The sequence below is a fragment of the Thalassobium sp. R2A62 genome (genome assembly GCF_000161835.1).
GTDB lineage: Bacteria > Pseudomonadota > Alphaproteobacteria > Rhodobacterales > Rhodobacteraceae > Thalassobium.
In genome coordinates this window covers 2,855,005-2,967,312 of sequence record NZ_GG697169.2, presented here as the reverse complement: position 1 = coordinate 2,967,312, position 112,308 = coordinate 2,855,005, and the positions used below count along the sequence as shown (strand labels likewise).

General features: G+C 55.0%; 120 protein-coding genes, 3 tRNA genes and 2 pseudogenes (2 of these 125 cut by a window edge). 33 read left to right on the top strand and 92 right to left on the bottom strand.

Going from position 1 to position 112,308, the window contains the following annotated elements; translation table 11 throughout:
* Positions 1–283 carry the 5' end (the start) of a crotonyl-CoA carboxylase/reductase gene (ccrA, locus tag TR2A62_RS14850; RefSeq protein WP_009159809.1) on the bottom strand. 1,001 nt of this gene lie to the left of the window's left edge, so 283 of the gene's 1,284 nt are visible here — the first part of the coding sequence; the start codon lies at positions 281–283; its stop codon lies off the left edge, out of view.
* A gap of 121 nt (positions 284–404) precedes the next feature.
* A complete protein-coding gene (locus tag TR2A62_RS14845) occupies positions 405–1,805 on the bottom strand; it encodes a 1-acyl-sn-glycerol-3-phosphate acyltransferase (protein WP_040821605.1) in 1,401 nt (466 codons plus the stop codon).
* A 213-nt stretch (positions 1,806–2,018) separates the two neighbouring features.
* Between TR2A62_RS14845 and TR2A62_RS14840 the strand changes: the two genes are divergently transcribed.
* Positions 2,019–3,986, top strand: coding sequence for a protein meaA (locus TR2A62_RS14840; protein WP_009160500.1), 1,968 nt, complete (start codon positions 2,019–2,021; stop codon positions 3,984–3,986).
* A 25-nt stretch (positions 3,987–4,011) separates the two neighbouring features.
* On the opposite strand, the gene TR2A62_RS14835 is transcribed toward TR2A62_RS14840, so the two are convergent.
* Together TR2A62_RS14835 and TR2A62_RS14830 are read right to left on the bottom strand one after the other, a co-directional pair.
* Positions 4,012–4,530, bottom strand: a complete 519-nt coding sequence (locus TR2A62_RS14835; protein ID WP_009159527.1) for a DUF4329 domain-containing protein — start codon at positions 4,528–4,530, stop codon at positions 4,012–4,014.
* A 1-nt stretch (position 4,531) separates the two neighbouring features.
* Positions 4,532–5,056 (bottom strand): DUF4329 domain-containing protein, encoded by a 525-nt coding sequence (locus tag TR2A62_RS14830; protein WP_009159074.1) that lies wholly within the window; start codon positions 5,054–5,056, stop codon positions 4,532–4,534.
* A 64-nt stretch (positions 5,057–5,120) separates the two neighbouring features.
* On the opposite strand from TR2A62_RS14830, the gene deoD reads away from it, so the two are divergent.
* On the top strand, positions 5,121–5,831 hold the full coding sequence (gene deoD, locus TR2A62_RS14825; protein WP_009160489.1) for a purine-nucleoside phosphorylase: 711 nt from the start codon (positions 5,121–5,123) through the stop codon (positions 5,829–5,831).
* Here the strand turns inward: deoD and TR2A62_RS14820 are convergent.
* The 13 genes from TR2A62_RS14820 to TR2A62_RS14760 form a co-directional block, all read right to left on the bottom strand.
* Complete coding sequence (locus TR2A62_RS14820) at positions 5,828–6,691, bottom strand: DUF1989 domain-containing protein (RefSeq protein ID WP_009157413.1); 864 nt, start codon at positions 6,689–6,691, stop codon at positions 5,828–5,830. The two genes, deoD and TR2A62_RS14820, sit on opposite strands and share 4 nt — an antisense overlap.
* A gap of 101 nt (positions 6,692–6,792) precedes the next feature.
* Positions 6,793–7,572 carry a succinate dehydrogenase iron-sulfur subunit gene (locus TR2A62_RS14815; RefSeq protein WP_009159536.1) on the bottom strand — a complete coding sequence of 260 codons (780 nt, stop codon included), beginning with the start codon at positions 7,570–7,572 and terminating at the stop codon, positions 6,793–6,795.
* A gap of 9 nt (positions 7,573–7,581) precedes the next feature.
* Positions 7,582–8,343, bottom strand: a complete 762-nt coding sequence (locus TR2A62_RS14810; RefSeq protein WP_009157302.1) for a hypothetical protein — start codon at positions 8,341–8,343, stop codon at positions 7,582–7,584.
* A complete protein-coding gene (locus TR2A62_RS14805) occupies positions 8,340–9,065 on the bottom strand; it encodes a hypothetical protein (protein ID WP_009160406.1) in 726 nt (241 codons plus the stop codon). The genes TR2A62_RS14810 and TR2A62_RS14805 overlap by 4 nt, the downstream gene beginning before the upstream one ends.
* A 13-nt stretch (positions 9,066–9,078) precedes the next feature.
* Positions 9,079–9,393 carry a hypothetical protein gene (locus TR2A62_RS14800; protein ID WP_009160217.1) on the bottom strand — a complete coding sequence of 105 codons (315 nt, stop codon included), beginning with the start codon at positions 9,391–9,393 and terminating at the stop codon, positions 9,079–9,081.
* Positions 9,393–11,198: a succinate dehydrogenase flavoprotein subunit gene (sdhA, locus tag TR2A62_RS14795; RefSeq protein ID WP_009159163.1), complete on the bottom strand. Its 1,806-nt coding sequence runs from the start codon at positions 11,196–11,198 to the stop codon at positions 9,393–9,395. The genes TR2A62_RS14800 and sdhA overlap by 1 nt, the downstream gene beginning before the upstream one ends.
* Positions 11,199–11,223: 25 nt before the next feature.
* Entirely contained in the window at positions 11,224–11,595 is a 372-nt protein-coding gene (gene sdhD / locus TR2A62_RS14790; RefSeq protein ID WP_009158580.1) for a succinate dehydrogenase, hydrophobic membrane anchor protein, read from the bottom strand.
* Positions 11,596–11,606: 11 nt separating this feature from the next.
* Positions 11,607–11,990 (bottom strand): succinate dehydrogenase, cytochrome b556 subunit, encoded by a 384-nt coding sequence (sdhC, locus tag TR2A62_RS14785; RefSeq protein WP_009157490.1) that lies wholly within the window; start codon positions 11,988–11,990, stop codon positions 11,607–11,609.
* Positions 11,991–12,174: 184 nt separating this feature from the next.
* On the bottom strand, positions 12,175–12,903 hold the full coding sequence (locus TR2A62_RS14780) for a DUF4344 domain-containing metallopeptidase (protein WP_009159928.1): 729 nt from the start codon (positions 12,901–12,903) through the stop codon (positions 12,175–12,177).
* Positions 12,904–12,921: 18 nt separating this feature from the next.
* Positions 12,922–13,947, bottom strand: coding sequence for a MaoC family dehydratase (locus TR2A62_RS14775; RefSeq protein WP_009160857.1), 1,026 nt, complete (start codon positions 13,945–13,947; stop codon positions 12,922–12,924).
* Positions 13,944–14,150 carry a DUF1737 domain-containing protein gene (locus TR2A62_RS14770; RefSeq protein ID WP_009157384.1) on the bottom strand — a complete coding sequence of 69 codons (207 nt, stop codon included), beginning with the start codon at positions 14,148–14,150 and terminating at the stop codon, positions 13,944–13,946. Before TR2A62_RS14770 ends, TR2A62_RS14775 begins: the two co-directional genes overlap by 4 nt.
* A gap of 3 nt (positions 14,151–14,153) precedes the next feature.
* Positions 14,154–14,711, bottom strand: coding sequence for an NnrU family protein (locus TR2A62_RS14765; RefSeq protein ID WP_009158409.1), 558 nt, complete (start codon positions 14,709–14,711; stop codon positions 14,154–14,156).
* Positions 14,712–15,578: a CoA ester lyase gene (locus TR2A62_RS14760; protein WP_009157456.1), complete on the bottom strand. Its 867-nt coding sequence runs from the start codon at positions 15,576–15,578 to the stop codon at positions 14,712–14,714. It lies immediately after the preceding gene.
* Positions 15,579–16,479: 901 nt separating this feature from the next.
* Here TR2A62_RS14760 and mdh point away from each other — a divergent pair.
* Positions 16,480–17,442 (top strand): malate dehydrogenase, encoded by a 963-nt coding sequence (gene mdh / locus TR2A62_RS14755; RefSeq protein WP_009160497.1) that lies wholly within the window; start codon positions 16,480–16,482, stop codon positions 17,440–17,442.
* A gap of 116 nt (positions 17,443–17,558) precedes the next feature.
* Positions 17,559–18,770 (top strand): hypothetical protein, encoded by a 1,212-nt coding sequence (locus TR2A62_RS14750; protein ID WP_009158205.1) that lies wholly within the window; start codon positions 17,559–17,561, stop codon positions 18,768–18,770.
* On the opposite strand, the gene TR2A62_RS14745 is transcribed toward TR2A62_RS14750, so the two are convergent.
* A complete protein-coding gene (locus tag TR2A62_RS14745; protein ID WP_040820818.1) occupies positions 18,767–19,783 on the bottom strand; it encodes a glycosyltransferase family 2 protein in 1,017 nt (338 codons plus the stop codon). The genes TR2A62_RS14750 and TR2A62_RS14745 overlap by 4 nt on opposite strands.
* 232 nt (positions 19,784–20,015) lie before the next feature.
* Here TR2A62_RS14745 and sucC point away from each other — a divergent pair, with 232 nt between their 5' ends.
* The 7 genes from sucC to lpdA all read left to right on the top strand — a co-directional run bounded on the left by sucC (position 20,016) and on the right by lpdA (position 29,303).
* Entirely contained in the window at positions 20,016–21,209 is a 1,194-nt protein-coding gene (gene sucC, locus TR2A62_RS14740; protein WP_009159500.1) for an ADP-forming succinate--CoA ligase subunit beta, read from the top strand.
* 115 nt (positions 21,210–21,324) lie between these two features.
* A complete protein-coding gene (locus TR2A62_RS14735; RefSeq protein ID WP_009160384.1) occupies positions 21,325–21,510 on the top strand; it encodes a hypothetical protein in 186 nt (61 codons plus the stop codon).
* A 54-nt stretch (positions 21,511–21,564) separates the two neighbouring features.
* Positions 21,565–22,446 (top strand): succinate--CoA ligase subunit alpha, encoded by an 882-nt coding sequence (gene sucD, locus TR2A62_RS14730; protein ID WP_009157866.1) that lies wholly within the window; start codon positions 21,565–21,567, stop codon positions 22,444–22,446.
* A 406-nt stretch (positions 22,447–22,852) separates the two neighbouring features.
* Entirely contained in the window at positions 22,853–25,822 is a 2,970-nt protein-coding gene (locus TR2A62_RS14725; protein WP_009158708.1) for a 2-oxoglutarate dehydrogenase E1 component, read from the top strand.
* Positions 25,819–27,312, top strand: a complete 1,494-nt coding sequence (gene odhB / locus TR2A62_RS14720; protein WP_009158581.1) for a 2-oxoglutarate dehydrogenase complex dihydrolipoyllysine-residue succinyltransferase — start codon at positions 25,819–25,821, stop codon at positions 27,310–27,312. Before TR2A62_RS14725 ends, odhB begins: the two co-directional genes overlap by 4 nt.
* A gap of 109 nt (positions 27,313–27,421) precedes the next feature.
* Positions 27,422–27,835, top strand: a complete 414-nt coding sequence (locus tag TR2A62_RS14715; protein WP_009157562.1) for an MAPEG family protein — start codon at positions 27,422–27,424, stop codon at positions 27,833–27,835.
* Positions 27,836–27,914: 79 nt separating this feature from the next.
* A complete protein-coding gene (gene lpdA, locus TR2A62_RS14710) occupies positions 27,915–29,303 on the top strand; it encodes a dihydrolipoyl dehydrogenase (RefSeq protein WP_009160099.1) in 1,389 nt (462 codons plus the stop codon).
* Between the two features lie 73 nt (positions 29,304–29,376).
* On the opposite strand, the gene TR2A62_RS14705 is transcribed toward lpdA, so the two are convergent.
* On the bottom strand, positions 29,377–30,027 hold the full coding sequence (locus TR2A62_RS14705) for a GntR family transcriptional regulator (protein WP_009159882.1): 651 nt from the start codon (positions 30,025–30,027) through the stop codon (positions 29,377–29,379).
* Between the two features lie 31 nt (positions 30,028–30,058).
* The gene (locus tag TR2A62_RS14700) at positions 30,059–30,751 is read right to left on the bottom strand and encodes a M48 family metallopeptidase (protein WP_009159042.1); all 693 of its coding nucleotides are present in this window, start codon (positions 30,749–30,751) and stop codon (positions 30,059–30,061) included.
* Between the two features lie 116 nt (positions 30,752–30,867).
* Between TR2A62_RS14700 and TR2A62_RS14695 the strand changes: the two genes are divergently transcribed.
* Together TR2A62_RS14695 and TR2A62_RS14690 are read left to right on the top strand one after the other, a co-directional pair.
* A complete protein-coding gene (locus TR2A62_RS14695; RefSeq protein WP_009160673.1) occupies positions 30,868–31,203 on the top strand; it encodes a TIGR02300 family protein in 336 nt (111 codons plus the stop codon).
* Between the two features lie 86 nt (positions 31,204–31,289).
* Positions 31,290–31,365 (top strand) — tRNA-Ala (locus TR2A62_RS14690).
* Positions 31,366–31,674: 309 nt separating this feature from the next.
* Here TR2A62_RS14690 and TR2A62_RS18560 read toward each other — a convergent pair.
* The 5 genes and pseudogenes from TR2A62_RS18560 to TR2A62_RS14665 all read right to left on the bottom strand — a co-directional run.
* A pseudogene (locus TR2A62_RS18560) lies at positions 31,675–31,929 on the bottom strand (transposase); the annotation flags it as partial.
* Between the two features lie 497 nt (positions 31,930–32,426).
* Positions 32,427–32,503, bottom strand: a tRNA-Arg gene (locus tag TR2A62_RS14680).
* A 50-nt stretch (positions 32,504–32,553) separates the two neighbouring features.
* Positions 32,554–33,954 carry a HAMP domain-containing sensor histidine kinase gene (locus tag TR2A62_RS14675; protein ID WP_040821599.1) on the bottom strand — a complete coding sequence of 467 codons (1,401 nt, stop codon included), beginning with the start codon at positions 33,952–33,954 and terminating at the stop codon, positions 32,554–32,556.
* A gap of 45 nt (positions 33,955–33,999) precedes the next feature.
* The gene (locus TR2A62_RS14670; protein WP_009159493.1) at positions 34,000–35,418 is read right to left on the bottom strand and encodes an NAD(P)/FAD-dependent oxidoreductase; all 1,419 of its coding nucleotides are present in this window, start codon (positions 35,416–35,418) and stop codon (positions 34,000–34,002) included.
* Positions 35,419–35,420: 2 nt separating this feature from the next.
* Positions 35,421–36,155, bottom strand: a complete 735-nt coding sequence (locus TR2A62_RS14665) for a TVP38/TMEM64 family protein (RefSeq protein WP_009158289.1) — start codon at positions 36,153–36,155, stop codon at positions 35,421–35,423.
* Between the two features lie 291 nt (positions 36,156–36,446).
* Here TR2A62_RS14665 and rpmH point away from each other — a divergent pair, with 291 nt between their 5' ends.
* The 12 genes from rpmH (at position 36,447) to TR2A62_RS14615 (ending at position 45,194) form a co-directional block, all read left to right on the top strand.
* Entirely contained in the window at positions 36,447–36,581 is a 135-nt protein-coding gene (gene rpmH / locus TR2A62_RS18225; protein WP_009157868.1) for a 50S ribosomal protein L34, read from the top strand.
* 18 nt (positions 36,582–36,599) lie between these two features.
* A complete protein-coding gene (gene rnpA, locus TR2A62_RS14660) occupies positions 36,600–37,001 on the top strand; it encodes a ribonuclease P protein component (protein WP_009158873.1) in 402 nt (133 codons plus the stop codon).
* The gene (gene yidD, locus TR2A62_RS14655) at positions 36,998–37,219 is read left to right on the top strand and encodes a membrane protein insertion efficiency factor YidD (RefSeq protein ID WP_009159750.1); all 222 of its coding nucleotides are present in this window, start codon (positions 36,998–37,000) and stop codon (positions 37,217–37,219) included. The genes rnpA and yidD overlap by 4 nt, the downstream gene beginning before the upstream one ends.
* 116 nt (positions 37,220–37,335) lie before the next feature.
* A complete protein-coding gene (ttcA, locus tag TR2A62_RS14650; protein ID WP_009158454.1) occupies positions 37,336–38,208 on the top strand; it encodes a tRNA 2-thiocytidine(32) synthetase TtcA in 873 nt (290 codons plus the stop codon).
* Between the two features lie 85 nt (positions 38,209–38,293).
* The gene (locus tag TR2A62_RS19435) at positions 38,294–39,214 is read left to right on the top strand and encodes a diguanylate cyclase domain-containing protein (protein WP_009157648.1); all 921 of its coding nucleotides are present in this window, start codon (positions 38,294–38,296) and stop codon (positions 39,212–39,214) included.
* Positions 39,144–39,800: an EAL domain-containing protein gene (locus TR2A62_RS19430; RefSeq protein ID WP_083791074.1), complete on the top strand. Its 657-nt coding sequence runs from the start codon at positions 39,144–39,146 to the stop codon at positions 39,798–39,800. Before TR2A62_RS19435 ends, TR2A62_RS19430 begins: the two co-directional genes overlap by 71 nt.
* A gap of 115 nt (positions 39,801–39,915) precedes the next feature.
* Complete coding sequence (gene yidC / locus TR2A62_RS14640; protein ID WP_009160742.1) at positions 39,916–41,721, top strand: membrane protein insertase YidC; 1,806 nt, start codon at positions 39,916–39,918, stop codon at positions 41,719–41,721.
* A complete protein-coding gene (locus TR2A62_RS14635) occupies positions 41,721–42,464 on the top strand; it encodes an MOSC domain-containing protein (RefSeq protein WP_009159962.1) in 744 nt (247 codons plus the stop codon). Before yidC ends, TR2A62_RS14635 begins: the two co-directional genes overlap by 1 nt.
* Complete coding sequence (gene yihA, locus TR2A62_RS14630) at positions 42,461–43,114, top strand: ribosome biogenesis GTP-binding protein YihA/YsxC (RefSeq protein ID WP_009158679.1); 654 nt, start codon at positions 42,461–42,463, stop codon at positions 43,112–43,114. Before TR2A62_RS14635 ends, yihA begins: the two co-directional genes overlap by 4 nt.
* 54 nt (positions 43,115–43,168) lie before the next feature.
* Entirely contained in the window at positions 43,169–44,032 is an 864-nt protein-coding gene (argB, locus tag TR2A62_RS14625; RefSeq protein WP_009159338.1) for an acetylglutamate kinase, read from the top strand.
* The gene (locus TR2A62_RS14620) at positions 44,029–44,685 is read left to right on the top strand and encodes a hypothetical protein (RefSeq protein WP_009160479.1); all 657 of its coding nucleotides are present in this window, start codon (positions 44,029–44,031) and stop codon (positions 44,683–44,685) included. Before argB ends, TR2A62_RS14620 begins: the two co-directional genes overlap by 4 nt.
* Positions 44,682–45,194, top strand: a complete 513-nt coding sequence (locus TR2A62_RS14615) for a histidine phosphatase family protein (protein ID WP_009159449.1) — start codon at positions 44,682–44,684, stop codon at positions 45,192–45,194. Before TR2A62_RS14620 ends, TR2A62_RS14615 begins: the two co-directional genes overlap by 4 nt.
* A 57-nt stretch (positions 45,195–45,251) precedes the next feature.
* Here the strand turns inward: TR2A62_RS14615 and TR2A62_RS14610 are convergent, their stop codons facing one another.
* The 16 genes from TR2A62_RS14610 to rplO all read right to left on the bottom strand — a co-directional run bounded on the left by TR2A62_RS14610 (position 45,252) and on the right by rplO (position 59,455).
* Positions 45,252–46,019: an amino acid ABC transporter ATP-binding protein gene (locus TR2A62_RS14610; RefSeq protein ID WP_009160490.1), complete on the bottom strand. Its 768-nt coding sequence runs from the start codon at positions 46,017–46,019 to the stop codon at positions 45,252–45,254.
* A gap of 12 nt (positions 46,020–46,031) precedes the next feature.
* Positions 46,032–47,330, bottom strand: coding sequence for an amino acid ABC transporter permease (locus TR2A62_RS14605; RefSeq protein WP_009158719.1), 1,299 nt, complete (start codon positions 47,328–47,330; stop codon positions 46,032–46,034).
* Positions 47,331–47,333: 3 nt separating this feature from the next.
* The gene (locus tag TR2A62_RS14600; protein WP_040820813.1) at positions 47,334–48,575 is read right to left on the bottom strand and encodes an amino acid ABC transporter permease; all 1,242 of its coding nucleotides are present in this window, start codon (positions 48,573–48,575) and stop codon (positions 47,334–47,336) included.
* Between the two features lie 120 nt (positions 48,576–48,695).
* The gene (locus TR2A62_RS14595) at positions 48,696–49,712 is read right to left on the bottom strand and encodes an amino acid ABC transporter substrate-binding protein (RefSeq protein ID WP_009160684.1); all 1,017 of its coding nucleotides are present in this window, start codon (positions 49,710–49,712) and stop codon (positions 48,696–48,698) included.
* 207 nt (positions 49,713–49,919) lie between these two features.
* Positions 49,920–50,645, bottom strand: coding sequence for an ATP12 family chaperone protein (locus TR2A62_RS14590; protein ID WP_009157572.1), 726 nt, complete (start codon positions 50,643–50,645; stop codon positions 49,920–49,922).
* On the bottom strand, positions 50,638–51,318 hold the full coding sequence (locus TR2A62_RS14585; RefSeq protein WP_009158237.1) for an HAD-IA family hydrolase: 681 nt from the start codon (positions 51,316–51,318) through the stop codon (positions 50,638–50,640). Before TR2A62_RS14585 ends, TR2A62_RS14590 begins: the two co-directional genes overlap by 8 nt.
* The gene (locus TR2A62_RS14580) at positions 51,315–52,358 is read right to left on the bottom strand and encodes an RluA family pseudouridine synthase (RefSeq protein ID WP_009159503.1); all 1,044 of its coding nucleotides are present in this window, start codon (positions 52,356–52,358) and stop codon (positions 51,315–51,317) included. Before TR2A62_RS14580 ends, TR2A62_RS14585 begins: the two co-directional genes overlap by 4 nt.
* Positions 52,355–52,732, bottom strand: a complete 378-nt coding sequence (gene crcB / locus TR2A62_RS14575) for a fluoride efflux transporter CrcB (RefSeq protein ID WP_009158610.1) — start codon at positions 52,730–52,732, stop codon at positions 52,355–52,357. Before crcB ends, TR2A62_RS14580 begins: the two co-directional genes overlap by 4 nt.
* 30 nt (positions 52,733–52,762) lie before the next feature.
* Positions 52,763–54,073 carry a replication-associated recombination protein A gene (locus TR2A62_RS14570; protein WP_040821597.1) on the bottom strand — a complete coding sequence of 437 codons (1,311 nt, stop codon included), beginning with the start codon at positions 54,071–54,073 and terminating at the stop codon, positions 52,763–52,765.
* A 120-nt stretch (positions 54,074–54,193) separates the two neighbouring features.
* A complete protein-coding gene (gene rplQ, locus TR2A62_RS14565; RefSeq protein ID WP_009158878.1) occupies positions 54,194–54,610 on the bottom strand; it encodes a 50S ribosomal protein L17 in 417 nt (138 codons plus the stop codon).
* A gap of 146 nt (positions 54,611–54,756) precedes the next feature.
* Complete coding sequence (locus TR2A62_RS14560; RefSeq protein WP_040821594.1) at positions 54,757–55,773, bottom strand: DNA-directed RNA polymerase subunit alpha; 1,017 nt, start codon at positions 55,771–55,773, stop codon at positions 54,757–54,759.
* Between the two features lie 114 nt (positions 55,774–55,887).
* Positions 55,888–56,277 (bottom strand): 30S ribosomal protein S11, encoded by a 390-nt coding sequence (rpsK, locus tag TR2A62_RS14555; protein WP_008236527.1) that lies wholly within the window; start codon positions 56,275–56,277, stop codon positions 55,888–55,890.
* Positions 56,278–56,292: 15 nt separating this feature from the next.
* Positions 56,293–56,661: a 30S ribosomal protein S13 gene (gene rpsM, locus TR2A62_RS14550; RefSeq protein WP_009158872.1), complete on the bottom strand. Its 369-nt coding sequence runs from the start codon at positions 56,659–56,661 to the stop codon at positions 56,293–56,295.
* Positions 56,662–56,930: 269 nt separating this feature from the next.
* On the bottom strand, positions 56,931–57,509 hold the full coding sequence (locus TR2A62_RS14545) for an adenylate kinase (protein WP_009159466.1): 579 nt from the start codon (positions 57,507–57,509) through the stop codon (positions 56,931–56,933).
* Positions 57,506–58,870 (bottom strand): preprotein translocase subunit SecY, encoded by a 1,365-nt coding sequence (gene secY, locus TR2A62_RS14540; RefSeq protein WP_009158503.1) that lies wholly within the window; start codon positions 58,868–58,870, stop codon positions 57,506–57,508. Before secY ends, TR2A62_RS14545 begins: the two co-directional genes overlap by 4 nt.
* Positions 58,871–58,978: 108 nt before the next feature.
* Entirely contained in the window at positions 58,979–59,455 is a 477-nt protein-coding gene (gene rplO, locus TR2A62_RS14535) for a 50S ribosomal protein L15 (RefSeq protein WP_009159795.1), read from the bottom strand.
* A gap of 162 nt (positions 59,456–59,617) precedes the next feature.
* Between rplO and TR2A62_RS19205 the strand changes: the two are divergent.
* Positions 59,618–60,565, top strand: a pseudogene (locus tag TR2A62_RS19205) (MrcB family domain-containing protein).
* Positions 60,566–60,623: 58 nt separating this feature from the next.
* On the opposite strand, the gene rpmD reads toward TR2A62_RS19205, so the two are convergent.
* The 12 genes from rpmD to TR2A62_RS14470 all read right to left on the bottom strand — a co-directional run bounded on the left by rpmD (position 60,624) and on the right by TR2A62_RS14470 (position 65,611).
* The gene (gene rpmD / locus TR2A62_RS14525; RefSeq protein ID WP_009160528.1) at positions 60,624–60,812 is read right to left on the bottom strand and encodes a 50S ribosomal protein L30; all 189 of its coding nucleotides are present in this window, start codon (positions 60,810–60,812) and stop codon (positions 60,624–60,626) included.
* Positions 60,813–60,823: 11 nt separating this feature from the next.
* Positions 60,824–61,405 carry a 30S ribosomal protein S5 gene (gene rpsE / locus TR2A62_RS14520; protein WP_009158117.1) on the bottom strand — a complete coding sequence of 194 codons (582 nt, stop codon included), beginning with the start codon at positions 61,403–61,405 and terminating at the stop codon, positions 60,824–60,826.
* 12 nt (positions 61,406–61,417) lie between these two features.
* Positions 61,418–61,777 carry a 50S ribosomal protein L18 gene (rplR, locus tag TR2A62_RS14515; protein ID WP_009158901.1) on the bottom strand — a complete coding sequence of 120 codons (360 nt, stop codon included), beginning with the start codon at positions 61,775–61,777 and terminating at the stop codon, positions 61,418–61,420.
* Positions 61,778–61,788: 11 nt separating this feature from the next.
* Positions 61,789–62,322: a 50S ribosomal protein L6 gene (rplF, locus tag TR2A62_RS14510; protein ID WP_009159246.1), complete on the bottom strand. Its 534-nt coding sequence runs from the start codon at positions 62,320–62,322 to the stop codon at positions 61,789–61,791.
* Between the two features lie 10 nt (positions 62,323–62,332).
* The gene (gene rpsH, locus TR2A62_RS14505; protein ID WP_009160167.1) at positions 62,333–62,725 is read right to left on the bottom strand and encodes a 30S ribosomal protein S8; all 393 of its coding nucleotides are present in this window, start codon (positions 62,723–62,725) and stop codon (positions 62,333–62,335) included.
* A gap of 12 nt (positions 62,726–62,737) precedes the next feature.
* Positions 62,738–63,043 (bottom strand): 30S ribosomal protein S14, encoded by a 306-nt coding sequence (gene rpsN, locus TR2A62_RS14500; RefSeq protein WP_009157627.1) that lies wholly within the window; start codon positions 63,041–63,043, stop codon positions 62,738–62,740.
* 18 nt (positions 63,044–63,061) lie between these two features.
* Positions 63,062–63,613, bottom strand: a complete 552-nt coding sequence (rplE, locus tag TR2A62_RS14495) for a 50S ribosomal protein L5 (RefSeq protein ID WP_009160160.1) — start codon at positions 63,611–63,613, stop codon at positions 63,062–63,064.
* A complete protein-coding gene (gene rplX, locus TR2A62_RS14490) occupies positions 63,613–63,918 on the bottom strand; it encodes a 50S ribosomal protein L24 (protein ID WP_009157282.1) in 306 nt (101 codons plus the stop codon). Before rplX ends, rplE begins: the two co-directional genes overlap by 1 nt.
* A 1-nt stretch (position 63,919) precedes the next feature.
* Positions 63,920–64,288 (bottom strand): 50S ribosomal protein L14, encoded by a 369-nt coding sequence (gene rplN, locus TR2A62_RS14485; protein WP_008757934.1) that lies wholly within the window; start codon positions 64,286–64,288, stop codon positions 63,920–63,922.
* 76 nt (positions 64,289–64,364) lie between these two features.
* Positions 64,365–64,595, bottom strand: coding sequence for a 30S ribosomal protein S17 (rpsQ, locus tag TR2A62_RS14480; protein ID WP_009159371.1), 231 nt, complete (start codon positions 64,593–64,595; stop codon positions 64,365–64,367).
* A 4-nt stretch (positions 64,596–64,599) separates the two neighbouring features.
* Entirely contained in the window at positions 64,600–64,806 is a 207-nt protein-coding gene (rpmC, locus tag TR2A62_RS14475) for a 50S ribosomal protein L29 (RefSeq protein WP_009158339.1), read from the bottom strand.
* A gap of 235 nt (positions 64,807–65,041) precedes the next feature.
* Positions 65,042–65,611 (bottom strand): pyridoxamine 5'-phosphate oxidase family protein, encoded by a 570-nt coding sequence (locus tag TR2A62_RS14470; protein WP_009157560.1) that lies wholly within the window; start codon positions 65,609–65,611, stop codon positions 65,042–65,044.
* A gap of 110 nt (positions 65,612–65,721) precedes the next feature.
* Between TR2A62_RS14470 and TR2A62_RS14465 the strand changes: the two genes are divergently transcribed.
* The 3 genes from TR2A62_RS14465 to TR2A62_RS14455 all read left to right on the top strand — a co-directional run bounded on the left by TR2A62_RS14465 (position 65,722) and on the right by TR2A62_RS14455 (position 67,978).
* Positions 65,722–66,339 (top strand): TIGR02466 family protein, encoded by a 618-nt coding sequence (locus TR2A62_RS14465; RefSeq protein WP_009160665.1) that lies wholly within the window; start codon positions 65,722–65,724, stop codon positions 66,337–66,339.
* Positions 66,340–66,424: 85 nt separating this feature from the next.
* Complete coding sequence (locus TR2A62_RS14460; RefSeq protein ID WP_009159603.1) at positions 66,425–67,126, top strand: hypothetical protein; 702 nt, start codon at positions 66,425–66,427, stop codon at positions 67,124–67,126.
* Positions 67,127–67,276: 150 nt separating this feature from the next.
* A complete protein-coding gene (locus TR2A62_RS14455; RefSeq protein ID WP_150103497.1) occupies positions 67,277–67,978 on the top strand; it encodes an SPOR domain-containing protein in 702 nt (233 codons plus the stop codon).
* Positions 67,979–68,052: 74 nt separating this feature from the next.
* Here the strand turns inward: TR2A62_RS14455 and rplP are convergent, their stop codons facing one another.
* The 19 genes from rplP to TR2A62_RS14360 form a co-directional block, all read right to left on the bottom strand.
* Positions 68,053–68,466 carry a 50S ribosomal protein L16 gene (gene rplP / locus TR2A62_RS14450; protein WP_009160224.1) on the bottom strand — a complete coding sequence of 138 codons (414 nt, stop codon included), beginning with the start codon at positions 68,464–68,466 and terminating at the stop codon, positions 68,053–68,055.
* 11 nt (positions 68,467–68,477) lie between these two features.
* Positions 68,478–69,185, bottom strand: coding sequence for a 30S ribosomal protein S3 (rpsC, locus tag TR2A62_RS14445; protein ID WP_009159272.1), 708 nt, complete (start codon positions 69,183–69,185; stop codon positions 68,478–68,480).
* Positions 69,185–69,565: a 50S ribosomal protein L22 gene (rplV, locus tag TR2A62_RS14440; protein WP_009159903.1), complete on the bottom strand. Its 381-nt coding sequence runs from the start codon at positions 69,563–69,565 to the stop codon at positions 69,185–69,187. The genes rpsC and rplV overlap by 1 nt, the downstream gene beginning before the upstream one ends.
* Positions 69,566–69,568: 3 nt before the next feature.
* Positions 69,569–69,847: a 30S ribosomal protein S19 gene (gene rpsS / locus TR2A62_RS14435; protein WP_009159096.1), complete on the bottom strand. Its 279-nt coding sequence runs from the start codon at positions 69,845–69,847 to the stop codon at positions 69,569–69,571.
* 3 nt (positions 69,848–69,850) lie between these two features.
* Positions 69,851–70,693, bottom strand: coding sequence for a 50S ribosomal protein L2 (rplB, locus tag TR2A62_RS14430; protein WP_040820806.1), 843 nt, complete (start codon positions 70,691–70,693; stop codon positions 69,851–69,853).
* A 236-nt stretch (positions 70,694–70,929) separates the two neighbouring features.
* On the bottom strand, positions 70,930–71,106 hold the full coding sequence (locus TR2A62_RS18840) for a hypothetical protein (RefSeq protein WP_009159623.1): 177 nt from the start codon (positions 71,104–71,106) through the stop codon (positions 70,930–70,932).
* 113 nt (positions 71,107–71,219) lie between these two features.
* On the bottom strand, positions 71,220–71,516 hold the full coding sequence (locus TR2A62_RS14420; RefSeq protein WP_009159528.1) for a 50S ribosomal protein L23: 297 nt from the start codon (positions 71,514–71,516) through the stop codon (positions 71,220–71,222).
* Positions 71,513–72,133, bottom strand: a complete 621-nt coding sequence (gene rplD, locus TR2A62_RS14415) for a 50S ribosomal protein L4 (RefSeq protein ID WP_009159031.1) — start codon at positions 72,131–72,133, stop codon at positions 71,513–71,515. Before rplD ends, TR2A62_RS14420 begins: the two co-directional genes overlap by 4 nt.
* Positions 72,123–73,001: a 50S ribosomal protein L3 gene (gene rplC, locus TR2A62_RS14410; protein ID WP_009160023.1), complete on the bottom strand. Its 879-nt coding sequence runs from the start codon at positions 72,999–73,001 to the stop codon at positions 72,123–72,125. The genes rplD and rplC overlap by 11 nt, the downstream gene beginning before the upstream one ends.
* Positions 73,002–73,004: 3 nt before the next feature.
* A complete protein-coding gene (rpsJ, locus tag TR2A62_RS14405) occupies positions 73,005–73,325 on the bottom strand; it encodes a 30S ribosomal protein S10 (protein ID WP_009160391.1) in 321 nt (106 codons plus the stop codon).
* A gap of 295 nt (positions 73,326–73,620) precedes the next feature.
* Positions 73,621–74,955 (bottom strand): FAD-binding oxidoreductase, encoded by a 1,335-nt coding sequence (locus tag TR2A62_RS14400; protein ID WP_009157530.1) that lies wholly within the window; start codon positions 74,953–74,955, stop codon positions 73,621–73,623.
* Positions 74,952–76,298 carry a VOC family protein gene (locus TR2A62_RS14395; protein ID WP_009157510.1) on the bottom strand — a complete coding sequence of 449 codons (1,347 nt, stop codon included), beginning with the start codon at positions 76,296–76,298 and terminating at the stop codon, positions 74,952–74,954. Before TR2A62_RS14395 ends, TR2A62_RS14400 begins: the two co-directional genes overlap by 4 nt.
* A 5-nt stretch (positions 76,299–76,303) precedes the next feature.
* Positions 76,304–77,500: a pyridoxal phosphate-dependent aminotransferase gene (locus tag TR2A62_RS14390; protein ID WP_009158597.1), complete on the bottom strand. Its 1,197-nt coding sequence runs from the start codon at positions 77,498–77,500 to the stop codon at positions 76,304–76,306.
* Complete coding sequence (locus tag TR2A62_RS14385) at positions 77,500–78,237, bottom strand: ABC transporter permease (protein ID WP_009160695.1); 738 nt, start codon at positions 78,235–78,237, stop codon at positions 77,500–77,502. The genes TR2A62_RS14390 and TR2A62_RS14385 overlap by 1 nt, the downstream gene beginning before the upstream one ends.
* Before the next feature lie 4 nt (positions 78,238–78,241).
* The gene (locus TR2A62_RS14380; protein ID WP_009158040.1) at positions 78,242–78,955 is read right to left on the bottom strand and encodes an ABC transporter permease; all 714 of its coding nucleotides are present in this window, start codon (positions 78,953–78,955) and stop codon (positions 78,242–78,244) included.
* A gap of 60 nt (positions 78,956–79,015) precedes the next feature.
* Positions 79,016–79,753: a transporter substrate-binding domain-containing protein gene (locus TR2A62_RS14375; protein ID WP_009157543.1), complete on the bottom strand. Its 738-nt coding sequence runs from the start codon at positions 79,751–79,753 to the stop codon at positions 79,016–79,018.
* Positions 79,754–79,772: 19 nt separating this feature from the next.
* On the bottom strand, positions 79,773–80,549 hold the full coding sequence (locus TR2A62_RS14370) for an ABC transporter ATP-binding protein (RefSeq protein ID WP_009158922.1): 777 nt from the start codon (positions 80,547–80,549) through the stop codon (positions 79,773–79,775).
* The gene (locus tag TR2A62_RS14365) at positions 80,539–81,597 is read right to left on the bottom strand and encodes a saccharopine dehydrogenase family protein (RefSeq protein WP_009159165.1); all 1,059 of its coding nucleotides are present in this window, start codon (positions 81,595–81,597) and stop codon (positions 80,539–80,541) included. The genes TR2A62_RS14370 and TR2A62_RS14365 overlap by 11 nt, the downstream gene beginning before the upstream one ends.
* A 10-nt stretch (positions 81,598–81,607) precedes the next feature.
* Complete coding sequence (locus tag TR2A62_RS14360; RefSeq protein WP_009159888.1) at positions 81,608–83,131, bottom strand: aldehyde dehydrogenase family protein; 1,524 nt, start codon at positions 83,129–83,131, stop codon at positions 81,608–81,610.
* Positions 83,132–83,252: 121 nt separating this feature from the next.
* Here TR2A62_RS14360 and TR2A62_RS14355 point away from each other — a divergent pair, with 121 nt between their 5' ends.
* The gene (locus TR2A62_RS14355; RefSeq protein ID WP_369699507.1) at positions 83,253–83,684 is read left to right on the top strand and encodes an Lrp/AsnC family transcriptional regulator; all 432 of its coding nucleotides are present in this window, start codon (positions 83,253–83,255) and stop codon (positions 83,682–83,684) included.
* 189 nt (positions 83,685–83,873) lie between these two features.
* Here TR2A62_RS14355 and tuf read toward each other — a convergent pair whose 3' ends face one another.
* The 5 genes from tuf to TR2A62_RS14330 all read right to left on the bottom strand — a co-directional run bounded on the left by tuf (position 83,874) and on the right by TR2A62_RS14330 (position 89,328).
* The gene (gene tuf / locus TR2A62_RS14350; protein WP_009158100.1) at positions 83,874–85,049 is read right to left on the bottom strand and encodes an elongation factor Tu; all 1,176 of its coding nucleotides are present in this window, start codon (positions 85,047–85,049) and stop codon (positions 83,874–83,876) included.
* A 56-nt stretch (positions 85,050–85,105) separates the two neighbouring features.
* Positions 85,106–87,223: an elongation factor G gene (gene fusA, locus TR2A62_RS14345; RefSeq protein ID WP_009158912.1), complete on the bottom strand. Its 2,118-nt coding sequence runs from the start codon at positions 87,221–87,223 to the stop codon at positions 85,106–85,108.
* Between the two features lie 15 nt (positions 87,224–87,238).
* Positions 87,239–87,709, bottom strand: a complete 471-nt coding sequence (gene rpsG, locus TR2A62_RS14340; RefSeq protein WP_009160206.1) for a 30S ribosomal protein S7 — start codon at positions 87,707–87,709, stop codon at positions 87,239–87,241.
* Positions 87,710–87,721: 12 nt separating this feature from the next.
* Positions 87,722–88,093 carry a 30S ribosomal protein S12 gene (gene rpsL / locus TR2A62_RS14335; protein WP_009159145.1) on the bottom strand — a complete coding sequence of 124 codons (372 nt, stop codon included), beginning with the start codon at positions 88,091–88,093 and terminating at the stop codon, positions 87,722–87,724.
* 311 nt (positions 88,094–88,404) lie between these two features.
* A complete protein-coding gene (locus TR2A62_RS14330) occupies positions 88,405–89,328 on the bottom strand; it encodes a DMT family transporter (protein ID WP_009157457.1) in 924 nt (307 codons plus the stop codon).
* A gap of 60 nt (positions 89,329–89,388) precedes the next feature.
* On the opposite strand from TR2A62_RS14330, the gene TR2A62_RS14325 reads away from it, so the two are divergent.
* Positions 89,389–90,375 carry a glycosyltransferase family 2 protein gene (locus TR2A62_RS14325; protein WP_190275712.1) on the top strand — a complete coding sequence of 329 codons (987 nt, stop codon included), beginning with the start codon at positions 89,389–89,391 and terminating at the stop codon, positions 90,373–90,375.
* Between the two features lie 9 nt (positions 90,376–90,384).
* Positions 90,385–91,014, top strand: coding sequence for a cysteine hydrolase family protein (locus tag TR2A62_RS14320; protein ID WP_009158249.1), 630 nt, complete (start codon positions 90,385–90,387; stop codon positions 91,012–91,014).
* A gap of 57 nt (positions 91,015–91,071) precedes the next feature.
* Here TR2A62_RS14320 and rpoC read toward each other — a convergent pair whose 3' ends face one another.
* From rpoC to TR2A62_RS14245, 15 genes are all read right to left on the bottom strand, one after another.
* Complete coding sequence (gene rpoC, locus TR2A62_RS14315; RefSeq protein ID WP_009160851.1) at positions 91,072–95,328, bottom strand: DNA-directed RNA polymerase subunit beta'; 4,257 nt, start codon at positions 95,326–95,328, stop codon at positions 91,072–91,074.
* 79 nt (positions 95,329–95,407) lie between these two features.
* Entirely contained in the window at positions 95,408–99,544 is a 4,137-nt protein-coding gene (rpoB, locus tag TR2A62_RS14310; RefSeq protein WP_009158122.1) for a DNA-directed RNA polymerase subunit beta, read from the bottom strand.
* A gap of 246 nt (positions 99,545–99,790) precedes the next feature.
* Positions 99,791–100,165, bottom strand: coding sequence for a 50S ribosomal protein L7/L12 (gene rplL / locus TR2A62_RS14305; protein WP_009159070.1), 375 nt, complete (start codon positions 100,163–100,165; stop codon positions 99,791–99,793).
* Between the two features lie 62 nt (positions 100,166–100,227).
* Positions 100,228–100,743, bottom strand: a complete 516-nt coding sequence (gene rplJ / locus TR2A62_RS14300) for a 50S ribosomal protein L10 (RefSeq protein ID WP_040821581.1) — start codon at positions 100,741–100,743, stop codon at positions 100,228–100,230.
* Positions 100,744–101,003: 260 nt separating this feature from the next.
* Positions 101,004–101,702, bottom strand: a complete 699-nt coding sequence (gene rplA / locus TR2A62_RS14295) for a 50S ribosomal protein L1 (RefSeq protein WP_009160721.1) — start codon at positions 101,700–101,702, stop codon at positions 101,004–101,006.
* On the bottom strand, positions 101,702–102,127 hold the full coding sequence (gene rplK / locus TR2A62_RS14290) for a 50S ribosomal protein L11 (RefSeq protein ID WP_009160107.1): 426 nt from the start codon (positions 102,125–102,127) through the stop codon (positions 101,702–101,704). Before rplK ends, rplA begins: the two co-directional genes overlap by 1 nt.
* Before the next feature lie 100 nt (positions 102,128–102,227).
* Entirely contained in the window at positions 102,228–102,761 is a 534-nt protein-coding gene (gene nusG, locus TR2A62_RS14285; RefSeq protein WP_009159075.1) for a transcription termination/antitermination protein NusG, read from the bottom strand.
* Between the two features lie 203 nt (positions 102,762–102,964).
* Positions 102,965–103,165, bottom strand: a complete 201-nt coding sequence (gene secE, locus TR2A62_RS14280) for a preprotein translocase subunit SecE (protein ID WP_009159682.1) — start codon at positions 103,163–103,165, stop codon at positions 102,965–102,967.
* Positions 103,166–103,239: 74 nt separating this feature from the next.
* Positions 103,240–104,142, bottom strand: a complete 903-nt coding sequence (locus TR2A62_RS14275) for a hypothetical protein (RefSeq protein ID WP_009160283.1) — start codon at positions 104,140–104,142, stop codon at positions 103,240–103,242.
* 21 nt (positions 104,143–104,163) lie between these two features.
* Positions 104,164–104,239, bottom strand: a tRNA-Trp gene (locus TR2A62_RS14270).
* Positions 104,240–104,734: 495 nt separating this feature from the next.
* Positions 104,735–105,508: an HpcH/HpaI aldolase/citrate lyase family protein gene (locus TR2A62_RS14265; RefSeq protein WP_009158488.1), complete on the bottom strand. Its 774-nt coding sequence runs from the start codon at positions 105,506–105,508 to the stop codon at positions 104,735–104,737.
* Positions 105,508–106,719, bottom strand: a complete 1,212-nt coding sequence (locus TR2A62_RS14260; RefSeq protein ID WP_009159156.1) for an FAD-binding oxidoreductase — start codon at positions 106,717–106,719, stop codon at positions 105,508–105,510. Before TR2A62_RS14260 ends, TR2A62_RS14265 begins: the two co-directional genes overlap by 1 nt.
* Positions 106,716–108,425, bottom strand: coding sequence for a hydantoinase B/oxoprolinase family protein (locus tag TR2A62_RS14255; RefSeq protein WP_009160897.1), 1,710 nt, complete (start codon positions 108,423–108,425; stop codon positions 106,716–106,718). Before TR2A62_RS14255 ends, TR2A62_RS14260 begins: the two co-directional genes overlap by 4 nt.
* Positions 108,426–108,429: 4 nt before the next feature.
* Positions 108,430–110,535: a hydantoinase/oxoprolinase family protein gene (locus TR2A62_RS14250; RefSeq protein ID WP_009157966.1), complete on the bottom strand. Its 2,106-nt coding sequence runs from the start codon at positions 110,533–110,535 to the stop codon at positions 108,430–108,432.
* 95 nt (positions 110,536–110,630) lie between these two features.
* Positions 110,631–111,530, bottom strand: a complete 900-nt coding sequence (locus TR2A62_RS14245; RefSeq protein WP_040820803.1) for a LysR family transcriptional regulator — start codon at positions 111,528–111,530, stop codon at positions 110,631–110,633.
* Positions 111,531–111,770: 240 nt separating this feature from the next.
* Between TR2A62_RS14245 and TR2A62_RS14240 the strand changes: the two genes are divergently transcribed.
* Positions 111,771–112,308: the 5' portion of an aromatic ring-hydroxylating dioxygenase subunit alpha gene (locus TR2A62_RS14240; protein WP_009157313.1), read on the top strand. Its footprint extends 503 nt past the window's final position; 538 of the gene's 1,041 nt are visible here — the first part of the coding sequence; it begins with the start codon at positions 111,771–111,773; its stop codon lies off the right edge, out of view.

Below are 112,308 nucleotides of genomic sequence, written 5' to 3'. Positions count from 1 at the left end.
GGCCGTCAAACGGACTGATAGGAACACCTAGGCCGGCCCAAACACCGTTATAGTTAACGCCTGCGGCCATGACCAAAACCAGTACTTCGTTGCTGTCCAGTTTTGGCGTGTCGACGACCTCGACCTCGAATGCCTTGTCCGGCTCGCCATGACGCTCACGGCGGATCGTCCATGCATACATCTGTGATGGGACGTGACCCATGGGAGGGACTTCGCCCATCTCATAGAGGTCTTTTTTCTCGGCGTTGTAAGAAACTTCTGCTGCATGCGTGTCGAGAGCCATGTGCGCCTCCATCCCGTAGGTTCAAAATCTCTGCCGCATCGCAGAATCGCAGCGGCCTAACCTTGAAATATTATTGCGCTCGCAACATAGCAACCCCATATTGGGGTATTTTGTAATTTAATTACCCTGCAATTGCAGAAATTTCTGCAGATTTCGCTGCAGTTGCATCCATCAGGTGCTCGATTGAGGCGCGGTAGTATTCCAAAACCGCGCGATCCACCTCATCGAATGTGATCGTATCACCGTCGCGTTTGATGATTTTCCGCCGCACGAGATCCGGCAATGTGTCAGGCACCAGCTGCGCGGCCGTACGACGTGGCAGGGCGGCCCCCTTGGCTGCGAGCTCGGTCAGCATCGCCTCGACATCTCTGACCAGTTGGACCTCGGATGCCACCGTCCCTTGGGCCAAAAGGCTCGTGGCAATCAGCGGGACAGGCACCACAGGAACAACAGCCCGGATGCGGTCCATCAATGCCTGCCCGATCTCTTCGGTCAGATCTTCACTGCGGCCTGCTGCAAAATCTTGGTAGGACATCGGCGTGCCAAAACTAACGGATGCGGCGCCCAGCTTGCGAAAGCGTCCAGTCAGGCGTTGACCAAGATACCGCAGGATGACCCCTGCGGCTTTGGTCAGCTTGACACCGAACCGGCGGTTGCCGTCTTGTCCGGCTTTGATCAACACGCGGTCTTCGATCACGTGGTCATAGTTAATCGCGACAGGGACAAAAATGACGTCGCGCCCTTCGGCCCCAAGCCCGCTGATCACGTAGTTCAACAGACCATATTTCGGCTCCATCGTCCGTCCAGTCAGTGACAATCCGCCTTCAGGAAAGAACGCTTGGGTCACACCATTTTCAGTGGCCATTTGCACATATCGCGCCAAAATCTTGCGGTAGAGGGTGCCGCGCGAACGCCGTCTGATAAAATAGGCACCCATCGCTTTGATGATCGCGGACAACGGCCAGACCCGCGCCCATTCGCCCACCGCATAAGACAGCGTGCTGGCCTGTGACACCAAATGGGTCACCAACACGTAATCCATGTTGCTGCGGTGGTTCATGACAAAGATCACTGTCGCGTCCGGATCAATCGCCAACAGCTCTTCGCGATCAAAATTACCCAGTCGCACACGGTAGAATGACCGCGAAAGCCATTTTGCGATCCGCATCCCAAAACTGAAATAAGCCGTGGCGGAAAATGATGGAACGATCTCGCGGGCATATTGGCGCGCCTGTTCGAACGCGACGTTCTCGGGCATGTCTTGATCCTCGGCATGCTCGACAATCGCGGCTGTGACCTCGGGATCATAGATGATCCGCTGGATCATGTCGTGTCTGCGCGCCAGCTTGAACGGCTCAATCGGCCGCGCCAGCCGCGTGTTCATTTGGGTGACGACACGTTCCATCCGTTTACGAAAGAACCAACGCACCGAGGGCAACAGAAAATGCGACAATGCCGTTACTGCCGCGAACAGCAGAATCAGGATCAATAACCAAAGGGGGATTTGCACATTCTGGGTCATCAGAAGGCAGATTAACCCATGGCAAAAGCATTGCACCCTTTTTCGCGGCAGCCGCGCGGGTTTGAAAAAACCGCGGCATCCTTGCCATTGCAGGGTCGTCGCGGTGTCATTCCGTAGAATTGCCGCAACGCAGCGAATTGACATCGCCATATTCTGTCCGATATTAGGTATCATACGAAATAAAATTACTCAACTGGATTCGGAGCCTACGAAATGCCGCAGCAGCAAAAAGATCGCCCTTGGTTGTTCCGGACCTATGCGGGTCACTCGACCGCGACGGCATCAAATGCTCTCTATCGTGGGAACTTGGCCAAGGGTCAGACGGGTCTATCGGTGGCATTCGATTTGCCAACCCAAACCGGATACGACAGCGATCATGAATTGGCCCGCGGCGAAGTTGGCAAGGTCGGTGTACCTGTCGCTCACTTGGGCGATATGCGCGCGCTGTTTGACGATATTCCGCTGGATCAGATGAACACCTCGATGACTATCAACGCGACGGCCCCATGGCTGTTGGCGCTGTATATCGCGGTAGCGGAAGAGCAGGGTGCCGATGTTTCGGCCCTACAGGGCACCGTTCAGAACGATATCATCAAAGAATACTTGTCACGTGGCACCTACATCTGCCCGCCTAAACCTTCACTGCGGATGATCACAGATGTGGCGGCCTACACCCGCGAACACCTGCCGAAATGGAACCCGATGAACGTGTGTTCCTACCATTTGCAAGAGGCCGGCGCCACGCCCGAGCAAGAGCTCGCCTTTGCACTAGCGACCGCGACAGCGGTGCTGGACGATCTGCGCGGCAAAGTACCAGCCGAACATTTCCCCGCTATGGTTGGGCGCATCAGCTTTTTCGTAAATGCGGGCATCCGCTTTGTGACCGAGATGTGCAAGATGCGCGCCTTTGTCGAACTGTGGGACGAAATCACCCGCGAACGCTACGGCGTCGAAGATCCCAAATTCCGCCGGTTCCGTTACGGTGTTCAGGTCAACAGTTTAGGACTGACGGAACAACAACCTGAAAACAACGTCTACCGCATCCTGATCGAAATGCTCGCGGTGACACTGTCAAAAAACGCACGTGCCCGCGCGGTGCAGTTGCCCGCTTGGAACGAAGCGCTCGGGTTGCCGCGCCCTTGGGATCAACAATGGTCCCTACGCATGCAGCAAATCATGGCGTTTGAAACTGATCTGTTGGAATACGACGATTTGTTCGATGGCAACCCAGCGGTAGACCGCAAAGTGGCCGAGCTAAAAGAAGGGGCGCGGTCAGAGCTCGCGCAGATCAACAGCATGGGCGGCGCGAACGAGGCGATTGAATACATGAAATCGCGATTGGTCGAGGCCAACGCGGATCGCATTGGCAATATCGAAATCGGCGACACCACCGTTGTTGGCGTCAACAAATTCACTCAGGCCGAAGAAAGCCCACTGACCGCAGGCGACGAAGCAATCATGGTCGCCGATGCCGACGCTGAGCGGGACCAGATTGAGCGGTTGACCGCATGGAAAGCGAGCCGCGATCAAGCCGCCGTGGATGTGGCGTTGGCCGAGGTCAGAGCAGCTGCGCAAACCGGAACCAACATCATGATCCCAACGATCAAAGCTGCCAAAGCAGGTGCGACCACCGGTGAATGGGGTGACGTGATCCGCGCAGCCTTTGGTCAATACCGCGCACCGACGGGTGTTTCAAAAAGCCAATCGAACCGCACCGAAGGTCTGGACGAAATCCGCGCGCGTGTGGATGCCGTCAGCGACCAGCTGGGGCGTCGGTTGAAATTCCTTGTCGGCAAGCCCGGGCTTGATGGCCACTCGAATGGGGCCGAACAGATTGCCGCCCGTGCGCGCGATTGCGGCATGGACATAACCTATGAAGGCATCCGGCTAACCCCCGACGAAATCGTCGAAGCTGCTCTGGCAGACGAAGCACATGTCGTCGGGCTGTCTATTCTATCGGGCAGCCACATCCCGTTGATTGAAAGCCTGATGGAAAAAATGCGCGCCCGGAACCTCGGACATGTTCCTGTGGTCGTAGGCGGCATTATTCCCGAAGACGACGCCGACCACCTGCGCGCAATGGGCGTCGCGCGGGTATACACGCCCAAGGATTTTGAGCTGAACCGCATCATGAATGATCTTGTCACTCTGGTTGAACCCACCGCGACTGCGGCAGAGTAAATCCCGCCTTCACAAACGGGGCTCGCTACTGGCTGATCCGTTCGACCAGATCATCATAGCTGTAGGATTGCGCGATTTGGCCGTCGATCCCAACAAAGAAGTTCGGATCCTGCTCTAGGCAACCAACACTGCAAATCTGCGACGCGACCATATCGGTGCTGTCGTTGTACCACAGCCGTCCACCGGGTGTCGCGACCCAGCCGTCAATGCCCTCTTCTTCGTCGCCTTCCATGTCAGCGCCACTGGGGATTTCGCCATAGTGCTCCTCGGAAGCCGCACCATGGGTGTGATAGGACGCAATGATTTCCATTTCGGCGGGTGGATCATCGGCAAGACAGCTGCTTTCGTCGCCACGCGCGGCATTGCTCGCCATTAGGTCACCGGCCGCATCATAGCCGATATAGCCGCAGAACTCGCGGTTCTCTTTGAAAGACAGCGGCTGCAATTGCGCGAACAAGCGCTTCACAAACTGAATTTCTGCATTGTCCTGTGCGACCAATGGGGTCGCCAAACAAATGGCCAGTCCCGTTGCAACAATCTTCATCTCATCCGCCCCCCAACAACTTGCGCAGTTGTTTATAGGTGTACATTTGCTTGATTTCGCCATCCGAGCCGCGTTGGAAATTTGGATCAGCCGGCAAACATCCCGCGCTACAAATTTGATAGGTCAGCATTTGGCGATAATCAACAAACCAGAGCCGTCCGCCGGGTGTTGCGACATACCCGTCCATCTCTTGCTCACGGTCGCTTTCCATGTCCTGAGTGCTGGGAACCTCGCCGAAATAGTCGGGATCCCACGCCGCATGGGTATGGTATGACGCCACAACCCGAAGCTTTTCCGGTGCCTCGGACCAGCAAGACGCACGACCACCCGCCACCGCAATCGTCGCACGAATGGTGCCGCGCGGATCATATCCAATGTAGCCACAGTATTCGATATTGTCGTTGACTGACCGGCGTTGCAGATCTTGCATAAAGGTTTTGACCAGCGTCACCTCGACCTTGTCCGGCGCGGCAATGGCCCCAGATGCGGCCAATACAGCCCCTATCAAAATCATCCCAAACCGCATGGCGCCTCTCTCCGACTACGCATAGACTATGCTGAACTATGGCGCGAACACAGGAGCATATCCAATGACAATTCATATCGGTGCGGAAAAGGGCGAAATTGCAGAAACCGTTTTGATGCCAGGAGACCCCCTGCGCGCCAAATGGGCCGCCGAGACATTCCTGACCGATGCGGTCTGCGTCAACAAAGTCCGCGGCATGTACGGCTATACAGGCACATGGAACGGGCACCGCGTCACGATCCAAGGATCCGGTATGGGAATGCCGAGCCTTTCGATCTACGCAAACGAGTTGATCAAGGACTACGACGTTCAAACCTTGATTCGAATTGGATCAACCGGTGCCATGCAGAAACATGTGGGCATTCGTGATGTGATTCTCGCCCAAACGGCGAGCAGTCTCTCGACACCGTCCATCGGGATGTTCCGCGAGCTGAACTTTGCTCCCTGCGCAGATTTTGACCTGTTGCACCGCGCCTATCACGCAGCCATGTCGCTTGATGTCAAAACCCACATTGGCGGCATTTATTCAGCGGATGTCTTTTATGACGAACGCCCCGATCTCAACGAGCAGATGACGCGCCACGGCATCCTTGGCGTCGAAATGGAGGCTGCCGAACTTTACAATCTAGCTGCTCGGTATGGTCGTCGCGCGTTGGCTGTTCTGACCGTCTCGGACCATCTGGTCACTGGCGAAGCTCTGCCCGCCCAAGATCGCGAAAGCTCGTTCGGTGACATGGTGGATATTGCGCTGACGGCAGCCTTCGCAGCCCCCTAACGCCCGTGCGTGCGATCATAGGCGTTGGGCTTGGACGGGCCCCAATCGCCCATCACCCTATCGCGCGGCTTGAACACTTGGATCACCAACGGATGGCACTGTGCGGTGTCGCTGGAATGCGTCGTGCTACAGTCGCCACCGGGGCAGGCACTAATGCCCACGACCAGATCCATTTCCGCCAAGAAATCTAGGTGATCGCCGGGTCGCACGGGGCTTGCCTTCATAAAGTACTGGCCCGTGTCCCGCATAAAGCCAGTGCACATAAATACGTTCAGCACATCATGCACCAGCGGCTCTGCATCCTTTAGACTGAGCCCTGTATGATCTGCTAAACCGCGCGTCAGGTTCGAATGACAACAGTGATGGTACTGCCCACCCGACAACAACGTGTTGGTATAAGGGTCGCAGCGCGTGCCGATCACATCGTGGACCGAGCCGCCAAATTCATCAAAGCCATACCAATCCAGCGTATCGTGAATGACCGTCGCCATTGGCCGCATTGTCGGAAAGCTCGACCACATTTGGTCACCAGTGCTTAGGTGTGTGCCGTGCAAAGCCCTTGTTTTTCCTGAATAGAACCGCTCGCTGAGATCTGCCGCATTCCACAGGTTCAGATCGCCAACCTGCGGGCCATCGACGCTAAGAATACGAAAAACATGGCCTGCGGGAACCGTGGCAAAGCCAGCCTCGCGCGGGGCGGCTACGACTTCATCCACTTGGATCATCCCGTCCAAGACATCAGCGAACCAGTCCATTTTTGGCGCTGGCAGACTGTCAGGCGGGTAGCAAACGACAGGGACGATTTTCAGACGCGCTTCGGCGTCATCGGGGCGGGGCGTTTGCGGGGTATCTAATTTCATACCCTACCCAACCCCAACCCCATACAAAAGAAAAGGCCCTGCATCTGCAGGGCCCTGTTCAAGGTTTCTGGCAAAAGGCTGGGGGCAAGCCCCCCCGCCTGTTAAACCGTACGCTCGACCATCATCTTTTTGACCTCGGCGATCGCCTTGGCAGGGTTCAAACCCTTGGGACAGGTCTTGGCGCAGTTCATGATCGTGTGGCAGCGATACAGTTTGAAGGGGTCTTCCAACTCGTCCAAACGCTCGCCTGTTGCCTCGTCGCGGCTGTCGATAATCCAACGGTAGGCGTGCAACAACGCGGCTGGCCCCAAATACCGATCACCATTCCACCAATAAGATGGGCAGGACGTAGAGCAGCACGCACACATCACACATTCGTACAGGCCATCCAGTTTTTCGCGATCCTCGACCGACTGCTTCCACTCTTTTGCGGGGCGGTTGGTCTTGGTCTCAAGCCACGGCATAATACTGGCGTGCTGAGCATAAAAATGCGTCAGGTCAGGGATCAAATCCTTGACGACTGGCATGTGCGGCAGCGGGTAGATTTTGACGTCGCCGGTCACATCATCGAGACCGTAGAGACAGGCCAAAGTATTGATCCCGCCGATGTTCATCGCGCAAGATCCGCAAATTCCCTCGCGGCAGGACCGGCGGAACGTCAGCGTCGGATCAATCTCGGATTTGATCTTGATCAAGGCATCCAACATCATCGGGCCGCAGGTGTCTATATCAACAAAATAGGTGTCGACCTGCGGATTTTTCCCGTCATCTGGGTTCCAACGATAGATGTGGAACGTCCGCAGATTCGTGGCACCCTCTGGCTTGGGCCATGTCTTGCCGGTTTTCATCCGGCTGTTCTTAGGAAGCGTCAGTTGAACCATATCTGTTTTCTATCTCTCAGCATCAGGTGTGACAGGAGCCCCGCGTCCGAGAACCTTGAACGCATAGGTCCAAATTTCCTCTGACACATGGGGGTGATTTTTACGGGTAAACCCATTGAAAATAGTCTCTTCAAAGCGGACTTCCCCGAGCCAGCCCTCAACCTTGGGCAGGGCCAAAGGGCGGATGTCATGTTCAAAACACCACCGCGCAAGACGCACATCGACGAATTTTTGGCTGCCTGCCATGAATTCGTAGGGTGGGAAATCCGCGCCACGCATGATCGCAGCATTGGTGGCGATTTGGTCCACCACTGTCGGCTGTTCCAACGTCTCGTAGAACCGGAATGGCGCACGGTAGTCAGCGATTTTGACATCCGCATAGCGCACCCAAGCAATCAGCTTTTTGGGGCTCAGTGAAAACGACGGTTTCATATAGAGCGACGCATGATAGCCGCCCATAAACCCTGAAGGTCCAAGCGCCGTCAGCGACGCGACAGAGCGTTCGACGAAATCAGCGGGATAAATCAGGTCGTCGTCGATCATGAACACAAAGTCAGCATCCGAGACATTGGGATAGAATTTTCCAACGTCTTTGGTGTCTTCATGCGGGATGATTTGTTTGACGTTTGGGATGTCTACCAATTCGGGCAGTTCGGCATCGTATTGGTTCAATACAACGTTCAGCTGGTCGACCTGTGGCGCGATCGCTTGGACGACGGGCAGCAGGTTCTCGCGGCGCGGTGGATAGGTTGCGAGGTTTGCAATAATCATGCCCAGCCTCCAGCGGCATCATAACCCAATTGAGACATCAGCTTGGGATCCAGCCGTGCGTTTACATACGCAACGTCATCTTGCGAGTAGTCGTTCATAAATGTTTTGGCCTCAAACCCTGCTTTGTCAAACCCTTGGGTCTTGTCCGTCGCCGCACGTCGGCCTGCTTTGTTCCGGTCCAGCTTGGCCTCTGGCAAGACCGCTGCAGCCGTTTGGCGCAAACCCAAACCTTGGCAAACCTGTTTCAATTGCTGTTCGGCGTCCTGCACCAGATCCTCAAGCCGTACAGTCACGGCCCGAAAGAATGCAGCCGGCAAGGTCGTAAAGTTCCAATAGAGCGCATTCCAATAATCAATCGGAGTCGCGAACCACTGTTGTGCCGAACGTCCCTCGCGCACGTCGGTGATAACAAAGGGGCTACGCAGGAACGCGGCCCAATCTGTCGGCGCTAAAATGTTGCGGTCGGCTTTGACGTGATAGCTGTGCATCGAGCGGATCAGCGCAAACGGATTCTTGACCACCGTCATGACATTAACCTTGCGTACCAGTCTGTTGCGGCTCTCGGGGATGACCGGATAGGGCGCATGTTTCCAACCCACCCGATCATAGCGGACACGCGCATTTGTGCTGTTTTGGACCAAATAATGACCCAAATTTGTGCCCGAGCGAAACGCTCCGACAACAGCCACACGTGGCGCCAAGGGTGAGCCGAACGCGATCATCTGGATACAGAATTCACAGCAGCGCGCCCGTGTCGTTCAACACCAAGCATTTGAGCGTCTCTGGCCGCTTGCCAATGTTCAGCACCATCGTGACCGTGCTGTCATCCACACCCGTCACTGCAGCTCTGGCGATATCAACGATCTCGCCGCGGCTGGCATTGTCGATAAAGCAGTTCGTCACAGGGGCCGGATCCACACCAGGGAAACGGTCTGTGATCACGCCGTTGATCACGGTATCAGCGGTTTGACGAACTTCACGGTCCAACGCGTCATTGGCCACGTCGCAGCCAATCAAAGCGAAGGCCGCGATGATCGCAAGCGCGCGCATCAGTACACCCGTGCCTTTGGTGCGATCTTTTTCAGATCAATGCCGCCTTCGTCCTCGGTCGTCAGAGGATCGAGGTGCACAGGCCGTGTTTTGAGTGTCGTTTTGGCACCCTCAACATAAGCGAGACTGTGCACGCGCCAGTTTTTGTCATCGCGCTCTGAGTAATCCTCGTGAGCGTGTGCGCCGCGGCTTTCTTTGCGCGCCTCAGCACCAACAATCGTGGCCAAAGCATTTGGCATCAGGTTGGTCAGTTCGAGCGTTTCCATCAGGTCACTGTTCCAAACCAATGACTTGTCGGTCACATGCAGGTCGCTCATCTTTTCAGCGACGGCCTCCATCTTGGTGACACCTTCGGCCAGTGTTTTGTCTGTGCGGAACACAGCAGCATCGGCCTGCATCGTCTTTTGCATCTCAAGCCGCAGCTCGGCTGTACCAGTGCCGCCATTCGCGTGACGTAGTCCGTCGAACCGGTCAAATGCCGCATCGATGCTGGCTTGGTTCAGTGTCGGGTTTGGTGCCTCTGCATCCACAACCTGCCCCGCCTTGATCGCGGCCGCACGGCCAAAGACCACAAGGTCGATCAAGCTGTTCGAACCCAGACGGTTCGCGCCATGAACAGAGGCGCATCCAGCTTCGCCCACGGCCATCAGGCCCGGACATACCGCATCAGAGTCATCCGCTGTTGGGTTCAAAACTTCGCCCCAATAGTTGGTCGGGATTCCACCCATGTTGTAGTGCACGGTCGGCAGAACCGGGATCGGCTCTTTGGTGACATCAACGCCCGCGAAAATCCGCGCGCTCTCGGAAATGCCGGGCAAGCGCAGGTTCAACGCCTCGGCGGGCAAGTGGTTGAGGTGCAGGTGAATGTGGTCACTGTCTGTACCGACACCGCGGCCCTCGCGAATTTCCATCGTCATACAGCGCGACACAACATCCCGCGATGCGAGATCTTTGTAGGTCGGTGCATAGCGTTCCATGAACCGCTCGCCTTCGGAGTTGGTCAAATAACCACCCTCGCCGCGCGCACCTTCGGTGATCAGACACCCAGCGCCGTAAATGCCGGTCGGGTGAAACTGAACGAATTCCATGTCCTGCAAAGGCAGACCCTGACGTGCAGCCATACCGCCACCATCACCCGTACAGGTGTGGGCAGATGTCGCGCTGAAATACGCGCGGCCATAGCCACCCGTCGCCAGCACAACCATTTTGGCGTTGAACACGTGCATGGTGCCATCGTCGAGTTTCCAACAGACAACGCCCTGGCACTGGCCGTCCTCGGACATGATCAGATCGATGGCAAAATATTCGATGTAGAATTCTGCGTTGTTCTTAAGCGACTGACCATAGAGCGTGTGCAGGATCGCGTGGCCGGTCCGGTCGGCCGCGGCACAGGTCCGCTGTACGGGTGGGCCTTCACCAAATTCTGTAGTGTGGCCACCAAAGGGACGCTGGTAAATCTCGCCCTTTTCCGTCCGTGAGAACGGCACGCCATAGTGCTCTAGCTCGTAAACCGCCTTGGGCGCTTCGCGGGCGAGGTATTCCATCGCATCCGTATCACCCAGCCAGTCCGACCCTTTGACGGTGTCATACATGTGCCACTGCCAATGGTCAGGACCCATGTTCGACAACGACGCCGCGATGCCGCCCTGTGCCGCCACAGTGTGCGAACGGGTCGGGAAAACCTTGGTTACACAGGCTGTGCGCAACCCTTGTTCGGCCATGCCCAATGTCGCACGCAAACCTGCGCCACCGGCACCAACAACAACCACGTCATAGTCGTGGGTTTCATATTCATATGCAGCCATCAGGTTGCTCCGATTTCAAAAGGGGTCAAATAGCCAGCCGCGCGATGGCAAATACGCCCGCAGCAGCCGCTCCGTAGGACAGAATGATCATCGCGATGATTGCGATCTTGCGGGCAACGCCGTGGACGTAGTCCTCGATCAGCACCTGCACACCGCTCTTAAAGTGCATAAAGCCAACCCAGAGCGTCAGTACTGCGATCACTGCAGGTACGGGGCGACTATAGTAGGCGATCACCTCTTCGTAGGTGCCGCCCAATGCGGCCCCAAAGGTAAAGATAAACAGCGGGACGAGGATCAAGAGAGCAGCCGAGCTGACCATCATGCTCCAATGGTGTTCAGTGCCTTGCTTGGCCGAGCCCATGCCAGCGGCGCGTTTACGGTCTGTGAGAAATGCCATGATCCCGCTCCTTACAACACGATGACGGTGAGTACGGTCAACAGCAGCGATCCAATGATCATTGCGTATCCCATGTTATAGGCCGATTGCAGATCCAGCCCATATCCCATGTCCCAGATCAGGTGACGCAGGCCACCCAACAGGTGGTACCAGATCGCCCAAGTCGAGGCGAAAAAAACCAAATCCCCAAACCAGCTGCGCAAAAATCCGTCTGCGGTTGCAAACGCCTCAGGCCCTGTGGCCGCGGCGACAAACCACCACACAATCATCAACGCCGCGATCAACAAGGCATTGCCCGTCAATCGCACAAAAATAGAGGTCATCGAGGTCATCTGAGGGCGATAAATCGTCAGATGCGGCGAAAGCGGGCGATTGCCCCGGTTCACATCGGCCATATTCGGTTCCTTCGGCTTGGCTTTGCTCACGCATAGCTTTGTCCTGTTAATGACCGATGTACGACTGAGAGTCACGCCTAGCCACACCCCAATCCTGTGGTTTTTTGGCGCGGGTCACAGGTAAATGACACCTTGTGATCACAGAAAATATCTGTGTGATCACAAAACTTAGTGCAAGACGTAATCACATGTTGTCAAAGACCAGACCCAAACTTTCTTCGAATTCGGTACACATCGTGATCGATTGATCATTTGGATCATAATAGGCGTTTGCCTCTCCGCAGCTTTCGATCCGGACGGGCAAGGGGTTCTCTAACGCAAAGGTTCTGTTCATCGCCTCTAGCTCTTCGGTGATCGTCAGCTTGGTAATCGGCGCACTTTCGTCGCGCACATCTAGGTCAAAGCTCACTGCGCCCTCTTCCGAAGCAATATCTGCCAAAGCATTGCCCCAGCTAAAGTCTGCTTGCATGAACTCTTCTTCGCAGCCTTCAGCCCGTTCTTCTGGCAGACCCATCAAGTCAATCATATCCGAACGCTCATCAGGATTGCCGCCATAGAAAACGCAGATCGTGTTAAAGTACCGCTGTTCGCTGGCACCGTGCGAATCCCAGTAAGGGGCATCATCGCTCTTGGCCTCTTGGACCGCGTCCGCATAGAACGCTTTGGCAGCAGACATCACCATCTGGATGGCCGTTTCTTCTTCGTAAAGCGAATGCATCAACATCACAGACGCCACATCTGCTGCATCTTCTTTCTGACCAAAGATCGGCAAGTCGCGCACATCGATCAACGCATGACCGAATTCGTTATAGAAAATGGCAAGGATATTATCGCGGATGAACTCTTCGCGGTCTTGCGCCACGACACCTGTTGCGACCAACGCCAAACCGGCCGCCAAGATCATCGATTTCATGTCACGCACTCCCAAAATTTATTTGGGCATAAAGGCCCAATAGTCGAGATCGAGCAAGACATCGCCGTGATACTTGCCCTCTTCGGTTTTTAGGACGCCAGCGTCACCTCGTGTCGCCACAAGCCGTAGACGGATCGCTCCGACGCTCGGTTCGGACGTATCAGCCACATCCAACACCTCAGACCACGCACGCACCGTATCACCAGCAAGACATGGGTTGGCATGGGCGCCGCTGTTGATTGCTGCGATCATCTGCGCATTGGCTAGCCCGTTGAACGACAGCGCACGCGCCATCGAAATCACGTGCCCGCCATAGATCAGCCTCGTCCCGTCTGGACGCGCGGTCGCATCGAAATGCACCTTGGCCGTGTTCTGCCACAGACGCGTGGCCATCATATGCTCAGCTTCTTCGATCGTGACACCGTCGACGTGGTCGATAATCTCGCCGACCTGATAATCGCCCATTCGGTGCGGCTCTCCCGCCAGATCAAAGTCATAATTGTCGAAATTCAGACCCTTTGGCAGAACAAGATCATCGGCAATAACAACAGCCGCCAGATCGGGGATCACAGTGGCTGGCGCGGGCGCATCAACGTCCCGTTTGCGCACCATAACCCAACGCACATAGCTCATGACCTCTTGGTCATGCTGGTTCAAACCGCGCGTCCGTACCCAGACCACACCGCTTTTGCCGTTCGAGTTTTGCTTGACCCCAATCACGTCCGAGACGGACCGCAATGTATCACCGGGCCAGACCTGTGCTTTGAAGACGCCTTCGGCATAGCCAAGGTTGGCGACGGCATTCAGCGACACATCAGGCACCGTTTTGCCAAACACGACGTGAAACCCGATCAGATCATCCAGAGGGCTAAACGGCAGACCACAGCTTTGGGCGAATTGGTCCGACGAATAGAGAGCATGCCGCGCGGGATATAGCATATGGTACAACGCCCGTTCGCCCATCTTTACCGTGCGCGACACCGCATGTTTGATTTCCTGACCAACGCTGTAGTCCTCGAAAAATCGGCCAGCATTGGTCTTCATTGTTGGCCCAGCTTCATTTCCGGCGCGTATTCGGCATCAACATTTTTGATAATAGCTTGGCCGCAACGCATCACGCCGTTGGCCGCATCAAACGCATAGGTCGGATCGCCATACAGCGTCCAACCCTTGGCCAAGGCATCGCTGACCTTGTGGCAAAAGGCGGATGTGTCCTCTTCGGTCAACAACCGGTAAATCGTGCTCATGCGTTATTCTCCAACGGGCGTCACGCCCAGCCATGTGTGAATGGCGATGACGATGGCCACGACGACCAAAGTGATGACCACTGCCACAGCTTCTTTTTTCATCGGGGCCTGCTCGGGCGGCGTCCACGCGCCTTCTTGGGCGTTTATCAACACGATCGAGCCTAGCGACCACGCAAGCAATCCGCCGAACAAGACAAACGACGGAACATCACCGTTCACAAGCAAATGCGCGACGGCCCAAATCGAAAAGCCAACGAGCTGCGGATGTCGCACTTTTGTTCCAACCCAAACCCGCGCGCCTTTGGGTCCGCTCACTGCGTACATATAGAAGGCCAAGATCATCAGCAGATTGTTGATCCCGACCAAGCCACCAGACCGCCCCCAAAACACGGCACCATCAGCAGACCGATATCCCAACACCATCAACACGACACTGATGATGATTGCGATTGCCACCATCCCCTTGCCCGGATCACCCATTCGGGTCCGCAAATCCGGCGCCAAACGATTTAGGAAATGGGCCGCAACCCACAAAATAAGTCCAAGGATCAAAAGGGTCATTTAGTTCTCCAATGTGGCAATCATTTTCATCTTGGCCAGCGTCGCCCGAGCGGTAACGATATGCAAGTTTTCAACGATAAGCCCATCGACGACTGCGACGCCTTTGCCTTCGGCTTCTGCCGCTTCAAACGCTTCGATTTGACGATGGGCCAGATCGACCTCTTGCTCTGACGGGGCAAAGGCCACGTTGGCCACCGCCACTTGGGCTGGGTGGATCAATGTCTTGCCATCAAATCCCATGTCGCGGCCTTGCTCGCATTCCGCGCGCAACCCGTCTTCGTCCTTGAACGCGTTATACACACCGTCCAATGCGACCAGACCGTGCGCACGCGCAGCCAGCAGGCTGAGTTGCAATGAGGTCATCAACGGCCCTCGTGCCACACCAGACCGTGTGTTCAGATCTTTGGCCAGATCATTGGTACCCAACACGAATCCCTCCATCCGAGGGTGTGCAGCGATTTGGGCGGCATTCAACACGCCCAACGGCGTTTCGATCATCGCCCAGATCCGCGTATCACCGTAGCCAGAAAGCGCGCTCATCTTGGCATCCAGTGTCTCGATATCGGCGCCACTGTCGACCTTGGGCAGCAAAATTCCGTCCGGCTTTGCCGCTGCAATGGCCGCCAGATCATCGTCGGCCCATTCCGTATCAAACCCGTTGATCCGAACGATCCGCGCGCGACCGCCATAGCCGCCTTGAATCAAAGCAGCAGCCAGTCCATCGCGGGCCGCTGCCTTTTGATCAACCGCAACCGCGTCTTCTAGATCAAAGAGAATCGCATCAACTGCCAGCGTCCGCGCTTTGTCTAATGCCCGGTCATTTGAGCCAGGAAGATACAGAGCCGAGCGATAGGGACGATGTGTCATGAGATGAACCTTTGTTCACGTTGTAATATTCTTGCGCCGTGATCGCATTATTTTGATAAATCATTCAAGGGGGATTTTGCCGCGACGCAGCGAAACCTCGGCAGCAGACGCCCAGTAGACCCCTGCGCAACAGGCCCCGCTCGGGTATGTTAACCTATTTTGAAATATTTTACCTCAGATTGTCCGCACAGCAACGAAAGGTTGGCCGAACGTCAAACCGTTCAGTCGGGGAACTGTTGATCGTCGCTGCATTGTATCAGCGGAGGTCATCACAGGGACGTTTGGCCTCCGCCTTCACGAAACATCTATTGGAACGGGGCACGGCAAGAACAAACATTTTTTGACACTCTCTCTCGGGGTTTGGCGCGCTGCTGTTCGCAACCAACCACGCCTTTGCGCAATCAGGCGGTGCCTGTGGTCCTCATACTGCTGTCGTTGAACGGCTCGCTGACCGCTATGGCGAATCCCGCCAGTCGATCGCGCTGGGCTCGAACAATACGGTGGTCACGGTGTTCGCGAATCTCGATGCCGGCTCATGGACCATTACTGTCACAACGCCGGGTGGTCCGACCTGTCTTGTCGCTTCGGGTCAATCCTATCAGCAGGTGGCAGAGGCGCTTCCGAACACGGATCCACCTGCATAATTGTTGGAAAACCTCCATACAACGCTGCATTGCAAAAGAACCCGTCGCATCGCTTTGGGTTCTTTTTTGTATGACACCTAGGTCCCAACCCCCTGTCTTGGCGCATAAATCCCTAATGTCGCCATTTTTTTGAGCATTTTTGAATCGCGCCAGCCGCAGTCACAACTCAGGTACGGCCCTTGCCAGCCCTAGCGCAAAGCGGTAGCACGCCCCCGATCAAAACCTCACTGACCAAAACCTCATAGGGGACCTATCACATGGCCAGACCTAAAATTGCCCTCATCGGCTCGGGACAGATCGGCGGCACACTCGCCCATCTCGCAGCGATCAAGGAATTGGGCGACGTTGTACTTTTTGACATCGCCGACGGCACACCACAGGGCAAGGCGCTCGACATTGCAGAATCCGGCCCTGCCGAAGGCTTTGACGCCGCAATGTCCGGCACAACGGACTACGCCGACATCGCGGGCGCAGACGTTTGCATCGTCACCGCTGGTGTCGCTCGCAAACCCGGCATGAGCCGTGATGACCTCTTGGGCATCAACCTCAAAGTGATGAAATCCGTGGGCGAAGGCATTGCCAAACACGCCCCCGACGCTTTCGTCATCTGTATTACTAACCCGCTCGACGCGATGGTTTGGGCCCTGCGCGAATTCTCGGGCATGCCACACCACAAGGTATGCGGCATGGCTGGCGTTCTCGACAGCGCGCGCTTCCGTCACTTCCTGTCCGAAGAGTTCGGCGTCTCAATGCGCGACGTCACAGCATTCGTTCTAGGCGGCCACGGCGACACAATGGTGCCGCTCACACGCTATTCGACCGTTGCTGGCATTCCTCTGCCTGACCTCGTGAAAATGGGCTGGACCACACAGGACAAACTGGACGCGATCGTTCAGCGGACCCGTGATGGCGGTGCAGAAATCGTTGGCCTGTTGAAAACAGGTTCTGCGTTCTACGCACCTGCGACATCGGCAATCGAGATGGCCGAGGCCTATCTCAAGGACCAAAAACGCGTCCTGCCCTGTGCTGCATATGTTGACGGCGCCTACGGCCTTGATGGCTTTTACGTCGGTGTACCGACTGTAATCGGCGCTGGTGGCATCGAGAAGGTTGTGAACATCGATCTGTCCAAAGAAGAGCAGGCCATGTTCGACAAATCTGTCGATGCGGTCAAAGGTCTGGTTGACGCGTGCAAAGGCATCGACGATAGCCTCGTTTAAGAAAAACTCACATTATTTCAAAGGGCTGCCCTCGGGTGGCCCTTTTTCTTTGTGCCACACATTGAAATGAACAATGTTCACAAACTATGTTCAAATCGATCAATGGGAGAAACAAGATGTACCGTTTTCTGATAACCGCCTGCACAAGCCTGATGCTGACCACGGCCGCATGGGGCGACGCCACCCCATCGGCCAAGCTGTCGCCAAACGGGCTTGAGGCCACGATCAACGTGCTGGAATATCTCCCGACGCGCAGCAATGATGAACACTTTACGCTTGGCGTCGCGAATTTCCTTCGCGGCATCGAAAGCGCGTTCCAGCATCGCTATCGCACAGGCATGGTTGATGACACGTTGGACATTCCGAGCCTTGCGCTGCCGTTGCCACCAAACCCGAACGCTGATCCGTTCACGCCTGATACGATCGAACGGATCTTCGGCGATGTTGACAGTCACATGACCAAGGCCCGTGCGGCGCTTGACCAAATCAGTGGCGATGTGGCGTTGAATCTCGACCTTGCAGAGCTGTGGCTTGACATCGATGCGAACGGCACACGCAACTTGGGTGAGGGACTGGGCGAACTTGGCGTTCTCCTTGCGCTTCCTGCATGGGAATCTGAGGCCGCGATCGAGCAACTCGCGGACAGCCCCCTAGCCGTCGTCCGCCTTGATACGGCCGATGTTCACTGGCTTTCGGCCTACACCCACTTGATGTCAGGCACTGCCAATCTCGCGTTGGCCTTTGACCCGACGACGGCGTTGACCGATGTGATGACCGGCGATGCGCGCCTCAACGATTTGCGGGGCGGCCCCGCTGTGGCCCAGTTTGTGACGCGCGATGATGCAAATACCTTGTTCATCATCTCTTCACTGATTGCGACGCTTGAACAGCAACCCGACGTCTCGCGCACCCGCGCCGCACATGCGCACCTGCTGGAAATGATGCGCGACAGCGAAACCTTTTGGCGTTTGGTAGAGGCAGAGACGGACAATCTGAATGAATGGGTACCGAACGACCGTCAAACTGCAGCGCTACCTCTCGAAATGCCTAAGGGTACAGGGGCTGCGTGGCAGGCCGTGCTCAAGGATACGACATCCCTGTTAGAGGGCGACTTGTTGGTGCCGCACTGGCTGATGAACGACACTGCTGGTATCAATTTGAAATCATGGACAATAGACCCTGAACCGATTGACATCATTGGTTATATTCAGGGTCACGCGCTTGCCAAATATATGGAGCAAGGGTCAGTCGCTGATTTTCAGACCTTGAGTGATTTCAACCGCGTAACGGGCAATGCGGCGGGCCTGTTCATGTTGTTTCTGAACTAACCGTCCAACCCGTAGCGCCGCATCAAGTCACCCTTTTGCGCCCACAACCATGCGTCAATCGCCGCAGGTGACAGATCAATGTCTTGGCGGGGAAAAACCTCGGCCAAGGCTGCGGTCACATCGAACGGCACTTCGTAGGTCAAACCCAACCATAGCAGTTCGGACATCCGCGTTTCATCCACGACCTTGAGCCTGTCATGCAGGTCGGTTGCGGTCGCCGGATCATGCGCTTTAGCGACAACCGCATCCAGTTGTTTTTGCCGATGCGGCGACGCTGCAATGCCGCCTTCGTCTGAAATCGAGTGTGCCTTGCGCAAAAGCTTGTAAATCCAGTTGAGCGGCGTCAGCCCATCAAAGTGCAGCAGAGTTGTAGAGCTGGAAAACGAACGAACCAGCGCCTCGGTCTCGGCCTTGTTCTGACCACGTGGTTTATGGATCGCAATCTTGCGATCGCCCCGCACCCGCGTGATCGACTTGCCAACCGAATGTCCGGTCAGCCCACGCGACGTCATCAAAAAGTCTGGGCCAAAGAGCTCGGCACCCCGTTCGGGCTGCCCTTTTAGCGGCTTGCGGAAGGCGTCACCAAAGATTGTCGGCGCAGCCTCGCCAACACGATAAATGCGTTCAACATTGCGCAGACGAACAAAATCCACCTCAACCTCTTGCTCGCTCAGCTCTTGGGCCAAATCGCTCTCGCACCACAGGTATTCATCCGCATCCAAATGCAACAACCACGCGGCCTGAGTTCGGTGAAACGCGTCCGTTCCATTGCGCAGTTGGCGCGATTGATGCGGATCTGGGCGGCGGCCTTTGGCCTCCCAATAGGCGGCGTCACATCGGGTGACATGAACCCGTGGCGTGCCCTCGATCAAATCTGCGGCTGGATCATCAGGTCGGTCAAAATAGACAAACACCTCTTTTGCGCCCAGCGCCAGATGCCACGCAACCCACGCCTGTACCAATGCGGGGGGTTCATCCACCGTTGCTACCGCTGACCAGGTTGTTTTTGTCATTCCCACCGCCAAACTCGGGGCGCGTCTCGGCCCACCCTATTGCTAGCAGCCTCACGAATCTTTTCAAACCCGTTAAATTCTTGGTAATTATGATCATCAGGTAATTTGTGATCACACTTTTTCAACCTGTGATCACAAATGTCGGATTTATATCAATCCATGCATTTTCCCCGTGGAAAATCGGAAACTCCATGCATAGTGACAAGTGAACCAAACCACAGGGACCCTGTCCATGAATATTCACGAATACCAAGCCAAGGCTCTTTTGCGCAGCTACGGTGCCCCCGTTTCCGACGGCCGCCCCGTGCTCAAAGCAGAGGATGCCAAAACCGCAGCCGGCGAATTGGATGGCCCTCTTTGGGTTGTCAAAGCGCAGATCCACGCAGGTGGACGCGGCAAAGGTAAATTCAAAGAGGCCGATGCCGGTGATGCCGGTGGCGTACGTCTTGCCAAATCGGTGGCTGAAGCCGCTGAAGAAGCCAAAAAGATGTTGGGCCGCACATTGGTCACACACCAAACAGGTCCGGCCGGCAAACAGGTCAACCGCATCTACATCGAAGATGGCTCGGGCATTGAGACCGAACTCTACCTTGCACTGCTCGTCGATCGTCAGACGTCTCAGATAAGCTTTGTCTGTTCTACCGAAGGCGGCATGGACATCGAAGAAGTCGCCGCAGAGACACCAGAGAAAATTCTATCGTTCTCGGTCGATCCTGCTGCTGGCTATCAGGCTTATCACGGCCGCCGCATTGCATTCTCGTTGGGCCTCAAAGGCGCACAAGTAAAACAATGCGTCGCTCTTATGGGCACCCTGTACAAAGCGTTTGTCGAAAAAGACATGGAGATGCTCGAGATCAACCCATTGATCGTCACCGACGGCGGCGATCTTAAGGTGCTCGATGCCAAGGTCTCTTTTGACGGCAACGCGGTCTACCGCCACGCTGACATCGCCGCGCTTCGCGACGAGACAGAAGAAGACCCCAAAGAGCTGGCTGCATCCAAGTACGACCTCAACTATATCGCGCTGGACGGCGAGATTGGCTGCATGGTTAACGGTGCGGGTCTGGCGATGGCCACAATGGACATCATCAAACTCTACGGTGCAGAGCCTGCCAACTTCCTCGACGTAGGCGGCGGCGCGACCAAGGAAAAGGTCACCGAAGCGTTCAAAATCATCACCTCGGACCCGCAGGTCAAAGGCATCCTCGTCAACATCTTTGGCGGCATCATGCGCTGCGATGTGATCGCCGAAGGCGTTGTATCTGCTGTGAAAGAGGTCGGACTTCAGGTGCCGCTGGTTGTGCGCCTAGAAGGCACGAACGTTGAAGAAGGCAAAGCCATCATCAACAACTCGGACGTTGACGTGATCGCAGCTGACGATCTGAAAGACGGCGCTGAGAAAATCGTAAAAGCGGTCAAGGGATAAACCCAAGCCAAAACGGGCGCACCATCACGTATTTTGGTGCCCCCGTCTCGAATAGAAAGACAAACAAAAGAACACTAGGAAGGACACTACCACGACAAAATTGATCCCAGCCACTTTGCTGATTGCAACGCTCGCTTTGACTGCATGCTCGGGCAACCGCGACGCAGAAAACCGGAAAAAGCGTGACGGCCCGCAAACACAATCGTTGCTGCTTGGACCAAACGGCGAGACAACAATGCTTAACCGCAACGCTGTCGCATCTGATGCTGTCGTGGAAGAGTTCGTTCTGGTCGAAAACTAAATCCTGTTGGGCGGTGGCAACACCGCCCGCACCACTCCATGATACGGAGGCCACATGGCCATTCTCATCGACGAAAATACCAAAGTGATCTGTCAGGGCTTTACTGGCTCACAGGGCACATTCCACTCGGAACAAGCGATCGCTTACGGCACCAAAATGGTTGGCGGCGTGACACCGGGCAAGGGCGGCCAGACACATCTTGACCTGCCGGTGTTCAACTCTTGCCACGAGGCCGTAGAGACAACCGGCGCAAACGCGACCGTGATCTATGTCCCGCCCCCCTTTGCTGCGGATTCCATTCTCGAAGCGCTCGACGCCGAGATCCCATTCATTTGCTGCATCACCGAAGGCATTCCAGTGCTCGACATGATGAAGGTTAAGCGCGCCCTCGAAGGGTCGTCTTCAATCCTCATCGGTCCAAACTGCCCCGGCGTGATTACACCTGATGCCTGCAAAATCGGCATTATGCCTGGTCACATCCACAAACGTGGCTCGGTTGGCGTTGTTTCGCGTTCAGGCACACTGACCTATGAGGCCGTCAAGCAGACGACCGACAGCGGTTTGGGCCAGTCCACAGCCGTCGGCATCGGTGGTGACCCGATCAAAGGGACCGAGCATATTGATGTGCTCGAGCGTTTCCTCGCGGATGACGAAACCCAGTCGATCATCATGATTGGCGAAATTGGCGGGTCGGCTGAAGAAGAAGCCGCACAGTTCCTCGCTGATGAAAAGAAGAAGGGCCGTTGGAAACCAACTGCTGGCTTTATCGCGGGTCGCACAGCCCCTCCCGGTCGCCGTATGGGCCACGCCGGTGCGATCGTTGCCGGAGGCAAAGGCGGCGCAGAAGACAAGATCGAAGCTATGCGGTCCGCAGGCGTCGTCGTCGCTGAAAGCCCCGCTGGCCTCGGCGAAGCGGTTCTCGAAGCGATCGGCTAAAACGATGAACCTCACCCTCTCCAATAGGCTTAGGGCTGTGCCCAAGCTTGGGACGGCGCAATGCGCCCTCCCGTGGGGAGGGTCAGGCAAAGCCCGACGTATCCGTCTGGCGGCACTTTCATTTTTGGTAATTCTTCCGAATTCAACACTCGCGCAAGCATTTGAACCGCTTGATCAATTTCGTGTTGTTGCCATCCCCAGTGGCGTAGACCTTGAACCCTCTACACCTAACGCAGCGGTCCGCCGCTTCAGCTTTAAGACCGGTGTGTTTTCACGATTCGAGCTCGAAGAGTTTTCAAAGGCGATTTGTAACTCTGAACGCGTAATTGTCGAACAGCTTGACCGTTCGCTCATTCAAAAACTAACCCGTACGAATCCAGTTCGGGTAACATGCTGAGGTCCCCCAATGACTGACCAATCCAACAACGACGTCTTCCACGCTTCGTCCTTTTTGCAAGGGCACAATGCTGAATACATCGAACAACTATACGCGCGTTATGCTGCTGACCCTAATGCGGTCGATGCAAGCTGGCAGGCGTTCTTTAGGGATCTGGGTGACAGCCGCGCCGACGCACGGGCCGAGGCCGCAGGCCCATCTTGGGCGCGCACCGATTGGCCACCAACACCCAACGACGACCTGACCGCAGCTCTCGACGGCCAATGGCCCGCCGATCCCAAAGAAGCAGCCGCCGCAGGCAAAAAAATCGCCGCCAAAGCCGCAGAGTCCGGCGCCGAGATCACCGATGCGCAACTGCGTGCCGCCGTTCTCGACAGCATCCGCGCGTTGATGATCATTCGTGCCTACCGCATCCGTGGCCACTTGATCGCCGATCTAGACCCGCTGGGTATGCGCGAGACGAAACCGCATCCAGAGCTTGATCCGGCCAACTATGGCTTTTCCGCCGCGGACATGGATCGCCCGATCTTTATCGACAACGTGCTCGGCCTCGAGGTCGCCACGATGAACGAGATCCTCGCGATTGTGCAACGCACCTATTGCGGCACCTTCGCGCTGCAGTACATGCACATCTCGAACCCCGAAGAGGCCGGTTGGCTGAAAGAGCGGATCGAGGGTCTGGGCAAGGAAATCAACTTTACCAAGGAAGGCCGCAAGGCAATCTTGGGCAAGATGGTTCAGGCCGAAGGCTTTGAGAAATTCTTGCACGTCAAATACATGGGCACGAAACGTTTCGGCCTCGACGGCGGCGAAAGCTTGATCCCTGCTATGGAGCAGATCATCAAACGGGGTGGTAACCTCGGTGTTCAGGATATCATCCTCGGGATGCCGCATCGTGGCCGCCTGTCGGTGCTAGCCAATGTTATGTCCAAACCGTACCGCGCGATCTTTAACGAATTTCAGGGCGGCAGCTTCAAACCAGAAGATGTCGACGGCTCGGGCGATGTGAAATACCACCTCGGGGCCTCGGCCGATCGCGAATTTGACGGCAACTCTGTTCACCTATCGCTGACAGCGAACCCGTCGCACCTAGAGGCCGTGAACCCCGTCGTTCTGGGCAAGGCACGCGCCAAGCAGGACCAACTGGGCGATGAAGAGCGCACGAAGGTGCTGCCGATCCTATTGCACGGTGACGCGGCCTTTGCTGGTCAGGGCGTCGTGGCCGAAGGCTTTGGTCTCTCTGGTCTGCGCGGTCACAAAACCGGGGGCACCATGCATATCGTGGTGAACAACCAAATTGGCTTTACCACCGCCCCACACTTTAGCCGGTCGTCACCCTACCCGACTGACATCGCGCTGATGGTTGAGGCACCAATCTTCCACGTGAATGGCGATGATCCGGAGGCGGTTGTACACGCGGCCAAGGTCGCGACCGAGTTCCGCCAGAAGTTCCACAAGGACGTGGTCATCGACATCATTTGCTACCGCCGCTTTGGTCACAACGAAGGCGACGAGCCGATGTTCACCAACCCGCTGATGTACAAAAAGATCAAAAAGCAAAAAACTTCGCTGACGCTCTATACCGAACGTCTCGTGCGCGACGGGCTGATCCCCGAGGGCGAGATCGAGGATATGAAGGCGTCGTTCCAAGCGCACCTCAACGAAGAGTTCGAAGCGGGCAAAACCTATAAGCCGAACAAGGCCGACTGGTTGGATGGCAAATGGTCCCACCTCGACAAGCGTGGTGAGGAATACCAACGCGGTCAAACCGCCATTGCCACTGACACCATGAAAGAAGTCGGCGCCGCTCTGACTACGGCCCCTGATGGATTTCCTCTGCACAAAACAGTGGGTCGTCTCTTGGACACCAAATCGCAGATGTTCAAATCCGGCGAAGGCTTTGACTGGGCGACCGCCGAGGCGCTCGCCTTTGGCAGCCTATTGACCGAAGGCTACCGCGTGCGATTGTCCGGTCAGGACGCCACACGTGGTACGTTCTCGCAACGCCACTCGGGCCTTGTGAACCAAGACACCGAAGAGCGTTACTTCCCGCTCAACAACATCCGCGAGGGTCAGGCCCACTACGAGGTCATCGACTCGATGCTATCCGAATATGCGGTGCTCGGGTTTGAATATGGCTACTCGTTGGCCGAGCCAAACGCGCTGACCCTTTGGGAAGCCCAGTTTGGCGACTTTGCCAACGGCGCGCAGATCATGTTTGACCAGTTCATCTCCTCGGGCGAAAGCAAATGGCTGCGCATGTCGGGTCTCGTATGTCTCATGCCTCACGGGTTCGAAGGCCAAGGCCCAGAACACTCGTCCGCACGTCTGGAACGCTTCCTCACAATGTGCGGCGGCGACAACTGGATCGTGGCGAACTGTACCACACCGGCCAACTACTTTCACATCCTGCGCCGCCAGTTGCACCGCAGCTACCGCAAGCCGCTGATGTTGATGACACCCAAGTCATTGCTGCGTCACAAAATGGCTGTGTCCAAGGCAGAAGAGTTCACCACAGGGTCGTCCTTCCACCGTGTGCTGTGGGACGATGCCCAGCAGGGCAATTCGGATACCACGCTCAAGGCCGACGACAAAATCAAACGCGTCGTCATTTGCTCGGGCAAGGTGTACTTTGATCTTCTCGAAGAACGCGACGCCCGCGGCATCGACGACATCTACATCCTGAGATTTGAACAGTTCTACCCGTTCCCCGCTCAATCTGCGGTCAAAGAACTCGAACGCTTCAAGAACGCCGATATTGTCTGGTGTCAGGAAGAGCCGAAGAACCAAGGCGCGTGGTCCTTTATGGAGCCGAACCTTGAATGGGTTCTCACCCGTATCAAAGCCAAAAACTCTCGCCCGTCCTATGCCGGTCGCGCCGCATCCGCGTCGCCCGCCACAGGTCTCGCCAGCAAACACAAAGCAGAACAAGCAGCCCTCGTGAACGATGCGCTGACGATCAAAGGAGCCTCGAAATGAGCACCGAAATCCGCGTCCCTACCCTCGGCGAAAGCGTCACCGAAGCCACCGTTGCTACATGGTTCAAAAAACCAGGCGACGCTGTTGCGGTCGATGAAATGCTCTGCGAGCTGGAAACCGACAAGGTCACTGTAGAAGTGCCAAGCCCTTCGGCTGGCACTCTCTCCGAGATCGTTGCAGCCGAAGGCGACACCGTCGGCGTCGACGCACTACTCGCAACGCTGTCTGAGGGCGAAGGTGTAGCACCTGCCCCAGCCCCCAAGGCCGCAGCCAAAGCAGCACCTGCCGCATACGGTGGCGATGTCATCGATGTTATGGTTCCAACATTGGGCGAAAGCGTGACCGAAGCGACCGTATCCACATGGTTCAAGAAATCAGGTGACAGCGTTCAAGCTGATGAGATGCTCTGCGAGCTTGAGACTGACAAGGTCAGCGTCGAAGTCCCCGCACCTGCCTCTGGTACATTGGGCGAGATTCTCGCAGGCGAAGGCGACACCGTCGAGGCAGGTGGCAAACTGGCCGTCATGAACACAGGCGCAGGTGCGGCCCCCGCAGCGTCTGCTTCTGCTCCAGCAGCGGCTCCAACGGCTGCTGCAACCGCCAAGGGCGAAGATGCCCCTAGCGCCAAGAAACTGATGGCTGAAAACAACCTCAGCCGCGACGACGTCACAGCCACCGGCAAAAATGGCCGCGTTATGAAAGGCGATGTTTTGAAAGCTCTCTCAGATCCTAAACCCGCGGCATCCGCACCTGCTGCGGCACCACGTGCACCCGTTGCAGCCGATCAAGCCGCCCGCGAAGAGCGCGTGAAAATGACCCGTCTGCGCCAGACCATCGCGCGCCGTCTCAAAGACAGCCAGAACACCGCTGCAATGCTGACCACCTACAACGAGGTCGACATGACCGAGGTGATGGCCCTGCGCAACGAATACAAAGATCTCTTCCTCAAAAAGCACGGCGTCAAACTGGGCTTTATGTCTTTCTTTACCAAGGCCTGTATCCACGCCCTGAATGAGGTCCCAGAGGTCAACGCTGAGATTGACGGCACGGATGTGGTTTACAAAAACTACGTCAACATGGGCATCGCCGCTGGCACGCCCACCGGCCTCGTGGTTCCTGTGATCAACGACGCCGATCAGATGTCATTCGCTGGCATCGAAAAAGCGATCGCTGAAAAAAGCGCCAAAGCACGCGACGGCAAACTCAGCATGGCCGAAATGCAGGGCGGCACGTTCACCATTTCGAACGGTGGTGTCTACGGCTCGCTGATGTCCTCGCCGATCCTAAACCCACCACAGTCCGGCATCCTCGGCATGCACAAAATCCAAGACCGCCCCATGGCGATCAACGGTCAGGTTGTGATCCGTCCGATGATGTATCTGGCGCTGTCCTACGATCACCGCATCGTCGACGGCAAAGGCGCCGTGACCTTCCTCGTCCGCGTAAAAGAGGCGCTCGAGGATCCACGCCGGTTGTTGATGGATCTCTAATGACAGCACACAACATAGGGCAGCACGCGACCTTGGGTGGGGGTAAAGCCCCCTCCCGTGGGAAAGGTCGGGGGCTGCCCGTGCAAGCACGGGTACGGAAGACTCCTCAATGACCCCCGAACTCATAGCACTCACCCTGGCGGCCCTGCTCCAAGCGGTGCAGTTCGCCCTTATGGCGATCCCAGCGAACATGGAACTTGGCGTGGGTCACACCATGTCGCCCCGTGACGCGGAACGCATGCCCAAGCCTATGGTCGAGATGCTCAGCACCAAAGCTGCGCGTCTCTACCGGGCCTTGAACAACCACTTTGAGGCGCTGATCCTTTTTACGATCGCCGTTCTTGTGGTCAGCCTTGGGGACCGCTCCTCGGGCTTTACCGCCCTCTGCGCGTGGACTTTTCTGGGCGCCCGCATCCTCTACGTACCCGCCTATTATTTCGGTCTCTCACCTTGGCGCAGCTTGATCTGGTTTGCCGGATTTGGCGCGACCTGTTTGATGCTGATCGCCGCACTCGTTGAATAAAGTTAACAAAACCTGCAAATTACGTAATTCGGACACTAAATTACGTAAAATACATAAAATTCGGACCAAGGAGACTCCAATGTCCAGCTATGATGTCATCGTAATCGGCTCCGGCCCCGGCGGCTATGTCAGCGCGATCCGCTGCGCCCAATTGGGTCTCAAAACTGCAATCGTAGAGGGCCGTGAAACCCTCGGTGGGACATGCTTGAACGTCGGCTGTATCCCGTCCAAAGCATTGCTTCATGCCTCGCACATGCTGCACGAAGCCGAGCATAACTTTGGCGCAATGGGCCTGAAAGGCAAGTCACCCTCGGTCGATTGGAAGCAGATGCTTCAGTACAAATCAGACACCATCGAAACCAACACCAAAGGTGTCGAGTTTCTGATGAAGAAGAACAAGATTGATTGGCTCAAGGGCTGGGGTTCGATCCCTGCCACTGGCCAAGTCAAAGTCGGTGATGAGGTCCATGAAACCAAGAATATCATCATCGCTACAGGCTCTGATGTCGCAACATTGCCCGGCGTTGAGATCGACGAAAAGGTCGTCGTGTCTTCGACTGGTGCGCTTGAGTTGGGCAAAATTCCAAAGCGACTGGCTGTCATTGGTGCGGGTGTCATCGGCCTCGAGCTTGGCAGCGTCTACTTGCGTCTCGGTTCAGAGGTCACCGTCATCGAATATCTCGATGCGATCACTCCGGGCATGGATGCCGAGGTGCAAAAGACATTCCAAAGAACCCTGAAGAAACAAGGGTTTAAATTCATCATGGGGGCCGCTGTTCAGTCGGTATCCGCCAATAAGACCAAGGCGACAGTTAGCTACAAACTGCGCAAGAATGACGCCGAAGAAACACTCGAGACGGACACCGTTTTGGTCGCCACAGGTCGCAAACCTTACACTGATGGGCTCGGCCTTGACGCGCTGGGTGTTGAAATGTCCGAGCGTGGCCAGATCAAAACCAACGCCCACTATGCGACCAACGTGGAAGGCATCTATGCCATCGGCGACTGCATTGACGGGCCGATGTTGGCTCACAAAGCCGAGGACGAAGGCATGGCTTGTGCCGAAGGTCTCGCGGGTCAGCAGCCGCACGTAAACTACAACGTCATCCCCGGTGTAATCTACACCCACCCAGAGGTTTCCAATGTCGGTGCCACGGAACAGGCCCTCAAGGACCAAGGCGTTGATTATAAAGTCGGCAAGTTCTCCTTTATGGGCAACGGCCGTGCCAAAGCCAACTTTGCTGGCGAAGGATTTGTCAAAATCCTTGCGGACAAGGCCACCGATCGCATCCTCGGGGCGCATATCATCGGCCCTATGGCTGGCGATTTGATCCACGAGATTTGCGTCGCGATGGAGTTTGGTGCCGCTGCAGAAGATCTCGCACGGACATGCCACGCACACCCGACCTATTCCGAGGCCGTGCGTGAAGCCGCGCTGGCATGTGGCGACGGACCAATCCATTCCTGATCGATCTTGTTTCGAAAAACATTGGGGTGATTGGCCAGAGGTCAAAGGGGGCAAGTGCCCCCACCCCGCCCAACTAGGTCGCGAGCATACGTAGCCCTTGGGTAACGTCAGAGCGCACGGCGAGACGCAAACCCGGCTCGTCTCCGGCCCGTAGGGCTGCGAGGATCAGCTTGTGGTGGTAGGGTGGCCCTGTCCGGCGCATTCGGCCATAGAGCGCCCGCATAGTGGGCCCTAGCTGCAACCAAACCGTTTCCGTCAACGCCAGCATCGCTGGGGCCTGCGCCCTGAGATACAATGCGCGGTGAAATTCGAGGTTCGTCCGAATATAACCCGGCGCATCCTGCCGCGACACCATTTGCGAAATCGTTGAATTGACCGTCTCAAGCCTGTCGATCAGTGCCATGTGCGCACGCGGTAACGCACGCGTGGCAAGTTCGGTCTCCAGAAGCGAACGGACCGCCGCCAGCTCTTCGATCCGTTCGTTCGACAACTCAGGCGTGCTGACCCGACCCGATGACGACATCGACAGCGCGCCCTCAGCAACCAAGCGTCGCACAGCCTCTCTTGCAGGGGTCATTGAGACGCCAAATTGTTTGCCGATACCGCGCAGGGTCAACGCAGCGCCGGGGGCAATTTCCCCATGCATAATCTGGGTGCGCAACTGACGGTACACACGGTCATGGGCTGCACCGCTGGGTTCATTCGCTTTGGACTGGATCAACATGTGATCTTTGTGATCACAAATTTAAGGTGGGTCAATCCTTGAACACCCATTGATGCAATTGCTCGCCATTCTTGCGCAGCCAATTGCGCTGGATCTTGTAGTCTGGATAGATCGCCTGCACCGCGCCCCAAAAGCGATCAGAATGATCCATATGCACCAAATGACAGACCTCGTGAGCTGCGACATATTCAAGCGCCTCGGGCGGTGCCATCACCAATCGCCACGAATACATTAAGTTGCCCTCGGACGAACACGACCCCCACCGCGACCGCGTGTCCCGAATAGAGATGCGACCAAAGGGGCGCCCGACCTGTGCGGCATAGCGTGTCGATGCTTCTGTCAGGCGGGCGCGAGCGCGGGCCTTAAGGAATGCGACCACGCGAGGTGTCACCATAGATTCGCTGGCTGGAACCACCAGTTGTCCATCTATCAGCTTTGCCGCTCTTACACGTCCTGCAAGAATATCGACTTCTTGACCCTCAAACAGAATTGAGCCCCCGATTGCGACCCGCCTGTCAGCCGGTCGCGCCGCCAGATGTTTACGAATCCAATCGGATTTTTCATCAGCAAAACTTAGCGCCTCTTGGGTGCTGACACCCTTGGGGACAGTCAGTGTTATTTGCCCATCCAGACGCGACACACGTAGGCTAATCCGGCGCGCTCGCGCGGATTGGCGCAGTGTTACTGCGACAGGAGGGTTGCCCCCTAAGACGTGCTCACCCATATGCACCTCATGGTTGGTTGTTAAAAGCGGGCACCAAAGCCTTTGACACCGTGTGCGTGTTATGGCAGTTGGCACCGATCCGCCGCAAGACCAGAGACAGTTAGAAGGGATTTTCGATGCCCAAAGAAGAATGGGGCACAAAGCGCTTGTGCCCAACGACCGGCAAACGGTTCTATGACCTGAACGCCGATCCGATTATCAGCCCATATACCGGCGAAACTGTGACCATCGATACAGCGAAGAACCGCACCATGGTTGCGGACGCTGAGGATGCACAGACCAAGAAGATGCAGGAGTCCGATGAGGATGAAGTGATTCTTGATGATGATGACGACGCAGATGATGCGGACGTCGAGATCAGTGATGATCTGCTGGACGACGACGAAGACGAGGACACTGTGCCGCTCGAAGAGCTTGCAGATGTGGCCGCCGGATCCGACGACGATTCCTAAACCAAACGACCTGCGGGCTGGATTTTTCGCTTGATCTCGCCCGCGGCGCTGCCTAGACAGCAACCCGCAGTGACGCTGCATCGGTAGGGGCCTTAGCTCAGTTGGGAGAGCGCTTGCATGGCATGCAAGAGGTCAGGGGTTCGACTCCCCTAGGCTCCACCAAAACCGTGCCAAATTTGAAGCCACAGCAAGATCGCTAGCCGCGCATCTTATACTGACCGTTGTTGCGCGTCGCTCCAACGTCTAGGCAATGGCAACGGTGTTCACATGAAGTCTGATAGCCGTTTCGGTCGAGCAGCTGCGTTGTGCGCCCAGATCAGGCGCTGATTGTCCGGAGCGGTATGCCAAACCATAGGCATGTGTTCTGCCCAGTTAGGCGACCTCATACACTTTGAGGTCAGTAAGGACGTCATGCTGCACGTCCCGCGACCACCGTATGAATAGGATTGGTGCTGTCAGACGAATGCAAACCAGACGCTTCTTCCCGGCTTCCATGAAGTCCTTCGACCACTTGTAGTAGATGCCCTGCGATATGCCCTCACGACGGCAGAGCTCAGCAATGCTGTCCTCGCCACGCAGCCCATCCAACACGATCCTGATCTTCTCTTCAGATGAATAATGTTTGCGCCCCTCTCATCGAAACAGCGTTTCGACTGCCGGGCAGTGGTCGGCGCGCTTGATGTCTTTGACGATCTTCTCGCCAGGGCTCTTCGTTGTCTTTCTCATCGTCCACTCCTCGGTGGTTACGATGAGCAACAAACCCTCTCTTAGCAAATGACCCTATTTGGTCCCATAAGTGCTGACGTCAGACACTCGACTGGGACATGCAGGCGCGGATTTACGGGTTCAGCCAGGATCTGAACCATCCCTGATCTGCGCGCTTGGTTCTCTGTTCCCGTTAAAAAGTTCCCTGTTAATTGTGAAAAAGTTCTCTGTTAATTTGTGCAGGGAAATCACTCAGAACGCGTTGATATACCATGGTTATTGACGAGTGAATTGGGCCAAAAAAGGCTATTTTAACAAAATTTCCCTGTTAATTCCCTGTTAGCAGGGAAAATCAGGCCTAACCGAAGCGCGTGATGCTGGCGGTAGAGACGGCCGAGGGATTTGGCCCTGATCGACTGGATCACAGGTGTCTCCCACGCAGATGGCACAGCGCAAGCCCCCGTAAAGTCCGGATAAAACACGGAAATGCCGGCTGTGCTGACAGAGACTGGGGTGTGTGGCGGACTGGGGAGGATTCGAACCCCCGACCCCTTGATTCGTAGTCAAGTACTCTATCCAACTGAGCTACCAATCCGCGTGTGGTGGGACTTAGACCCGCAGCGCTGGGTTTGCAAGAGGCAAATCCTAAACTTCTACAGGTTCCAGTGTGGCATCCGATTTCGGCAGGAGAATGCAGAATTGTGTCCCTGTCTCGTCAGTACGATTTAACGTCAAATCACCACCGTGGCCGCGGATCAGCTCTTGGGCAATCGCGAGGCCCAGACCCGTGCCACCTTTGCTTACGCCACCTTGAAAAGGGGTAAACAGATGTTCTTGGGCGCGTTTTGGCAAACCGGGCCCCGTGTCTGTCACGGTAATTTCCCAGTGCGTGTCATCTTCGCCCGCAGCAACACAAATCTCACCAGGTTTTTTCGTCGCGACGATAGCCTGTCGTGCATTGCGGACCAGATTGCCGATGACACGATAGAGCTGTTCAGAATCGGCACGCAAAACGAGACCCGCAGGGATGTCTTCGGAAAACGATACATCATGTTCTGCCACAGCGAGCCGTTCGCTATCGATAATATCGCTGACAATCCCAGCGACTGCAAAACGATCTAGCGACGGCGCGGGTTCTTCAGCTTTGCCAAAGGCCAGCGTACTTTCGCATAGGTGAACAGCGCGGGTGATCGAATTAACCAACTTAGGGGCAAGACGCGCGACCAGAGGATCGTCTGATGCCTCGATCCGGTCGGTAAACAGCTGCGCCGACGTTAGGATGTTCCGCAGGTCGTGGCTGACCTTGGCGACGGCGCCACCAAGCTGGGCCAGACGTTCCTTTTGCTTGAGCGCCCCAGTCAGTTGGTTTTGCATAGACTGCAACGCCTCTTCGGCCTCACGCAATTCTGTCACGCCAGCGGCTGGCTGGATAATCCGTCGGGCGTCTTCCGGAGCGGCGGCATAGCTTTGCATGTGGTCCACAACGCCGCGGATAGGCCCGACAAGGAATCGCCGCACGGCTAGAAACAGCAGGACTGCGGTAAAGATCGAGATAACAGCGCTTAGGACCAAAATATTGCGCCCATAGTCGATCATCGCCGCACGCAGCGGCATGGTCTCCATCGTGACTTCGATCAATAGACCACCGTCCCGCAGAGGTTGGCCGATAACGCGCACAATACGTTCTTCGGAATCGACCAGCCGGCTCATCGCGTCGCGGATCAATGTCCACGCCGTCGCATCGCGCAAATCAAAGGTCCGGTCGATGGGCGAAGGAATAGGCGAATTCAACATAAGCTGGCTGACTTCGTCACGGCGCAGCACCACGTTGAACACGCCCGCACTGGCCAAAAGTTCGGTCTCGAGATCCGCCTCGATCATGTCGTCAGCCAACAGGGCCAATGATGCGATCTGGGCCCTCTCAAGCCGCAGCAGCAGATAGTCTTCGCGAAAACGCGCAACCGACGGAACAAAGATGAGGATTTCGGCCAACATCACAAAGACGGTGGTCAAAATCAGGAACCGCCCAGAGAGCGAATTCATCAATGTCTTAAATCGGTTGCGCACAAGGCGTCCCTTTCAGCAGGTGGCTTACGGTAGCCACCTTTGTACAAAACCTACAACCCGTTTCACCGTGTTGCTCTCGAACAAGCGGGGGCTAAAATACTGACCCGCGGCTCGTTTGTTGATCTCGGACAGGGTTGGATACGGCAAAACCGTATTGGCCACAGCTGACATCTTCAAACCGTTCGCAATCGCCATTGCCCACATGGCGATCATCTCGCCTGCTTGGGCACCGACGATCGATGCACCGACTGGCTTGCCTTTGACGATCATAACTTTGATCAGGCCGGTTGTTTTGCCCTCGGCAATTGCACGGTCATTTTCGTGGTACGGAAATCGAGCAACCTCGAGCTTGTCACCATGTTTTTCACGCGCTTGTGCTTCGGTCAGGCCGACTTGGGCCAGTTCAGGGTCCGTATAGGTCACCCAAGGAATGTGATCTGTGCGTTGTTTTGCAGGCAGGCCAAACAGCATCGAGCGGATGACGATGCCCGCGTGATATCCTGCGACATGGGTAAATTGCATACCCCCCGCAACATCGCCCACTGCGTAGACTTTGCTGTTGGACACAGACTTGAGGTTGGCGCCTACCTTGACGCCACCACGGTCATGATCAACGCCAGCCACATCAAGATCCAGCTGGTCAATGTTGACCTTGCGCCCCACCGCCATCAGCAGATGTGAACCGGTAAAGTTACCTGCAGGCGTCTTAACTGTGATCTTGCCACCTTTTTCACTGATCGATTCAGCCTGCGCACCTTCGACAATTTCGATACCTTCTGCGCGCATCCGTTCTAGAACGATCGCGGCCATCTCTGGGTCGTCTTTACCCATCGTCTTGGCGCCTTCAATCACTGTGACTTTGGACCCTAGCCGCACGTGCGCCTGTGCCATTTCCATTCCGATGGGGCCGCCACCAATAACAATCAAATGGTCAGGGCGTTCGCGAAGGTCAAAGATGTTTTCGTTAGTGTAGTGCGTGGTTTTTTCGATACCCGGGATCGGCGGTACAAAGGGACCAGAGCCCGTCGCCACGATAAAGCGGCGTGCCTCAATTACGGTATCGCCAGCCTGCACTTCGGTCTTTGAGATAAAGCGCCCAAATTCTTGGATGACTTTGACGCCCAGTCCTTCGAACCGCTCGACGCTGTCGACGGGGGCAATCGTTTCAATGACGTTGTGAACGTGATCCTTGGCTGCGGCATAATCGACGGTCGGTTTGACCTCTTTCACACCGTATTGCGCGCCGTGGTTCATCGCATAGGCCTGCTTGCCTGCAGCGATCAGCGCTTTGGATGGAACACAGCCATAGTTCAGGCAGTCACCGCCCATTTTGTGTCCTTCGAGAAGGACGACATCGGCGCCCATCTGGACGGCACCAGCCGCGATGGACAAGCCACCAGAACCACCACCGACAATGCAAACGTCTGTCTTAATACGGTTCATGATTACAGGTCCTTGTTGCCGCGCACGGCTTTGATTGCGGTAGGAAGAATTGCGAGCACACACAGGCCGATGATTGAGAACAGGATGTGTGGTTCAAAGATAATGCCGAGGTTCGGTGTCTCACCGCGTGCAAACACCTCGCCCAGCCCCGCGCCTACAGAGGTGTAAACGATTGAACCTGGAATGATGCCGACAAAGGTCGAAATCACGAAGCGGTGCAGCGGAACTTCGAGGAAGCTGGGGATCAGGTTTGCGAGAAAGAATGGCACTGCTGGGACAAGGCGGATCAGGAACAGCATCGACCACTGGTTTTCGTCGATCCCGTCTTTGATCTTTTTGACCATACCGTGCGAGCCTTCGAGCTTGGCACCAAGTTTTTCGCCGAATCCCCAGCGCGCAGCGAGAAAGATTGCTGTTGCGCCGATTGTTGCGGCTGTGACGTTAAAGAGGAAGCCCGGGAAGGTCGCAAAGAGAAAGCCACCCGTCAACGTCGCAATCGTTGCACCGGGCAATGAGAATGCCACGATGACAACATAGACCGCGATAAAGATCAAAACGGTCAGCAGGTAATTATTGTCGCGAAAGTTGATCAATGCTTCGCGGTTATCTGCGAGCGTTTGAAACGTGAGATAGTCACGCAAGAAGATTGCACCCAAAACCGCAAATGTCGCAATCACGATCAGTGGCAAACGCTTTAGAATCGGATTGGTCGGCGGTGCTGGTGTGTTATCGGTCATATCAGTCATTTCTTTGTTCCGTGTGTATCAAGTTGCACTCTACATGACGGTTGGGTCACGATCCGGTAAGCCCGATCACGGGTCGTTGATGTGAAAGGGGTCGATGTTTCAGAACTCGAGGACTTGATCACGAACTCTGTAACATTTACTCGTTGCCAAAGAGTGCATTTGTTGCAGAAAACATGGGCAGATCGAATTGACATGATGTCGTACGCCCCCTAAAGAACGGGCTTCGAGATACACGGACTTCGAATCCTTTATGTGATTTGGTCCACAACCGGAGAAAATGCGATGAAACGCACGTTCCAGCCTTCCAACCTTGTGCGCAAGCGGCGCCACGGTTTCCGTTCGCGCATGGCTACTAAAGCGGGCCGTAAGATCCTGAACGCACGTCGCGCCAAGGGTCGGAAGTCGCTCAGCGCATAAAGCTGGGGTTTGGGTGGCATGACCAACCCTACCGAACATACCAAGACACAAACCGCCGAGGCTCAGCCTGCGGCGGTTTTTGCTCGTCCACAGGTGCTCAAGAATCGATCTGAGTTCATAGCAGCATCCAAGGCACAGCGGGTATCGTCCCCGTCGTTCAATCTGCAGGCGCGGCCACGGCAGGCTGGCGAAGCAGACGGGATTCGCGTTGGGTTCACCTGTTCCAAGAAAGTTGGCAATGCGGTGGCACGCAATCGCGCAAAACGGCGTCTACGTGAAATAGCGCGTTTGGTTCTGCCCAGCGCAGGACGGGACGGATATGACTATGTTCTCGTTGGCAGGCCTGGCACAACAGCAGCTCGCAATTTTGAGGCGCTGCTTGATGATCTCCGCCGTGCATTAGAAAAGGTTCATGCGTGACACCGCTCGCCTACATTCTGTCCCTGCCCGTCCGTGGCTACCGCTTGGTCTTTAGCCCTTGGGTTGGGCACAGCTGCCGATATCAGCCAACCTGCTCTGCCTACTCACTAGAGGCCTATGCCAAGCATGGCGGGATCAAAGGGACCTATCTGACGATTCGGCGCATTGCGCGATGTCACCCTTGGGGCGGCCACGGGATCGACGACGTACCCGACTAACGCAAATATTAGCGACATTGACGGCAATCGCCCGATGATGGCTTCTACCTTTGCCACCGGCAATGCTGGAACAGTTGCCACTTAACAGCGCGCCTAGCGTCTGGCATACGGCCTGCATGTTAGATGATCTCGACGATATCCATCCGCTGTTCGCCGGTGCGCCCAAAACCACCGAGTTCAAAAAACTGCGCAAACGCATCGTTCGCTATACCCGCGAAGCGATCGAGCAATACGGCATGGTCGACCAGAAGAGCCGCAATGCAAAATGGCTTGTGTGTTTGTCTGGCGGCAAGGACAGCTATACGTTGCTCGCCGTTCTCTACGAACTGAAATGGCGCGGTCTATTGCCTGTTGATCTGGTCGCTTGCAATCTGGACCAAGGACAGCCCGGATTTCCGGCGACGGTTCTGCCTGAGTTTCTTGAAAAGATGGGCGTACCTCACCGCATTGAATACCAAGACACCTATTCCGTCGTTATGGACAAAGTCCCCGAGGGTCGCACCTATTGTGCACTCTGCTCACGTCTACGCCGCGCCAATCTCTACCGCATCGCCCGAGAAGAAGGCTGTTCTGCCGTCGTTTTGGGCCACCACCGCGATGATATGCTTGAAACCTTCTTTATGAATCTGTTTCACGGCGGCCGTCTCTCTACGATGCCGCCCAAGCTAGTCAATGACGAAGGCGACTTGTTTCTATTCCGTCCCCTCGCCCATGTCGCCGAGGCGGATTGCGAGGCATTCGCCCGTGCGATGAACTATCCGATCATCCCATGCGATCTGTGTGGGTCGCAGGATGGTTTGCAACGTCAGCAGGTCAAACAGATCTTGGATGGTTGGGAAAAGAATAGTCCTGGACGACGCCAAGTTATGTTCCGTGCATTGATGAACGCACGGCCATCACATTTGCTGGACCCAAAACTCTTTGACTTTGTCGGCCTACAGACGTCTTCCGACGCCGACAATTCGACGGATATTCCCGACCTCAGTTAACGAACTGTTTGGGAACTGTGCGTTGTTCTCTTTGAGCCAATAGAGCCGCCTCAGCGCGCTCTTTCGCCCAATAGGACCGTCTATCATGGGAACAGCCCCCACCAAAACCGCGCGAGGTCGTATTCGCGCGATCATTGTTGATCCACGCAGTCTTGCGATGCTGCCTGCAATTTCCTTTGCTGTCTTTGCTGCGGGCGGTGTCGAGGCTATGTTGGGTTTTGCGATCGTAGCACCGCTTGTGGTCTTTGCCTGCACATGGGGCGCGGTTCGACCTTCGGCAATTTTGGTTGATGCACGCACCGGGCTTACAAATATCGACGGCGTGGCGAATCTGCTTGAACAGGCATTTGATCACGATGCATCCCTGCAAACTGCGGCCCTCTCTATATGCATCGACGAGCTAGATGCCATCGGCGAGCGGTATGGGACCAAGACCCAAACGCGTGTTCAAAGCGACGTGGTTGTCCGCATTCGGGGTATGCTTCGCGATGGCGACGCTATTGCCTATGCGAAAGAGGACGAAATTCGCATCGCATTGCGGCCAGTTAAACATTTGGGGATCGAAACCTGCATCCAGATCGCCAAACGGATGCAAGACAATGTTGCACACCCTAATTCGGTAGACGGGCATTTCGTTAGTGTCACTATTTCCGTGGGCTTCGCGCTTAGTGCTCGACTGGATGCGCCAACCGCCGATAAACTGCTCGCTGGTGCGGCCTCAGCAATGACTGAGGCCCGCCGCAATGGTCCTTCGGCGATTAGATTTTATACAAAAGAAATGGACCATTTGATCGCTGCGCCGAATGAGCTTGCGCAATCCATCCAACGAGCATTGGACGAAGGTGAGATCACCGCCTATTACCAACCGCAGGTCACTGCTCGAACTGGCGACATCACCGGTTTTGAGGCGCTTGCCCGCTGGGAGCATCCAGAACATGGCACACTCCCCCCCCAGCGACTTTCTTTCGATCATTCACACAGCCGGACTGTCCGAACGGCTAAGTGAGGTTATGTTGTTCCAATCCTTGGCCGCACTTCGCGCATGGGATGACGCGGGTTTAAATGCACCCTTGATTGGGGTGAATTTCTCTACTGCAGAGCTTCGAAACCCCAAGTTGGTCGAGAAAGTAAAATGGGAACTCGATCGCTTTGACCTCACCCCTGATCGGTTGTGCATCGAAATTCTCGAGACCGTCTTTTCCAACGAAACAGACGGCACCATCATTCGCAACATATCGGGACTGTCCGAACTTGGCTGCCGAATTGATCTAGATGATTTTGGAACCGGCAACGCGTCAATCGCTCATATCCAAAAGCTGAAAGTGGACAGGGTTAAAATTGACCGTCTTTTTGTGGCACTGCTGGATGAAGACGCGCAGCAGAAACAATTGGTCCAAGCTATTTTGACCATGGCGAACCAGCTGGGTGTCGACACTCTGGCGGAAGGCGTTGAAACGGTAAGGGAACACTCAACACTAGCCAAGATCGGGTGTGGACACGTCCAAGGTTTCGGGATCGCGCGCCCAATGCCGTTTGCCAAGACGCTCGAGTGGATCCAAGAGCGCCAAGATCTGACCCAAAAGGTGAGCTAGCCCAGACGCAATCGAGGTGCATCACCCACGCAAAACAAGCGAAGACCCCTTGACCTTTGGGGTCTGCGCCTGTTGAACCACCGAAACCTTTTCACTTGTCGAACGGCGGTTCCAAATGGACGATCAGAACAAGAATCTCATCCTCGCAACAGCTCTGAGCTTTCTCGTCATTCTCGTATGGTTTGTGCTCTTTCCACCAGAAGAGCCAGTCGTAGATCCTATCACAGCTGAAACTGCGCAATCCATCGATGGCGCAACGGTTCCAACCGCTGACACAGGAATTGCCCCGACGACGGGTGAGGCAGAACCCGAGCAGGAAGCAGAAGCGTCAGACGCGCCGCGCATCGCCATCGAAACAGAAAAATTGTCTGGCTCGATCTCGCTCTTGGGCGGCCGCTTGGATGATCTATCTCTCAAGGATTACCCAATTGAATTGGACGCCGAAGAGGTTGTGCGCCTCTTATCACCGGTAGGTACCGACAACGCCTACTATGCGCTGTACGGCTGGGCTGCAGCTCAGGGCGTTGCGGCCGACGCAGTTCCGGGTCCGAACACGCTTTGGACCGTCGAAAGCGGCGACACGCTCAACACCTCGGACGCAGTCACGCTGGCTTGGGACAATGGTGCAGGCCTAACGTTCCGTCGTGAAATCTCGGTCGACGAAGACTACATGTTCAACATCACACAATCTGTCGAGAACACGACAAGCACTGAAGTTGCTCTTGCCCCTTATGGGTTCATTGCGCGTCACGGCGAACCGGACACGGTAGGGTTCTTTATCCTGCACGAAGGCGTTGTGCGGATGTCTGACGGCGAACTGCAGGAAATCGACTACAACGACATGCCCGATTTTGACATCGATGCGCGCCGCGGCGCGCCAGCAGAATCGATCGATGTCACGGAAAACGGCTGGGTTGGTTTTACCGATAAATACTGGATGACCAACATCGTTCCGACCCAAGGTTCGGCATTCAAGTCATCCGCGATCTACAACCCACGCAACGACATCTACCAAACAGAAGCATTGATGCCGACCCAGACTGTCGCAGTAGGCGCGACGGCCGCTGTATCGACCCAGCTCTTTGCTGGTGCCAAGGAATGGGAAGCCATCCGCAACTATCAAAATGATGGTGGCATTGACGGCTTTCTCGACAGCATTGACTGGGGTTGGTTCTTCTTCCTGACCAAACCGATCTTTGCATTGCTGCATTGGCTGAACGGCGTAATCGGAAACATGGGTTGGTCGATCATCGTACTGACGCTGATCATCAAGGCCATTCTGTTGCCCCTCGCGTACAAGTCGTATGTTTCGATGGCTAGAATGAAAGAACTGCAGCCTGAAATGGAAAAGCTGAAGGAAGCGTCTGGCGACGACCGTCAGAAGCTCCAGCAGGGCATGATGAAACTTTACAAAGACAACAAGGTAAACCCCGCCTCAGGTTGTGTGCCGATCCTGCTTCAGATTCCGATCTTCTTTTCGCTCTACAAAGTGATCTTTGTCACGATCGAACTGCGTCACGCTGAATGGATGGGTTGGATCCGCGACTTGTCAGCGCCTGATCCCTCTTCGATCTTGAACCTGTTTGGCCTGTTGCCGTTCAATACTCCTGAATCTGGTTCGCTGTTGTTCATCCTTTCGCTCGGTGTGTTGCCAATCATTCTGGGCATCTCGATGTGGATGCAGCAAAAACTGAACCCGGCCCCCACCGATCCAACCCAAAAAATGATCTTTGCTTGGATGCCATGGGTGTTCATGTTCATGCTGGGTAGCTTTGCATCTGGTCTGGTTCTGTATTGGATTGCGAACAACACGATCACGTTCACGCAGCAGTATCTCATCATGAGAAGCCAAGGTGTGAAACCTGACGTGTTCGGCAACATCCGCGCAAGCCTAAGCCGGAAGAAAACGGACGCCGAGTGATGGGAACGCTTGCGCAAATTTGGCGGCACCCGATCAAGTCGCACGGGCGCGAGCGTATTCATTCAGTCGATCTCGCAGCGATGAAAACGATGCCATGGGATCGGCGTTGGGCTGTTGCCCATGAGGCGGCCAAGACCAACGGCAGCGACTGGGCTGAGTGTGTGAATTTTTCACGCGGCTCCAAAGCGTCGGAATTAATGGCGATTTCGGCCACTGCTGATGAGGCGGCAGGCACTGTCACTCTAGAGCATCCGCGCAACGGCACATTGACGTTCAACCCAGACACCGAGGCCGACGCGTTCTTGGCATGGGTCAAACCCCTGATGCCCAAGAACCGTGCGCAATCCGCACAAATTGTTCGTGTGCCTGACCGCGGCATGACCGACACGCCCTATCCGTCGATTAGCTTACTTTCCTTTAACTCGCTCGCCGATCTGGGTCGCGCAATGGATGCCGACGTTTCAATGATGCGTTTTCGTGGCAATCTATGGCTGGACGGTTTCGAGCCTTGGGAAGAGTTCGGTTGGGTCGGTCGTGAATTGCGGATTGGCACAGCCGAATTCACCATCACAGCCCCGATCGAACGGTGCAGGGCGACGACAGCCAACCCTGAAACTGGCCAATACGATCTTAACACACTGGCGACCCTAAACGGCACATTCGGGCATCAAGATTTTGGTGTCTATGCGACCGTATCCAAGGGTGGCCTCATCACAGAGACGGACGAGGTCGTATTCCTATGAAACAGTTACCTTTTCCACTCGCCCAGACACCAGACGATGCAGCGCGTGAACGTGGCCGTCTCTTGTTCGCAGGAGAGACCGACTTTGTAAAAGGTGTGGTCGCCATGTCCGGCCTGCCTGACCCTGACCGGATCGAAGTGTGTTTTGCGGGGCGGTCCAACGTCGGTAAATCGACTTTGATCAATGCGCTGACGGGGCGCAAAGGATTGGCACGCGCGTCAAACACGCCGGGGCGGACCCAAGAGATTAACTACTTCACAATGGGTGAGCACGGCTATCTGGTTGACCTTCCTGGCTATGGCTTTGCCAATGCACCACTCACCGTCGTTGAAAAATGGCAGCGGCTGCTCAAGCAATACCTGTCGGGGCGACAAACCCTACGGCGTGCATTCGTTCTGATCGACGCGCGCCACGGTGTGAAACCTGTAGACGACGAAATCATGTCGTTGCTCGACAGTGCTGCGGTTACGTTTCAAGCGGTTCTCACCAAGGCGGACAAAGTCAAACTGAAAGAACGCGAGCGGATCATGGACCAAGTCCGCGGTGCGCTGGCCAAACACCCAGCGGCCTATCCCGAGATCGTTCTGACGAGCTCTGAAAAGGGCGACGGCATCAAAACCCTGCGTTCGATTATTGCCGGTCTGGAATAACAGCGACTTTCCCAAACTGAACGGCTGCGTCATAGTAGCCGCAGCGAGGCCGAAATGAAGAAACAAGATATGAACCGCGATTGGATTTCCACCGCAAGCACGTTGTCGTCTGCCCTGCCATACCTTCAACGGTATTCGGGCGCGGTTGTGGTGATCAAATTGGGTGGCCACGCGATGGGTTCGGCCCAAGCGATGGAGAGTTTTGCCCGAGACGTGGTGCTAATGCAGCAGGTCGGTGTGAACCCCGTGATCGTCCATGGTGGCGGCCCTATGATCAACGAGATGCTGGGCAAACTGGATATCCAGTCTGAGTTTGTGAACGGCAAACGCGTGACTGACCAAGCGACCGTCGAAGTGGTCGAAATGGTTTTGTCCGGTCAAGTGAACAAGCGGATTGTCCAAGCGATCAGTGGCCAAGATGGCCGTGCTGTTGGCCTGTCAGGTAAGGATGCAAACCTAGTGGTCTGCGATCAGACCAATGCAGAACTAGGATTTGTGGGCACCCCTGCCGATATCGACACCAGCCTACTCAAGACACTGTTCAATGACGGTCTGATCCCCGTCATTGCACCCCTCGGGGCAGGTCGAAATGGTGAGACCTTCAACGTCAACGGCGACACAATGGCCGGCGCGATTGCCGCAGCGCTCAAGGCGGATCGTCTATTGCTGCTAACGGATGTCGCCGGCGTCAAAGACAAGTCAGGCGAAGTTCTGACCGAGCTGAACCCAGCACAGATCGCGGATCTGATTGCCGACGGCACAATTGCGGCGGGCATGATCCCTAAGACCGAGACAGCGCTAGATGCGATTAACGGTGGTGTACGTGCGGCGGTTATTCTGGACGGGCGCGCGCCGAACGCGAGCCTTCTGGAGCTTTATACCGAACACGGGGCGGGTTCGATTATCCGGTCCACATGACGAGCTACGCCGATAATGATGACGCCGCCCGCGACGTCGATCTAACGATCTACGGAGGATTCCACGCATCAACCGACGACGACCTACCCCCCAATACAAAAACCGTTTTGTTGCTTGGACCCAATGGCCCCGATTTCTGGGACACCATTCACGACGCTCCTGAATTTTCTGATGGACAAGATGATCCTCTTGATCGGTGGTCCACGCGGATCATTGGAAACCTCGCTAAATCACTTGGGGCGCACCCAGTGTTTCCGTTTAGCGGCCCGCCCTACCAACCATTTATCGCATGGGCCACGAGGTCGGGCCGGTGCTTTTCATCGCCTGTCGGACTATTGGTGCATGATGAAACAGGCTTGATGCTGTCCTATCGTGGCGCTCTGGCATTGACGGATCGTATCGAATTGCCCGAGACTGGGGCTAACCCTTGTGAGACTTGCGCAGGTACGCCCTGCATCACTGCCTGTCCTGTGGGGGCCATGACGCCCGAGGGGTATGATGTCCCCGCTTGCAAAACGTTCCTAGGAACGCCGGCGGGATTAGACTGCATGACCCAAGGGTGCGCCGTCAGGCGGGCCTGTCCGGTCAGCCAATCCTTTGGTCGCCGACCTGCGCAATCGGCCTTTCATATGAAGGCGTTTAACCCGTCATGACAAAACGACTGATCCTCATCCGCCACGCAAAATCGAGCTGGGACGATCTAGATGCCGATGATTTTGAACGCCCGCTCAATCAAAGGGGCCAAGTCGGCGCAGACGCTATTGGTAAATGGCTAGGGGACGGCGGCTATCACCCAGATGAGGTGCTCGTATCTGCCGCTGCCCGGACTGTTGAGACTTGGGACCGGATCGCACTCAATCTTCCGGAACACAGCGTCGATAAACGAGAGGCGCTGTATCACGCGTCCCCTGATACTTTGCTGAGCGAACTTCAATCCGCATCTGGAAACTGCGTGGCCATCGTCGGCCACAATCCGGGGATCAGCATGTTCGCACGGGGCGCTGTTGATACAGCCCCGGCACATCCCCGTTTCGATGTTTATCCAACAGGCGCCACACTGGTTGTGGATTTCCCAACAGAGGATTGGAAGACCGTCGAGTTGGGCACGGGACGCGTCCGCAACTTTGTGGTGCCTCGGGATTTCACCCGCGCGACCACCTAAAACGCAAAACGCCGAGGCGATCTCTCGCCCCGGCGTTTTGTTTGAGTTTCTTCGAACTTAGTGGCCGAGAATCTGGCTCAGGAACAACTGGGTCCGCTCGGACTTTGGGTTGTTAAAGAACTCTTCTGGCTCGTTCTGTTCGACGATCTGGCCTGCGTCCATAAAGATCACGCGGTTAGCAACCTGACGAGCAAAGCCCATCTCGTGCGTAACGCAGATCATAGTCATGCCTTCCTCGGCAAGCTCGATCATTGTGTCCAGAACTTCCTTGATCATCTCTGGGTCCAACGCCGATGTCGGCTCGTCAAAGAGCATGATGCGCGGCTTCATGCAGAGCGAGCGAGCAATCGCCACACGCTGCTGCTGACCACCAGACAATTGACCAGGGAACTTGTTCGCCTGATCAGGGATCTTCACCTTTTCAAGGTAGTGCATCGCAACTTCTTCGGCTTCTTTCTTGGGCGTTTTACGCACCCAGATCGGAGCCAGCGTCAGGTTGTCGAGAATGCTCAGGTGCGGGAACAGGTTAAAGTGCTGGAAACACATCCCCACCTCTGAACGGATCTTGTCGATGTTTTTGAGGTCCGAGGACAACAATGTGCCATCGACTTCGATCGATCCCTGCTGGTGCTCTTCCAGTGCGTTGATGCACCGGATGAGCGTCGATTTGCCAGAACCAGATGGACCACAGACAACAATCCGTTCGCCACGGTTCACCGTAAGATCGATGTTCCGCAGCACGTGAAATGTGCCGTACCATTTGTTCATATTCTGAATGGTGATCGCGACCTCGTCGGACACCTGCATTTGTGCTGTATCAGCCATAGTCTGGCCTCCTTATTTGTGATCGGTCGCGAGACGACGCTCGAGCCATTGTGAGTATTGCGAGATGCCGTAGCAGACGATGAAGAACAGGAGCGCTGCGAATGCAAAGAGTTCCCAATACACACCGTTCCATTCTGTCGAAGCCAAGATCGGCCCGCGGATCATGCCCACCATATCGAACATCGAAATGACCGATACGAGAGTGGTGTCTTTGAACAGACCCACAGATACGTTCACGATACCCGGGATCGAGATCTTGAGCGCCTGAGGCAAAATGATCAGTCGCATCGCTTGGGTATAATCGAGCCCCAAGCTATCTGCAGCTTCGTACTGTCCCTTTGGCAACGCAGCCAAACCACCACGTACCACCTCGGCAATATAGGCCGCCGAGAAGATGGTGATCATGATGACAACCCGCAGGAACAAGTCCACGGTCGCCTCAGGTGGGAAGAAATACGACAGCATAACCGATGCCACGAACAGCAGGGTAATCAACGGCACACCGCGAATGAATTCAATGAACACAACGCAGATGTATTTGATGATTGGCATGCTGGACTGACGACCCAAGGCCAATGCGATCCCGATCGGCAAGGACAGCGACACACAGGTCACGCCGAGCATCATGTTCAGCATAAAGCCACCCAAGTCACGCGACTGTACCGACTGCATTGCGCCTTCGGTGATTTCCGAACTCGGGATGATAAAGCCGCCAATGGTCCAAACCAGCACCGCTGCGGCGATGGCTCCGAAGAAACCAACAGCAAAGCTACCTTTGACGAACCGTTGGTAGACGTAGCCACCAGCAACAAAGCCAGCCAGAGCGAGAAGTGGCGTAAAGATCGAGCCACCCCAGATCAGGTAGTACGCAATGAACGGATAGAGGCCTGTAAAGATCAAAATCTTGCGCGGAAGATCAAAGAACAGGACAGGAGCCGCTGCAACAAACAAGAGAGCAAATGCCAACGCAGGACGCCAGTAAAGATCGCTTGGGTATTTGAAACCAAACAAGAGTTGATTCCAACGTTCCGTCAGGACCGCAAAGCAGGCACCGCTTTCGCCGTTCAGCATCTCGCGGCAAACCGCAAGACTTGGCGAATCCCAGATACCATTGAACACCCAAGGCAAGGTGCCGCTGAGGACCATGTAGATGACCAGCAACGCAATGACAGTCAGAACCGAGTTTGCCGGTGTCGCAAAGAGGTTGTCCTTGATCCATTTCACCGGGCCCGTCGCGTTTGCGGGGGGTGGTGCAGGTGGGACATCTTCGGTGCGAACGAACGCGACCGATTGAGAATGTGTATCAGACATTGATCAACGCTCCTTTAGCTTGACTGAGTTGTTGTAGATGTTGATGATCCCCGAGATCAGCAAAGAGATCACGAGATAGAACAACATCAGCAACAAGACACATTCGATGGCGCGACCGGTCTGGTTCAGGGTAATCCCGCCCAGCGTCGCAGTAACATCTGCATAACCCACCAAGATCGCCAGTGACGAGTTCTTGGTGATGTTCAAATAATTCGAAATCAGAGGTGGGATAATCACACGCAGCGCCTGAGGCAGGATCACGAGGCTCATGATGCGACCAGGGCGAATGCCCAGTGCCGCAGCAGCTTCGGTCTGACCTTTGGACACCGCTAGGATACCCGCACGCACGTTCTCTGCGATAAAGGCGCCAGTGTAGATCGACAGCGCAAACCAGATCGCGATCAGTGGACCACCAACTTTGATGCCACCCTTGAAGTTAAAGCCCTTGAGCTCTGGGATTTCAAAAGTGAGGCCCAGAGCCAATGCCACCACGATCAGCGGACCAAACCAGATAGCGAGGTTCGTCGTCAGTGTCGCAGGACGGATACCAGTCGCTTCTTGGATACGTGTCGCGCGAGCGTTCACAGCGCGGGCACCAAAGAAGGACGCAACCAACAGTCCAAGAACCAGAACCCAGTCCCAAACGGCGCCCAACTCTGCCGCGCCAAAGCCGCGCGTAAAGTATGGACCCGGAATGTAGATACCACGGTTCGTGAAGGCCGAAACCCCAAGGAACATGGATGCAGTCGCATCATCGCCACGGAATGCCCGTGGTCCCGGAAGAACCGCAGTCATGATCGTAAAGATAATAATGATCCAGATCAGCACCGGAATGTTGCGGAAAATCTCAACGTAGAACGCCATGATTTTGGCAACGAGCCAGTTCTTGGAAAGTCGCAAAACACCGGCGAGGACGCCAAAGATCGTAGCCGTCACACATGCGAGAAACGCCACGAGCAACGTATTCAGAATGCCGACGAAGGCAGCCCTGAGGTTGGTCGATTGGCTGGTGTACTCAATGAGGCGTTGGTTAATATCGTAGCCGGCAGGCGCGCCCAAAAAGGCAAAGCTAATGCTCAGACCTTGATCGGCGAGGTTACGGGCCAAGTTGTTGGCCAGATAAAGAATTGAAAATGCCAGAGCGATTGCTGCGATGACCTGAAACGTCAAGGACCGGTATCGCGTATCGTTCAACAGCATAGACAGCCGGAACGACTCCTTAGGAGGGTCGGTCAAAATTGTCATGATGTGTTCCCTAGGTTCCGTTGCTTGGCCAGAAATGGGCGAATGGCGCGCAAACGGTTATTTTTTATAGTCTAAATATGCAAAGGGCGCAGAAAGTCCTGCGCCCTTTGACTAAAGTTTTTAGCGGAAAGGTGGCGAGTAGATCAGGCCGCCCTCTGTCCACATGGCGTTCAGACCACGTGCCAGACCAATTGGTGTGTTCTCACCAATGTTCTTTTCGAAGATCTCGCCGTAGTTGCCGCCTGCCATGATAGCGTTCTTGGCCCATGCAGCGTCCAGACCGAGCATGCCGCCCAGTTCGCCTTCTGTGCCGAGCAAACGGTTAACTTCTGGGTTGTTTGTGCCAGCCGACAGTTCGCCGATGTTGGCAGAAGTAACACCCAGTTCTTCAGCTGTGATCAAAGCGTTCAAAGTCCAGCGAACGATATCGCCCCACTCGTTGTCGCCGTGACGTACCAATGGGCCAAGTGGCTCTTTGGATACGATTTCTGGCAACAGAACGTGATCGCCTGGGTTTTCGAAAGTCGCACGCGTAGCGGCCAGGCCGGACGCGTCAGTTGTGAACACGTCACATGCGCCTGCAAGGTACTGCTGTTGTGCTTCAGCGTTGGTTTCGATTGGCACTGGCTCATAAGAAATGTTGTTGGCACGGAAGAAGTCGGCCAAGTTCAATTCTGTTGTTGTACCTGTTTGGATGCAGACAGTCGCGCCGTCTAGATCTTTAGCAGATGAAACACCCAACTCTTTAGGTGCCATGAAGCCTTGGCCGTCATAGTAGTTCACGCCAACGAATTCGAACTTAAGGTCGACGTCGCGGGAGAATGTCCATGTTGTGTTACGTGCCAACATGTCGATCTCGCCAGAAGCCAACGCAGTAAAGCGTGTCTTACCAGTTGTTGGAACGAACTCGACAGCGTTCGAGTCGCCGAGAACAGCAGCTGCAACAGCACGACATACGCCGACGTCAAAGCCTTCCCACTCGCCACTTGCGTCTGGAGCAGCGAAACCAACGAGACCTGTGGTCACGCCACAGTTCAGTGTGCCGCGGGCTTTTACGTCGTCAAGCGTAGCAGCGGCAGACATGCCAGCAGCCAGACCAGCAACAGTCAAAGCGCCGAGAAATACGGATTTTTTCATTTTTACCTCTTCCTGAGTTTCCGCCCATTTTGGGCGGCAGTAATTTCTAGTCGGTTGTTCCGACTAGGGGCGATAGCAACCGACCCCGAGGGATCGGTTAACAGGCATAACTTTGTGCGGAATCACTCAAAAAGGTCAAGAGCGGATCGGGGAAACTATGCCCAACGCCGCGTCTAACTAAAAATAATGCCCAGATCGGCCCTAATGTTAGCGCCAGGCACGAATTTTCCGCACCATTTGAAAGAATCGGTAAGCATGTTCAAAGGCCTCGCGTTTGATTTCTGCTTCGGCGTGGGCGGTATCATCGCGCCCCCATTGATCCTCTTGCCATGTCTCATCGATCCGGCTGAGCCCCCAGATTTGATCCGCCTCGCCATGTGCGTGAGCCGCCGCAAGGCCAAGGACCAGCGAACCAGATAATCCGACAAGATCGTGAAACGCCGCGAGTTCGAATGCATCCAACGCATGAACATGTGCCCGCAGATTAGCGAGCGCTGTTTCATCTTGGGCGCTAAACATCACGCCAGTGACCGAAACAAGTGTCGCATCTAGCCTACTGCTGGCCCACGCAAGCATCGGATCCCAGCCTTCGGCCTGCCGATCGACCAGCCCCTGTGGCGCATCTGCGCGGTAGCACAGAAGGTCCGTGCCTCCGTATTCGGCCAGCATGTCGGCAACTTCGGCCTGCTGAGGCGTAACTTTGTCGATCGCAGAGTTGCTGGTTTTCGTGAAGGGCATCGTAGAGGGATCAATATTTTCACCCTGCGCATTCCATTCCGCGGCAATCGCTTCGGCAACTTGGGCCGTTGGCACAACTAGCGCAGATTTTACCGGAGTTTTGAGCGCACGACTGTCCAAGCTGACGCCCCAGCCACCCTCAACCTGTTTGGCCACGGCTGTGTCCCAAAACCGCTTTTGTTTCCACTCAGACATTGCGATCCCTCAAAACAGTTTCGATTGCGGCGTCCAAATCCGCAAAATCCTCAACAAACGCGTCTGCCTCTAGCTGCGAGGGGTGGTGGTACCCCCACTCAACCGCAATCGCGCCGACGCCTGCAGCGCGCGCCATATCCATGTCATAGCTGGTATCGCCAATCATGATCACGTCGCGCGGCTCAACCCCGAGATCCTGCAAAACCTGAGAGATCATCGAAGGGTGCGGTTTGGACGGGTGAAAATCAGCGACCTGCTGCGACAAGAAATAGCCATCCAGATTGTGCGCATTGATCAAGTGATCGAGCCCGCGGCGGGATTTGCCTGTCGCCACGGCCAACAGGTATTCCGGCACCTCTCGCAGGCGGTTCAATGCCGCCATTGCGCCAGGGTATAGGGGGCTACTTTGCGCGGCCCCGACGTGGGCCCGCATTTCAACATAGGCATCTTTGTAGCCTTGCACCATTCGGTCGACCACCTGTTTGGATTGATCAGGTGCAAGCCGTGCAATGGCGATATCTAGAGACAATCCCACGATCCCAAGGATGTCTTCGCGGGTCGGCGCCTCTAAGCTTTCTGACGCAAAAGCGCGCCCCATAGCGCCGATGATGTCGGCCTGACTGTCGACAAGCGTGCCATCGACGTCAAAAATAATCGCGCGCAATCGTGTCATTCGTCATCCATAAATGGATCGGTTGTTACCTCGGCAGGGTTCCAGCCAACAAAATCCCACGTGTGCTTCATATGCTCAGGCAAGCTGGCCGTTAGGTTCACACGTTTGCCTGTTGCGGGGTGGGTAAAGGACAACGACCGCGCATGCAGATGCAGCTTGCGCCCAATCTCTTCGCCCATGCCAGCGCCCCAACCATCGCCAAGGTTCTCTTGGCCAGAGCCGCCATATTTGCCGTCACCGATGATCGGGTGTCCCATCTCGGCCATATGCGCGCGCAGCTGGTGCGTGCGCCCTGTCACTGGAACCAGCGCGATCCATGCCGCGCGCGATCCCAAACGGTCGAGCAGCGCGTAATCGGTCGTCGCGCGTTTAGCACCCGGTGTGTGTTCAACTTCGCGTGGGTGAATGCAGCGCATTTTTTCGTTCTCACCGCCGCGACCATGACCGCCCGACTTGATAAGTCCCCAGCGCACAGTGCCCATGGCCGGATGCGGAACACCGCCGACAGCTGCCCAATAAATCTTGCGCGTCTCGCGTTCTTTGAAGGCGTCACTCATCGCCTTGGCGATTTCGCGGGTGCGCGCCATGATAAAGACGCCGGACGTGTCACGGTCGAGACGGTGCACCAGACGCGGCTTTTCAAAGTAATCGAATTTCAGAGCCTCGGCCAAACCGTCGAGGTGGCGCACCTGCTTGCTGCCGCCCTGCGACGCAATACCTGACGGTTTGTTCAGTGCAATGATGTGATCGTCTTTGTAGATTACAAGGCTGCGCATCATTTCTGCATCGGCGCTTGTGATCTTGGTCACCGGCCCTGCTGTGATCTCATCTGCATCAGGCAGCGGAGGAACGCGGACCTCTTGGCCAACCTCAACACGCGTGTTCGATTTCACGCGCCCACCATCAACACGCAGATCACCCTTGCGGCACATCTTTTCAATGCGGCCTTGGCTGACGTGAGGGAACAAACGGCGCAACCATCGGTCAACGCGTTGATCACCGTCACCTTCGGCCACGATAATTTTCTGAACACCACTCATGCGAGGATCCCCCGTGTGACCATCACACCGATGACCAAAGCTATTATTGAAACGACGACTGACAGCGCAACATAAGCCGCGGCAGAACCGATCTGCCCCCGCTCAAACAACGTGTATGCCTCGAGCGAAAACGCCGAAAAGGTGGTAAATCCCCCCAGCACACCAGTCATGACAAACGGCCCAAGATGCGTAAGCCCGCGATGTGCGGCGTAAACAACAAACGCGCCCATCAGTAATGACCCGATGATATTCACCGCAAGCACGCCCAAGGGAAATCCAGTACCAAAGACCCGCAGGACTGCGACACCGGTCAAAAACCGAAGGCCCGAGCCTATTGCGCCGCCTGCGGCAACCTGAAGAAACGTTGTAAACATGGCTGTTCACTATACCCATGCGGCGTGGTGTCAACCGTCGCGCTTGGCTCTTAGTTTGGCAAAGTAGTCTACTCTCCTTTTCAATTCGCGCTCGTAGCCGCGTTCGACTGGCAGGTAGTAGATCCCACGCTTCATCGTGTCAGGAAAGTAGTTTTGCCCCGAGAAACCATCAGGGGCATCGTGGTCGTAGGCGTAGCCGTCGCCGTAGCCTTGTTCTTTCATCAGGCTGGTTGGCGCGTTCATGATGTGTTTGGGCGGTGGCTCAGACCCCGTTTGTTTGGCGGCGGCCATCGCAGCTTTGTACGCAGCATAGCCAGCGTTCGATTTAGGGGCGAGCGCGAGATAGGCGACCGCTTGGGACAAGGCCAACTCGCCCTCTGGGCTGCCAAGACGTTCGTAGGCTTCCCATGCGTGCAGACAAATCGTTTGTGCCTGCGGATCAGCGAGCCCAATATCCTCAACCGCCATGCGGGTAATACGACGAGCAAGGAATCGCGGGTCTTCGCCACCCGTCAGCATCCGTGCAAACCAATAGAGGGCAGCGTCTGGGTCAGAACCGCGTACCGATTTATGCAGTGCTGAAATGAGGTTGTAGTGCTCATCCCCGGACTTGTCGTACTTGGCGGCGCGCTTCATCAACCTCTTGGTTAACGCATTGGTATCCAACGGTTTGTCCGCTTTCCACGCGGCGACTTGTTCAATCAAATTGAGCAAGGCCCGCCCGTCACCGTCAGCCATCTCCAAGAGCGCCTCGCGTGCATGGCCATCTAGCGGCAGTTTGCGATCCAGCTCTTGCTCTGCTCTTTGGGTCATCAGTTCGAGATCGGTTAGCGACAACCGTTCCAACACCAAAACTTGTGAGCGGGACAGAACCGCTGCGTTTAACTCAAAGCTAGGGTTTTCGGTCGTGGCACCAACCAACAGAATGGTGCCATCTTCCATGTGAGGCAGAAACCCGTCTTGCTGTGCTTTGTTAAAGCGATGGATTTCGTCAACAAACAGCAACGTACCCTTGCCGTTCTGCCGTCTGATTTTCGCCGCTTCAAACACTTTGCGCAGCTCTGGGACGCCGGTGAATATCGCGGATATCTGAATAAAGTGCAGATCGGTTTCATCTGCCAACAATCGGGCAATCGTGGTCTTGCCGACACCGGGTGGCCCCCAAAAAATCAGCGACGATAACGATTGGGATGCAAGCATGACACCAAGGGGGGCCTCAGGTCCCAAGACTTGGTCCTGACCAATAACCTCGCCCAAGGATTTCGGGCGCAGGCGGTCCGCCAACGGTCGAGGTGCCGTGCTGTCCGCAGTTGCGGCAGAGGTGTCAAAGAGATCAGCCATGCTCAAACCGTAGTCAGCTATGTCTTGGGTGAAAAGGGGCGCACCAATTCGATGACCCTCTAAAACGAAAAAACCCGACCACATTGGGCCGGGTTTTTCTATTGGTCGTTAGAAGAGCGCTTATTCAGCAGCTTCTTCCTCAGCGAGACGTGCTTTGTCTGCGGCGCCTTTGGCCGAGACGTCACGGTCTACAAATTCAATGATCGCCATTGGGGCCATGTCACCGTAGCGGAAGCCAGCCTTGAGAACGCGGACGTAACCACCTTGGCGGTCGGCGTAGCGTGGGCCGAGGACTTCGAACAGTTTCGCAACATAGGCGTCCTGCTTGAGGCGTGCGCGTGCCTGACGGCGTGCGTGCAAATCACCGCGCTTGCCAAGAGTGACCAGCTTTTCGATGATGCGCTTAAGCTCTTTGGCTTTTGGCAATGTTGTTTTGATCTGCTCATGTTCGATGAGCGAGCCAGCCATGTTCGCGAACAGCGCTTTGCGGTGCTCATGTGTACGATTTAGGCGGCGGTAACCACGTGCGTGACGCATTTTGATAGTCTCCTACAAATTTTTACTTTGTCATGGCGGTCAGATGCGTGTCTGCCACTCTCATTGGGGCGGGATTGCCCAGTCTTTAAATCCGGCGGCAGGTGGTGAACTCCACCAAAAGGCGCGCCGCCGGAAATTTGATATTTTTAGAACTGGTCTTCGAATTTCTTCGCCAGATCTTCGATGTTGTCCGGTGGCCAGTCCTCGACATCCATGCCGAGGTGCAGACCCATTCCGGACAGCACTTCTTTGATCTCGTTCAAAGACTTGCGGCCAAAGTTTGGCGTGCGCAGCATCTCTGCTTCGGTCTTTTGGATGAGATCGCCGATGTAGACGATGTTGTCGTTCTTGAGACAGTTTGCCGAACGCACAGACAGTTCCAGCTCGTCCACTTTCTTGAGCAAAAGCGGGTTGAACTCGAGGCCGTCATCTTCTTGTGCAGTCGATGCGCTCTCTGGCTCATCAAAGTTCACAAAGATCGACAGCTGGTCCTGCAAAATACGAGCCGCGAATGCGACCGCGTCATCTGGCGTGATCGAACCGTCAGTTTCGACCTTCATCGTCAGCTTGTCATAGTCGAGAACCTGACCTTCGCGGGTCGGTTGCACGTCATAGCTGACTTTTTTGACAGGCGAATAGATCGCGTCGATCGACATCATTCCGATAGGTGCGTCTTCTGGCTTGTTCTTTTCTGCAGACACATAGCCTTTGCCAGTGTTCACAGTGAGTTCCATGAACAGATCAGCGCCATCGTCGAGGTGACAGATCACGTGCTCTTTGTTCAAGATCTCGATGCCAGCGGATTCAGAAATGTCACCCGCTGTCACAACGCCAGGACCCTTGGCTTGGATACTCAGGCGCTTAGGGCCTTCGACTTCCATGCGGATCGCAACGCCTTTGAGGTTCAGAACGATGTCGGTGACATCTTCACGAAGCCCAGACACTGACGAAAATTCGTGCAGAACGTTGTCGATCTGAACGGCAGTGATAGCGGCACCTTGCAGCGACGACATCAGAACGCGGCGCAGCGCGTTGCCCATTGTCAGACCAAAACCACGCTCGAGTGGTTCAGCAACAACAGTTGCCTGACGCGACGGGTCATTGCCCGGTTTCACGTCCAACTGTGTTGGTTTAATGAGTTCAGCCCAGTTCTTGTGGATCATGTGTCCCTCCATACCTGTCTGCCTTTCATGATCGTAAAGGCCAGACGCCCGAGGTTTCAAAAAGTCGTAAAGGGGCCGTGCGGAATATGCACAGCCCCGATAACAATGGATCGTTTAGACGCGGCGGCGCTTTGGTGGGCGACAGCCGTTGTGCGCCATTGGGGTCACGTCACGGATCGATGTGATGTTGAACCCAACAGCTGCCAGAGCACGAAGTGCCGATTCACGACCGGAACCCGGACCCTGAACTTCGACTTCGAGCGTTTTGACGCCGTGATCCTGAGCCTTCTTGCCCGCATCTTCTGCAGCCATCTGAGCTGCATAAGGTGTGGATTTCCGCGAGCCTTTAAAGCCCATGGTGCCAGCAGACGACCAAGAGATCGCGTTGCCCTGCACGTCGGAGATCAGGATCTTTGTGTTGTTGAAAGAAGAGTTAACGTGAGCAACGCCAGCGGCGATGTTCTTAGAGACCTTCTTTTTGGTGCGTTTAGTATCGCGTGCCATAGTTCAAGCCCTCCCTTATTTCTTCTTACCAGCAATGGCCTTTGCAGGGCCTTTGCGTGTGCGTGCGTTTGTGTGGGTGCGCTGACCGCGAACCGGCAGGTTCCGGCGGTGACGCAGGCCACGGTAGCAACCAAGGTCCATCAAACGCTTGATGTTCATTGTTGCCTCACGGCGCAGGTCGCCTTCGACAGTGTAGTTTTCGTCGATGTGCTCGCGCACTTTGAGAACTTCAGCATCAGACAATTCGTTAACGCGACGCGTTGGGTCGATGCCAACTGCTTCGCAGATTTTCTGAGCGGATGTTGTGCCGATACCGGTCACATAGGTCAGAGCGATTGGTACGCGCTTACCCGTCGGGATGTTTACGCCAGCAATACGTGCCACGTGCGTTTCCTTTACGTTGCGGGTCCGTGATACCAGACCCTTTTTTCACAACGGAGGCCCACAGGGTTAAACCAGCGGGCCGCGTCATATCAGGTGATCGTTGATGGGGAAGGAGCGACCTGCCACCAACTATGATTCTCCCATAGATTTCATTATGGGATGGGCGCTTTTAGGAGTGTTCACGATAGGCGTCAAGCCTTTGTGTGCAGCGAGAGACCGGATTTTGACAAAATTCGTGACACCGTCAAAAGGTCAGACGAAGCTTTTGGTTAACTAAGTACGTCCGAGATCGAAGACGCAACTCCGTCCATGGTGTCGAGACCATCAACAGACTGCAGTTGGCCCTTGGCATAATAGTAACCAATCAGTGGGCTGGTCTGCTTGTAGTACGCCATCAAACGGGTCTTGAGGCTTTCCTCATTGTCGTCAGCACGTGCAGTGCCGCCAGCAGCGACCGCCTCGGCAGCGCGGCCCAAGATCCGCTCAACGAGGACTTCGTCATTGACCTGCAATTCAACAACATCGTCCAACGTCTGCCCCATCTCAGTAAGCAGATCACCCAGCGCGTCAGCTTGTGCGAGCGTCCGTGGAAAACCATCAAAGATAAACCCGCCAGTTGCGCCGCCAGCTTCTAGCTTTTCGCGGATCAAACCGATGACGATCTCGTCTGTGACCAGATCACCGCGGTCCATCACGGCCGCAACCATTTTGCCCATTTCGGTACCCGAGGTTTTGGCCTCTCGCAACATGTCACCAGTGGACAGCTGTATCATGTTGCGGCTGTCGACGAGTTTCTGTGCTTGGGTGCCTTTACCAGCACCCGGTGGGCCCAAGAGGATAATATTCATCGGCGTGCAGGCCCTTTTCTTCCCTTGCCCTTACCGCGCTTGCCGCGCAGCTGGGACTTTTCAATCAGACCCTCGTACTGGTGTGCGAGGAGGTGGGACTGAATCTGTTGGATTGTGTCCATACCGACAGACACAATAATCAGAATGGACGTACCACCAAAGTAAAAAGGAATAGACAGCTGGCTACGCAGAATTTCTGGCAATAGCGCAACAAGCGCGAGGTACGACGCACCGAGCACCAGAATACGCGTCACAACGTAGTCGAGGTATTCCGCAGTCCGCTTGCCGGGGCGGATACCAGGCACAAAGCCGTTCTGGTTCTTTAGGTTGTCCGCAACTTCGTCAGTCTTGAACGCCACTTCTTTGGTGTAGAAGAACGTGAAGAACATGATCATCGCAGTGAAGAACAACAGGTATAGCGGCTGACCCGGGCCAAAGTAGGCAAGGATTGTCGACATCACTGGCCCAGTTTGACCGCCAGAGAATGTGCTGATCGTCGTTGGCAACAGCAGCAAAGCCGATGCGAAGATCGCAGGGATAACGCCCGCAGGGTTCACTTTGATCGGCAGGTGAGACGATCCGCCGTCATAAACCTTCATTCCGACCTGACGGCGCGGGTATTGAATATGCACTTTACGCAGGGATCGCTCCATGAACACGACAAAGGTCAGTGTTACAATCACCATAAGGATAATCCCGATGATCACCGCAGGGCTGATCGCGCCAGAGCGGCCTTGGGAGAGGAACTGAGCCAGTGCGGCAGGGATTTCCGCAATAATACCAACAAAGATGATCAACGAGATGCCGTTGCCGATACCGCGTGCTGTGATCTGCTCACCCAGCCACATCAGGAACATCGTGCCACCGACGAGTGTAATCACACACGCGACGCGGAAGTAGAGACCCGGATCAGACGCCAGATCACCGGCTTCGAGCGACGCTGCAAGACCGTAGGCTTGGAATGTAGCCAAGATAACCGTGCCGTAGCGCGTATATTGGTTAATCTTCTTACGACCCTGCTCGCCTTCTTTCTTGAGCTGCTTGAGCGGCTCCCACATGGCGGACAAAAGCTGAATAATGATCGAGGCCGAGATATACGGCATAATCCCGAGCGCAAAGATACCCATGCGCGACAGAGCACCACCCGTAAACATCGACAAGATGCCACCGATACCCGCAGCCGCATCATCCATGAACTGACGCAATGCGCCTCCATCGATACCGGGGACAGGGATATAAGTGCCGAGGCGGTAGACAATCAAAAGACCGATCGTGAACAGGATACGCTGACGAAGCTCTGTAGCTTTGCCAAAGGCACCCCAGCTCATGTTCGATGCCATTTGCTCTGCTGCTGAAGACATGTGCGGGCTCGCTTTATGAATGAAAGCGCCGCCAGCGGGTTTCCCCGACGGCGGCGTTTGGAAACTTGGACTAGATGTAAGCGACGCATGCGCCGCTCACAAGGTCTCTTACTCGGTTGCTGCCGCAGTTGTGACTGTCAGAGAGCCACCAGCTTTTTCAACGGCCTCGATAGCACCCTTAGATGCACCAGTGACCGAGATCTTAGCTTTTGCTTTGAAGTCGCCTTTGGCAAGAACGCGGATACCGTCCTTTTTGCGACGAACCAGACCGGACGCGATTAGAGCATCTTCGGTAATGTCCGCTTTGGCGTCGATTTTACCTTCGTCGATGAACTTCTGGATCAGGCCGAGGTTTACAACAGCGAATGCTTTGCGGTTTGGCTTGTTAAAGCCGCGCTTTGGCAAACGTTGGTAGAGCGGCATCTGGCCACCCTCGTAGCCGTTGATCGCAACACCCGAACGGGATTTCTGACCTTTGATACCACGGCCACCCATTTTACCGGTGCCGGAACCTGGACCACGACCAACGCGCTTGCGTGGTTTTGTTGCACCTGGATTGTCGTGCAGTTCGTTCAATTTAACCATTTTGCTCTCTCCTTGCCGGAAGCGACCCCTAGAGCTGGTGGGCCGGACGCGGCTTGCAATGTGAATCGGATCATAAGTGACCACGGGGGGCGTATAGACGGCGTTCCTCCTCCTTGCAAGCATCAGAATACTTGGTAGGTTTCAGTCCTTTGAGGTTTTTAGATGTTAGCCAACTATTTGAAGAAACTTGCGGCCGAATACTCATTTGAACGTGCCAAGACCTTTGAAAGAAACGAATTCGCGAACTTTGTTCGCCATAACCTTGCCATAGAAGCAAAGAAACAGCTGATTTTTTGGGCTTTCGACCTGCAGGTTAAGTCTAGTGTCGGGGCTGAAAACTGGGCATCTGTTCCTTGGTTGGGCTTTTTTGATCCTCTAATAACGACCTCTGCGACCAAGGGCTTTTAAGTCGTCTATTTAGTCAATCCAGATCAGCAATCTGTCGTCCTGTCACTCAATCAAGGTACGACATCAGTTACGGAGGAATTCAAATCCAGAGCTGGGGATGTGTTGAAGCGACGAGCAATCAGCATGACGGACCGGTTACAAGATTTTCTCCCGCAATTCAGTACTGCGCCGATTGATCTGGGTTCATCCGCTGCATTAACTCAAAGTTATGAAGCTGGGCATGCGATGGGTAAGGCATATTCGCTGGATGATCTAAACCAAGAACGTCTAGTTGAAGATCTTCAACAAATGCTGAACGTTTACCAAGCCCTCATTGATCGTGGCGGTCTCTTACCATTCGACGTTATGCAGGAAGGTGCATGCACGTCCGATGTAACCGAAACAAGACGCTATATCCTCTCTCGACGCATCGAACGCGCTCCGAGCATCCGAAAGGAGGTCTTGGAGAAGCTGCCCCCAATCTGCCAAGCCTGCCGGCTTGATCCAGCGAAGCACTATTCTTTTCGCGGAAAAATTGATCACTATCCATTGGACATTCATCACTCGAAACCGATTCAATCACTCGCGGAAGGTGAAAGCCGAAGGTACAGAGTGCCCGATGATTTTATGGTCCTTTGCCCCACTTGCCACCGAATGATTCACAAACAATCTGACCCTTCAGATCTCGAGGCATTGAAGTCCATCATTCGCAATACGAGCTAACAAAAAACGCCCCGCTGTTTCCAGCGAGGCGTTTCAACTTAGACCTAGTGACTAGGGCTTAGCCTTTTTCTTCGATGATCTCGACCATGTGCGAGATGCTTTCCACCATGCCGCGGACCGAAGGAGTATCTTCGAGCTCGCGTGTGCGGTGCATTTTGTTCAAGCCGAGGCCGATCAAAGTTGCACGCTGCTTGGCGGGACGGCGGATGGGCGAACCCACCTGCTTGACGACGATTGTTTTAGCCATCTGTCAGCTCCTTACGCTTCTGCGGCTTCAGCTTCGGCAGGTGCCGCGGCTGGAGCATCTGTGCGAGGCAGAATGTCAGCGACTTTCTTACCACGACGCTGTGCGACGGACCGAGGCGATGCCTCTTTGGTCAGACCGTTCAGCGTTGCACGGATCATGTTGTAAGGGTTCTGCGAGCCGATGGACTTGGACACAACGTCCTTGATGCCCAACATCTCGAAGACCGCACGCATTGGACCACCTGCGATGATACCGGTACCCTCAGGGGCGGTACGCATCACAACTTTGCCTGCACCGTGACGACCGTTCATGTCGTGGTGCAATGTCCGACCCTCGCGCAGAGGCACGCGGATCATGTTGCGCTTGGCGGATTCAGTCGCCTTGCGGATCGCCTCGGGTACTTCTTTGGCTTTACCTTTGCCAAAGCCGACGCGGCCCTTTTGATCACCAACAACCACGAGAGCAGCAAAGCCAAAGCGTTTACCACCTTTCACGGTTTTGGAGACGCGGTTGATCGCTACAAGGCGATCGGCGAATTCCGGAGTTTCGTCGCGATCGCGACGGTTGTTCCGGCGGTTGTCTTCTCTTGCCATACCGATCTCTCCTTAAATCTTCAGGCCGCCTTCACGAGCAGCTTCGGCCAAGGCCTTAACTTTCCCGTGAAAGAGGAAACCACCACGGTCAAAGTAGGCTTCGGTCACGCCGGCCTTCTTTGCACGCTCGGCGATTGCAGCTCCGACCTTCGCGGCCGCCTCGACGTTGTTCTTGCCCACAAGGCCAAGATCTTTTTCGAGCGAAGATGCGGAAGCGAGTGTTACGCCGTTCACATCGTCGATCAGCTGCACGCTGATGTTTTTGTTGGAGCGGTGGACCGACAGACGCGCACGCCCGGCGTTGACCTTCCGCAGTTTGTTCCGAACGCGCAGGCGGCGCTTCAGAAACAGTGTTCTTTTGCTGTTTGCCATTTCCTGGGTCCTTACTTCTTCTTGCCTTCTTTGCGGAAGATATACTCGTCCACATACTTGATGCCTTTGCCCTTATAGGGCTCGGGCTTGCGCCATTCGCGGATGTTAGCCGCGACCTGACCCACAAGCTGGCGGTCGATACCTTCTACAACGATCTGCGTTTGCTTCGGAGCGCTTACGGTAACACCTTCTGGTGCTTCGTAGTTCACTTCGTGGCTAAGACCGAGCGACAGCTTCAGGACATTGCCCTGCATCTGTGCACGATAACCAACGCCGTTGATCTCGAGCTCTTTCTTAAAGCCGTCAGTGACACCCAATACACAGTTTTCGATCTGTGTGCGGGACATGCCCCACTGCTGACGTGCACGCTTGGATTTACCGCGTGGTGTCACAGTGATTGCATTGTCTTCGACAGCCAACGACACGTCGTCAGTTGCGTTAAAGCTCAGAGTACCCTTAGGGCCCTTCACTTCGACCTTTTGGCCAGAGACGGACGCCGAAACACCCGATGGCAGGTCAACTGGTTTTTTACCAATACGAGACATTGCCTTCTCCTTAGAAGATCGTGCAGAGCACTTCGCCGCCAACATTGGCTGCGCGTGCGTTTGCATCCGACATCACACCGCGAGGTGTGCTGACAATCGACACACCAAGGCCCTGACGGACTGTTGGGATGTCTTTGACGCCCATGTAAACGCGACGACCGGGCTTAGAAACCCGCTTGAGTTCGCGAATGACAGGAGTGCCTTCGTAATACTTGAGGCTGATGTCAAAGGCGGGGTGACCGTCTTTGCCAGTCGTGGATTCGTAACCACGGATATAGCCTTCGTCTGCGAGCACATCGAGAACCCAAGCGCGCAGCTTGGATGCTGGTGTCTCTACGACGGATTTGCCGCGCATCTGACCATTGCGGATGCGTGTCAGCATATCACCGATAGGATCGTTCATAATGTTCTCTCCTTACCAGCTGGACTTAACCATGCCGGGGATCTGGCCAGCGGAACCGAGGTCACGCAGCGCGATACGGCTGATCTTAAGTTTGCGGTAATAAGCGTGTGGACGCCCGGTGAGCTGGCAACGGTTGTGCAAACGAGTTGCAGAGCTGTTGCGCGGCAGTTTAGCAAGCTTGAGGCGCGCTTTGAAACGCTCTTCCATCGGCTTGCTTTCGTCATTCGCGATCTCTTTGAGCTCGGCGCGCTTGGCAGCATATTTTGCGACCAGACGTTCCCGCTTCTTCTCGCGTTCGATCATTGCTTTTTTAGCCATAACTTCTCTCTCCCGCGATCAGTTGCTGAAAGGCATGTTGAAGTGCTTCAACAAGGCCTTTGCTTCGGCGTCGTCATTTGCCGTTGTGGTGATCACGATATCCATGCCCCAGTTTTCGTCGACTTTATCAAAGTCGATTTCTGGGAATACGATGTGTTCCTTCATGCCCATGGCATAGTTGCCACGACCATCAAATGATTTGCCGGATACGCCGCGGAAGTCACGGATACGAGGCATTGCGATTGTGGTGAGACGGTCAAGGAATTCATACATACGATCGCCGCGCAGCGTGACTTTGGTGCCCAGTGGCATCTCTTCACGTACACGGAAACCCGCGATGGATTTCTTAGCTTTGGTGATAACAGCTTTTTGACCAGCGATCGCAGTCAGGTCGGCCTGAGCTGATTTCACTTTTTTGCTGTCTTTGACGGCTTCAGAACCAGCACCGATGTTCAGAACAATTTTGTCCAAACGTGGGATCTGCATGTCGTTCTTATAGCCAAACTCTTCCTTCATCGCACCGCGAACGGTCTCGACGTAGTGAGCTTTCAAACGTGGAGTATAAGCCATTAGATGACGTCTCCTGTTGTTTTGGCGTAACGGACTTTCTTGTCACCGTCCGTTTTGAAACCAACGCGTGTCGCTTTGCCATTGGCATCGACGATTGCGAGGTTCGAAAGCGCGATTGGCATCGCCTGGGGGATGCGACCACCCTGGGATGTCTGGCTCTGCTTGGTGTGACGAATTGCGATGTTCAGGCCATCAACAACAGCTTTGCCAGCGGATGGGTTCACCGAGGAGATTGTCCCCTGCTTGCCTTTGTCCTTGCCGGTCAAAACGACAACTGTGTCGCCCTTTTTCAACTTAGCAGCCATATCACAGCACCTCCGGCGCGAGCGAGATGATCTTCATGAAGTTCTTGCCGCGCAACTCACGAACAACTGGGCCAAAGATACGTGTGCCAACTGGTTCGTTGTTGTTGTTGAGGATAACCGCAGCGTTGCGGTCAAAGCGAATTGCGGTGCCGTCTTCGCGACGTACCTCTTTGGCGGTGCGAACGACGACGGCCTTACGCACGTCACCCTTTTTCACACGGCCACGTGGAATGGCTTCCTTGACCGAAACGACAATGATGTCGCCTACGGATGCGTATTTACGCTTGGAACCACCCAGTACCTTGATGCACTGAACTCGGCGAGCGCCGGAGTTGTCAGCAACATCCAGGTTGGTCTGCATCTGGATCATTTGGTTTCTCCCGACCTTTGGGGGGCGATGCGTGCCTGATCCCCAGGGTTTCGATTAAGTTGGTAGATGGTGACCTTTAGTCGGCCAACACTTCCCAACGTTTCGTTTTCGACCGTGGTGCACATTCGATAATCCGAACATTGTCACCAACGTTTAAAGCGTTCTTTTCGTCGTGAGCCCGGTACTTCTTGGACTTACGGACGGTTTTCTGAAGCAGCGGGTGCTTGAAGCGACGTTCGACCGAAACTGTTACGGTCTGTTCGTTTTGGTTGCTTGTGACAACACCAGTCAGGATGCGTTTGGGCATAGGATTAAGCCTCCGATGCCGCAGCAGCGGCCTTTTCGTTCAGAATTGTTTTAACACGTGCGGTGTCACGCTTAACTGTGCGCATACGTGCAGTGTTCTCGAGTTGGCCTGTCGCCTGCTGAAAACGCAGGTTGAAGCTCTCTTTTTTCAGATTGGCAAGTTCGTCGCGGAGCTGGTCCGGCGTCTTGTCACGCAGTTCGTTGGCGTCCATTGGACATTTCCTTTTTCAACATCACCGGAAGGCCGCGCATAGCGTTACCCGATTCCCGGTGGAGTGGGTAGAAGTGGGCCGTATAGGGATGTTATTGCCACGTGGCAAGAGGGTTTCGAAAGACAGCGCTACCCTTTATTTTCCTGACAAATTCTAACCTATCGAGCTGGGCCAATCACGCCAACCTGAATCACTGCGCTTTCAGGGCCGCCAGCTCGGCTTTGAGAGCTTCATTTTAAGCCATCAACTGATCGATCTGGCCACCAACGACCTGACGCACCATGTCTTCGGTAAACATGCGCGGGATGTACTTGGGGCAATTCCAATCCATCGCGACCACATCCACGACCAAAATACGTTCGGCGGGAATGGTCTTGAGATCCAATTTGGGCAAGACATCTGGGTCCGCATCAGAGACAGAGACCAGCGACGCGCGCCCCTCGATCTTGAGGCGCGCCTGATTTAGATAGTCCATCAGGAACAATGAAACCTTGGTATTGGTCGCGATATTGCCCATCGAGATGAATTGCCGGTTGCCACGATAGTCCGCACAGGCAATTTGCGATGGACCAATTACCTTGAGAAAGCCGCGTGGACCCCCGCGGTGCTGGACATACGGCCAGCCGTCTGGGTTCCCAGTTCCTAAATACATGCTCTCGCGAGACTGGATAAAACCAATATCATCAGGCGATAGTTGCTCTTGGGTCCGGTGGTTGTACCCAGCCTGATACTTTTCATAACTGCCATCATCGCGCTGAAGCTCTGCCACCGCGCGGTGAAACATCAAATCTGCGTAGTTATCCATGGTGCGTCTCCTTGCAGATCGAAACTGGCAACTTGTGACGGATAACAAAAGAGGCCATCGCAACACTGTGATGTTCTCGCCATCCCGTACCGGCTGCGCTAAGACAAGGTATGACCCAGTTCAAATCGCTCTTTGTGACCCGTCTCTATCAAGCCACTCTCGCCTCTAAAGGCGCTGTGGACCCGGCTGAACTAGAAAACTCTTGCCTCGTGATCGCCGACGACGACGAGGCCGGACAAGAATGGTGTGAGGCGAATGATTTCCCTGGGTACACTAGCTATGCGTCCTTGACCGACCTGCCCTGGCGTTTTCCGATCTTTGCAGATGTGGTCAAAGCGTTGGACGCTCATGTCGCGGCCTTTGCCGCAGATGCTGGATACGATCTCGATGGAAAAGAGCTAAAACTCGAAGATATCTGGATCAATATCCTGCCCGAGGGCGGCATCCATACGGCGCACATCCACCCCCACTCTGTGATTTCAGGCACGACATATGTGGCAATGCCCAAAGACACGAGTGCGATTAAATTCGAAGACCCGCGGCTAGCCATGATGATGGCCGCGCCGGGTCGTGCCAAAGACGTCGACGAAAGTCTGCGGCAGTTTGTCTACGTCCAGCCAAATGTCGGTGACGTGCTGTTGTGGGAAAGCTGGCTGCGCCACGAAGTGCCTATGAATATGTCCGAAGAAGAACGGATCAGCGTCAGTTTTAATTACAGTTGGGGATAAATTTCTGCGTATCTGATCTGCGTTCGAAATAAACCTGAAAGAGTTAGCCCCTAAACTCGCCCCAAGTTCAGAAGGACGCGGGGCTATGATGCGAATTCTTGTGGTGATTTTCTATTGTCTGGCTGCGCCTGCGTTGGCCGATCTCAGCTCGCTCTTTGTCAGCGCGAGCGCGCCCTTGGATCAGTCCCAAGCCAAGGCTGCGCGCGCCAGCCTCTTTGCCCCCCAGTCCGAGCGTAGCTTTTTTGCCCCCCTGCCCGACGCGCGCCCAGTCGTAGACGAGGCACCCCTCATTGGCACGGGCGAGGCTCCAATTGACCGGCTTCTCAATCTGATTGCGCAGGCCGAGGCGGGCAGCAAGGGGTATGACGCGGTGCAATATGGTGCGCGCGTCCTGCCCAAACGCCCGCCCACGGATCTGACATTAGGTGAAATCTATGTGTGGATCGACGAAACACCAGGCCAACCCCACGCAATCGGACGCTATCAATTCATCCCGCCGACCCTGCTCCGTGTCGCCGCCGCCCGCGGCTTTGGCCCCGAGACGCGGTTCACTTCAGGTGTACAAGACGCGCTCGCCCTCGTCCTGCTCGAGGACGCGGGGTTTGCGGAATTTCAACAGGGCGGATTGGATCGTCGCGATTTTATGCGCAATCTTGCACGGATTTGGGCGGGGCTACCGCTGCCCAATGGACGGTCATTTTACGAAGGGCACGCTGGCAATTCCGCGACAATGACTTGGGCCACCTTTGAAGGGGGCATGGCACAGATATGGCCGACCAGAGGATAAGGGCCAAAATCACCCCCTTGCATCACGCCAAAGAAAAAACCCCCGCTGCGTTAACAGCGGGGGCTTTCAAATTTCATTGCTCTAGGTTGCTCACTGCGATTGCGGGCTGTGACCGACCAGTGCCTAGCCTAAGTTAGTCGGCTGCGATCCATGAATTTCATAGAAACTAGAACGACTGGAACAATTCCGATGAATTCAGCTTTGGAAACGATTGCACTCTTTCTCAAGACTGCCGCTTTAGGGCTTACTGCGACCGCACTTTTTGTACTATTTTTCTTTCCTGCTGCGTTAGGGAAGCACTTTGAGCGCGTTCAAGATGGCCTAGAGGAAACAAACCATTCGATTGAATACTCATTCTTCGGTGTCAAACTCTCGCATGACGGCGAAGCAAAGGATGACTTGGTGATACTTCAAGAAGAGCTTGAGGAATTACGTCCGCTTGTCGCTTGCCTATCAGATGGCGACCTGGACTGTAGCTCTTCCCAAGAAGAGCAGGTGGTCCAAGTTAAAGAAGAGGTTGCCGCCGCCCAAGACATTGAACTGGGTCGAGATGGAAAGGTGCCGCTTAGTGGAGCCTGGGTTGTTTTGGCCGGCTCTGCGTCCTCTCTATCAGAAGCCAAAGAGGATTTAGGGCGGCTCGAAAACTACCGAACGAGGGACATTGTTTTTGCCAGCAATCGCTACCGTATTCTTGTTGCCTTCCACACACGCGAGGAAGCGAACACGGCACGGGCAGCGATCAACGAAGATGTTGGGCGTGATGTCTCATACGTTAGACTACTAGAAACGTGGTGCCAGGGGTACACTCGCCAACCACTCTATCTGTCTTGCACACGTCCTGAAATAAACTAAACGCAAAACAAAAGCCCCCGCTGCATGAACAGCGGGAGCTTTGAAATGTCCTAGCTCTAGATAGAGCGCCAGATTTACCAGTCTTCGCGAACGATTGTGCGGGTCTTCACCGGCAGCTTCATCGCAGCGAGGCGCAGGGCTTCGCGGGCGATTGGCTCGGCAACGCCGTCAATCTCGAACATCACGCGGCCTGGCTTAACCTTCGCCGCCCAGAAATCCACGGAACCTTTACCTTTACCCATACGAACTTCGACAGGCTTGGATGTGACAGGAGTGTCTGGGAAGATACGGATCCATACACGACCCTGACGCTTCATGTGACGCGTCATGGCACGACGTGCAGATTCGATCTGGCGCGCTGTTACACGCTCAGGCTCGATTGCTTTCAGGCCGTAAGTACCAAAGTTCAGGTCAGACCCGCCCTTTGCTTGACCTTTGATCCGACCTTTGTGAATTTTCCGGTGTTTTGTACGTTTTGGTTGTAGCATCTCAGGTCTCCTTAGCGACGACCGCCGGCACCGCGAGGTGCTGGGCCATCTTGGATCTCTTGTTGACGACGATCACGTGCAGCGGGGTCGTGCTCCATGATTTCACCTTTGAAGATCCAAGTCTTGATCCCGATGATACCATAAGCAGTCAGTGCTTCGACGTGTGCGTAATCGATGTCAGCACGCAGTGTGTGCAGCGGAACGCGACCTTCACGGTACCATTCGGTACGCGCGATTTCTGCACCGCCGAGGCGGCCAGCAAGGTTCACGCGGATGCCCAAGGCACCCATACGCATTGCGTTCTGAACCGCACGCTTCATAGCGCGACGGAAAGACACACGACGCTCGAGCTGCTGTGCAATGCTCTCACCAACGAGGGCAGCGTCCAGCTCGGGCTTGCGAACTTCTACGATGTTCAAGTGCAGCTCAGAGTCTGTCATCGCAGCAAGCTTTTTGCGCAGAGTTTCGATGTCTGCACCTTTCTTGCCGATGATGACGCCTGGACGTGCTGTGTGGACTGTCACGCGGCACTTTTTGTGCGGACGCTCGATGATCACACGGGACACACCCGCCTGATGGCACTCTTTCTTGATGAACTCACGCATACGCAGGTCTTCAAGAAGAAGATCACCGTAGTCTTTGGTATCCGCATACCAGCGGCTGTCCCAAGTACGGTTAACCTGAAGGCGCATGCCAATCGGATTGACTTTATTACCCATTATGCTTGCTCCTCGACTTGACGGACAACGATCGTAAGCTCTGCAAAGGGCTTGAGGATCTTGCCAAAACGACCACGTGCCCGTGGGCGTCCACGCTTCATCGTCAGGTTCTTACCCACATACGCCTCAGCGACGACGAGCTCGTCAACGTCAAGGTTGTGGTTGTTTTCAGCATTCGCAATTGCCGACTGAAGACACTTCTTCACGTCGATCGCGATCCGCTTGTGCGAGAAAGTCAGGTCGGTCAGAGCCTTGTCGACTTTCTTGCCACGGATCATTGCGGCAACCAGGTTCAGTTTCTGCGGGGATGTGCGAAGCATACGTGTTTTCGAACGTGCTTCGTTGTCAGCCACGCGGCGGGGATTATTATCCTTGCTCATGGCTTATTTCCGCTTCGCTTTTTTGTCGGCTGCGTGACCGTAGTAGGTCCGAGTTGGTGAATACTCACCAAACTTTTGGCCGATCATTTCTTCTGTTACGTTGACAGGAATGTGCTTCTTGCCGTTGTAAACGCCGAACGTCAGGCCAACAAACTGTGGCAAGATCGTCGAGCGGCGCGACCAGATTTTGATAACTTCGTTACGACCGCTTTCGCGAGTCGCTTCAGCCTTCTTAAGGACGTACGCGTCCACAAAAGGGCCTTTCCAAACTGAACGAGACATAGATTAACGCCCCTTCTTCTTGGCGTGACGCGAGCGGATAATAAGCTTTTGCGACGCCTTGTTCTTGTTGCGAGTGCGGGCACCCTTGGTTGGCTTACCCCATGGGGACACTGGGTGACGACCACCCGATGTCCGGCCTTCACCACCACCGTGCGGGTGATCGACCGGGTTCATGACAACACCACGAACACTTGGGCGGATGCCCTTGTGACGGTTGCGGCCAGCTTTACCAAAGTTCTGGTTCGAGTTGTCAGGGTTCGACACGGCACCAACGGTGGCCATGCATTCCTGACGTACGAGACGCAGTTCACCCGAAGAGAGGCGGATCTGAGCGTAGCCACCATCACGACCAACAAACTGAGCGTATGTACCGGCGGCACGCGCGATTTGACCGCCCTTGCCTGGCTTAAGCTCGATGTTGTGGATGATAGTACCGATTGGCATGCCAGAGAATGGCATCGCGTTGCCTGGCTTGATGTCAGCCTTGGCGCTTGCGATTACCTTGTCACCAACAGCCAAACGCTGTGGAGCAAGGATGTATGCCTGCTCGCCATCATCATACTGGATGAGTGCGATGAATGCAGTCCGGTTCGGGTCATATTCAATGCGTGTGATGGTCGCCGAAACGTCCAATTTGTTGCGCTTGAAATCGACGATACGGTAGAGGCGCTTTGCACCACCACCTTTGCGACGCATAGTGATCCGTCCGGTATTGTTCCGTCCGCCCGACTTGGTCAGACCCTCTGTGAGGGCCTTAACTGGGCGACCTTTCCAAAGCTCCGAACGGTCAATCAGAACCAACCCACGTTGGCCTGGCGTCGTCGGTTTATACGACTTTAATGCCATGATTATCTGTCTTCCGTTTGCTTGGCGACGCCCCGTAAGGCGCCATGGTTGTAGGGCCCCGAAGGTCCCGTATTTCAAAACTACAAACACCCCAGACGAATCTGGGGCGGTGTAGATGGGGGTGTGTAGGTGTATGGGGGGCGTGGGTCAAGCGATGTTGGGCAATTAGAGGCCTCAAACCCCTATTAATAATTGCCCCTATCAAACCCGGCAGTTCGACCACCAAGAGGCTGGCGCTACTTCTTATCGCGCGCGGCTTTCTCTTCTTTAGTCAGTTTGTTGCCCCACTGGTTGTTGCTCAGGCCCAATTCTGCGTTCGCAGGCTTGGTTTTGCCTTTTGTCACCGTACCACCCTTGTTCAGAAATTCCTGAATAAGGGCATCGTCAGTCGTATCTTTTGGAACATGTTTCATAGGGCTAGCCTATGCGGCTTTTCCGGTACATTCAACGAGCTGACACGACGTACGAAAAAACCCCGCCCTTGTTTCCAAGGACGGGGTTTCAAGCTCTTGCGAACCAATCTGGATTACAGACCGGTGTTCACGTCAATGGTGTTACCCTCTTCGAGAGTCACATACGCTTTTTTGACGTCTTTACGCTTACCTGGCTGACCGCGGAAACGCTTGGTCTTACCTTTGGTAATTGTCGTGTTAACCGCTTTGACCTTAACACCAAAGAGAGCTTCAACAGCTTCTTTGATCATTGGCTTGTTGCTGTCGATATGCACTTCGAACACAACCGCGTTGGCTTCAGAAGCCATCGTTGCTTTCTCAGTTATGATCGGCTTGCGGATCACGTCATAGAGTGCTGCTTTATCGCTCATTTCAAACGAGCCTCCAGTGCTTCGACACCCGCTTTGGTCAGAACAAGAGTGTCCGACTTGAGGATGTCATAAACGTTGGCGCCCATCGACGGCAGAATATCAACAGTGTCGATATTGCGCGCTGCAACGGCAAAGTTTTCGTTTACCTCTGCACCGTCGATGATCAACGCGCGCTTCCAACCCAGATCTTTGACCTGTTTTGCCAACGCGGATGTTTTAGCGTCCTTGAGATCAGCCACATCGATGATGACCAATTCGCCCGCAGTTGCTTTGGCGGACAGCGCGTGACGCAGACCTAGCTTGCGGAACTTTTTAGTCAGCTCGTGGCCATGCGACCGTACGGTTGGGCCCTTGTAGACACCACCACCGCGGAAGATCGGAGCCGAACGCGCGCCGTGACGTGCGCCACCAGTGCCCTTTTGGCGATAGATCTTCTTGGTCGAATATTTGACTTCCGAACGTGTCTTCACTTTGTGTGTGCCAGCTTGCGCATTGTTGCGCTGCCAGCGAACGACGCGGTGCAGGATGTCGATACGTGGCTCGAGACCAAAGATTGCCTCGTCCAGATCGACGGAACCGGCTTTGCCGCCGTCCATTTTGATTGCATCAGCTTTCATCGGTCTTGTCCCCTTCAGCTGCTGGAGCATCATCACCCTCAGCCGCATCGGCTGCGATGGATGCTTCTGCTTCGGCCATTGCGTCGGCTTCTGCTGCTGCTGCTTCTGCGGCGGCGGCTTCTGCTGCTGCTGCTTCTTCAGCTGCGGCTTCTGCGGCTGCTGCTGCGGCCAGCTTTTCAGCTTCTTCAGCGGTGGATTTCAGAGCGGCAGGATAGATCACGTTCTCAGGGATAGGCTTCTTAACCGCATCCTTGACTGTGACCCAGCCACCTTTGGAGCCAGGAACAGCGCCTTTGACCATGATCAAGCCACGGCCGGCATCTGTCTTAACAACCTGAAGGTTCTGAGTGGTGACTTTCGCCGCACCCATGTGACCAGCCATTTTCTTGCCTTTGAAAACCTTACCGGGATCCTGACACTGACCAGTCGAACCGTGCGAACGGTGCGAAATCGAAACACCGTGTGTCGCACGCAAACCGCCAAAGTTGTGACGCTTCATCGCACCTTGGAAACCTTTACCGATCGACGTGCCAGATACGTCTACGAACTGGCCTTCGAAGTAATGGTTTGCGGTGATCTCTTCGCCAACATTGATGAGGTTCTCAGCGGCAACGCGGAATTCCGCGACGCGACGCTTAGGCTCAACCTTTGCTGCAGCAAAGTGACCGCGCATCGCTTGGGATACGCGCTTAACTTTGGCTGTGCCTGCACCCAACTGAACAGCTGTGTAGCCATCAGTTTCCTGGGTGCGCTGTGCAACAACCTGAAGCTTGTCGAGTTGAAGAACGGTTACAGGAATCTGCTTGCCGTCTTCTTGGAAGATGCGGGTCATCCCGACCTTCTTTGCAATGATACCAGAGCGCAACATGGGTTAAGCTCCCATCACTTTGATGTCGACAGCAACGCCAGCTGCGAGGTCGAGCTTCATCAGCGCGTCTACAGTCTGTGGAGTTGGATCTACGATGTCGAGCATCCGCTTGTGCGTACGAATCTCGAACTGGTCGCGGGATTTCTTGTCGACGTGCGGGCCACGGAGAACCGTGAACTTTTCGATCTTGTTTGGCATCGGGATCGGGCCACGAACCGAAGCGCCTGTGCGCTTGGCTGTGTTCACGATTTCCTGTGCACTGGAATCCAGAACACGGTAATCGAAGGCCTTGAGACGGATGCGAATGTTTTGGCTAGCTGCCATGTCATCACCCTTTGTCTTTAGGGTCTTAACGGAGAGGAAGATGGCGGCTCATCCGGCACCCTCGTCGCGTCATATACTCCAACATAAAAAGGGCACGCATGGCGCACCCCTGTCGGATAGCGCGCGTATAGGGGGAGTCGCGGTATGGGTCAAGAGGTTGGTGTGCACCAAATGCAGCTGACCAAAAACGAGTGTTGTTCCGCAATGCGGACTTTGCTGCCATTTGGCATCCATGAGTGAAGGTCTGCTTTCAGCGCTTTACGACACATTTTTTCTGATACCTTTTTAATATTGGTTAAAATGGCCGCTTAGGTGAGTACTTTTCAAAATAACGTATGTTCTTCGGTCCAATACCATGTTCCGCGCTGAATGACGCGCCAAAGCGTTCGACAGCTTGCTCAACAACCCAATCTCTAAGGACTTGTTCAAATTGGTCTGAATGGGTTTCATTGCTGCCAACAAGATTAAAATGTAGCCCTCCGTCACCCACATGGCCAAAATCGCAAATCGTGACCCCAGGGGCGAAGTCCGGCAGTTCATTTTGAATCGCCTGCCTGAACGCCAACACGTCTGGCCGGCGAAATCCCAGATCGAACGCGTAGAGTTTACCTGCCGTGCGCACACCTTCGGAAAGCGCATGGCGCAGCGCCCACATATCGTCTGGCCGACCAAAAAGCGCGTCTTCGATGGCAACGTCACCGTTCTCCCACATGGTCATCAGCATTTGTTGCAATACGTCGTCCAAATCGGTTTCCCAAGGCACGGGCTGATTGGGGCGTGTCAGTTCGATCAAAAGTGCAATCTGCGGCACGGTGCCACCCGCAAACGGATTGCGCAGGGATGGCACGTGGTCAAAGGCGGCGTTCATCGCGTTTTGTGACATGAATTCAAATGCCGACAGCATTGGCCCCGCCATCTGTTCAAGCGCTTGAAGCAACGGGAAAATAGCCGCATCGTTTGGAGGCACGACAAGCGCCGCTGATTGCTGTCTCGTAATCGGTTCAAGATTGAGCACGGCTTGCGTGATGATTCCAAAGTCAGCACCGCTGCCTATGGCCAGTTGTTTCCAATCGGTCCCGATGTTAGCCTTACGCACCGGACCACCAAGCTGGGCAAGCTCACCCACGTCTGTCACAATATCGAGCCCCAACACATGACGCCGCACATCACCGTAACGTAAAAAACGACCGCCGCCCGTGTTTGTTGCAATCATTCCGCCAATTTGGGGGTCCGAGCCGAGATCAATCGGAAAGTGCAATCCGTGTTCGCTCAGGCGTTCATTAACCTCAGACAGGTGGAAACCGGCAGATATGCGCAAGGAACGGTTCTCAATATCTACGTCGAAGACCTCTTTCATGCGATCAAAACTGATGACAACTTGTGTTCCAGTTTCATCAGGTATCGAAGCGCCAACCAGTCCAGTGTTGGCCCCTTGCGGCATGTAGAAAATATCCAAAATCTTGAGGGCTTGAATGGCGGTAAGCAACTGTGATGTCGTCCGTGGACGCAAAACCGCAAGGGCCTTGCCCGTTTCCCCCCTAACACCCGCGACAAAACGGGCGGTGTCTGCGGGAGCTTCAAGCACGTCCATGTCCGGTAGCGCGGATTTTAGATCAACGAAACGCGTCATACCGCCTGGCCCAAGGCGTGTTGTAACGACTGGTCTTGAATCGCTTGGTACATGCTAAATTCATCTGCAGGTTCCGCACCCAAAGCGGCGACAAATTGCATGCGACTGGATTGAGTCATTTGCGCTTTTGACGTTTCATCCCCGAGATTCGATTGAAAAATTCCAGCGGCACTGACAGGCAAAAAATCTTCGTAGATAATTGGTGAAATCTCAACTGTGCCGCGATCCAACATGTCTGCAAGATCACCAGACGTACCACCCACAGCATTGTAACGGAAATATGCAAGGCCATCGTCATGCAGGTCACGCCAATCATCAGGGAAGGCCGCGAAGGTTTTGTTGAGCTCGGCGATATAGTCCATGCTGTTGCTACCATCGGGGTTTGGTAAAATCTTGGCACGTGTTTCGGCCAGCAGCCGATCATAAAGTGCACGACCTTTTGGCGTTAAGGCAACGCCGCGTTCCTCAATCTCGCCAAACCTGGCGGTGTGGTTGCCAGCATTCTGCGCACCCACAAAACGCACTTTTTCTTCCAATGCTTTGAAACTGGTTTGCCGCAATAAGATCGGACATGCCCGTTTGGGCGGGCCTTCCACTATCGCTTTTGTCGAGAGGCCATAATCGATCATCCCTTGTTGAGCCGCATCAATATCGAGCGTGCGTGGCGTCAAATGATTGATGTGTGGCCCCTGAAAACCCACGACATCTGCGATCAACCGGTGGGCGTCGTGTAGTGTTTGATAGACATCCGCGGTCACAATGGCATCTTCGGCCCAGCGGAATGTTTCAAGTACCTCTTTGATGAAATCGGCCGTATCAGCGTCGTTCAGGCCACCAGCCTCTTCTGCTTGTTTCGTCAATGCAACGGCGCGGTCCGTAAAAATGTTGCGTTTGGACAATGTGTTTTCTGCGATAGCCCTGAGGGCGTCGTCTTCAATCAATTCGAGCCGCAGCAATGACGTGAAGACACGAAACGGATTGTGCGCCAAGGCGTCATGCCCAATTGGCCGGAACGCCGTCGCATGGACTGGGATGCCCGCAGTGCTCAGGTCGTAATAGCTGACTGGGAACATCCCCATCACCGCAAAAATACGACAGATCATCGACAATTCGTCGGCGGTCCCGACCCTGATCGCGCCGTGGCGTTCGTCTGAGATACGCTGCAAATCTTCGTCTGGGTTGATGCGCAGGTCTGCGGCGCGGGAGCTCGATAAAACGACCTCATTGACGCCATTTACAATGTCAAGAAGATTGGAATAGGCAGGAACCTCGGCGCGATACATCGTCGACATTGCGGCAGAAAAGGCAGAGCGGATATCATCGGAGCGTACAAAGTCAGACATGGTTTTTAGACTTTCGATTTCAACAAAATTACGGCACGTGTCAGACGCGTCATCGCATCGCCCAGTTCGGAAACGGAATAGGCAAAGGACATGCGGAAAAAACCAGGCGCACCAAAGGCTCGGCCCGGCACCAACACAAGGCCACTTGATTGCAAAACATGGGCGCAGAAATCCGCATCTGTTTCGATCAATGTGCCGTCCGGTGTCTCAGCGCCCAAAAGGTCCATACACGACGGGAACAGATAGAACGCACCATCGGGCAAAAGCGCCGAAAGACCATCGATTGCGTTCACCTCAGTCCAAAGTTTATCGCGGCGTTTTTGAAATTGTGCACACCGTGTCGCCAGATAATCTTGGGGACCGGTGAGCGCGGCCAATGCTGCCGCCTGACTGACCGAAGACGCACCCGAGGTCACCTGACCTTGCACGGTTGTCATGGCTCTAATTAGGGCTGTCGGCCCAAGCCCCCAGCCAAGACGCCAGCCCGTCATCGCATGCGCTTTGGACACGCCATTCACAATTAGGGTGCGGTGTTTCAGATCAGGGACCGCCTGCGTGAACGACGTAAACGGGACAAAGCGAATATGTTCATAAATCTCGTCAGCCATGACCCATACATTGGGGTAACGCAGCAAAACGTCCCCCAATGCCGTCAGTTCTTGCGGGGTATAAATCATCCCGCTGGGGTTGGATGGCGAGTTGAGCAATAGCCATTTTGTCTTTGGCGTAATCGCGGTCTCTAGCTGCGCAGGTGTCAGCTTAAATCGCGCAGTTTCGCTGGTGGGGATGATGACTGGTTTGCCACCAAAGAGACCAACCGCGTCTTGGTAGCTGGTCCAGAACGGCGCAGGCATAATGACCTCGTCGCCGTCGTTCAGGCTGGCGGCTAAGGCATTCGCGATCACCTGCTTTGCACCTGTCGAAACGATCACGTTTTCTGGCTGCAAATCGCCCTGAGCATTCTGTGCAATCGCAGCCCGTAGCGCGGGTTTGCCTGCGGTTGGTGGATACCGCGTATCTCCCGCGAGGATCGCCTTATGCGCCGCTACGATCACATGTGGGGGCGTTGGGAAATCAGGCTCGCCGGTGCCAAGCGACAGCACATCCTCGCCCGCTGCACGCTTCGCCGTCGCAGATTCGGACAATTGAACAATTTCGGATATCGCCATATTAGCGATGCGATAGGCCTTTTGAAATGTCATTAGGATAGCCTTGATTTTGAGAAGTTGCGCTGCACGGCCGAGACGAACACAGTTATAATCCCAGCAAGGATCAGGTAGAAAACGGCGGCATATAGATATGTGTTCAGGTCGAAATTGCGGGCAAATACGGTGCGCGTTTGCCCCATAAGATCAAGGACTGTGATCGTCGATATCAACGCACTCCCCTTCATCAATAAAACCAGTTCATTGCCGTAAGCAGGCCATGCGATCCGAATGGCTTGCGGCAACATGATGCGGCGCATGGCCGTCAGCCATGACATCCCGATGGATTGCGCCGCCTCCATTTGCCCTTTGTCCACGTTAACAAGGCCACCACGCAAAATCTCGGATACATAGGCGCTGGTGTTCAGGACGAGCACCAACAACCCGACAGCCCAAGGATTTTTGAAGAACACCCAAAGGGGCCCCAAACCGTCAGCACCAAAACTGCCGATCCCGAAATAGACGATCCAAAGCTGCACCAGCAATGGCGTGCCGCGAAAACAATATACAAGAACGTTTGAGGGCCACGATAGCACAGCATTACCCGACATGCGCCCAAGCACAAGGCTCACGGCCAGCAGAAACCCTAAGATTGAAGACAGGACCAACAGTTCGATTGTAACGGCCAACCCATCAATAAATCGCGGGCAAAACCTTTCAAACAATGCACCAGAGACAGGTGAGAGCCCGGCACACACACCATCGGAGACTGAAAATTTTAAATCTTTGTACATCGGTTTATGTTCCTGCAATACCACGGCGCGAACGCTGCTCGGCCCAAGCACGGCCTAAGTCGGACAGCAGCGTCATCATCAAGTAAAGCGCGCCTGCCGCGGCAAAAAACGTCAATTGGCGTCCCTCGGTTTCGCCTCCAAGTTTTGAAATGCGCAACAGTTCGTCCAACGCAATTACCGCTGCCAAAGAGGTGTCTTTGAGAACAACCATCCAAAGATTACCAAGCCCCGGGATCGCATAGCGCCACATCTGCGGGAAACGCACGCGGCGAAACACTTTTCCCACGGACAGACCAACCGCTTGCGCCGCTTCAATCTGGCCTGCAGGCACCGCAAGATAAGCGCCGCGAAAAATCTCGCAGGCGTATGCGGCAAAAATTGCGGACAGCCCTGCAACAGCGGCGACAAACTTGGGAACCTCGGCACGGGCGTCGCTACCAAAAGCGTTAAGCAATGCGTTGATCAACTGATCGGACCCGAAAAAAACAATCAGTAAGATCAAAAATTCCGGCATCCCACGAATGAAAAGTGTGTAGCCTTCGGCAAACCAGCGTAGCAGCACAAAGCGTGACAGCTTGAGGGCTGCCAAACCAAGGCCCATGACCAAACCAAGCGTCATTGACCACAACGCGAGCGTGATCGTAATCCACGCACCCCGCAAAAGATCATCGCCCCATCCGGTGCTGCCAAAGGCCAAAGGGCCAAGGAATGAATTCATTGTTTCCATACGAATACCAGCGGTACGCCCGACATTGATAACATCGGGCGCACCATGTCTTTAATAAATGTCAGTGCCAAAGTATGCGTCACTAATAGCTTCGTATGTGCCGTCCGCGCGGATCGTCTCGAGGGCCGCGTTGAATGCATTGGTCAGTTCATCATCACCCTTTCGGATACCGATGCCGATCTGGTCGTTGATGTCGATTTTCTCGTCGATGTAACCAAGACCGCTAGTAGTGTTCAGCACTTCGGCGGCTGGCAGGAAGTCCATGACGATGGCTTCGATACGACCAGCTTCCAGGTCGGAAACAGCAGCAGGGTTGGTGTCATAAAGACGCACGTCTGCGCGGCTGCCGAACTGATCCTCAGTCCATTGCCAACCGACCGTCGAACGTTGCGCGCCGATGGCCACATCGCCCAAACCTTCACGTGTCAGATCTGACCCTTCTTTGCCCAAAACGCTCAGGTAATTCGAATAGTAAGGCGCAGTGAAGTTGATCGCCTCCAGACGCTCCTCAGTGATGGACATCGACGCGATAATAGCATCGTATTTGTTGTTCACGAGGCCAGGAATGATGCCATCCCAATCTTGGGCAACAATTTCGCATTCGCGGTCCATCGCGACACAAAGCGCCTTTGCGATATCGACATCAAAGCCGACAAGTTCCCCGTCAGATGTGACATTGTTGAACGGAGGATATGCGCCTTCTGTTGCAATCCGCAGAACGTCTTGCGCCTGTGCTGTTGTTGTCATTGCCACAACGGCAAGACTGGCACCAATAAGTGTCTTTTTCATTTCTTCTCTGCCTTAAAGTTTAAAGAACCTTGGTCAGAAACTGCTGGCACTCGGCTGTTTTTGGCATGCCGAAAATAACGTCCGGAGTGCCTTCTTCTGCGATCCTTCCTTGGTGCAGAAAAATGACTTTGTCTGAAACCTCGCGCGCGAACCCCATCTCGTGAGTAACGACGACCATCGTTCGCCCTTCGGCTGCGAGGTCCTTCATGACGCTAAGAACCTCACCAACCATCTCTGGGTCCAGCGCTGAGGTTGGCTCATCAAACAGCAAAATTTTGGGATCCATCGCCAAGGTGCGGGCAATGGCAACACGTTGCTGCTGACCACCTGAAAGTTGGCTCGGGTAGTTGTCTTTTTTGCCGGCAATTCCGACACGATCCAAAAGGGCTTCAGCCCTGGCTATGGCTTGGTCTTTTGACAAGCCCAAGATCTGAACAGGTCCTTCAATCACGTTTTGTAAAACGGTCATATGCGCCCAAAGATTGAATTGCTGGAACACCATTCCAAGGCGCGCACGAATGACGCACAACGCACGGAGGTCGCTGACCACCATGCCATTCTTGCTCTGCTTTAAGGGTAACTTTTCGCCGTCGATGAATATTTCACCGCGCGTCGGAGTCTCAAGCAGATTGATACACCGTAGGATCGTAGACTTGCCCGACCCTGACGCTCCTAACAGCGAAACAACCTCATGTTCATCAGCGTCAAAGCTGACTCCTTTTATCACTTCAAGCGCGCCGAAGGATTTGTGCGATCCTTCGACGTTCAGGTATGATTTGTGCCCGTTAGCCCGCATAAAGCGAACCAGTTGGCATCGCGAGGAAGTCATCCAGCGAGATGTCTTCTTGCTTGAGGAAACCGGAATTGGGCAGTTTTCCATCGCGGACCATTTCAATGATCGCGACGACGGACCCCGCAGTTGTCCACGCAATCGCCGTCCGCTGTTGGCCTGCGACCTCAATGGGGCGAAAGCCGCGCACAAATTCGCGACGTTCTAGACGACCATTGATATGGCCTTCGGCACTAGCATGCACATAGACTACATCGTCTTGGACAGGTGGTTTTGCGTTGATCAAAATCTCGCCCGCTTCTTCACGACGGTCCCGCATCAGAAGTTCATGGAAGAAGAAATTCATCTGCTGCACATGGCCAGGGTAACGCATTGTCTTATAGTCAATATTTGCGACGCTGCCCTGATATGTCTCGCACATCGTTCCCAAACCACCCGACGTGGTGAACGCCTCCAGTTTCATGCCATCGATGTAGACGTCTTCGACCCATTCCATCGGGGACACCCACTTGCGCTCGCCGTTCTCAAGGACCTCACAGTCGTTCAGATATTCGTTGACCACTCCCTCTGGGGACCAGTTGAATGCATAGCCCATCAATCCGGTCGGATGCTGTGGCAACGCTCCAACGCGCATCTTACAGACCCTGCAATCATCAAACTGGGAAATCAGATTTGCGCCCACAATTCCGATGAAACCGGGGGCCAAACCACATTGCGGAGCCATCAGGCTTTTGGCGGTTTTGCTCATCTCGATGATCGCGTTTGTCGTGGGCACATCTTCGGTCAGATCAAAATAATGCACACCTGCATCATGAGCGGCTTGCGCCAGTGCGATGTTCAACTGGAACGGCAGGCAAGACAGAACAGCGTCTTGTTTGCCAAACTCTTCAACGACGTCAGTTGCCGATGACAAATCCAACGTCTTAAATGCAAAGGGCAGATCACCCTTCGGGGCTTCTTTGTCGATGCCCGTAACTGTGAAGCCGGAATTGTGCAGCAATTCTGCTGCCAGACGGCCGATCTTACCCAGACCGAGGACTGCGATGTTTTTCATATTTTTAATCCTAAATGTCGAATTTGATGCCCTGCGCAAGCGGTAGCTCGCGCGAGTAGTTCACGGTGTTGGTCTGCCGACGCATGTAGGCTTTCCACGCGTCAGAGCCGCTTTCGCGTCCGCCGCCGGTTTCCTTTTCGCCGCCAAACGCCCCCCCAATTTCAGCGCCAGAGGGGCCGATGTTGACGTTAGCAATCCCGCAATCGGATCCTGCTGCTGACAAGAAAAACTCGGTCTCGCGGACATCCGTTGAAAAGATGCACGAGCTGAGTCCCTGAGGCACTTCGTTCTGAATGACGATCGCATGCTCCAGCCGTTTGTATTTCACGACATAAAGAATTGGTGCGAATGTCTCGTGATGCATGATCGCGGTTTGCGATGGCATTTCGACAATGGCAGGGTGGACGTAAGCCGCGCCGGGGAAATCCCCTTCAAGCGCCTGCCCGCCGCCATGCACAACGCCGCCCTGATCCTTGGCTTGGATCAAACCGCGCGCCATGGCATCCATCGCGGCGGTATCGATCAAGGGGCCAACCAAGGACCCATCGGTCAGCGGGTCACCAATCGGCAAACCCGAGTATGCCTTTATCAATTTCGACATCAACGTGTCATAAATGTCCTCGTGCACGATCAGGCGGCGCAGCGTGGTACAGCGCTGACCAGCAGTTCCAACGGCAGAGAAAACGATAGCGCGCAACGCCATTTCCAGATCAGCAGAGGGGGCCACAATCATCGCATTGTTGCCGCCAAGTTCAAGGATGGTACGCCCCAAACGTTTGGACATGTCATTGGCAACAGCGCGCCCCATTGGCACAGACCCCGTTGCGGAAATAAGTGCGACTTCTGGTGCGGCGGTCAGGGCTTCACCAAGATCACGTTGACCTATCAACACTTGGATCAAACCATCAGGCGCGTCATCACCGAACGCCTTTGTCACGCGGTCACAGATGACCTGCACTGCCAACGCTGTAAGCGGCGTTTTCTCGGACGGCTTCCAGATCACTGGATCGCCACACACTAAGGCCAAAGCCGCATTCCAGCACCACGGAGCCACAGGAAAGTTAAAGGCGGTGATCACCCCAACAGGTCCCATCGGATGCCACGTTTCGCGCATCGCATGCCCGGGACGTTCCGACGCAATAGTCAAGCCGTAAAGCTGCCGGGACAGGCCGACAGCGAAATCACAAATGTCGATCATTTCCTGAACTTCGCCCAAGCCTTCTTGAACGATCTTACCGCACTCTAACGTGACCAGACGGCCAAGGTTATCCTTCTCGCGGCGCAATTCTTCGCCCAGCAAGCGCACCAATTCACCGCGGCGTGGCGCAGGCACCAATCGCCATTTGTGGAACGCAGCAGCAGATCGTGAAATGACAGCTTTCGCATCCTTTGGCGTGTGTTCTTTAAGTGTCGCGACAACGCTGCCATCGACAGGCGTTGTGACGTCTAAACTACCCGTATCATCAAGCGATTCACTCAATTGGCACGCCGCCAAAAATTCTGAATAGGTTGTATTTGTTTTCGTTGCAGGCATTGCTTGCCGCTCCTCTTACCGACTCGTTTGAACAAATGTCGGCGGGCGTGGCGCTAAACAAAACACTAATTTGTCTTCCTATTCGGGAAAATTATGACTATTCGTCAAATTCAACGAAAGAATGGTCCTTATGGACGACATAGACAAAAGATTGCTCCTCCTCCTCACGCGCGACGCGCGCGCTTCGGCGGCAGATTTGGCGCGGGCCTTGTCTGTTTCACGCGGCACGATCCAAAACCGCATTGATAAATTGATGCGCTTGCGCGTGATCGAGAAATTCACGATCGAGGTCGGAAGCGGTGAGAAAGACAACCAAATCAGCGCGTTCGCCCTAATACACCTGAAAGCCGATGATGACACAGTCGTCAAAGCCTCTCTGCATCGCCTCGAAGAGGTCTCCAAGGTCTCAACCTTAAGCGGGACGTTTGATCTGGTCATCGAATTGCGATGCGCCTCACTCGCACGACTAGACGCCGTGCTGGATCAGGTCCGCGCTATGCCAGATGTTGCTGATACGCAAAGCCACATTAGGTTAAGGACGTGGAACAATTAAAAGACTGCAAACGTCAGCACTTCAACGGCAGTTAAACGCAATTAGCGGCCATTTCTGCATTGCGCAGCATATATCACTCTGGGCTCAAAGCAGACGTTCCTTCGTAACAACGTAAAAAGGCCCCTGCAATTGCGGGGGCCTTTCTATTCTTTAGCTTCGCGTTCGGGCTCCCGCCCGAGCAACCCTCGATTAGGCGAGGATTTTGGAAACCACGCCAGCGCCGACTGTGCGGCCGCCTTCGCGGATCGCAAAGCGCAGACCTTCTTCCATCGCAATCGGTGCGATCAGTTCAACTTCGAACTTCAGGTTGTCGCCAGGCATAACCATCTCAGTACCCGAAGGCAGCTCAACTGTGCCAGTCACGTCAGTTGTACGGAAGTAGAACTGTGGACGGTAGTTCGCGAAGAACGGCGTGTGACGGCCGCCCTCGTCTTTGGTGAGGATATAGGCCTCAGCTTCGAACTTGGTGTGTGGTGTCACGGATCCTGGCTTGACCAGAACCTGACCACGCTCAACGCCTTCACGGTCAACACCGCGAAGAAGTGCGCCGATGTTGTCGCCAGCTTCACCGGAATCCAGCAGCTTGCGGAACATTTCAACACCAGTACATGTGGTCTTGGATGTGTCACGGATACCAACGATTTCGATTTCTTCGCCGACGTTGATCACGCCACGCTCGATGCGGCCTGTTACAACTGTACCACGGCCAGAGATCGAGAATACGTCCTCGATTGGCATCAGGAACGGCTGGTCAACAGCACGCTCTGGTGTCGGGATGTACTCGTCAACAGCAGCCATCAGCTTCTTGATCGACTCTTCACCAATCTCTGGTGTGTTGCCTTCCATCGCAGCCAAAGCCGAACCTGGGATCACAGGAATGTCGTCGCCTGGGTAGTCATACGAAGACAGCAGCTCGCGGATTTCCATCTCAACGAGTTCCAGCAGCTCTTCGTCGTCAACCTGGTCAACTTTGTTCATGTAAACGACCATCTTCGGGATACCAACCTGGCGGCCCAACAGGATGTGCTCGCGCGTCTGTGGCATCGGGCCATCAGCAGCGTTCACAACCAAGATCGCGCCGTCCATCTGAGCAGCACCAGTGATCATGTTCTTGACGTAGTCAGCGTGGCCCGGGCAGTCGACGTGCGCGTAGTGACGGGACTCTGTCTCGTACTCAACGTGTGCAGTCGAAATCGTGATACCACGTGCTTTTTCTTCTGGCGCGCCGTCAATCTGGTCATACGCCTGGAAGTCACCAAAATACTTGGTGATCGCAGCTGTCAAAGTCGTTTTGCCGTGGTCAACGTGGCCAATCGTGCCGATGTTGACGTGCGGCTTATTACGTTCAAACTTTTCCTTACCCATGGTGAGGCTCCTTATTAGTTTGTTGGGGACGGGTCGCCCGCCCCCGATGTTTCAGATCAAGCGAATTTCGCCTGAATTTCGTCCGAGATGTTGCTTGGCACTGGCTCGTAGTGGTCGAACTGCATCGTAAACTGCGCACGGCCCGAAGACATGGAGCGCAATGTGTTGATGTAGCCAAACATGTTCGCCAGAGGCACAAATGCGTCGATCGCGATTGTGTTGCCACGTGGTTCCTGACCAGAGACCTGGCCACGGCGCGATGTCAGATCGCCAATGATGCCACCAGTGTATTCTTCTGGTGTGATCACTTCGACTTTCATCACAGGCTCGAGCAATTTCGCGCCGGCTTTCTTCATGCCTTCGCGCATACCCATACGTGCCGCGATTTCAAAAGCCAGAACCGAAGAGTCCACGTCGTGGAATTTACCTTCGATCAAGGCCACCTTGAAGTCGATGACAGGGAAGCCAGCCAACGGACCAGAGTCCATGACCGAGTTGATGCCTTTTTCAACACCTGGTATGTATTCCTTAGGCACCGAACCACCAACAACGCGGCTTTCGAACGAGTAACCTTCGCCTGGCTCTGTCGGCATGAGGATCATCTTGACCTCAGCAAACTGACCCGAACCACCCGACTGTTTCTTGTGGGTGTAGACAATCTCGGCTTCGCGCGAGATGGTTTCACGATAGGCAACCTGTGGCGCACCGATGTTCGCCTCAACCTTGAATTCACGCTTCATGCGATCAACAAGAATGTCGAGGTGAAGTTCGCCCATGCCCTTCATGATGGTCTGACCAGATTCGATGTCAGTTTCCACGCGGAAAGAGGGGTCTTCGGCCGAGAGACGCTGGAGCGCGAGGCCCATCTTCTCTTGGTCACCCTTTGTTTTTGGCTCAACGGCGATCTCAATCACAGGATCAGGGAACGTCATTGTTTCGAGGACAACAGGATCGCTAACCGCACACAAAGTGTCACCAGTTGTGGTGTCTTTCAGACCACCAAGCGCGATGATGTCGCCAGCGAATGCTTCTGCGATTTCGTCACGGTCGTTGGAGTGCATGATCATCATACGGCCAACACGCTCTTTTTTACCCTTAGTCGAGTTCAAGAATGTGTCGCCCTTTTCCAGCTTGCCGGAATAGATGCGTGTAAATGTCAGCGAGCCAACAAAGGGGTCGTTCCAGATTTTGAACGCCAACGCCGAGAATGGCATTTCGTCATCCGCACGGCGTGCGATGTCACGAACTTCTTCCTCGTCGCCCGGCTTAAAGCCCATGTAGTCGACAACGTCGAGCGGGCTCGGCAGATAGTCGACAACAGCGTTAAGCAGCGGCTGAACACCTTTGTTTTTGAACGCAGAGCCACCCAGAACCGGCACGAATGCCATGTCCAATGTGCCCTTGCGGATCAATTTACGCAGAGTAGCGATGTCAGGCTCGTTGCCTTCCAGATACTCCATCATCGCTTCGTCGTCTTGCTCAACAGCAGCTTCGACAAGCTTGGCACGCCATGTGTCAGCGAGATCTTTCAGTTCATCGCGGATCGGTGCTTTGACCCAAGACGCGCCGAGGTCTTCACCCTCCCACAGCCACTCTTCCATAGTGACGAGATCAACCATGCCCTCAAGCTCGGTTTCGGCGCCAATTGGAAATGCGATTGGAATAGCACTAGTGCCGGTACGGTCTTCAACCATCTCAACACAGTTGAAAAAGTCAGCGCCGATTTTGTCCATCTTGTTGACGAAAACCATGCGCGGAACTTTGTAGCGGTCAGCCTGACGCCAAACAGTCTCTGTCTGAGGCTCAACACCAGCGTTGGCGTCGAGAACACAAACAGCACCATCGAGAACCGCCAGCGAACGCTCAACTTCAATAGTGAAGTCAACGTGGCCAGGGGTGTCGATGATGTTCAAGCGGTGCTTGGGGCTATCAGCAGTCGAACCGTCTTCTGTACGTTCCCAAAATGTGGTCGTCGCAGCCGACGTAATAGTAATGCCGCGCTCTTGCTCTTGCTCCATGTGGTCCATGGTAGCTGCACCATCGTGCACTTCTCCGATGTTATGCTCTTTGCCAGTATAGTACAGGATACGCTCGGAACAGGTAGTTTTACCTGCATCGATGTGCGCCATGATACCAAAGTTGCGGTACAGTTCGAGGGGATATTCGCGTGCCATTTTGGTGCTTCCCTTTTACCAGCGGTAGTGGCTGAATGCTTTGTTCGCATCGGCCATCTTGTGAGTGTCTTCACGCTTTTTGACGGCAGTGCCGCGACCATTGACAGCATCGACCAGCTCACCAGCCAGACGCTCTTCCATGGTGTTTTCGTTGCGTGCGCGTGCGGCTTTGATCAGCCAGCGGATCGCCAGAGCTTCGCGGCGCTCGGGGCGAACTTCGACAGGCACCTGGTATGTCGCACCACCGACGCGGCGCGAACGAACTTCGACGGAAGGTTTGATGTTGTCGAGTGCTTCGTGGAACACTTCGACAGGTGCTTTCTTCAACTTGTCTTCAACGCGGTCGAATGCGTTGTAAACGATGCGTTCGGCGGCGGATTTTTTGCCGTCGATCATCAGGTTGTTCATAAACTTAGAGAGAACGCGGTCACCAAACTTTGCGTCTGGCAGAATCTCGCGTTTTTCAGCGGCGTGGCGGCGGGACATATCTTATTCCTCTTACTTAGGACGCTTGGCGCCGTACTTCGAACGGCGCTGCTTACGGTCTTTGACGCCCTGGGTATCCAGAACACCGCGAAGGATGTGGTAACGCACACCGGGAAGGTCTTTTACACGACCGCCACGGATCAGAACCACAGAGTGCTCCTGAAGGTTGTGGCTTTCACCTGGGATGTAGCTGATGACCTCAAAGCCATTCGTCAGGCGCACTTTGGCAACCTTACGCATTGCCGAGTTCGGCTTCTTAGGTGTTGTTGTATAAACACGAGTACATACACCACGTTTCTGCGGGCACTGCTCGAGGTGCTGAGATTTAGAAATCTTACGTTTTGGCTGACGCGGCTTGCGGATCAGCTGCTGGATCGTTGGCATTGGGCGTTTTCCCCGTTCCTACACATGTGTTGCGGACCTGTCGGTCTGCGGTTTCAAATTTCCGTCGCATGCGTCCATGCGGCGACGTCTCGGTCTGCCAAAGGCCCTAAGCTTCGTGCAGTTGTCATTCCAACAGCACGAAAAACCCGCAGTCATTCCCTTACCGGAGGAATGGTGCGGTGGGCTTACAGAGGATCGGGCAAGCATTATGCCGGATCGTGATCACTTCAGCTCTGATTTCGTTGGATCAGGGCGTACCCCTCTCCGAGTGCGCGTCGTATAGGAGGAGTCGGTCGATGTGTCAACAGCACCTAGCGGTGCGGAACAGACCGCGCAGCAATCCCTTCGGCGCGACGTTCACGGGCAAAGGCAAACAACCCCGATCCGACGACAATTCCGCTGCCGATCCACGTCAGGAAATCGGGCCAATCTCCAAACGCGATAATTCCGACCAAAATGGCAACGACCAGCCCAGTGTACCGAAACGGCGCGATAAAACTGACATCACCCTGACGCATTGCCATGATGATCGTCAGATAGGCCAAGATAATCGTGACACCAGTGGCTATGATCGTCGCTATTTCAGCGCCATTCGGGATCACCCACGGTTCGGGTGGGGATAGGCCAAAGCTGTTGGTCCACCCCATCAACCCTGCGAACAAAGTCACCGCAAGCGCCGTCGCCAAGGTCACGGTAAGCGACGGGATATTGGGGCTGAGCGATCGCGTCACAATATCACGGACGGTCGCGCAGATGACGGTCGCAACACCGTAGACCGAATAGATTGTAAAACTGTCAGCACCCGGTCGAACAATCAGCAAGACACCGCCAAACCCGACAAGGATCGCGAACCACCGCCGCCAGCCAACCGTTTGCCCCAAAAACACTGCGCTGGCCAAAGTGACGGTGAGAGGCAAAGCCTGCAAGATCGCGGTGAGATCGCCCAAAGGCATATGAAACAGGGCTGCGATAAAGAAGTATGCCGCCAAAGCCTCAGCCAGACACCGGACCAGAATGCGTCGTTTGTCTTCGGCGGTTGTTTTGATCCGTAGCAATCCACGATACCAAACGACTGAAAAGAGGAGGATTGACGTCAGAACACCGCGCAGAAAAATCGCCTCGAACAACGGAACGCCGCCGGACAACGACTTCATCAGGCCATCGCCAATCGCAAAGGCGGACATGGCCACCATCATCAAGACAGCGCCGCGTTGGTTGATCGAAAGCGTGTTCATAGATCCGCCCTAACACCCGTCCAGACTGGACGCCATAGTCTGTGCATGTTTGGGTGGGGTATGGGCAAACCAACAAAACACTTGGTCATTGCAGCGATGCGAAACGAGGGTCCGTTCATCTTGGAATGGGTCGCGTGGTATCGGATGTTGGGGTTCGAGGTTCTCGTCCTGACCAATGATTGCACTGACCGCTCCCCTGCCCTGTTGGATGCGTTAGAGATGGCCGGCTGGCTGACCCATGTGCGGCACCAACCGGTCGATGGTGAAGCTCCAAAAAAATCGGCCCACCGACACGCCCGTCTCCACCCCGGAACGCAAGCGGCTGACTGGATTTTTGTCTGTGATGTCGATGAGTTTCTCGTGCTGCATCGCGGGGACGGGACCGTCGCGTGCTATCTCGACAGCTTTGACATCCCCTTTCGTGGGATCGGCGTGCATTGGCGGTGCTTTGGCACGTCGGGCGTCGATGACTTTGCGGACACACCGATCCACCAGCAATTCGTTCACGCATCCGAGCATCAGCATTGGGTTAATCGAAACTTTAAGACGCTGTTTCATGGCCCCAAGGATTTTGGATCATTCGGCGCGCACGGCCCACGGATGAAGAAAGGGCGCTGGGGTACCCCCCAAGAGCGCCTAATCACCGGTGACGGCACCGAAATCGAAAGCTACCACCCCCGCAATTCGGCCCTCTATAAAACCGAGATCCCGATGATCACCCATGAGACCGCACAGATTAACCACTATATTCTGCGGTCTTTTGAGAGTTTCTCGCTCAAGCTCGGCACCCCAAGCGCCAGCCGAGGCGTGAACCGATATACGCCGATGTTCTTTGAAAACCACAACCGTAACGAGGTCGAGGATCGTTGCGCGTTCGGCTACTCAGAGCGGTTCGCCAAAATCCATGCAGAAGTAATGGAATTGCCCGGCGTCGCACTGCTGCACCACATGTGCGTGGCTGACTATGTCGAGCGTCTATGCATCGCATCCGAGACGAAACTGATCGATGACGCTAGGTGGATCGCGGCGATGAACCATATTGAATAGGACAGTCCTATGGCCAATCTCAACGCAAACGACCGCGCCTTGATCGAGGGAAAACCAGCCCTGATCGTCATCGATATCCAAGCCAGCACATTCATTGATGACAGTGCGGTGCGGTCAATCGACAACATGCCTGGGTACAAAGAACGGATGCTGCTGGCGCGCGACGCGCTTGATGCTGCCCGCGCGGCGGATATACCAGTTATCTTTATCCAAGAAGTGCACCGCCCTGATTTGATCGACTTTGGGCGCGAGCTAGATGGTGACGAAGACATTCATTGCCTCGAAGACAACCCAAAGACCGAAATTGCCGTTAAAGAGATGGACTTTCGTCCGACAGATATCTTGATCCGAAAACGTCGATATTCGGCGTTCTTTGGAACGGACTTTGAAATCATGCTGCGTGGCTTGGGGATCGATAGCTTGATCATGGTCGGTGGCCTGACTGATGTCTGTGTTCACTACACCTTTGCCGATGGACACCAGTCTGACTACTTTTGCCGCGTGATCGAAGATTGCGTTGGAGGATCTAGTTTGGACGCGCACGAGGCATCTTTGCGGGCAATGGAATACCTGCAAACTGGGGCGCGGCGATCGCTCTCGGAAACCCTTGATGCGATGGCGAAGTACGCCAAGATCTAGAACGAAAAAGGCCCCCGCGTTTCCGCAGAGGCCTCTCTCAATTCTTATGACAGTCGCTTAGTCTTCGCGGCTCTCAGGTGTGTCGACGATCATTGTATCGAACTCGTCACCCCCGATGAGGTCTTCTGCCGGTGCCTCGGTCGGAGCAGCAAGGCGCGCGGCCTCTTCTGCTTCTTCGCGGCGTGCGGTCAGTACCACGTTGTCACGCTCTGTTGCGATACGTGTGACACGCTGAGTTGCGCCACCAGTACCCGCTGGGATCAAACGACCCACGATCACGTTCTCTTTGAGACCAACCAGTTTGTCCCGCTTGCCCTGAACCGAAGCTTCGGTCAGCACGCGCGTTGTTTCTTGGAAGGACGCAGCAGAGATGAACGACCGTGTTTGCAGCGATGCCTTGGTGATACCCAAGAGGATCGGCTCACCCTGAGCGAGACGCACGCCTTTGGCGGTTGCTTTCTCGTTCGCGGCGTCAAACTCGGCCTTATCAACGTGCTCACCTTTGAGGAGGGTCGTCTCACCGCTGTCCAGAATTTCCCATTTCTGGAGCATCTGGCGCACGATAACCTCGATGTGCTTGTCGTTGATTTTCACACCTTGCAAACGGTACACGTCTTGCACTTCGTCGATCATATAATCAGCGAGCGCTTCGACACCCATAACCGCAAGAATGTCGTGCGGCGCAGGGTTGCCATCCATAATGTAGTCGCCTTTTTGAACGAAATCGTTCTCGGCTACTGGGATGTGCTTGCCCTTGGGCACCATGTACTCGACCTTGTGATCCGGATCTTCCGAGCTCTCGATCGCGATGCGACGCTTGTTCTTGTAGTCCTTACCAAAGCGCACATAACCATCGATTTCGGCGATGATCGCGTGATCCTTTGGACGACGAGCTTCGAACAATTCAGCAACACGTGGCAGACCACCTGTAATGTCCTTGGTCTTGGCGCCCTCACGCGGAATCCGCGCGACAACGTCACCAGCGAACACAGGATCACCGTCTTCAATCGACAGAACCGCATCAACGGACATCGGATAGGCGACGGGGTTGCCGTCATCCTTGAGCACAGGCTCACCATCCGAACCAACCACGATGATTTTTGGCGCCAGCTCGTTGCCTTTTGGCGCAGAACGCCAGTCGGTTACGATCTTTTGCGTCATACCAGTCGCATCGTCGGTGTCCTCGCGCACAGCGATACCGGCGATCAGGTCAGAGTACTTTGCAGTACCCGCCTTCTCAGCGATGATCGGCAATGTGTAAGGGTCCCACTCGAACATCTTGTCACCACGGGCGATTTTCGCACCGTCTTTGACAAAAACCTTCGAGCCGTAGCCGACTTTGTGGTTCGCCAGTTCCTGACCGTTGTCGTCCATGATCGCCAGAACCATGTTCCGGCCCATGACAACCTGCTCGCCTGCTTGGTTCTCAAGCAAAGTTGCATCACGGAACTCGACTTTACCTTCTTGGCTGGCTTCGAGGAACGATTGTTGGCCACCTTGGGCAACGCCACCAATGTGGAATGTCCGCATCGTCAGCTGTGTACCCGGCTCACCAATCGACTGCGCCGCGATGATACCCACCGCTTCGCCTTGGTTAACCAATGTACCGCGTGCAAGGTCACGACCGTAACAGGCAGCACAGACACCATCGTCTGCTTCACATGTCAGAGGCGAGCGGATGCGCATTTTGGCAACGCCTGCTTCTTCGATTGTGTCTGCCTTGCGCTCGTCGATCAGCTCGCCAGCGGAACAGATAACCTCGTCTGTGCCAGGACGCAGAACGTCATCAGCAGAAACACGGCCCAGAATACGCTCGCCCAAAGACGCAACAACTTCACCATCGTTAACCGCAGCCTCAGCTGTGATTGCACGATCAGTTCCGCAATCGTGCGAACGCACGATACAATCCTGAGCCACGTCAACCAGACGACGTGTCAGATAACCAGAGTTAGCTGTCTTAAGCGCAGTATCCGACAGACCCTTACGGGCGCCGTGGGTCGAGTTAAAGTACTCAAGAACGGTCAGACCTTCCTTAAAGTTCGAGATGATCGGTGTCTCGATGATCTCGCCGTTCGGCTTCGCCATAAGACCACGCATACCGCCCAACTGTTTCATCTGAGTGACCGAGCCACGCGCACCAGAGTGAGCCATCATGTAAACCGAGTTCGGCTCCATTTCAGCACCCGCCTCGTTGCGCTTGGACGCCGAAATCGTGCCCATCATCGCATCGGTGACTTTGTCGTTTGCCTTTGACCATGCGTCGACAACTTTGTTGTACTTTTCACCCTGAGTGATCAGGCCGTCCATGTACTGTTGTTCAAAGTCTTTGACCTGCTCGCGGGTCTCGTCGACGAGTTCCCACTTGGTGTCAGGCACAACCATGTCGTCCTTGCCGAACGAGATGCCAGCCTTGAACGCGTGGCGGAAACCAGCGGTCATGATCTGGTCACAGAAAATCACGGACTCTTTCTGACCACAGTAGCGGTAGACGGTGTCGATGACCTGCTGCACCTCTTTCTTGCGGAGCAAGCGGTTGAGCAGCGCGAATGGCGCCTTGGCGTTGAGCGGCAAGAGCGAACCGAGGATGACGCGGCCAGGCGTCGTGTCAAAACGGACCTGAACTTCGTTACCTTCGTCGTCGATCTGGGGCACACGTGCTTGGATCTTCGAGTGCAAGTGCACCTCGCCAGCGTCGAGAGCGTGCTGCACCTCGTCGATGGATCCGAAGACCATGCCTTCGCCAACCATGCCTTCACGCTCGAGACTGATGTAGTACAGACCCAGAATCATGTCCTGCGAAGGAACAATGATCGGCGCACCGTTTGCAGGCGACAGAACGTTGTTTGTCGACATCATCAGAACACGCGCTTCCAACTGGGCCTCAAGGCTCAGAGGGACGTGAACCGCCATTTGGTCACCGTCAAAGTCGGCGTTAAACGCGGAACACACCAGCGGGTGCAGCTGAATGGCTTTGCCTTCGATAAGAACCGGTTCGAACGCCTGAATACCAAGACGGTGCAGCGTAGGCGCACGGTTCAGCATGACAGGGTGCTCGCGGATAACCTCGTCGAGGATATCCCAAACTTCGGGACGCTCTTTTTCAACGAGCTTCTTGGCTTGCTTGACTGTCGATGACAGACCTTTTGCCTCGAGGCGAGAGTAGATGAACGGCTTGAATAATTCGAGCGCCATCTTTTTGGGTAATCCGCATTGATGCAGCTTCAATTCCGGACCGGTTACAATGACCGAACGACCGGAGAAGTCGACGCGCTTACCCAAAAGGTTCTGACGGAAACGACCCTGCTTACCCTTGAGCATATCGCTCAGGGATTTCAGAGGACGCTTGTTCGCACCTGTGATGACGCGACCACGACGGCCGTTGTCGAACAATGCATCGACAGATTCCTGCAGCATCCGCTTTTCGTTACGAACGATGATGTCAGGTGCGCGCAGTTCGATCAGACGCTTGAGACGGTTGTTCCGGTTGATCACACGACGGTAAAGGTCGTTGAGGTCGGACGTCGCGAAACGGCCACCATCCAGCGGCACCAGCGGGCGCAGCTCTGGCGGGATCACAGGCACAACTGTCAGGATCATCCATTCTGGACGGTTGCCCGACTCGATGAACGATTCAACAATCTTCAGACGCTTGATGATCTTCTTTGGCTTCAACTCACCAGTTGCCTCGGCCAGATCAGCGCGCAGCTGCTCAGCCTCAGATTCCAGATCAATCGCCTGCAGCATCTCGCGGATCGCTTCGGCACCGATGTTCGCTGTGAATGCGTCCATGCCGTATGCGTCTTGTGCGTCGAGGAATTCCTCTTCGGACATCAGCTGACCGTATGTGAGGTCGGTGAGACCCGGCTCGATGACCACGTAGTTTTCAAAGTACAAAATACGCTCGAGGTCACGCAACGTCATATCCAGCATAAGGCCGATGCGCGATGGCAGCGACTTGAGGAACCAGATGTGTGCAACAGGCGAGGCCAGCTCGATGTGGCCCATACGCTCGCGGCGTACCTTTTGCAGCGTAACTTCAACACCGCATTTCTCGCAGACAACGCCGCGATACTTCATGCGTTTGTATTTGCCGCACAGGCATTCGTAATCTTTGATCGGCCCAAAGATACGCGCACAGAACAGACCGTCGCGCTCTGGCTTGAAGGTACGGTAGTTGATGGTCTCTGGCTTTTTGATCTCACCGAACGACCACGACAGGATGCGTTCCGGGGAGGCCAAAGAGACCTTGATTTCGTCAAATGTTTTCGCCGGTGTGAGCGGGTTAAACGGGTTGTTTGTCAGTTCCTGGTTCATTTTCAAATCCTTGAAAGGGGCACGTTGGGAAACAAGCGGGGGCGCGGGTCTGCGCCCCCATTCACGGGGTTAGACCCCGTTATTCGTCTTCCACCGTATCCAGGAGTTCCATGTTGAGGCCGAGGCCCCGGACTTCTTTCACGAGCACGTTGAACGACTCTGGGACACCAGCCTCAAAGTTGTCCTCGCCTTTGACGATGCTTTCATAGACTTTCGTCCGTCCAGCAACGTCGTCCGACTTGACCGTCAGCATCTCTTGCAGCGTGTATGCCGCGCCATATGCCTCAAGCGCCCAGACTTCCATCTCACCGAAACGCTGACCACCGAACTGGGCTTTACCACCCAGCGGCTGTTGCGTCACAAGGCTGTATGGGCCTGTCGAACGAGCGTGGATTTTGTCGTCCACAAGGTGATGCAGCTTCAGCAGGTACTTGATGCCGACGGTGACAGGGCGTGCAAACTGCTCGCCTGTGCGCCCGTCAAACAGAACCGACTGACCGCTCTCAGAGAAACCAGCACGTACCAGCGCGTCGTTCACATCCGCTTCTTTTGCACCGTCAAAGACGGGCGTCGCGATTGGAACACCACGTGCCACGTTACCAGCCGCCTCAAGCAACTGACCTTTGTCCATACCTGCGATGCCTTCGTCATAGACGTCGTCACCATAGGCGATCTTCATCGCGTCACGCACAGGTGTGAGATCGCCAGAACGGCGGAATTCACCCAGAGCGTCGTCAATCTGGATACCCAGACCACGTGCCGCCCAACCCATGTGAGTTTCGAGAATTTGACCGACGTTCATACGCGATGGAACACCGAGCGGGTTCAGAACGAAATCGACCGGAGTACCGTCAGCAAGGAACGGCATGTCCTCCATTGGTACCACTTTCGAAATCACACCTTTGTTGCCGTGACGACCGGCCATCTTGTCGCCTGGCTGAAGCTTACGCTTCACAGCAACAAAGACTTTGACCATTTTCATCACGCCCGGAGGCAGATCGTCGCCGCGGCGCACTTTCTCGACTTTGTCCTCGAAACGAGCGTCCAAGGCACGCTTTTGCGCCTCGTATTGCTCGTTCATGGCCTCGACGATTTGAGCGTCACCCTCTTCTTTCAGGGCGAACATCCACCAATGGCTGCGTGGTGTCTCTTCCAGCAGGTCAGCGTCCACAGTTGTGTTCGCCTTCATGCCTTTAGGACCTTTGACAGCCACTTTGCCCATCAGCTGATCGCGCAGACGTGCATAGATGTTGCGATCCAGGATCGCCATCTCGTCGTCGCGGTCTCGGGCAAGGCGCTCGACCTCTTCACGCTCGATCTGCAACGCACGTTCGTCTTTTTCGACGCCGTGACGGTTAAAGACACGAACCTCAACGATCGTACCAAAGTCACCCGGTGGCAAACGCAACGACGTGTCACGCACGTCGGATGCTTTCTCACCAAAGATGGCACGGAGGAGCTTCTCTTCCGGTGTCATCGGGCTTTCGCCTTTTGGTGTGATCTTACCTACGAGGATGTCCGCTGGACCAACTTCGGCGCCGATATACACGATGCCAGCCTCGTCAAGGTTGCGCAGAGCTTCTTCGCCAACGTTTGGAATATCACGGGTGATTTCCTCTGGGCCGAGCTTGGTGTCACGAGCAGCGACTTCAAACTCTTCGATGTGGATCGAAGTAAAGACGTCGTCGCGTGTGATACGCTCGGAAATCAGGATCGAGTCCTCATAGTTGTAGCCGTTCCAAGGCATAAACGCGACGACCACGTTTTTACCCAGAGCCAATTCACCGATGTCCGTGGATGGACCATCAGCAATAACTTCGCCCTTTTGAACAGTGTCACCCACCTTCACCAGCGGACGCTGGTTGATACAGGTGTTCTGGTTCGAACGCTGGAACTTGCGCATGCGGTAGATATCAACGCCTGGATCACCGACTTCGAGATCGTGGGTCGCACGTACAACGATACGGGCCGCATCAACTTGGTCAATAATACCTGCACGTTTCGCCATGATTGCCGCACCAGAATCGCGTGCCACAACTTCTTCGATACCGGTACCCACCAATGGGGCCTCGGCCTGAAGCAGTGGAACCGCCTGACGTTGCATGTTCGATCCCATCAGCGCGCGGTTCGCGTCGTCGTTCTCGAGGAACGGGATCAGCGAGGCCGCAACCGAGACCAACTGCTTGGGTGAAACGTCGATCAGATCAACGCTCTCGGACGCCGCCAACATGTAGTCACCGGACTGACGTGTAGAGACTAGCTCGTTTACGAACTTGCCGTTCTCGTCCAAATTCGCGTTCGCCTGCGCAACAGTGTGGCGCATCTCTTCGGTCGCAGACATGTACTGGACTTCGTCGGTTACAACGCCGTTCTCAACCTTGCGGTATGGCGTTTCGATAAAGCCGTACTTGTTCACACGCGCGAATGTAGCGAGCGAGTTGATCAGACCAATGTTCGGACCTTCCGGTGTCTCAATCGGACACATACGACCGTAGTGCGTTGGGTGCACGTCGCGCACCTCAAAGCCAGCACGCTCGCGGGTCAAACCGCCTGGGCCCAATGCAGAGAGGCGGCGCTTGTGCGTCACTTCGGACAGTGGGTTGGTTTGGTCCATGAACTGCGACAGCTGGGACGAGCCAAAGAACTCGCGAACCGCAGCAGCAGCTGGTTTCGCATTGATCAGATCCTGAGGCATGACAGTGTCGATCTCTACCGACGACATACGCTCTTTGATCGCGCGCTCCATGCGGAGCAGACCAACGCGGTACTGGTTTTCCATCAGCTCGCCAACAGAACGAACACGACGGTTGCCGAGGTGGTCGATATCGTCGATATCGCCGCGGCCGTCGCGCAGATCAACCAGCGCCTTGATGCAGGACACAATGTCCTCTTTGCGCAGTGTCCGTTGAGTATCCTCAGCATCCAAAGCCAAACGCATGTTCATTTTCACACGACCAACGGCCGAGAGATCATAACGCTCGCTGTCAAAGAACAGGCTGTCGAACAATGTCGATGCCGCATCAACGGTGGGCGGCTCGCCCGGACGCATCACGCGGTAGATGTCCATGAGAGCAGTTTCGCGGCTCATGTTTTTGTCGTTCGCCATGGTGTTACGCATGTACGGACCGACGTTGACGTTATCGATGTCCAAAACAGGTATCGTTGTCACGTCGTTGTCGACCAACTCTTTGAGCGAACCGCCGATGACTTCGCCATCTTTGTCCATCTCAAGCGTCAGCTCGTCTCCAGCTTCGACGTAAATCGCGCCGTTCTCTTCGTTGATGATGTCCTTGGCTACGAATTTGCCAACGATCTGATCATAAGGCAGCAGCAATTCTGTCACCGCACCTTCGTCGATCAATTTCTTTACCGCACGTGGCGTGACTTTCTTGCCTGCTTCCGCAATCACTTCACCGGTTTTCGCGTCTACCAGATCATAGATCGGGCGAGTGCCGCGTACACGCTCAGGGAAGAACTTGGTGACCCAACCTTTGTTCTTCTGATAGGAGTAATCGACGGTGTTGTAATACGCGTCCATGATGCCTTCTTGGTCGAGACCAAGCGCATAGAGAAGCGTCGTTACCGGCAGTTTCCGGCGACGGTCGATACGTGCGAACACGAGATCCTTGGCATCGAATTCGAAATCCAACCAAGAACCACGGTACGGGATGATCCGGCATGCAAAGAGCAATTTGCCCGACGAGTGGGTTTTACCCTTATCGTGGTCAAAGAAGACGCCCGGCGAACGGTGCATCTGGGATACGATCACGCGCTCGGTGCCGTTCACGACGAACGTACCGTTTGGCGTCATCAAAGGCATGTCGCCCATGAACACGTCTTGTTCTTTGATGTCTTTGACCGACTTGGCGCCTGTGTCCTCGTCAATATCAAACACGATCAAGCGCAGCGTCACCTTGAGCGGCGCGCTGTACGTCATGTCGCGCTGCATGCACTCTTCGACGTCGTATTTCGGTTTTTCAAGTTCGTACTTTACGAACTCGAGTACGGCTGTCTCGTTGAAGTCTTTGATCGGGAATACCGACTGAAACACACCTTTGATACCTTCGCCATCGAGTGGCGCGAGTTGATCACCGGATTTCAGGAACAGCTCATAAGATGCTTTTTGCACCTGAATGAGGTTCGGCATTTCTAGAACTTCACGGATTTTACCGTAATATTTGCGCAAGCGTTTCTGACCTAGGAAGGACTGAGCCATGTGCGTCGTCACCTTTCAAATCTCTATGACAGAACGCCGGTGGGTCTCGGCATTCTCTCATCTGAGAACGGATATCAGTTTCGGCCAATTCGTGGTGCCCGTCCCAAAGGGCACCTCCCGACCATGAAACCTATCCAAAAAGACGCCAAACCCGTTGACCCCTATTAAGACAGGTGCGGCTGGACCAAGGTTTCCCCTGATCCAGCCATGTTTTGTTGGACCAACGCGGCGGTCCAGACGACCGACTTAGGCCAGCTCGACTTCTGCGCCAGCTGCTTCCAGCTTGCCCTTGATGTCTTCTGCTTCGGCTTTGTCGACGCCTTCTTTGATCTTGCCGCCAGCTTCAACGAGGTCTTTGGCTTCTTTGAGGCCCAGACCAGTGATGCCGCGAACTTCTTTGATCACGTTGATTTTCTGAGCGCCAGCGTTCTTGAGAACAACGTCAAACTCAGTTTTCTCTTCTGCAGCTGCACCGCCAGCGTCGCCGCCGCCAGCCACCATTACTGCGCCGCCAGCTGCGGGCTCGATGCCATACTCGTCTTTGAGGATGGTTTTCAGTTCTTGTGCTTCGAGAAGGGTAAGACCAACGATCTCTTCAGCAAGTTTCTTCAGATCAGCCATTATACTGTTTCCGTTCTTTCTAGATGTGTTCCAACGTTTCGCAATTCAACAAAACGAAGGTCTTAAGCTGCTGCTTTGTCCTCTACGGTAGACAAAATGCTCGCGATGTTGCTTGCAGGCGCGCCAATGGCACCGGCGATGTTCGAGGCAGGCGCACCAATACAGCCAACGATAGAAGCAATAAGCTCCTCGCGGGATGGCATTGCTGCGACGGCTTTAACACCGGCGACGTCCAACGCATTCTCACCCATAGCACCGCCAAGGATTTGCAACTTTTCGTTGCCCTTGGAGAATTCCTGAACCACTTTGGCTGCTGCCACAGGGTCTTCGGAATAGGCGAGAACGGTCATGCCCGTCAGGTATTCAGCGATGCTTGCGCAAGGCTTACCTTCAAGGGCGATCTTGGCGAGCTTGTTTTTGGCAACGCGAACTGCACCACCCGCTTCACGCATTTGCGCGCGCAGGTCTTGCATCTCAGCAACTGTCAGACCTTCGTAGTGGCTAACCACAACGACGCCAGAGCTTTCAAAGATTTGGCCGAGATCGTCGACCAACTGTTCTTTTTGTGCTCTATCCACAGTTTCACTCCAAAATTGGAAGGGATATCCCTTCCGGCTCAGTTTGATCCCCACCAAAGCAGGGACCGTTTCGGGTCCAATTTCAGGGTCCCGAGGCCACGATCGCCCGAGGTTGCCCTCGGAAATCTCGTCTCGTTTCCCATCTCAGGAAGGAATTATTCAGATTGCTCTGAACCCTCCGTCTCGGACAGAACGAAGCCGATTGCCTGGCTCCGCTAAATGGCCCCCGCGAACGGGAACCAAATTCTTATGCAGCAGGCTTAGTTGCCTGTTGCGGAATCCACGGCGATCGTGACGCCTGGGCCCATTGTCGAAGAAAGGCAAACCTTCTTCATGTAGGAACCCTTAGAGCCCGATGGTTTGGCTTTTTGAACAGCGCCGACAAACGACAGAATGTTCTCTTCCAGCTGCTTAGCTGTGAAGGACGCTTTGCCAACGCCGGCGTGAACCACACCAGCTTTTTCGACTTTGAACTGAACTTCGCCGCCCTTCGCTGCTTCAACAGCTTCTTTGACGTCCATAGTCACTGTACCGATCTTCGGGTTTGGCATCAGGTTGCGTGGACCCAAAACCTTACCCAGACGACCAACGATAGGCATCATGTCTGGTGTTGCGATGCAGCGATCGAATTCGATCTTGCCGCCTTGGACGACTTCCATCAGATCCTCTGCACCAACAATGTCAGCACCCGCCGCTTTGGCTTCGTCTGCTTTGTCGCCGCGTGCGAACACAGCCACACGCATGGTTTTGCCTGTGCCGTTTGGCAGAGCAACCGTGCCGCGAACCATCTGGTCTGCGTGACGTGGGTCAACACCGAGGTTCACAGAGATCTCGATAGTCTCGTCGAACTTGGCTTTTGCGTTGTCTTTAACCAGTGCAACCGCTTCGGCGACTGTGACGTCTGCTTTGCCTGCGAATGCCTCGCGAGCTGCAGTTGTGCGTTTTCCGAGCTTAGCCATTACTTCACCTCAATGCCCATAGACCGTGCCGAGCCGAGGATGATCTGCATCGCGGCTTCTACGGTGTTTGCGTTGAGGTCCTTCATTTTGGCCTCTGCGATTTCCCGGACCTGCTTGGACGTTACCGTACCAACAATCTCACGCGATGGGTTGTTTGCACCCGACTTCACCTTGGCCGCCTTCTTCAGGAAGTAGGACGCAGGTGGTGTCTTGATGTCCATCGAGAACGATTTGTCCTGGTAGTATGTGATCACGGTCGGGCAAGGTGCGCCTGGCTCGAGTTCCTGTGTCTTGGCGTTGAACGCCTTACAGAATTCCATGATGTTGATGCCGCGCTGACCCAGTGCTGGGCCTACGGGCGGGGATGGGTTGGCTTGACCTGCAGGAACCTGCAGCTTCATCGTGCCAGCGATTTTCTTGGCCATGGGGCCTCTCCTTTTTCAACACCCTCGGGACGCGTCCCTCGGGTTCTTGGTTGTGTGGTCCGGATTGCCGTTCGCGAACGACGCCCCTCCCACATGCACATCAGATCTCTTTGACGACCTGTGTGAATTCCAGCTCGACCGGAGTAGCCCGGCCAAAGATCGATACCGTCACCTTGAGGCGCAGGTTCTCTTCGTCGACTTCTTCGACCATGCCGTCGAAATCTTCGAATGGACCGTCAGCAACCTTAACCTTTTCGCCCACTTCAAAGTGGATGAGCGTGCGCGGGCTCTCTTCGCCTTCCTGCACGCGGTTCAGGATCTGGTTCACTTCTGCGTCCCGCATTGGCATCGGGCGCCCCTGAGGGCCCAAGAAACCCGTGACGCGGTTGATTGAGTTCACGAGATGATAGCCTTCGTCAGACATCTCCATGTGGACGAGAACATAGCCCGGCATAAAGCGACGCTCAGCGGTCACTTTCTTGCCACGCCGAATCTCGATGACCTCTTCTGTAGGCACCAAAACTTCGTCAATCTGGTCCTGAAGCTCAGCTTCTTCGACAGATGTTCTGATTTGCTCGGCAATCTTTTTCTCGAAGTTCGAGAGTACGCTTACCGAATACCACCGTTTCGCCATCTGTGTCTCAACTCCGTGCGACGGATCCCCTGAACAATCAACGGATCAGTTTTATTCAAATTCATCAGATGCTTAGGCCATCAAATCCTCAATTTTCCCGCAGAACAAAAATCGGCGCGCAACACGATTCGCCGCACGCCCCTGAGGAAAGTCCGCCGCATGTACCCCCAAGTGCCTGAAACATCAAGGGGGTAGTTGGCAGATCAGCTACCGAAAAATCCGAGAACGCCCTGCAGACCGGACCGAATGATCAAGTCTACGATGCTAAAGAAAACCGCTGTCAACGCGGCCATGATGAACACCATGATCGTTGTCAAAACCACTTCGCGACGGGTTGGCCAGACAACTTTGCTGACTTCGGCACGAACTTCGTTGATGAACTGGATAGGGTTAGTACGGGCCATCTGCGCTGTCCTTTGATCTCGTAGATGGCGACATACGCCGCGCGGCGCGGGTTTTCAAGGGGCCGCGCAGTGACTCATCCGTTCGGCTCTAACACCGTTACACCCTTGATCGCCTTGATCCTGTCGATGTCCCGCGCATAGATCGCGCTAGATGCGGCCAAGGCGTCTGCATCATAGGGCGCAAACTTGGGATACTCTGCCGAAACAGGATAGGTCTCGCGGGCCTGTTCGGCGGACTTGGGGTCACCGTTCTTTTCGAACCATTCCAATGCAATCTCGACCGCCTTTACCGACAAGCCCTGATGCAGTGGTGCCTGAAACGGATCAATCATTGGCCCCAGCTTCCAGCGCAACATACGCCGCCAAATCAGCCGCAACACATCGTGGTAGTCTTCGTATCGCCATACGAACACCTTGGAGATTCCGTCGATCGCTGTAATCCGGCGCACTAGATGCGACCAATCAATGTCTTGTGGTGCGACAGTCCGGTTGTAGGCCTGCCATGACATAGGCCGACCAGAGAACAACTTTTGACTATAGGCTGACATGATAAACTGCGCAGGGTCACGTACACCCAAGAAGATCTGTAGCTTGTGCGGCGCGATATTCTCGACCAACTGGCTGAGGTATCCCACGGTCTTGGGATAAAGAGGAATGTCCAGCGTCCGACTGCCACGGTGCAATGCACCTATGAAATTCTCTTCGGACACGACCACACGCGCATTACCCCGCGCCATTTCTTCCAACTTTTCACGTCCGGTCCAGTTGCGTTTGTCGATATATCTATCATCGACCGCGAACAGATGGCGCGGGCTCTGGTACGGCTTTCTCAGATAGTTCGGCCCGTAATAAACAATGCCCGCATCACGCAACAGTTTCCGATTCACTTGCAGCGTCTTCTGCATGTGTGTCGTCGCAGTTTTATGCGCACCGATATGAAGCGCCAACGTGATCTGTTCGGGAGAAGTGTCAGGCATAGACATGCGCCTTTGGTCGGCTGGCAGGGGCTGAGGGACTCGAACCCACGACCCTCGGTTTTGGAGACCGATGCTCTACCAACTGAGCTAAACCCCTATGCCAGATTTCCGGATATGACACTCGCCATAGGGAATCAAGAGAGCATTTACGGAATCCCGCAATCAACTGTGCCTTTCGCACGTCTCTCTTTTTGAACTGCGACAAAATCAAATGCCCCGTAACCCACTCTTACCTTGGCCCAAGGCTAGCATCGCGGTTGCGTTGACGACAATCACAATCAAAGGGCAGGCCCAGATGCGCAGCGTCGATGATTTTGCGAATGCCCAATAGGACGATCTCGACGAAGCCGTGCTGGCACGCGTGGCCCGAGTGCCGACCATGCTAACCTAGCTCGAACAACGGCTCTATATGTGGCTGACGATTCTCGAGCGCGCGCAGACGCTACAGAGAATTTGGCGCCGGCTTTCGGATCAAACGCGCCATGGCCGCCGTCCGTGCCAACCCTGGCAAATGGATCAGCTGGGAAATGTCGCCGCCGCCCTAAATCGAGCGCGAGACCACCAGACCGCGGTCCTTAGCTTAACACCTAAATCAGCCGAGGCCGCTTTTGACCGTGGCCAGCAGATGGTCAGACGCCTTGGCCAACAGGCTTGCATCGGTACCACAGGCAACAAAGGTGAAGCCTTCGTTCAGCAACTCGCTCGCAAAAGCCGGATCAAGAACCAATGTGCCGACTGGAATGCCCCGCGCGATTAGCTTTTGTGCCGCCGGTTTGATCAACGCCCAAACTTCGGGGTCCATCGGTTTGCCAACTTTGCCAATGTCTGCCGCGATGTCACCCGGACCAAAAAATATGCCATTCACACCGTCGACTGTCGCAATAGCCTCGGCCTGTTCGACGGCGGCTAGAGTTTCGAGTTGCAATAGCACGGTCGTCTGGTCTTCGACACGTGCGACATAGTCTGTGATCCGGCCGAACTTGGTCGCGCGAGTGGCGCCTGCGACGCCTCGAACCCCGCGTGGCGGATACCGAGTCGCAGCGATTGCCTGTTCCGCCTCTTCCACGGACTGGATCATCGGGAAAAGAATGCCGGGTGCGCCCAAATCCAACAGGCGTTTTACCGCGACCGTATCGTTCCACTCGACCCTGACGATCGCGGTGGTATCGCTCGCGGCATAGGCCTGAAGCTGCCCCAGAACGCTTTGATAGTCATTCGGGCTATGCTCCATATCGACCAAGGCCCAATCATACCCAGCGGGGGCTGTCACATCGGCCACAAAGTTGCTGCACAATGTGATCCAAAGGCCAATCAGTTTGTCCCCACGGCCCAGCGCGGCGGTGAACGCGTTTGGTTTCAGTTTCATCAGATGATCGCCTTCTCAATGATTTTGCGTCCTGCGGGAATACGGTCAAAATGGAACTGAGTCATGTCTAAGGTCTGACACTTGCCGTGGACCATGATCTCGGCTGTCCCGCGTCCCATCGCAGGCGATTGCTGCAAACCATGTCCAGAAAATCCATTGAGAAAGAAGAAATTCTCGACCTCCATATGTGGACCCATAATCGCGTTGTGATCAAATGTGTTCATCGAATAGTGCCCAGCCCATTCAGACTGCACCTTGATCGCTTCGAACTGAGGGATACGCGTGGCAAGTATTGGCCAGACGTGGTTCTCCCAGGTACTGTGATCCATGACAAAGTCATCGTACTCGACTGCCGGATCAATCTCAGAATGCCCACCACACTGATAGGTGCCGCCACCGTTTTCCCGCACGTGAACACCTGAGGGGTCAATTGTCAGCGGCAGATCACGGTCCAACGGCTGTTCCGCCGAGAAAATCCACGAATACCGTTTGCGCGGCTCCACAGGTATGGTGATCCCAGCCATCTGTGCTGTTCGTGCGGCCCTAGGGCCCGACGCGTTCAAAAGCTGACCACAGGCTATCACGTCGCCAGATTGCAGCGTGACGCTCTCAACACGCGTGCCTGCCGCATTCTTGGTGATCGCAACCACTTCGTTTTCAACATATTCAACACCACGTTCGCGGGCAGACTTGCGCCACCAGTCAAACACGGCAGTGGCATCCCAGTATCCTTCGTCCACCAGATTGATCGAACCCAGAACAATGTCATCGACGTTATAGAACGGATACGCGGCCTTGATCTGTTCCGGCGTCATCAGCTGCGTTCCAGCGCCCGCTGCGACCTGTACTTCACGGCTTTCGCGCAGCACGTCGGCAAAACCCTCGTTGTCAGCGAGATACATGTAGCCAAACGACCGGATGGACAGATCGGGCACTCGGTCATCATCGCCCATATAGCGCGGCAGGTTTTTGACAAAGTCCGCAGCGAATTGACTGATCCGTACATTCAAATCACCCGAGAACTGCTGCCGCATGCAGGAATTGGTGTGCATGGTCGACGTGTTCTCGTAGCTTAGATCACGATCAACGACCAAAACCGTGCCATCAAAGTCTTTATCGTCCGACAAAAACCACGCAGCAGACGCCCCCATCATAGCCCCACCGACAATGACCACGTCATAGGATGTGTTCTTTGGCGTTTGCGTTGTCATATTGCGTCCCCTCGTGCGACTGCCGCCTCAACTTCTTCGATATCGGCACGTGAAAGATTGTAGTCATCTGCGGCGGTTTCAGCCGAAATGTAACCCCGTGCGAGGTCGCGCTTGACCTGTTCGATGGGCCGCTCGGACGGATCGCCGTAGCCAGCGCCACCCGGGAACGCCATGACGACACGGCGCCCATGCGCGACAAATTGTTTGCCTTTGCCATTCATAGGACCACCGGCGTCTTGGGCGATTGTCGTCGGCGCACCTGCCTGACCTCCACGTCGCCCGCGCGCAGGGTGATCTACGCGATCAAACATCGCTTGGATGTCGAACTCGTGCCCTTCTTGTGCACCGACCTCCATGTATTGCCCTAGACCGCCACGAGTGCGGCCCGCCCCACCTGAATCCGGTCGCAGTTCTTTGCGCCAAATAATCACAGGGCCCGCATGTTCGGTGGCTTCGATCGGCATCGTCATGACGCCCGATGGAAAGGCCGTCGCGTTCAGGCCGTCATGTTCAGGGCGCGCCCCCGAGCCACCGGAATTAAAGGTGAGCACTTCTGACCGCCGCGCGCCTGCGGGTGCCGGTGCATCGGTGCGCGGTCGCAAGGAAACTTGAAAATTACACAAACATCCCGCGCCCTCAGCTGGCACCAGGCCCGGTACGATTTTGTCAAATGCATCATAGACCGCGTCCGGAACAAAGTGTCCAACGATATGGCGAAGCGCGACAGGTGCGGGATGCAGCGCGTTCACAATCGAATTTTCAGGCGCCTCAATTTCAAACGGCGCGAGCGACGCAGCATTGTTCGGGATCTCAGGCGCGATTGCCACCTTCAGCGCATAGCACGCATAGGCCTTGGCATAGACCAACGGGCAGTTGATCCCCTTCTTGTCGAGCCCTGATGAGCCTTCGAAATTCGATATGATCTTGTCGCCTTGGACGCTGACTTTGACCTTGAGCGTGATTGGCGTTTCAAAGCCGTCCATCGTCATCTCGCCTGCCGCCGATTTCTGAGGCAGCTCCGCAATTCTCTCAATCGTTGCGCGCCGCGAATTTTCAAGAATGAAGGTCGCGATCCCATTCAGATCTGTCAGCGCGAACTCTTCCATCATGTCGATCAAACGGCGATGCCCGATCTCGTTGCATGTGGTCAGGGCATAGATATCCCCGATCAATTGGTCCGGCTCGCGCACGTTGCCGCGAATAATGCGGGTCAGCGTTTCATCGACGGTCCCGCGATCCGCGAACTTCATGATCGGGATATAGAGCCCTTCTTCATAGACCGAATGTGCATCCGCACCGAACCCACGCCCACCAATGTCCACGATATGTGCCGTGCAGGCAAAAAACCCCACCAAAGCCCCGCGATGAAAGGACGGCGTGACCATCGTAATGTCGTGCAAATGGCCGGTGCCTTCCCACGGATCATTCGTGATGTAGACGTCACCATCCTGGATGTTCTCACGTCCGATCCGACGAATGAAATGTGCAACAGCATCTGCCATTGCATTGACGTGCCCCGGCGTCCCAGTAACCGCTTGGGCCAGCATCTGTCCGTCGACGTCATAGACGCCCGCCGACAGATCACCCGCCTCGCGAACGGATGTTGAAAAGGCGGTGCGCACCAAGGCTTGGGCCTGCTCTTCGACCACCGATATCAGGCGGTTCCACATGACTTGGTAGGCGACTTTGGAATGTTCAGGTGTCATGATCTTATCCCTCCACGTTCTTTGATGCGCCCGTGGGGCGAAGGACAACGTCGATGCATCCGTCCGGCTGACAGATCGCGTCTCGGCTGGCTGGCACAATGATCGTCGTCTCGTCTTCGATCACCGCCACGGGACCAGTGGCCCGCTCGCCCGCAGCCATGCCAAAGCGTTCAATGATCTGTGTGTCGAGGTATTTGCCCGCAGCCGCGTCAAAAAGATCGCGCTGCCCGATTGCCGTGGCGGTGCCTGATCCATCAGCTTCACCAATACGCGGGACCTGTTCAGGTGGCGTGGTGGCATTGACGGACCAGACTGTGATTTCGATATCCATACCCTCAACCGGACGACCAAATAGTTTGGAATAATCTTCGATGAACCGCGCCTCGAACGCCGCCTCGTCTGGGTTCATGGCTTGCTCTTCGGTCAGCTCGATCGGGATTTCCCAACCTTGACCCGTGTAGCGCATGTAGACTTTGAATTCTGACAGGATGGGGCTGACAGCGTCACAGGTACGCACAAATCCAGTTGCCTCTGTCTTTAGGTCCGTCAAAAGAGACTTGATCCTGTCGCCGTCAAAATCCGAAAGCTTCATATAGACGGACCGGTTCGCCTCAAAACTAAAGGGCGCGCGCAGGAACCCAATGGCTGATCCCACCCCTGCCCCCGGCGGAACCAACAAACGTTCCACCCCCAGTTTTTCACAGAGCCGCCCCGCGTGCAGTGGCGCGGCACCACCAAAGGCAATCATCGTATATTCTGACAGGTCTTCGCCATTCTCGACCGCATGAACACGGGCCGCATTAGCCATGTTTTCGTCGACGACTTCTGCGACCCCAAAGGCCGCTTCGACCGCATCCATATCCAGCGTGTCACCCACATGATCGGACAGCGCAGACTTTGATTCTTCCGGATGCAGCTTGATTGATCCACCAGCAAAGTTGTCGGGGTCCAGTTTGCCCAGAACAAGATCGGCATCCGTCACACCAGGGCGCTCACCACCACGACCGTAGCAGGCAGGTCCGGGTTCAGAGCCTGCGCTTTCTGGACCAACGCGAATTTGGCGCATCGCGTCGACATGGGCCAACGATCCGCCTCCGGCGCCGATTTCAACCATATCGATCACGGGGATCGAGATGGGCATACCCGACCCTTTCTTGAACCGATATGTGCGGGCCACCTCAAATACACGTGACGTTTTGGGTGTCTGGTTTTTGATCAAACAAATCTTGGCCGTCGTGCCGCCCATATCGAAGGACAGCACTTTGTCCAACCCATAGCGCCCAGCGATATGAGCCGCGAAGACGGCCCCGCCGGCTGGGCCAGATTCGACCAAACGTACAGGAAATTCAGCCGCGTTCTGGATCGAGATAATCCCACCACCAGAGTGCATAAGAAAAATGCGGCAGGCCACGCCTTCAGTCTTCAACCGGTCTTCAAGACGCCCCAGATAAGACGCCATTAATGGCTTGATATACGCGTTCGCAACAACCGTGTTGAACCGCTCATATTCACGCATTTGGGGCGACACTTCGGAAGAAATCGACACCGCAACGTCAGGTATCTTTTCACCAAGAATATCGCGCATTAGCTCTTCGTGTGTGGGGTTCAGATAGGAATGGATCAACCCAACAGCGACACTCTCAAAGCCTGCCTTGGCGATCTTGTCTACCACAGCTTCGACCTCAGATCGGTCGATATCAACCAACACGTCACCGTTTGCATCAATCCTCCCACCAACAGTGAACCGCATCTGACGCGGCAACAAAGGATCGGGCAGATTGAGGTTCAGATCATATTGCTCGAACCGCGACTCTGTTCGCATCTCGATGACATCACGAAATCCCTCGGTCGTGATCAGAGCCGTCTTTGCACCGCGCCGTTCAATCAACGCGTTTGTCGCAAGCGTTGTTCCATGAATGATCTGGCCAATATGCGACGGGTCCACCCCGGCCTTGGCGCAAACCTGATGCATGCCGTCAATGATCGCATCTTCTGGCGCGGTATAGGTAGTCAGCACTTTGGTAGAATACGTCTCACTACCCTTTTCCAAAACAACGTCCGTAAACGTGCCGCCGATATCGACGCCAAGGCGAATGGAAACTTCTGACATGGGGCGCTCCTGCGATGTGCTACATCCGCAAGTGACCTGAAACCTAACCAACAATCAAATCGATTAAATTTTACACCTCGATCACTTTTTTCGATCTATTGGGGTTGCATCGCGACGTGCGCGATCTCGGCTGCTTTCCCGACAAAGCGCGCAGACCGCGCGGGCGCATAGCGCGCAAAAAATGACAGCGGCTCGGGCAACCAATCCGTTTGGATCAAGTGCAAATCACCCGCAGCGATCTCAGCAGCAACGAGACGTTCGGGCAGCATCGCAGCGCCCAACCCCTCTAGCACCATCGGGACACAGGCAGACAATGCGCTGGAATGCACAATCCGGTCTCGGCGCAGGCCCTGCTCGGCCGCGATACTGTGAAGCGCAGCACAGGCCTGGGTATGCTTTGCATGGGTGAGAATGGTCTGTTCAAACAGCGCGGCCAAGGATGGCGCAGTGCCTACGGCCTTGATCACATCAGAATTCGCGGCCCAGCAATAGCGCTCCTGCCCCAACGCATCGCTCGCGAACGACTTTGATTTGAACGGCCCAGTTTGAAGCGCCAGATCAAGCTGCCCCTCCATCAATCGGGCATCAATCGCGATCGAAAGATCGACCTCTAGCTGAATGCGAAGTTTAGGGTACGCATCTCTCATCAATCGCAAAAACCGCTGTAGCCACGTGCACGCCACAAGCTCGGTCACGCCCAGCCTTAGGGTCTCTTCAATCAACTCCTGACGTCCCGCTTCAACAATCAGCGCTTCTCCCGCCCACAAGACGTCTCGCGTCTTCAAGAGCAGCCTTTCACCGTCAACGGTCAATCGGACAGAACCCGCGTCTCTGATCAGCAGCGACACATCAAGAGCCGTCTCTAGCGCCGTGATACGGGCAGATATGTTGGGTTGCGTTGTCCCCAGCGCCGCCGCAGCCGCGCGAAACGTGCCCGTATCGACGACAAAGGCAAACGCTTCTAGCTGTTTGAGCGTAATCTGGCTCTTGATCATATTTGGGTCACCGATCGAAATGATTGATCCTATTGGTACGTGTTCCCCAAGCTCGAGCAAGGTCTTTCCGCAAATGGCGATGCTGATAGAAACTCGGATTTCGCGCTGTCGCGTGAACCCCGATTTCTGCTTCTGACGACCTTTGCGGCGATCTGTCGAGTAGGAAGCACTAGACTGCGACCACTAAAACAGCTTGAACTTGCCTAGCGGCTAGGGTCGCGAAACGAGAGGGATACGCAGATGTTCTTGAAAAACGCTTGGTACGTTGCGGCGTGGGACCACGAGGTCACCCGCGATCTGCAACAGATCATTGTGCTGGGCAAAAAGATCTGTGTCTTTCGCACCGAAGCGGGCGAACTGGTCGCGCTTGAGGACGCCTGCCCCCACCGCAAATTGCCACTGTCCAAAGGTCGGATCAAAGGGGACACCCTAGAATGCGGTTATCACGGTCTAACGTTCAATTGCGCCGGCCAATGTGTTTGGGCACCCGGCACTGGCGGCATTCCATCCAATGCCAAAGTGCACGCCTACCCGCTTCATGAGAAATACGGATTGGTCTGGATCTGGATGGGCAATCCCGCGCTCGCTGACGCCTCGGATATTTTCGAGATCGAGAATTATGACAATCCGGAATGGGGCATCAATCGCGGCGACGCGATGGAGCTGGACTGCAACTATCTGCTGATGTGCGACAACTTGCTGGATCCAACCCATGTCGCGTGGGTCCACCAAAGCAGCTTTGCCGCAGACGCGACCAAAGACACACCACTACGCATCA

What these genes read in the sequence shown, in the direction of transcription:
- TR2A62_RS14600 (WP_040820813.1), bottom strand. Translation starts at nt 48,575, where the DNA reads ATGACAATTTTGACCGACCCTCCTAAGGAGTCGTTCCGGCTGTCTATG.
- TR2A62_RS14635 (WP_009159962.1), top strand. Translation starts at nt 41,721, where the DNA reads ATGGGAACGCTTGCGCAAATTTGGCGGCACCCGATCAAGTCGCACGGG.
- TR2A62_RS14810 (WP_009157302.1), bottom strand. Translation starts at nt 8,343, where the DNA reads ATGATTATTGCAAACCTCGCAACCTATCCACCGCGCCGCGAGAACCTG.
- TR2A62_RS14780 (WP_009159928.1), bottom strand. Translation starts at nt 12,903, where the DNA reads ATGAAATCGATGATCTTGGCGGCCGGTTTGGCGTTGGTCGCAACAGGT.
- TR2A62_RS14400 (WP_009157530.1), bottom strand. Translation starts at nt 74,955, where the DNA reads ATGACGCGTTTCGTTGATCTAAAATCCGCGCTACCGGACATGGACGTG.
- TR2A62_RS14380 (WP_009158040.1), bottom strand. Translation starts at nt 78,955, where the DNA reads ATGAATTCATTCCTTGGCCCTTTGGCCTTTGGCAGCACCGGATGGGGC.
- TR2A62_RS14465 (WP_009160665.1), top strand. Translation starts at nt 65,722, where the DNA reads ATGACCCAGTTCAAATCGCTCTTTGTGACCCGTCTCTATCAAGCCACT.
- lpdA (WP_009160099.1), top strand. Translation starts at nt 27,915, where the DNA reads ATGTCCAGCTATGATGTCATCGTAATCGGCTCCGGCCCCGGCGGCTAT.
- TR2A62_RS14670 (WP_009159493.1), bottom strand. Translation starts at nt 35,418, where the DNA reads ATGAACCGTATTAAGACAGACGTTTGCATTGTCGGTGGTGGTTCTGGT.
- TR2A62_RS14800 (WP_009160217.1), bottom strand. Translation starts at nt 9,393, where the DNA reads ATGCGCGCGCTTGCGATCATCGCGGCCTTCGCTTTGATTGGCTGCGAC.
- TR2A62_RS14770 (WP_009157384.1), bottom strand. Translation starts at nt 14,150, where the DNA reads ATGAGCACGATTTACCGGTTGTTGACCGAAGAGGACACATCCGCCTTT.
- secY (WP_009158503.1), bottom strand. Translation starts at nt 58,870, where the DNA reads ATGTCTTCAGCAGCAGAGCAAATGGCATCGAACATGAGCTGGGGTGCC.
- TR2A62_RS14365 (WP_009159165.1), bottom strand. Translation starts at nt 81,597, where the DNA reads ATGAAAAACATCGCAGTCCTCGGTCTGGGTAAGATCGGCCGTCTGGCA.
- TR2A62_RS14245 (WP_040820803.1), bottom strand. Translation starts at nt 111,530, where the DNA reads ATGATCAAGAGCCAGATTACGCTCAAACAGCTAGAAGCGTTTGCCTTT.
- TR2A62_RS14275 (WP_009160283.1), bottom strand. Translation starts at nt 104,142, where the DNA reads ATGCCTGACACTTCTCCCGAACAGATCACGTTGGCGCTTCATATCGGT.
- TR2A62_RS14385 (WP_009160695.1), bottom strand. Translation starts at nt 78,237, where the DNA reads ATGTACAAAGATTTAAAATTTTCAGTCTCCGATGGTGTGTGTGCCGGG.
- rplV (WP_009159903.1), bottom strand. Translation starts at nt 69,565, where the DNA reads ATGAGCAAGGATAATAATCCCCGCCGCGTGGCTGACAACGAAGCACGT.
- TR2A62_RS14715 (WP_009157562.1), top strand. Translation starts at nt 27,422, where the DNA reads ATGACCCCCGAACTCATAGCACTCACCCTGGCGGCCCTGCTCCAAGCG.
- TR2A62_RS14725 (WP_009158708.1), top strand. Translation starts at nt 22,853, where the DNA reads ATGACTGACCAATCCAACAACGACGTCTTCCACGCTTCGTCCTTTTTG.
- TR2A62_RS14545 (WP_009159466.1), bottom strand. Translation starts at nt 57,509, where the DNA reads ATGAATATTATCCTCTTGGGCCCACCGGGTGCTGGTAAAGGCACCCAA.
- TR2A62_RS14560 (WP_040821594.1), bottom strand. Translation starts at nt 55,773, where the DNA reads ATGATCCACAAGAACTGGGCTGAACTCATTAAACCAACACAGTTGGAC.
- TR2A62_RS14460 (WP_009159603.1), top strand. Translation starts at nt 66,425, where the DNA reads ATGATGCGAATTCTTGTGGTGATTTTCTATTGTCTGGCTGCGCCTGCG.
- TR2A62_RS14470 (WP_009157560.1), bottom strand. Translation starts at nt 65,611, where the DNA reads ATGGATAACTACGCAGATTTGATGTTTCACCGCGCGGTGGCAGAGCTT.
- TR2A62_RS14255 (WP_009160897.1), bottom strand. Translation starts at nt 108,425, where the DNA reads ATGACACCTGAACATTCCAAAGTCGCCTACCAAGTCATGTGGAACCGC.
- TR2A62_RS14420 (WP_009159528.1), bottom strand. Translation starts at nt 71,516, where the DNA reads ATGAGCGATAAAGCAGCACTCTATGACGTGATCCGCAAGCCGATCATA.
- TR2A62_RS14760 (WP_009157456.1), bottom strand. Translation starts at nt 15,578, where the DNA reads ATGACACATCGTCCCTATCGCTCGGCTCTGTATCTTCCTGGCTCAAAT.
- TR2A62_RS14360 (WP_009159888.1), bottom strand. Translation starts at nt 83,131, where the DNA reads ATGCCTGCAACGAAAACAAATACAACCTATTCAGAATTTTTGGCGGCG.
- TR2A62_RS14390 (WP_009158597.1), bottom strand. Translation starts at nt 77,500, where the DNA reads ATGACATTTCAAAAGGCCTATCGCATCGCTAATATGGCGATATCCGAA.
- TR2A62_RS14745 (WP_040820818.1), bottom strand. Translation starts at nt 19,783, where the DNA reads ATGACAAAAACAACCTGGTCAGCGGTAGCAACGGTGGATGAACCCCCC.
- TR2A62_RS14765 (WP_009158409.1), bottom strand. Translation starts at nt 14,711, where the DNA reads ATGACCCTTTTGATCCTTGGACTTATTTTGTGGGTTGCGGCCCATTTC.
- TR2A62_RS19430 (WP_083791074.1), top strand. Translation starts at nt 39,144, where the DNA reads ATGGCACACTCCCCCCCCAGCGACTTTCTTTCGATCATTCACACAGCC.
- TR2A62_RS14325 (WP_190275712.1), top strand. Translation starts at nt 89,389, where the DNA reads ATGGGCAAACCAACAAAACACTTGGTCATTGCAGCGATGCGAAACGAG.
- TR2A62_RS14830 (WP_009159074.1), bottom strand. Translation starts at nt 5,056, where the DNA reads ATGCGGTTTGGGATGATTTTGATAGGGGCTGTATTGGCCGCATCTGGG.
- TR2A62_RS18840 (WP_009159623.1), bottom strand. Translation starts at nt 71,106, where the DNA reads ATGAAACATGTTCCAAAAGATACGACTGACGATGCCCTTATTCAGGAA.
- TR2A62_RS14840 (WP_009160500.1), top strand. Translation starts at nt 2,019, where the DNA reads ATGCCGCAGCAGCAAAAAGATCGCCCTTGGTTGTTCCGGACCTATGCG.
- TR2A62_RS14265 (WP_009158488.1), bottom strand. Translation starts at nt 105,508, where the DNA reads ATGAAACTGAAACCAAACGCGTTCACCGCCGCGCTGGGCCGTGGGGAC.
- rpsL (WP_009159145.1), bottom strand. Translation starts at nt 88,093, where the DNA reads ATGCCAACGATCCAGCAGCTGATCCGCAAGCCGCGTCAGCCAAAACGT.
- crcB (WP_009158610.1), bottom strand. Translation starts at nt 52,732, where the DNA reads ATGTTTACAACGTTTCTTCAGGTTGCCGCAGGCGGCGCAATAGGCTCG.
- ttcA (WP_009158454.1), top strand. Translation starts at nt 37,336, where the DNA reads ATGTTAGATGATCTCGACGATATCCATCCGCTGTTCGCCGGTGCGCCC.
- TR2A62_RS14455 (WP_150103497.1), top strand. Translation starts at nt 67,277, where the DNA reads ATGAATTTCATAGAAACTAGAACGACTGGAACAATTCCGATGAATTCA.
- TR2A62_RS14610 (WP_009160490.1), bottom strand. Translation starts at nt 46,019, where the DNA reads ATGGCTGATACAGCACAAATGCAGGTGTCCGACGAGGTCGCGATCACC.
- rplN (WP_008757934.1), bottom strand. Translation starts at nt 64,288, where the DNA reads ATGATCCAGATGCAGACCAACCTGGATGTTGCTGACAACTCCGGCGCT.
- TR2A62_RS14250 (WP_009157966.1), bottom strand. Translation starts at nt 110,535, where the DNA reads ATGTCAGAAGTTTCCATTCGCCTTGGCGTCGATATCGGCGGCACGTTT.
- rplE (WP_009160160.1), bottom strand. Translation starts at nt 63,613, where the DNA reads ATGGCTTATACTCCACGTTTGAAAGCTCACTACGTCGAGACCGTTCGC.
- rpsJ (WP_009160391.1), bottom strand. Translation starts at nt 73,325, where the DNA reads ATGGCAGCTAGCCAAAACATTCGCATCCGTCTCAAGGCCTTCGATTAC.
- rpsN (WP_009157627.1), bottom strand. Translation starts at nt 63,043, where the DNA reads ATGGCTAAAAAAGCAATGATCGAACGCGAGAAGAAGCGGGAACGTCTG.
- TR2A62_RS14820 (WP_009157413.1), bottom strand. Translation starts at nt 6,691, where the DNA reads ATGAAATTAGATACCCCGCAAACGCCCCGCCCCGATGACGCCGAAGCG.
- TR2A62_RS14615 (WP_009159449.1), top strand. Translation starts at nt 44,682, where the DNA reads ATGACAAAACGACTGATCCTCATCCGCCACGCAAAATCGAGCTGGGAC.
- rplQ (WP_009158878.1), bottom strand. Translation starts at nt 54,610, where the DNA reads ATGCGTCACGCACGTGGTTACCGCCGCCTAAATCGTACACATGAGCAC.
- rplF (WP_009159246.1), bottom strand. Translation starts at nt 62,322, where the DNA reads ATGTCTCGTATTGGTAAAAAACCAGTTGACCTGCCATCGGGTGTTTCG.
- nusG (WP_009159075.1), bottom strand. Translation starts at nt 102,761, where the DNA reads ATGGCGAAACGGTGGTATTCGGTAAGCGTACTCTCGAACTTCGAGAAA.
- TR2A62_RS14370 (WP_009158922.1), bottom strand. Translation starts at nt 80,549, where the DNA reads ATGCGGGCTAACGGGCACAAATCATACCTGAACGTCGAAGGATCGCAC.
- rplD (WP_009159031.1), bottom strand. Translation starts at nt 72,133, where the DNA reads ATGAAAGCTGATGCAATCAAAATGGACGGCGGCAAAGCCGGTTCCGTC.
- rnpA (WP_009158873.1), top strand. Translation starts at nt 36,600, where the DNA reads ATGACCAACCCTACCGAACATACCAAGACACAAACCGCCGAGGCTCAG.
- deoD (WP_009160489.1), top strand. Translation starts at nt 5,121, where the DNA reads ATGACAATTCATATCGGTGCGGAAAAGGGCGAAATTGCAGAAACCGTT.
- rpsH (WP_009160167.1), bottom strand. Translation starts at nt 62,725, where the DNA reads ATGAACGATCCTATCGGTGATATGCTGACACGCATCCGCAATGGTCAG.
- rplX (WP_009157282.1), bottom strand. Translation starts at nt 63,918, where the DNA reads ATGGCTGCTAAGTTGAAAAAGGGCGACACAGTTGTCGTTTTGACCGGC.
- rpsE (WP_009158117.1), bottom strand. Translation starts at nt 61,405, where the DNA reads ATGGCAAGAGAAGACAACCGCCGGAACAACCGTCGCGATCGCGACGAA.
- TR2A62_RS14705 (WP_009159882.1), bottom strand. Translation starts at nt 30,027, where the DNA reads ATGTTGATCCAGTCCAAAGCGAATGAACCCAGCGGTGCAGCCCATGAC.
- TR2A62_RS14595 (WP_009160684.1), bottom strand. Translation starts at nt 49,712, where the DNA reads ATGAAAAAATCCGTATTTCTCGGCGCTTTGACTGTTGCTGGTCTGGCT.
- rpmC (WP_009158339.1), bottom strand. Translation starts at nt 64,806, where the DNA reads ATGGACGCCAACGAACTGCGTGACAAGACGCCGGACCAGCTCCGCGAC.
- rplC (WP_009160023.1), bottom strand. Translation starts at nt 73,001, where the DNA reads ATGTTGCGCTCTGGTATCATTGCAAAGAAGGTCGGGATGACCCGCATC.
- TR2A62_RS14260 (WP_009159156.1), bottom strand. Translation starts at nt 106,719, where the DNA reads ATGACAACGCAAACGCCAAAGAACACATCCTATGACGTGGTCATTGTC.
- sucD (WP_009157866.1), top strand. Translation starts at nt 21,565, where the DNA reads ATGGCCATTCTCATCGACGAAAATACCAAAGTGATCTGTCAGGGCTTT.
- TR2A62_RS19435 (WP_009157648.1), top strand. Translation starts at nt 38,294, where the DNA reads ATGGGAACAGCCCCCACCAAAACCGCGCGAGGTCGTATTCGCGCGATC.
- sdhC (WP_009157490.1), bottom strand. Translation starts at nt 11,990, where the DNA reads ATGGCCGATGTGAACCGGGGCAATCGCCCGCTTTCGCCGCATCTGACG.
- rplP (WP_009160224.1), bottom strand. Translation starts at nt 68,466, where the DNA reads ATGCTACAACCAAAACGTACAAAACACCGGAAAATTCACAAAGGTCGG.
- TR2A62_RS14835 (WP_009159527.1), bottom strand. Translation starts at nt 4,530, where the DNA reads ATGAAGATTGTTGCAACGGGACTGGCCATTTGTTTGGCGACCCCATTG.
- TR2A62_RS14620 (WP_009160479.1), top strand. Translation starts at nt 44,029, where the DNA reads ATGACGAGCTACGCCGATAATGATGACGCCGCCCGCGACGTCGATCTA.
- argB (WP_009159338.1), top strand. Translation starts at nt 43,169, where the DNA reads ATGAAGAAACAAGATATGAACCGCGATTGGATTTCCACCGCAAGCACG.
- rpoC (WP_009160851.1), bottom strand. Translation starts at nt 95,328, where the DNA reads ATGAACCAGGAACTGACAAACAACCCGTTTAACCCGCTCACACCGGCG.
- TR2A62_RS14585 (WP_009158237.1), bottom strand. Translation starts at nt 51,318, where the DNA reads ATGACACGATTGCGCGCGATTATTTTTGACGTCGATGGCACGCTTGTC.
- TR2A62_RS14355 (WP_369699507.1), top strand. Translation starts at nt 83,253, where the DNA reads ATGGTCCTTATGGACGACATAGACAAAAGATTGCTCCTCCTCCTCACG.
- TR2A62_RS14700 (WP_009159042.1), bottom strand. Translation starts at nt 30,751, where the DNA reads ATGGGTGAGCACGTCTTAGGGGGCAACCCTCCTGTCGCAGTAACACTG.
- rpoB (WP_009158122.1), bottom strand. Translation starts at nt 99,544, where the DNA reads ATGGCTCAGTCCTTCCTAGGTCAGAAACGCTTGCGCAAATATTACGGT.
- rplL (WP_009159070.1), bottom strand. Translation starts at nt 100,165, where the DNA reads ATGGCTGATCTGAAGAAACTTGCTGAAGAGATCGTTGGTCTTACCCTT.
- sdhA (WP_009159163.1), bottom strand. Translation starts at nt 11,198, where the DNA reads ATGGCTGCATATGAATATGAAACCCACGACTATGACGTGGTTGTTGTT.
- TR2A62_RS14330 (WP_009157457.1), bottom strand. Translation starts at nt 89,328, where the DNA reads ATGAACACGCTTTCGATCAACCAACGCGGCGCTGTCTTGATGATGGTG.
- TR2A62_RS14580 (WP_009159503.1), bottom strand. Translation starts at nt 52,358, where the DNA reads ATGAGTGGTGTTCAGAAAATTATCGTGGCCGAAGGTGACGGTGATCAA.
- TR2A62_RS14750 (WP_009158205.1), top strand. Translation starts at nt 17,559, where the DNA reads ATGTACCGTTTTCTGATAACCGCCTGCACAAGCCTGATGCTGACCACG.
- rplB (WP_040820806.1), bottom strand. Translation starts at nt 70,693, where the DNA reads ATGGCATTAAAGTCGTATAAACCGACGACGCCAGGCCAACGTGGGTTG.
- rpsS (WP_009159096.1), bottom strand. Translation starts at nt 69,847, where the DNA reads ATGTCTCGTTCAGTTTGGAAAGGCCCTTTTGTGGACGCGTACGTCCTT.
- rpsC (WP_009159272.1), bottom strand. Translation starts at nt 69,185, where the DNA reads ATGGGTAATAAAGTCAATCCGATTGGCATGCGCCTTCAGGTTAACCGT.
- rpmD (WP_009160528.1), bottom strand. Translation starts at nt 60,812, where the DNA reads ATGGCTAAAACAATCGTCGTCAAGCAGGTGGGTTCGCCCATCCGCCGT.
- TR2A62_RS14845 (WP_040821605.1), bottom strand. Translation starts at nt 1,805, where the DNA reads ATGACCCAGAATGTGCAAATCCCCCTTTGGTTATTGATCCTGATTCTG.
- TR2A62_RS14665 (WP_009158289.1), bottom strand. Translation starts at nt 36,155, where the DNA reads ATGACCGATAACACACCAGCACCGCCGACCAATCCGATTCTAAAGCGT.
- TR2A62_RS14570 (WP_040821597.1), bottom strand. Translation starts at nt 54,073, where the DNA reads ATGGCTGATCTCTTTGACACCTCTGCCGCAACTGCGGACAGCACGGCA.
- TR2A62_RS14815 (WP_009159536.1), bottom strand. Translation starts at nt 7,572, where the DNA reads ATGGTTCAACTGACGCTTCCTAAGAACAGCCGGATGAAAACCGGCAAG.
- TR2A62_RS14775 (WP_009160857.1), bottom strand. Translation starts at nt 13,947, where the DNA reads ATGAAGACCAATGCTGGCCGATTTTTCGAGGACTACAGCGTTGGTCAG.
- rpsK (WP_008236527.1), bottom strand. Translation starts at nt 56,277, where the DNA reads ATGGCACGCGATACTAAACGCACCAAAAAGAAGGTCTCTAAGAACATC.
- rplO (WP_009159795.1), bottom strand. Translation starts at nt 59,455, where the DNA reads ATGGTTAAATTGAACGAACTGCACGACAATCCAGGTGCAACAAAACCA.
- tuf (WP_009158100.1), bottom strand. Translation starts at nt 85,049, where the DNA reads ATGGGTAAGGAAAAGTTTGAACGTAATAAGCCGCACGTCAACATCGGC.
- rpsQ (WP_009159371.1), bottom strand. Translation starts at nt 64,595, where the DNA reads ATGCCCAAACGCATCCTGACTGGTGTTGTCACAAGCAACCAAAACGAA.
- rpmH (WP_009157868.1), top strand. Translation starts at nt 36,447, where the DNA reads ATGAAACGCACGTTCCAGCCTTCCAACCTTGTGCGCAAGCGGCGCCAC.
- TR2A62_RS14320 (WP_009158249.1), top strand. Translation starts at nt 90,385, where the DNA reads ATGGCCAATCTCAACGCAAACGACCGCGCCTTGATCGAGGGAAAACCA.
- TR2A62_RS14605 (WP_009158719.1), bottom strand. Translation starts at nt 47,330, where the DNA reads ATGTCTGATACACATTCTCAATCGGTCGCGTTCGTTCGCACCGAAGAT.
- rpsG (WP_009160206.1), bottom strand. Translation starts at nt 87,709, where the DNA reads ATGTCCCGCCGCCACGCCGCTGAAAAACGCGAGATTCTGCCAGACGCA.
- TR2A62_RS14805 (WP_009160406.1), bottom strand. Translation starts at nt 9,065, where the DNA reads ATGATCGCGTTCGGCTCACCCTTGGCGCCACGTGTGGCTGTTGTCGGA.
- TR2A62_RS14695 (WP_009160673.1), top strand. Translation starts at nt 30,868, where the DNA reads ATGCCCAAAGAAGAATGGGGCACAAAGCGCTTGTGCCCAACGACCGGC.
- yidC (WP_009160742.1), top strand. Translation starts at nt 39,916, where the DNA reads ATGGACGATCAGAACAAGAATCTCATCCTCGCAACAGCTCTGAGCTTT.
- TR2A62_RS14375 (WP_009157543.1), bottom strand. Translation starts at nt 79,753, where the DNA reads ATGAAAAAGACACTTATTGGTGCCAGTCTTGCCGTTGTGGCAATGACA.
- fusA (WP_009158912.1), bottom strand. Translation starts at nt 87,223, where the DNA reads ATGGCACGCGAATATCCCCTCGAACTGTACCGCAACTTTGGTATCATG.
- yihA (WP_009158679.1), top strand. Translation starts at nt 42,461, where the DNA reads ATGAAACAGTTACCTTTTCCACTCGCCCAGACACCAGACGATGCAGCG.
- TR2A62_RS14590 (WP_009157572.1), bottom strand. Translation starts at nt 50,645, where the DNA reads ATGTCTGAGTGGAAACAAAAGCGGTTTTGGGACACAGCCGTGGCCAAA.
- rplR (WP_009158901.1), bottom strand. Translation starts at nt 61,777, where the DNA reads ATGGCAAACAGCAAAAGAACACTGTTTCTGAAGCGCCGCCTGCGCGTT.
- TR2A62_RS14395 (WP_009157510.1), bottom strand. Translation starts at nt 76,298, where the DNA reads ATGTCTGACTTTGTACGCTCCGATGATATCCGCTCTGCCTTTTCTGCC.
- rplA (WP_009160721.1), bottom strand. Translation starts at nt 101,702, where the DNA reads ATGGCTAAGCTCGGAAAACGCACAACTGCAGCTCGCGAGGCATTCGCA.
- sucC (WP_009159500.1), top strand. Translation starts at nt 20,016, where the DNA reads ATGAATATTCACGAATACCAAGCCAAGGCTCTTTTGCGCAGCTACGGT.
- rplK (WP_009160107.1), bottom strand. Translation starts at nt 102,127, where the DNA reads ATGGCCAAGAAAATCGCTGGCACGATGAAGCTGCAGGTTCCTGCAGGT.
- odhB (WP_009158581.1), top strand. Translation starts at nt 25,819, where the DNA reads ATGAGCACCGAAATCCGCGTCCCTACCCTCGGCGAAAGCGTCACCGAA.
- sdhD (WP_009158580.1), bottom strand. Translation starts at nt 11,595, where the DNA reads ATGGCATTTCTCACAGACCGTAAACGCGCCGCTGGCATGGGCTCGGCC.
- mdh (WP_009160497.1), top strand. Translation starts at nt 16,480, where the DNA reads ATGGCCAGACCTAAAATTGCCCTCATCGGCTCGGGACAGATCGGCGGC.
- secE (WP_009159682.1), bottom strand. Translation starts at nt 103,165, where the DNA reads ATGGCCCGTACTAACCCTATCCAGTTCATCAACGAAGTTCGTGCCGAA.